Raw genomic sequence first — 114,063 nt, 5'->3', positions numbered from 1 at the left:
CCAACTTGCCAAAGATTTAGAGATTAGTGTCATTACAACGAAAAGGGCATATGAAGAGCTTGAAAAAAATGGATTTATTTATTCTATTGTTGGGAAAGGATCATTTATCTCTGAACAAAATTCAGAAATGATGAAGGAAAGAAAAATGAAGGCCATTGAGGAAAAATTGTTGGTGGCGATTCAAAATGCGAAGGAAATGGATATTAGTTTAGCAGAGTTAAAGGCTATGCTTACTTTATTGTATACGGAGGATGAATAAATGGAAAATGTTATTGAATTACAGCATATACAAAAGTCCTTTAATGGTTTTCAAATAAAGGATTTTTCAATCCATGTTAAAAAAGGGTTTGTCACAGGGTTTATTGGAGGGAATGGTGCAGGAAAATCAACGACCATTAAAATGATTATGAATTTATTGCAGCAGGATAGTGGGACTATTTCTATTTTCGGTAAAAGTTATAAGAAACATGAAAAAGAAATAAAAGAACGTATCGGTTTTGTTTATGATGAGAATATCTTTTATGAAAATATCACACTCAAGGATATGAAAAAGATTATTAAACCTGCCTATAGAAGATGGGATGACAAGGCATTTCAGCATTATGTGGAACAGTTTGAGCTACCCTTGAACAAAAATATGAAGACCTTTTCTAAAGGGATGAAGATGAAAGCATCCTTAGCCATCGCGTTAGCACATCATGCTGAATTAATCATCATGGATGAACCAACGTCGGGGCTCGACCCGATTTTTCGCAGAGAATTACTCAATATTTTACATGAGTTAATGCAAGATGGAGACAAAACTATATTTTTCTCCACACATATTACGACAGATTTAGATCGCATCGCAGATTATATAACGTTTATTCATAATGGCGAGCATATTTTCACAAAGGAGTTTTATAAAATTCAAGAGGAATACGCTATTGTTAAAGGAAGCTTGGATTTATTAGATCGTGAAACGGAGCAGGAATTCGTCGCCCTTCGTAAAACAAACAGAGGCTTTGAAGCATTAACGGCTAATAAACATCGAGCAGCTACTATATTTGGCGATACAGTGGTGGTTGAAAAGCCTACGCTTGAAGACATTATGTATTATACAAAGAAAGGGTGGTAAGGATATGTTGAACCTTATTTTAAAAGATATTTTAATTCAAAAAAACATCCTACTATTCTACATAGCAACTATTATCCTTTATTTAATAGTCAATGTTCCGTCTGTATATATAGTATTTATATATAGTATCGTATTTGTTTTAAGTGCTTTTTCGAATGATGAAAAAGATAATGCAAATATTTTACTTAACTCATTACCGTATACAAGAAAAGAAATTGTTAGTTCAAAATATATTGGAGCTTTAATTTTTACAGGGCTCTTTATGTTCCTTACGTATTTGTTCGACTTTCTTTTAAATGGGAATCAGGTTGCTGTATTATGGAAAGAAATAGTACTGATTATGGGCCTCGTTATGATTGTCATTTCGTTTATTTTACCGATGTCCTATAAATTCAAAACAAAGTATTTAACTATTGCTATCATGGGATTATTTGGAGTTTATATGGTAATCATTAATTATTTTGTCCCTAACTTAAATAAACAAATAAGAACCGTTGTACAAAATTTCATGACTGTACAGGAACTACAACTATACCTTATTATCTCATTACTAATCGTTGTACTCTATATAGGCTCATGGATGCTCTCGGTAAGGATTTATAAGCGCAAGGCGTTTTAAAAGAAAACGGCCGGTCCCATATAAGTTGGGACTCGAGCCGTTTTTGTCATTTGAAAGCCAATTTCCATACAAGCATGTTGATGAAAAAAAGCACTATGAAATAAATAGTAGGTCCGAATGCTATTTGACTGGCAATTAAATAGTGTAGACCTGCCAAAATAGCTATAGGGATAAACAATAAAAAAGTTTTCCAGCCTTGAACATCTCCAACCTCATCATATGGTTTGGTAAAAGGTATTTTATTGCTGATCGTTACGAAACAAAACAGTGTATATATCCAGCTTGTCACTAAAACTACTAGTAGGTCGGGGATAATTCGAATACCGTATATATAGCTAAAGACCAAACTTAGCACTAAAAACAATGGGACATATAATTTGATTAAAAATGCCTTTAAACTGCCTTTTTGTAAATTCGTATAATCTTTTAACGGAAGTATTTTGTAAATCCACGCCGCTTTAAATTTAGCCGAATGACCAAGTAAAAGTACAGCAGCTGGAATAATCATCATACTAAAATAAATATTTAAGTAGCTCGTACTAGTAGCGTAATCCATTTTTTCGGATCCGCTAAAGGTAAATATAAAAATAAATGGGATAATAAATGAAAAACCTAAAGAAGGGTAAACTTTGAGCTTAAACTCGCGCTCTTGCTTCATCATAAGAGAGGCGAAACGAAAAAATGCTCTTTCTTCATGTGTTCTACATAGCAGCGTTAATAAAAGGACCTTCAGTCGATTGTTCTTCTCTTTTTTTGATTTACTTGTACTTAATAGCTTTTGAAGGTTACGTTCAAAGGTTGGGATGAGTTTAATATATAACCCAATCGAAAGTAGCGGTATGATTACAGCAAAGATGCTGTATAGTACTGTTAATAACGAAGTATCCCCATTTAGTAATAAGTTAAAGGGTGCAGCGAACCACATCGGTATTAGGAAGAGACTCCACCAATGAAATGACACCGTCATATCCAAATTAACGAATTCAAAGGAGCGAATCAGAACCTGATAGCCGATCATGAGCATTAACGATAAGGCAATTTGTACATAGTTGATCATATCCTTCAGCTTTTCACCATCAAAGAAGCGTAAAATGGCAATATATAAAATGGCAGTGATCGCTACAATAAATAAATTAATGAATATAATCTCTAGAACGGTTAAAAGGAAAAATACAATTCCTTGCGTAAAAAGGCTGACGAGTAAAGGGATGCCTGTTAAGGCAATTGTTAAATAGAACAAGTAAATGAAAATATGCATAAATTTTGCTGCGTTAATAGTTCTAGCGGAAATCGGCTTAGTTGATAGTATGCTTTTGTCTCGTACATCTAAGAGTACTGAGGAAAAGTCAGAAATCAATGAAGTCATAATTAAAAAAATGATCATGGCAAACGCAATACTCATTTGAAATAAAAAGTTTTGACCAAATCCCATGAGTGGGATTAGTATAAGGCCGAATAAAACATAAATCCATAGCGATTTAATATAGCCATATTTTTGATTGTTCTTCTTTTTGTTCTGATTAAATAGTGTGGGTACTTTACGTTCATCCATTGTTAATTTGATATGAAGGATTTTTCTCATTAGGTCATAATCAATACCAATTCTTACAAAGAGCCAGCGGAATAAATCAAGCAATTGGAGTGTTTTAAAATCTGTCATGATTGTACTCCTCGAACGATGGCTACAAATTTCTCACCAATTTCCTGATGCTCATGAAATCCTGTTAACTGATTAAAGATCCTTTCTAGCGTTCCTTCCGTGTTACCAGCTTGTAATTGGGCAAAAGTTCCGTCCGCTGCTATGTTGCCGTCATATAGCAGGATGATGCGGCTACTGATTTTTTCGACGACATCCATAATATGAGATGAGTAAAATATTGTTTTTCCATTGGCTGCGAGCTGCGTTAAAATTTCTTTAAAAATCATTACACTGTTTGCATCTAAGCCATTGATCGGTTCATCTAAAAATAATAGGTCTGGATTATGTATAAGACTAGCAATGATTAATAGTTTTTGTCGCATGCCCTTTGAGTACGAGGAAATTCTAGAATGGTATGCCTCACCCACTCCAAACAACTCCATGAGCGATTTCGATTTGTCAGCTGCCTCCTCTAGCTCTAGCCCATATAACTGACCGATAAAGGTTAAATATTCATAACCTGTTAAGTTGTCATAAACATCAGCGATTTCTGGAACGTAACCAATTCTCCGCTTATAGTCTATTTGATCTTGCCCAATGCTTTCACCAAAGAGCTTAATCTCGCCACCATAATCACCTTCAAGCCCCAAAATTATTTTAACAGTCGTGCTTTTACCAGCACCATTTGGACCAATATATCCGATAATTTCTCCTCTAGTTGCATGGAGGTTTATTCCTTTTAATATTTCCTTGTTTCCATAACTTTTTGTTAAATTTGTAATCGTTAAAATGTCTTCCATTTCAGTGCACCTCCATAATTATAGAAAAAATATCCATTAATACACTATAACATTTAAAAAGAAAATATATTCCTTTTGGTAAAATGAAACCAGTTCAATGCCATGTGGTTGGGGAAGGGTTATTAAATTAAGAAATTATATATTATAACACCAATTTTTATTCTTTTGCTGTCACAAAACGGTAGTGAATTTAGTTATACAGATAGAGAGGAGGGAAGCTTGTGACTATATCAACTAAAACAGAGGAAACGTTACTAATAAAAGAGGTAGTTAAACAAGTTCAGGCAGGGGATACTCATGCCTACACGGAAATCATACGGTGCTTCCAAAAACAAATCTATCTTTACTGTTACTACCTATTAGGAAACAAAGAAGAAGCTGAAGATGCCTCACAGGATGTTTTTATAAAAGGTTTAGAGAATATTCGCCAATTCTCTTACTCAGTGTCATTTTCAGCGTGGCTCTATAAAATTGCTCATCATCATTGTATCGACCTACTGAAGAAGAAAAATAAGGGCTTTAGATTTTGGACAGGGTTTAAAAAGGAGCAAATGGTCGAGCAAGCATATGGATCCTATCATTACGAGGATTCGATTCATCAGTTATTAGAGAAATTAAATGTGGATGAAAAAAGAATTTTATTACTTCGATCTATTGAAGAGTATAGCTTTGATGAAATTGCCTCTATCATGGATTTGAAACCAGCTACTGTACGCAAAAAATATGAACGATTACGAAAAAAATTGTTGAAAGAAAAAAAGCAAGGGAGGGGATATTATGAGCGTTCGATCAAAACTGAAGGATGATGAATTGAACAAGCTAAAGAAGTACATCCGAGAAACGCCTGTAGAAATTGATTTAGTTGACCGTGTTATGTATAAATATGACCATGATTCTAAAAAATTGATTACCCATAAAAAGAAGCCTCATAATGTGTTGATAGTGAAGGCTATGGCTACCGTAATCGTATGCTTGCTACTAATCACGCCCTTCATTTCACCTACAATGGCAGCAACCATAAAACAAGTTCCTGTATTATCCTCTATTTTCAGTCTAGCTGGTGATCTTGGTCTGAAAACAGCTGATGAAAAGGGGCTTTCAACGAAACCTAATGCAAGTGTCAGTCACGATGGATTTACATTAAGTGTATCGGAGGTAGCGTATGATGGTACACGTGTCTCGATTGGGGTAGAGCGACCTCGAACAGCTAGTGAAACGGAGACATTAATGGAGCGCCTCGGCAATATTGAATTGTTTATTAATGGAACACCTATCGATGATTTTGCTCCTAGTGAGTCGAATCATATTGGGATCTTTCTACACCCAGGAAAAGATAAGGATTCTACAATAATTGAGTTTTCGGATAAGAGCAATCAGGGAGGACGACCTTTCCCGGAGCAATTCGATTTAACAGTATATGCAACTATTACAGGCATACAGGCTCCTTTAAAGATTGATATTCCTGTGAAAAATAAAATTGCAGACTATGTGACTTTACAGCCAAATGTAAATCGACATTATAATAATATTTATTTTACAGTTGAACAGGTCAAGATTACCCCTATTACAACCAATATAACGACGAGAACCATATTGACAGACAACTCCACTTTTATTGAGCCATGGTTAACAATGGGGATAGATATTTTTGATGAGCAAGGGCGTAAACTTGCACTAATTAGTGGGAATGGTTGGCATGAGACCAATGGAAGTGAAAAAATTATGGATCATCGCTTTACTCCTTTTGAATCTGTACCAGCATCCATAACGATCAAGCCTTATATCCATCTTTTTAAGGAGCATCCAAAAGGAAGCTTTCAAATGGATGAGAATAATGAACCGATCATCCAATATATTCCTGAACTAGAAGTGACACTATCAGTAAAGTAATAAAAACTTATAAGTGAGAAGCGCTTTTTTTGAATAAATGGAGTATATTGGTTATTTTGAAACTAGCTGGGTATGTATCCTCTCCTATATAATGAAGCTTTAATAAGAATAAATCGAGGAGGTGTGGAATGCTAATTAAATCCAATGAAGATTTGCTTATTTTACTAGATCATTTACTACGGGAGCCCCAACATTTTTGGAATAATTTTTATGATGATACATTTCGAAAGATTCCTTTCTTTGTTAATAAGCCTGATGAAAATCTAGTACACTATTGTGAAAAGGAAATGATTTTTCCGAGTAGAGTTTTGGAATTAGGTTGTGGTGCAGGGCGTAATGCTATCTATTTAGCTAAAAAGGGATGTTCAGTGGTTGGAGTGGATCTATCAGAAAATGCACTGGAATGGGCAAAAAAGAGAATATCTGAAGAAGATGTGCATGTAGAATTAGTATGTGCTAATATTTTTGATTTAGATTTTCAACAGGAAAGCTTTGATTTTATTTATGATTCGGGATGCTTTCATCATATAGCACCACATCGTCGTGTTAGTTATATAGAGATTATTAATAGGTTATTAAAGCAGGATGGATACTTTGCTCTATGTTCATTTGAGGAGAATGGTACATACGGTGGCTCAGCCCTGACAGATGAGGAAGTATATTTAACGTGCAGTTTAGAGGGCGGGCTTGGCTATACCAAAGGTCAACTACAGGAAATTTTTAATTTTTTGGATGAAATTGAAATACGTAAAATGGTACCGATGTCTACAGTAGATCCGCATTTTGGATTAGAAGGTTTTATAGTAGGGTTATTCCAAAAAAAATAATATTAGAAAGCCATTCTAAAAAAACTAGGGAATGGCTTCTTCTATTATCGTGAATTATTTAGTGAGCTCGACGACAGCATCATAAAAAATAGTTGTGGCAATAATGATGTCCTCATCGGAGCTATATTCTAAGGGATTGTGGCTAATGCCGTCTTTTGAGCGGACAAACAACATTCCGATTGGAGCGATTTCAGCCATATTCATGGCATCGTGTCCTGCACCACTTATAAGAGAATAGGGACGTATCCCTTGCTTTTCAATACTTATGGCAAGTTGTTGCTGTAGCTTCTCATCTGCTTTTGCAGGTTTAATGCGCTGTAATATTTTCGAAGCCAATGTAACATTTCTTCGGCCTGCAATTTGTTGTAGTTGCTGCAAAATCGTAGTCTCTAGTGATCTCACTTTTTGTTCGTCTATATCTCGTAGATCAATTGAGAAAGTAACTTTGCCTGGAATTACATTTGTTCCATTCGGGGACACAGTAAGCTTGCCGACCGTTGCAACGGCATCTGTAGTGTCATTTAATAGTCGTTCAATCGCTAAAATCATCTCGCTCGCCGCAGTTAGAGCATCCTGCCGAATGGGCATAGGTGTTGCACCAGCATGTTCACTGACGCCAGTGACAGTAATTTCTAACCATACAGGAGCTGCTATACCTGTTACAACACCGACAGGTAAACCTTCATTTTCTAGCACCTTGCCTTGCTCAATATGCATTTCTAAATAAGCTTTAATGTCATTTCGTTGAGCATTAACTAAAGGATATGGCGACAATTGGAATTCCTTCATAGCTTCTTCAATGGACATGCCAGCCTCATCTGTGTGCTGTAATTGTTCCTCCATTAAAAGCCCGGCCATCGCACTACTACCAAGTAGCCCAAAGCCAAATCTCGTTCCCTCTTCATCCTTAAAAGCGACAACTTGTATCTTTTTAGAGGGTAGTATTTGTTGCTCATACAACCTATTTACAACTTCAATAGCTGCCAATACCCCTAAGGCTCCATCGTATTTGCCGCCTTCTGGTACTGTATCAATGTGTGAGCCTAGCATAATGGTTTCATCGCCCTCACCATAAGTACCAATGAGATTTCCAACAGCGTCAACCGTTACTTTCATGCCAGCCTGTTCCATATAAATGGTCACTAGCTCAATAGCCTGTTTTTCTACTGGTGTAAAGGAGAAGCGATTAATCCCACCTGTCGCTTCATTGCAGCCGATTTGGCTTAAGTCTTGAAGATGTTGTAAGAGTCTACCTCCATTAATCATGACAATCACTCTTTCATCTGGAATTGGAAGTGGTACTGTCCTTCTCATAAAACAAATTGGTCATGAACCACCTCTAAATTATTATTGTACCCTTTGGCAATAGTGGGGTCGATTACTTTGCAACAAAAATGCCGTATGTACCCGTTGCCTCACCCGCTCATTGTTGACCTGATGGACAATCGATAATGTTGGTTGAACCTCGATTTCCTTATAAACAGTTGGAGCTTAAATAAATCATTACGATCCTTATCATAGTGTGCCACATTGTTAATATTGTGAACGATCCTCCTCACGTTTGATACGTATAATAATTTTGAAATAAGATAGAAAGAAGAACAACCACTACAATCGGAAATTACATAATGAGTGGACCTTTTGAGTTCACTCTCGTTATGCAAGAATGAAACAAGGGGGTCAGGGATTGTTTAATGATTTTAAGATGGTAGATGATCGACCTGTTTATGTGCAATTGAAGGATTATGTTCAAGACATGATTGTCAAAGGGCATCTGTTAGAACATCAAAAGCTTCCATCTACGCGTGAACTTAGTAAGCTATTAGCAGTCAGTAGAAATACAGTGCTGAATGCATATGCTGAGCTAGAGCAGGACGGCATCATTTATGCAGTGAAAGGAAAAGGGAACTTTGTAGGAAAGGTTACTACTTTGAAAACGTCCCCTACCAAACTTGACTGGAAAAATAGGCTGAATACAGCAACTTTATTAGCAGATGAAATCGATTTAGTACGACAAGATATTCAGTGGCAAAAAGGGATGATTTCCTTTACTAGTATTGCTCCGGAAGAAAAGCTTTTTGATGTTGAAAATTTCAAACGGGCTTTTCTTACACGTATGTCCCTTGAAGGCGATATTGTCTTGAATTATGGCTATGCAAAAGGGTACAAACCTTTAATTGATTACCTCCTTCGCTATATGGAAATGAAGGGTGTAGATATTTCTAATAAAGATATTTTAATTACTAACGGCTTTACGGAGGGACTCGATATTTTATTATCCTCAATAGCTAAAAAATCTGGGCGTGTTCTATGTGAAAATCCTACACATCACGCAGCATTGAAGCTTTTTCGTTTACATGGGCTAGAAATACATGGCGTTGATATGAGCGATGATGGCATTGACATGGGGCAGGTAGAACAAACATTAGCCAAAATGGATTTTGATTTTGCCTATCTCATCCCGTCCTATCATAATCCAACAGGAATTGTCACCTCCTCTGAGAAGAGGAATGCTATTTTTCAGCTTTTTTCCAACTATCAAATACCTATTGTAGAAGATGGCTTTAATGAGGAATTAAGGTATTCAAGCGCTCATTTGGCACCACTAATCGCATTTAGTGGTTCAGGTAATAATATTGTCTATATTGGTAGCTTTTCTAAAATCCTTTTCCCAGGCTTACGTGTTGGCTGGATTTTAGCAGATAAGGAGCTAATTGCTAGCCTAGAAAGCATGAAAAGAGCGCGGACAATTCATACATCGACACTGGATCAGGCAGTGTTATATCAATATTTACAGGATGGTTATTTTGAAAAATATTTAAAGAAAGCAAGATCTGTGTATAAGAAAAAGTATGAGCTTGCTCGTCAAGCCTGTATGCAGTATATTCCCTTTTGTAAAATCAGAGGGGATGGGGGACTGCATCTCTTTATTGAACTAGAAGAGGACATAGATGCTCGCAGTTTATTAGAAAAATGTTATGACGAAGGTGTGGTGTTCTATCCAGGAGATGTATTTTATACAAATGGTCTTGGTAAAAACACATTTCGCCTAGGGTTTTCCCGTTTATCAGAAGAAGATATTGTCCGAGGTATTCAAATTATTGGGGATACATTAAGAAATGATAGAAAGGGTTGAAAAGATGAAAGTTGGCGTAATTATGGGCGGTACCTCCTCTGAAAAGCAGGTTTCGATTATGACAGGGAAGGAAATGGTCGCTCATTTAAATAAACAAAAATACGATGTTGTTGAAATAGTATTGGAAGACCATCAAGAGGTAATAGAAAAAGTGCAAGGTATCGATGTAGCTTTATTAGCACTGCACGGTAAGTTTGGAGAGGATGGCACGATTCAGGGTGTATTAGAAACATTGGGTATTCCTTATACAGGAAGTGGTCTTCTAGCAAGTAGCTTATGCATGGATAAACATATGGCCAAGAAAATACTGCGCTATGAAGGAATCGCCACGCCAGATTGGATGCATCTCATAAAGGGGGAGGAACTGCCATTACAGGACATAGAGCTGATGGGTTATCCGCTGGTCGTTAAACCAAATGCTGGTGGCTCTAGTGTAGGTGTTCAAATTGTCCATGATCGAACGGCCTTATTGACGGCTGTTACAGAGGTATTGAAGTGGGATAAGGAAATCATTATTGAGCAGTACATGATTGGTGACGAAATTACATGCCCAATCCTCAATGATAAGCTATTGCCAGTCCTTTCAATCAAACATACGGCAGTATTTTTTGACTACCAGGCGAAATATGATGATGCTTCTACAATAGAGGAGCCTGTGGAACTCCCACTTGCGATTCATGACCGTGTGGCAAAGGCTGCGATGACCAGCTACAAGTCTTTAAAATGTAGTGTGTATGCTAGAGTAGATATGTTAATTAAGGAGGGTGTTCCTTATGTGTTGGAGGTTAATACACTACCTGGCATGACCCAAAATAGCCTGCTACCAAAAAGCGCCCTTGCTGCAGGAATTAGCTATTCTGCCCTATTGGATAGCATTATTGATAGCTCCTTACAGATTGATAATAGGTGAATAAAAAAACACCTTTTGTTTTCCTACAAAAGGTGTTTTACTATCTTAAGATTTGGCTAATTCAATAAAGCCCTCTCCAAAAACATCCCTTACATCATGAATGGCAATAAAGGCATCCTTGTCGACTTCTTTGACAATTTTTTTGAGCTTTACAACTTCTTGCTTACTAATGACGATATACAAAATTTCTTTTTGTTCCTTTGTATAATAGCCATGACCGGAAAGTACCGTAACCCCGCGGTTCATATAAGCAGTTACCTGTCCAGCAATGTCTTCTGGTTTTTTAGAGATGATTGTAACTGCTTTTTTAGGATTAACCCCTTCGATAACGAACTCCATCACCTTAGTACCAACATAAAGCATGATTATTGTTAACATTAATGCCTCGGCTCCGATGATAAAATAAGATGAAAAAGCAACGATTAAATCAAAGAATAAAAGTCCATAGCTAATACTCCAGCCAAGGTACTTGTTAGTGATTCTAGCTAAAATCGTAGAACCTGCAGTTGTACCACCGACTCTAATAATCAAACCAATACCGACCCCAGCAAATACTCCACCAAAAATCGTATTTACGATAATTTCATTTGAGGAAATCGACCAAGATTCTGTTAAATGTAAAAATAAAGAATGGAATGAGACCGCAATGATCGTATAAATAGTTGTTTGTCTATTTAGAAATTTATAGCCAACTAGTAGTAAAGCCGCATTCATAATAAAGCTGACAATACTCGGAGACCATCCGAAAAGATAATAAGCTATAATCGTTAAGCCCGTTACGCCACCTTCACCCAAATCATTTGGAATAACAAATAAGTTAACTGCTAGGGCAAAAAGCAGTGATCCAAGCATAATCATTAAAATATCTATTACGTATTTTTTCATTCACATAACACCACCATATCAAATTAGATTTTTTCTTAAATCCATACTATATCAGGTTTTCACCAAATGATATACTTTTTTTGTAATATTCATTTAGAATATATCGACCTTTTTTTGTATGTCTTTAGACTAGAAGACCTTGACTAATTAGAATAAATATTTATAATAGTCATAATACTTTTAAGGAGGATTATTAAAAAATGACATATTCAATGAGACTACGTCGCACCGTTTTGAGCCAATAACTGAATAGGGTCAAAAACTCTGTTTGTGAAGCCAGAGTATATGGGATAGTCTGTCCTTTTTTAATCATCTTCAATTGCATAAGAAAAAGAACAGCTCACGCCTTTATTTAAAGAGGCTTATTCTCTAATATATCCTAGTTACTTGGATCACAGGCAAATTGTCTGTGGTTTTTTGTTTTATCCAATAAGGAGGAAGAAATCATGCATATGCTATTATTCTTTTGATACGAGCTTTAACTAGAGGCTCGTATCGGTACCATAGCTATCGATACGAAATGAGTTAATTTCGGGAGGTAGTCATATGGAAAAAGTTTGCTTTGAATTAGACCACGTAATTGTCAATTATTTAGATAAAGAGATTTTAAACATTGAAAAATTAGCCATTCATCAATTCGATCGAATCGGTATCGTTGGGAAAAATGGCGCTGGAAAAAGTACATTAATGAAGTTACTTGCTAGTAAGATTCAGCCAACAAGTGGGATGGTAGATAGTCATGTACATTTTGGCTATTTTGAACAAATGGAAGCACCAACACTCGTAGAGGCAGAGGCACAGTTAGTAAGGAAACTAGCTATTCCAACAAATTTTGAAGGACTAAGTGGTGGGGAGCAGACGAGATTAAAGTTAGCTCAATTATTTTCTTTCTATGAGGAAGCACTGCTCATTGATGAGCCAACAACACATTTAGATCAAGAGGGTATTGCATTTCTAGTGGATGAATTGCGTTATTACTATGGTGCGCTCGTACTAATTAGCCATGACCGTGCGGTTCTGGATGAATTGGTCACAACAATTTGGGAGATTGATGGGGGCACAGTAAACATTTATTCCGGAAATTATAGTAATTATGCTTGGCAAAAACAGCTGGAGCAAGATCAACAACGTCAGGCGCATGACTTATACTTGAAAGAAAGAAGTCGTCTTGAAAAAGCTGCCTTAGATAAAATGAAAAAGGCTGAAAAAATTACCCAAGCAGGTAACATGTCAAAAAGAGAAGCTCATGCAAAGCCGAATCGCATGTTTATGACAAAGTCCAAAGGGACAAGTCAAAAAAACGTACAACGGGCAGCCAAGGCAATAGAGCAGCGAATAGAGAAGCTTCAGAAAGTGGATGCGGTGCAGATAGACAGAAATATAGTTTTCCGACAATCGAAGGCATTGGAACTACACAATAAATTTCCGATTATGGCAGATCAATTCACTTTACACGTTCCAGAAAAAACCCTATTGGATGTCGTAAGCTTTCAAATACCATTGGGTAAAAAAATTGCTCTGACAGGTAGTAATGGTTGTGGAAAAAGTACTTTACTACAACATATTGCAAACTATGGGGAGGGGTTAACCATTTCCCCTAAGGCCAAAATAGGGTATTTTCATCAAATGGACTACCAATTTAAAAGTGAGGAAACGGTCCTCCAATTTTTAAAAAATCGCTCTGATTACGATGAAGGCTTTTTACGAAGCGTTCTAGGTTCCATGCAGTTTGTAGGAACTGATATACAAAAAGGTGTGAACTCTTTAAGTGGTGGTGAAGCGGTACGCCTCCAGCTGTGTTATCTGTTTTTAGGAAGCTTTAATATACTGTTATTAGATGAGCCAACCAACTTCTTAGATATTCAAGCATTAGAGGCGCTAGAGCAATTTATAACGGCTTATGAGGGAACCATAATCTTCGTGACACATGATAAAAATTTTATTGAAAATGTAGCAAACATACAATTTACAATAAAAAATAATAAGATATTTTAACTGTAAAGATGCGATTCTACCATTAGGGGGAATCGCATTTTTTTATTAAAGTTTTAATAAAAGAGAGGGGAAAGGGAAAATTTGGCGAATGTGATAGATAGACACTATGAAAAGGAAGATGATCGATGTTGAATACAGATGTGACGACTAAATTAAAAATCAAGCAGCCAGCTCATAAAGTTTTTGAAGCTATTATTTCTCCTACTGAAATCGGACATTATTGGTTTTCTAGTAGCTCTGAAAGATGGGCAGAGGGAAAGAAGATTACATTGAGATACGAGGAGTATAGCGCAGAAGGAATTATCTCAGTACTTGAAATAGAGACTAACAAAAAAATTGTATTTTCTTGGGGAGAGGAGCATGGTGAAGTGACAATTGTTACTATGACTCTTGAGGAATATCAAGGTGAGACAATTATGGAGGTAGTGGAATCAGGACTGAACGCACATGATCCGGAAATTGTGACGAAAATGATGGGCCAAAAAGAAGGCTGGATTTATACATTAACCTGTCTCAAAGGATACTTAGAAAATGGCATAAATACTTTAAGAGCTTCATTAATTCATTAGAGTAGTATGATTAGATGACCTAATTTGAGGTGATTTTTTGGATAAACGAATTTTTTCAGTTAGTATCATTTTGATCGCTGTTATTTCGTTATTAAGTCCCGCAATTATTTCTAATTTAATGCTTCAACAAGGTACAATAATGGATATTCATTATTACATTCAATATATGGCTAATTTGTCGGGTGTTTATCTAAGTTTATTCTTTTTGGCTTCATTAGCATTTGTTTTATTTCTCAAGAAGAATCGATGACTAAATTCGTCAATGCTTGGATGAACACCCTTTTCTTACCTTCGGGGATGAAGAATGGGGGAGAAATGACATTACGGCTACAATTTGTTTTGAACCAATTTAGGAATTTTGTTTGCCTAATTATGGAAGTTGTGCCGACTGAAGCTATAAATAGAGCAATAGCGCTCCGATTAAATTCATTCATCTACAACATAAAGGGGGGATCGTTATGAAAAAGTGGGTTTGGCTAACTGGTGGCCTTTTAGTTTGTGCAGGGTTTGTCATAGGCATTGTATTTTGGAAGTTTCAAAAAGAGATTAAGAAGGATGACCCAGAATATATTGTTCAATTTATAAAGGAACATAGAGCTGATAAAAATGTTTCTGTAGCCATTCAACACAATCAGCAGTATTGGGTGGAACTAAACACCATGGAACAGCTACCATTAGCCAGTACGGTGAAAATCATCGTAGCGATCGCATATGCTCAACAAGCCGCAGATGGACATATCAATCCTCAGCAACAAATTCGCTTAAAGGAATTAGAGACATTTTATATCCCAAAAACAGATGGTGGCGCACATGAAGCGTGGCTAGCACAGTTAAACCTCCATGGCAAGGAAAGTGTGCCGCTAAGCGAGGTTGCAAAGGGAATGATTACTTATAGTTCTAATGCCAATACAGATTATTTAATGCATGTACTAGGGCTCCAAACTATTAATGAGGTTCTCACTCAACTGGATGTAAAGGGTCATGAACCCCTCTATCCAATCGCAAGTGCTCTCTACATCCCCATTCAATTGCGAGATGAAAAGAGTTTAACAAAAAAAGAAGCACTAGCGGCTTTAAACGATATGGGGATGGCTGAATATCGAGAGCGGGCATTGGCTATTCATGAGAATTGGCTAGAAAAACCTTTAACAAAAGAGGAGAAAGCTCAGGCCATAAAAATGCTCAATATGGATGTTCAGAGGGTATGGTCTGATCGTTTAATAAGGGCTTCTACTAGTGACTACATTTCTATTTTAGAAAAGTTGAATAGTAAAAATTACTTTACAGAAGATGTACATAAATACTTAGATCCTGTGATGGAACAATTGATGCAAAACCCTAGGAATCAAGAATGGCTTACACATGCAGGTCAAAAAGGAGGGTCAACAGCCTTCGTAATGACACTAGCCGCCTATGCGGAAGATAAGGAAGGGAATCAGACGGAGATAGCCTTTTTTGCTAACGACTTAAATACCATACAACAAATTAAATTATCTACTAGCATGAATAGTTTTCAATTGAAATTTCTTACAGACGAAAAATTTAGGACGCGTCTTCAAAGGGAATTATCTATGTAGTGAATGGCCTTTAAAAAGATCTATGTTCATCAAGTAATCTTTCAAGAAAAGCAGAGAATGTAGCTGCGTATTCATCAATCATGTCATTCATTAGGTCATAACACATGACGGGAAATTCCCCATCTTTATCTTTTGCGGATAAATCGAAGAAATAAAGCTCATCTGCGTCTGGGACAAATAAGTCCAATCTATTTGGATATTTTCTGTACCAATCTTCATCAGCCAAGTTCAGACGATGAATATAGAGAATGTCGTTATCGCTGATATCTCTGTATTCAGGTTGACTGACGGTCAGAATGTTTCCTCCATTTAGTCGAGCATTGCCATAATTCATTAACCACCAGCAATAAGAGGGCGGTAATTGAAATCCTAGCTCTGCTTCTGCTTCGGCTATCCAGCTATCCTTTACATTGCATCCTGGATGCCACTTAATCAATATGGTATGAGCTAGCTTTTTTATTAAATTTTCATACATCAAAAAACCTCACTTTTTTCATAATGATATTCAAAGAGCGCCCTTGTAGTTAAGGTAGCTAGAATTCGTACATTCCTTCGATTGTCTGCATACTATACGTTTATCATATGTGAGAGGATTGAGATCAATGCATTACCCTTATTATCATAATTACCCCGTGTATAATTATGGCTATCACCCTGTTTATTGGGCTTATCCAACACAGCTAGAGCAGGGGACCAGAAGTAATATGCGGAGAGATTATGGACCAGAGCCTTTCGTTGTGGACATAGAGGACGTTACAAAGCAAAACAGAAATTACCGTACAGCATTATGGACAGGGTCAAACTTACAAGTAACTGTGATGAGCATCGATGTAGGTGATGATATTGGCTTAGAAGTGCATCCGCATGTCGATCAATTCATTTGTATTGAAGAGGGTAAGGGAATTGCCCAAATGGGACCGACTAAGGATTATTTAAACTTTCAAAGGAATGTTTCTGAGGATACGGCCATCATGGTACCCGCAGGGACATGGCATAATATTACGAATATAGGAAATGAACCATTAAAGCTCTACACGATTTATGCGCCACCCAATCATCCATCGGGGACTATTCATGTGACGAAGGCAGATGCAGAGGCTGAGGAAGCGGGCTATGGTCAAGAAAATTAAAAAATAAAAAGCGTGTTTTATTAAACATGCTTTTTTCTCGATATATGGTAGAATGTTTTTTAATTGCAGATAATGAAAGTCCTTAATTAATGAAAGAAGGTAATGAATGATGAAATATTCAAAAGCAACAAACTATGCGTTACATACAATGGTGTTTTTGACGAATACACCTAAAGGAAAATCAATGAATGTTGAGACACTAGCAGACATGCAGAAACTATCTCCAACCTATCTTTCGAAAATTTTAACAAAGCTTGTAAAGGCGGGGTTAATCGAATCGAATCCAGGGGTCAATGGAGGTTATCGCATTTCGAAGCGTCCTCAAGAAGTTTCCTTTTTAGATGTGATTTACGCAATCGAGGGACAAACCTCATTATTCAGCTGCTCCTCTGACCACGAGGATTCCTTTCATAACGAAGGTTGTCTCATTGAGCAAGTAATGGTGGATGCTGAGAACAATATGAAGGAAGAGCTAAGTAAGAAATTGATTATGGATATTGCTCATGAAATCGATAAAAAAATGAAGTAGTCGGATAGAAGGAAGAAATAGACGGATAAGAACTAGGGGTCTCTAGTTCTATTGTTATTTCAATTGCATAAGAGCCCCAAAGTATTGCTGTGCGGTTGTGAAACAAATAAATGCCAGTAGTTCACTGATTTCAGCCTCTGTTAAATATTCTTTTAAGACAGCGGTGACATAGTGTGCGGTATGACCTTTAGTCACTAAAAATGCCTCAGCAAAACCTGTACAAACGGCTGTTTTCTCATCGTAATGTTGAGGGTTAGGTATACCTTTCGCCTGACAATATTGACAACCGTTTTTTTGTGCTAATGTTTTTCGGACCTCTTCTTTTAAATGTGCAGATAAATGACCGTCCTTTTCGACCGTTTCCCCTAATTGTAACCAATGCGACTGTATTTCCTCATTGTAGCCTAGAAGTTGTTGAAATGGCGTTAAGCCCTTGTCATATAAATGAATGAGTGTCATTAATTTTCCCTCCTATAATTAGTGTAAAATATGAATGGTGTTGTTAACATACCAATTCGAAGGGAAATAATTTCTTTCTCCTTTAAAATGAAGGGAATTTTCTACAATGGATTTCATTAATGAAACAATACTAAAAGAATTGAAAAAAGATAGCCGAATTTCTATGAGTGAGTTAGGTAGAAGAGTACATTTATCGGCCCCTGCAGTTCGTGAAAGGGTACGACATTTAGAGGAACAGCAAGTTATAAGGAAATATACATTAGACATAAATTCAAAGGCGCTAGGCTTTCCCATTGAAGCTATAATAGAGGCAACGATTAAAAATAATCGCTATGCAGATTTTAAAGAACATATCCTTACATTTACAAACGTAGATTTTTGTTATCGAATATCAGGAGAAACTTGTTTTTTATTAAAGGCTCATTTTCAATCTTTTTCTGATGTAGAGCAATTTATTGATGATTTACAGCTATATGCACATACAAAAACCAATTTTATCTTTTCTGATATATGTGAGGACTTATAAAAAAGGGGATCTTTATGGAAATCAAATTATTTACGGGTGAAATAGATGCCTTAGTCCATTTACTAACCCAAAATAAATGGATTTACCACACCAATCAGCATGTTAAAGAAGAGAGCGTTCGAGCAGCGTTCGCAGAGGGATATTATGAGAATGATCGTGAAACATATTGGATACTGGAAAATGGAGATAGAGTAGGAATTATCTTTATTCATGATATCAGTGACACCATCCCACTGTTTGATATCCGCTTACATGCAAATTGTAGGGGGAAAGGATATGGCGTAATGGCACTTCGGTGGTTACAAGAGTATCTATTTGAGGTAAAGGGTAAGATTCGTATTGAAGGCTATACAAGAGTTGATAATATAGGGATGCGGAAATGTTTTAGCAAAGCTGGTTTTGTGAAGGAAGGCTATTTACGAAATGCCTGGGAAAATGAAGACGGCACAGTGACCGATAGTATTGTCTATGGTGCTATTAAAGAAGATTGGGTTCTAGGAAATCCAACGCCTATTAACATAGATGACGTTCCATTTTAAGGAGACAAGCCTGAAGAAAAACGTATTAAATGCTTTAAGACAATCTTGGTCGGCTCAATCAAGCTCTAAATGGAGCGTTGAAAATCCTGCAAAAGGACAATGTGGTGTTACTTCTCTAGTGGTGCAAGAAATACTTGGCGGAGAAATTAGGAAAACATGTTTGGATGAAGGCTGGCACTTTTATAATGTAATAAATGGAGAGAGAATAGATTTTACGGAAGAGCAGTTTTCATCTGAAATTGATTATCAAGACATTGATTCGAATAGGGCAGAGGCTTATGAGGATACAAATAATGCTCAATATAGCTGTTTAAAAGCACAAGTTAATAGACATTTAGCAAGAGCAGGGGGATAGATTCCTCTGCTTTTTTTAATTAGTAAAACAAAGGTGTTGACGTTTAGGAAAGAGGCGTGTTATTATTATCTCGAATTCAAGATAATTAAATTCAAGATAAACGAATTCAAACCTTTAGCTTTCGTAAGGAGGTACAATAATGGGTTTTTGGAATAAATTATTTTCTTCAAAAAAAGAGGAGGAACAAGTAATGGCAGAATTAAATATCGGTATTATTATTGGATCAACACGTGAGGGACGTGTAGGTCCTCAGGTAGCACAATGGGTAAAGGAAATTGCAGATCAACGAGGAGATGCAAACTATACAGTGATTGATATCGCTGATTATAAATTGCCATTATTAGGAGAGCCTGGGCAAGATGCTTCAGGTGCACAGGCCTGGTCAGAAGTTATTGCTAAACAAGATGGATTTGTGTTCATCGTACAAGAATACAATCACTCTATTACAGGTGCTCTAAAAAATGCACTAGATTATTTACGTGTTGAGTGGAATAACAAAGCAGCAGGCATCGTTTCATATGGTTCTGTAGGTGGTGCTCGTGCAGCAGAACATTTACGTGGCATCATGGGTGAGCTTTTAATCGCAGATGTACGTGTTCACCCGGCATTATCATTATTCACAGATTTTGAAAATGGTTCAGACTTTAAACCACAGGCTGTACAAACTGATTCAGTCAATCAAATGTTAGATCAAGTAATCCCATGGTCAAAAGCTTTATACACTATTCGTTAAGCCTACGCGTTTGAGATAGGACGAAATTGGATAAAGTGTGGGAGAGAAAAATTAGTCAGGAAAGGGCATGTTACCATGAAAAAACATACAGCAGGTATTCACCATATCACAGCTATTGTAGGCCACCCACAAGAGAATATTGATTTTTATGCAGGTGTATTAGGCTTGCGTTTAGTGAAACAAACAGTAAACTTCGATGATCCCGGCACATATCATTTATATTTCGGTGATGCAGGTGGGAAACCTGGAACAATCATTACATTCTTCCCTTGGGCCCATGCATATCAAGGGCGTATTGGTGACGGTCAAGTTGGTGTCACAACGTATGTTGTACCTGAGGGGGCACTACCATTTTGGATTAATCGTTTAGCAAAATTTTCGATTCCTTTCCAAAAAGCTGAACGCTTTGGTGAGCAAGTCATTCAGTTCGATGACCCGCACGGTCTGCATATCGAACTCGTTGCCCGTGCTGCAGGCGAATTAAATAACTGGACATTTGGAGAAGTAACGTCAGAGGTTGCCATTAAAGGATTTGGTGGAGCTACTTTATATTCTAGCCACCCTGAAGAGACTGCAAAAGTTTTAACAGAGGTAATGGGTCTTGAAAGAGTAGCGACAGAGGGTGACTATACTCGTTTTAAAGCTAATGCGGAGATTGGCAACACAGTTGATTTAAAAGTGGTTGTAGGACAACGTGGACAAATGGGTGTAGGGACGGTTCACCATATTGCGTGGAGAGCTCAAGATAATACGGATCATTTAGAATGGCAAGAGTATGTTATGAATCATGGTCAACATGTAACGGAAGTCAAAGATCGTAATTACTTTAATGCGATTTATTTCCGTGAACCTGGTGAAATTTTATTTGAAATTGCTACGGATCCTCCGGGATTTGCTCATGACGAAACAATGGAGACGATGGGAAGCCAATTAATGTTACCATCTCAATATGAGCAACAACGAGAGCAATTAGAAAGCACACTAATTCCGATTAAAGTACGAGAGCTTGACTAAGAGGGGTGAGTCGCTTGATTCCGATTGATCCTACAAAAAATTCAGAACGTGAAAACTATAAATTATTGATTGGAAGTATTATTCCAAGACCAATTGCTTTTGTGACAACAAAATCAGAGCAAGGTGTCATCAATGGCGCACCATTTAGTTATTTTAATATCGTGTCATCAAATCCGCCAATGATTTCTTTAGCGATTCAAAGACCTAATGGACATTTAAAAGATACAGCTAGACATATCCATTATCAGGAGCAATTTGTTGTGCATATTGTCGATGAGGATAATGTTGAACCGGTGAATGAAACAGCGGCTTCTTTACCTGTTACAGAAAGCGAAATTGATAGAGCGCAATTTACACTAATAGAGAGTCAACAAATTGCAGTTCCGGGAGTTCAAGAGGCAAAGGTGCGTATGGAGTGTCGATTAGTGCAGACAATTCCATTGATGAATGGTGCGGAGCAGACAGGCGATTTATTCATTGGTGAAGTCGTACAATATCATATAGATGAAACCATTTATAATGAAGGGCGAATTGATCCAAGAAAACTAAAAGCAATTAGCAGACTAGCTGGCTCAAATTATGCAAAAATTGGTGATATATTTGCGTTAGAACGTCCTGTTTAAAAATAAAATGCGAAAATGTTGATTTAACAGCATTTTCGCATTTTTTTTGGTTTCAAACTTATATTAAAATTCTCTCTATATTCATTAAATCTTCGTTTGTTAATAGGATATCAGTTGCTTTCACATTGTTAGCCACTTGTTTTTTATGTTTCCCACCTGGGATAACGGCATCAACGCCATCTTGAGCTAATAACCAGGCAAGCGCTAGATTTGGTAATGTCGTTTGCTTTTCCTCTGCAAGTCCCTTTAATGCTTCTATTTTTACTAATGTATGTTCAAATAATTCGCCTTGGAATAAAGGGTTCGAAATTCGCCAGTCTCCAGTCCCCAACTTAAAGTCCTTTGTATACTTGCCACCAAGTAGACCATATGCAAGTGGACCGTATGGAATAAATGAAATTTCATTTTTTATACAGTATGGCAATAAATCCTGTTCTCCTGAACGATTTAACATATTGTAAGGAGATTGTAGGACAGAAATATCATTATGCACATTTGCCTCTATAAGCTGCTCTAATGTTACGTTTGAAATGCCTATTGCTCGGATCTTTCCTTCTTCCTTTAATCGTGACAATTCACCAATTGACTCCGCAAGAGGAGTTTCATTATCAGGGAAGTGTAGATAGTAAAGATCTACATAATCCATTTGTAGCCGTTTCAAGCTATTTTCGAATGCACCACGTAGATATTGCGGATGATTATCTGTTTTTACTGAACCGTCCTCAAGCCAATGTCTGCCGCCCTTTGTTGCTAAAGCGAAATCTTCCCTTGAGTATTTTTTTAATACTTCTCCAACAAGTTCTTCTGAACGGCCTTTTCCATAAATGTCTGCTGTATCAATAAAAGTTATCCCTAAATCAAGTGCAGCTGAGACTAGTTCCTTCCCATCTTGTTCATTTAAGTTTTCAAATAAATTATGTCCACCCACAGCATTCGTCCCAAGACCAATTTCGGAAATCTTGATAGTTGTTTTTTTAAAAGTATGAAATTTCATATTCCTACCTCCTCGTTATTCTGTAATCAGAATAGAGTAAAAAGGATGTTTTACCAACATCGTTCTAGTTTCATATATAGAAACAATTTCATTTTAATTGCCAATGACCTTAACATTATGCTAAATGATAATGAATTTCTTCCGTCAATTGCTGACTTGCCACTTCTAACTTTTTGACAAATGACCGAATGGCAGTTTTTTTTATTTGATTCGTCGAACCATACAAAGCAATGGAACCGATTACTTCCCCACTCACATAAATCGGAACGGCAATACAACATTTACCTTCATTCGTTTCTTCATTATCAACAGCATATCCTTGAGCTTTAATAACCTGTAAATGAGGAATCAATAGACCATAATCATAGAAGGTTTTTGCTGTAAAGGTATTGAGTTCAATACTATTTAATAGTTCACGTTGTTTTGTAGGGGACAGATGAGCTAACACTACTTTTCCTAGCGCGCTTGAATGCATAGGTGTCCGAGTATTGATGGCATGAAAAGCAGGCTGTTCAAAAGGCTCTCTAATTACATTTTTTATTACCATCTCATAATTTTCTAAAATACCAATATAAGTAGTTATTTCTTCTTGGCGGGCTAATTGGTAGGGCGCTACGAGAGACGCCCATTGAATATCTTTATGCCAATATAAGTGCTCATCCCTGAAAATATGCGGATTTAATTGATAGTACTTATTATATTTAAGAACATAATTCATTTTTTCTAGCGTATAAAGCATGCGAAAAACCGATGTCTTATTCATTGATAATTCTTCCATAATTTCAGTTAATGTAAGAGAATGCTTTTGACGTAATATATCTAAAATCAAAAGGCCTTTTTTTAATGTCGATACTTCATAGGAATCCATTTTGTCCTCTCCTAACTTCTAAAATAACTTAACCTGTACCTGTGAAATATTCATAGCTCTTTATTGATATTATAAAGACAATTTTTTATAACTTCTCAATTTTTATTTTAATAATAAACAGCCTCAAATTTGTAAAATGGTGGACAATTAAAAAAATGTCAGTGTTTTTTTGTCTTAAGTGCTTGATTCTCCTCTTACTGGAGGTAATACACTTTGATTTGAATCAGCAAGTTCAAAAAAACAAGGAGGTTTTTATTATGAGGTCTATTGAATTGTTTTATGTCATTTTTAATATTGTTTTACTAGGTTGGTTAGTTTGTGGTAGAAATAAGTCACGGCGAGGAATGCTGATAGCAGGTAGTATGTCTATTCTATTTCTACTTGTCCATGGGATCATCGAAGGAATGCGGTGGCAAATGATGCCGACTTATTTGATGACATTATTTTTCCTCGCTGTTGTTGTGATAAGGCACTTTTTTAACCCGAAAATTCAAAAAGAACAACGATCAAGTATGCGCCGATTACGCGTTGTTCTGAATTCAACATTAACTGTACTTTATTCTGCTATAGCAGTTAGTCTGCCTATTGCTCTTCCGGTATTTACCTTTGAAAAACCAGCGGGTCCGTACAAAATTGGAACGATCACCTACGATTGGAAGGATACTCAGAGAGAAGAGACTCTCACACCAGAGCCTGGCGACAAACGAGAATTAATGGTACAGATCTGGTATCCTGCTAATACAAATGCTAAAGGTAATACAGCTCCTTATATTTCCGATGGGGCTGTTTTTGCAGAGGGGTATAGTAAAATTCTAAATTTACCGAAGTTTTTATTCACAAATTTTGGTTATGTCAAGACACATGCTATTGAGAACGCTGAGATTTCTAATCAGGAAACAACCTATCCGGTACTCCTTTTCTCTCATGGCTTTAGTGGGCATAAAAATCAGAACACTTTTCAAATTGAGCAACTAGTCAGTCAAGGCTACATCGTGGTAGGTATAGATCATACTTATAGTAGCACTACTTCCGTTTTTTCTGATGGTCGTATAGCAAATTACGTCCCACAAAAAACGGAATCAATCGCATATTTAGATAAAGCAAATGAGGGTTGGGTTGAAGATGCTAAATTTGTGCTGGATCAAGTAGAGCAGTTGGCGCAAAACGATCCTGAAAACCGCTTTACAGGTCGAATGGATATGGAGAATATAGGTATGTTTGGCCATTCCTTTGGTGGGGCAACGAGCACCCAAATGCTAATGACAGATTCAAGAATAAAAGCAGCTCTTAATATGGACGGCGTTCTATATGGAAAACTCCGAGTTCCTGCAGATGGGCTGAAGAAGCCATTTATGATGATGAGTGCTGATGACTCAATCAGAGAAGCGAAGGAAACGGATGGTAAGGAGTTCATCGAGTTTGTAAACGAAACTCTACCACGGTATGAGTATGTAACTGTGGGTGGGAACTATTGGATGAAGATTAAAGATATGAAGCATATGGGTTTCTCTGATTTATATCTGTTTTCACCACTTTATGAACGGATGGAAGGGGTCGACATCCAAAAGGCTTACCGTTTGATTAACGACTATTCATTGGATTTCTTTAATCATTATTTAAAGCATCAGCCATTTAAACTATTAGAGCAAAATATTGGGGATTATCCAGAGTTTACGTTGCAGAAAGGTTGACTGCTAAAGAGAATAGTTGAGGGTGTTTAGCCCTCAACTATTCTCGTTCTGAGTTTTTCGTATGTTCAAGTCGCCATTCTAATCCTTGAAATAGTAATTGATTAGCTTTTGAGAGTTGGTAGTATTGTGGGCTTAGAATGGCACATAACGTTTCACATCGTTCGAGTCGTTTGGTTTTGGTTCTTTGAATATATTTTACAAAGTAATGGAAGTAATCTTCTTTATTGTCCAAATGCTCTGAGTTCGCATACAGCCTAGCAGTATCATCGACAATGGCCTGTACAATCGGACTGCTGGCATGCGATTTTTGTTTCAACGCCTTATTCAATCGATCATGGATGTTTTCGAGCTTTCTGACCAGTGTCGTAGCATTGTATTTTGGCTGATGAACAATATTCATGTACAGAAATTCAGTATTTTTCAGGTCTTTTATAAACTGCGGATCATTTATGAGCTCCTGCAACTCATGCCAAGCAGCGGTTTGTTTGGCGGAGCCTTTCACCTGATTAATAATGTATTTGTCAAAATAATAAAAAAACGAATCTTTCCACTCTTTTGGAATGCCATTTAAGAATTGTATTTCTTGCACTTTTTTATCGATAAATTGTTTTTTATTTTCAGCTTTAATTGTTCGTGCATTCACTAAATCATGAATACACTGCAATGAATCCCCATTATGTTCCTTTGCTTGACGCAAAATTGATATCATATCCATAAGCGTATTAACCTGTGTTTCCATCGACTCAATCTGCCAATCCAGTGTTCTAGTGACTGATATCTCCTCAGATATCATTTTGCTTATATCATCAATTCCAAAATCCAAATAACGCAGGTTTGTAATCATTTCAAGACGCCATATATCTTTCACCGTGTATAATCGATGTCCACCATCAGTATAACTTGTAGGTTTCAGCAACCCAATTTCATCATAGTAACGAACTGTTTTTATAGTAGAACCTATTATTTTAGCTGTTTCACCTATAGTATATTTTTCTTCCAAATGATTACACCTCCTGATTGGATCACTTTATAGTAATTTTAACATCATAGTTCATTTGATGATAAAAAAAGTCATTATTTAATTTTACGATAAACTTGCCATAAATGAATCCTTAAAACATTGAAAGCCATAAATTGAGGAATTGGACTTGCATAGCTGTGAAGTTTTTATCAACAAAGTCATCATAACTAAATTGTTATAATTATAAAACGCGAAAATACCGTCAAAGCATTTTCGCATTTTAAATTTTCATATTCAAACATTCCAAGAGCAGCAACCTTCATTTAGAAAATTATGCTCCTGCCAATTATGATTGCAACTGAACTCCTTATCATGATAAAGGCTAGTTCACATTCTCAGTAAGGTAGATTAAGGGTGAAGAGCGCGAGCCATTGCATCTAAATAGTTCTGACTTGCACGCTGACTTACCTCAGCTTCAGGTACAAAGACTTCAAAACAATGGAAGCAACCGGGATAGAGATGGAATTCAACGTCTACACCTGCTTGAGCAAGCTGTGTTACATAGTTAATGGTTTCATCCCGAAATAAATCAAGTTGTCCCACACACGTATACATTGGAGGAAGTCCCACTAAATTGTCTGCTCTCGAAGGTACAGCATAAGGAGAAAGCTCATTGTCATTCTTTTTCTCACCCAAGTACATATTCCAAGCTGTTATGTTATTTGTTCTATTCCATGTTGCAGGGTTTTCTGTAATCTCATAGCTTGAAGGTGTGGTATTGCGGTTATCAAGCATCGGATACAGTGGCATCTGGAATATAATCGCTGGCCCTCCTTTATCGCGAGCCATTAATGCTAGAGCTGCTGTTAGCCCTCCGCCTCCACTTGCACCGGCAATTGCCACTCTTTTACTATCAATGCCTAGCTTAGGAGCTTCAGTTGTCATCCATACTAACCCTGCATAACAATCATCAATCGCAGCTGGATAGGGATGCTCGGGGGCAAGTCGATAATCAACTGAGACGACAACGCAGTTAGCGGTCTGAACAAAGCGTTCACATAGAAGGTCATCCATAGCAGGGTGTCCCATCACAAAACCACCACCATGAATCCAAAGCATAGCAGGAAGTTTATCATGGTTCCGTTTAACGGGTTCATATATTTTAACTAGCATTTCACCGCCATCCCCTCTTAGAATCGTACGATTAGTTGTAACTACAAGCTCTGACTTCTCTAATGGTAATTGGTCTAAGAGACGACGACTCCACTCTAAATCTTCGTTTAGGCGAAAGCCTGGAAATTGCGAGTAAGCCTGCTTTAATTCGGGTAAGATTCGTTCATTGATTGTCATATAAATTCCCCCTTTAAAGTAACAAAATTTTAAATAAATGGATGTCCTGCTACAGCCATTTCTGCCTCCCATTTGGCAACTTCTTCACGCACACGAGGAGCCACTTCAGTTCCTAGAAGTTCTATAGCTTGCATGACTTGATCGTGTGGCATTGTACTTAAAGGTACGTATAACATAAATCGTGTGATCCCTACATGTTTACGAAGATGAATAATTTTCTGAGCAACTGTCTCTGAATCACCGACATATAATGCCCCTTCAAAACTACGTGCAGCATCATAGCTAGAACGATCATAATACGCCCAACCCCGTTCTTTGCCCAGTTTATTCATACCCGCCTGTGTAGATGGGAAAAATGTATCTGCTGCCCACTCGTTATTCGGACCAACGAACCCTATCGAATGGGAGCCTACCTGAAGCTTAGATAAATCATGACCTGCATGTGCAGCAGCTTTTTTATAAAGTTGTACGATTGGAGCAAACTGCATAGGACTGCCACCAATGATTGCTAGCATAAGTGGTAATCCTAAAAGACCTGCTCGAATGGCTGATTGTTGATTTCCTCCACTACCAACCCAAATAGGTAAGGACTTTTGAACAGGTCTTGGATACACACCTAAATTATTGATCGCCGGTCGATGCTTTCCTTCCCACACTACTTTTTCTTCCTCACGAATTTTAAGTAATAAATCTAAATGCTCTTCAAATAGTTCATCATAGTCATTTAAATCATAGCCAAATAACGGGAAAGATTCGATGAACGACCCACGACCTGCCATAATTTCCGCACGCCCATTGGAAAGTCCGTCTAAAGTAGAAAAATCTTGATAGACGCGAACCGGGTCAGCTGAAGATAGGACGGTCACAGCACTTGTAAGTCGTATTTTTTCCGTTTGTGAAGCAGCGGCGGACAATACCATTGCAGGGGAAGATGCAGCATAGTCTTCTCGATGATGCTCGCCAACGCCAAATACATCCAATCCTACTTGATCTGCAAGAATGATTTCTTCAACCACCTCACGCAAGCGTTGGGCATGACTCATCACTTCCCCACTATGAACATCTGGTTTTGTTTCTACAAAAGAGGTAATTCCTATTTCCATTTGTCATTCTCCTTGTCAAATTATTGTTTTGTATAGCGTAAAGTCGTTGCCCAAAAAAGAATTGCTATAGCACTAATTGAAGCTCCGAGGAAAGAGACCCCTTCCCAGCCAAAGTGTGCATATATTTGAGTAGAAGCAATGGAGCCACTTGCACTGCCGATGGAATAAAAAATCATATACCCGGCAGTAAGTCGACTTCGTGCCTCTGTACGTAATGGAAGAATTAGCGCCTGATTCGTAACATGTACGGCCTGTACAGCTAAATCTAGCAATACGATTCCTACAATTAACGCAAATAACGATTGCTCTAGATAGCTAATAAACAACCAGGAAATTAGTAATAGCGCTAATGCTATGCCTGTTGTTCTTTGTGCGAATCCTCGGTCAGCCAATTTCCCTGCTCGGGCCGCAGCCATTGCGCCGGCCACTCCAACAAGACCAAAAGCACCAATTACGCTATGTGAAAGGGCCAACGGTGGTGCACTAAGTGGAAGAACAAGTGATGTCCACAAAATACTGAAATCAGCAAAAATTAACATGGCTAGAACAGCACGGATACGTAAAGTTCGTTCTTGTTTTAATAGAGTGAACACAGATTTAATGAGCTGATGGTAGGGGAGTGATTTTACTTCGCGCTCCACTGTAGGTAACACCCTTACAAACAAACAGACCATGATGAGCATGAAGGCAGCAGAGACTAGATAGACAGTACGCCATCCTGCAAGGTCAGTTAATAGTCCTGCGAAGGTACGAGCAAGCAGTATGCCAATGACGATCCCACTTGTGACAATACCAACGACGCGTCCACGGTCAGCTGGGGAAGCGATGGTTGCTGCAAATGCTACAAGGGTTTGTGTCACAACTGCAAGTAAACCTACTAAAGCCATGCCTGTGAAAAGAACTATGCTATAAGAAGCAGTACCAACTATAACTAAAGCAATTGTGGATAATAGCATCTGTCCGATAATCAAACGTCGCTGATTAAGTAAGTCTCCAAGTGGCACTAGAAGTAATAGGCCTATCCCGTAAAAGATTTGCGTAATTGTGATGACAACACCAATAATCGACGGATCCATATTAAACGCAATAGACAGCTGATCAAGCAGCGGCTGTGCAAAATAAATATTGGCGACTGACATACCACAGGCTGCTGCGAATAAAAATGTGACAGGACGTGGCATGGACGACTGGAGATTCATCGCAGGTGCATCCCATGTCTGTCTAAGATCTTCGTCCATCTTATATCCTCCATTCGTTATGGGATTTTATTATAACATACCGTTCGGTACAATATAATTATTGGTAAATATATCTTAACGTTATGGAAAGTGTCAAGCGTTTATTTAGTGTTTATTTTTATGCTCCTACAATGAATAGTGTAAAATTGACAATGGACCCAGCTGATTATACAATTATTACATACTGTTTGGTATTTTAATTTTTATATAGTTTAAATGACGAATTCTACTACAGTGGAGGTGATTTTTATGGCAAGAACCCGTGAATTTGATGAAGGAAAAGTTTTAGAGGCTGCCATGCAGTTATTTTGGGAGAAGGGATATGAAGCTACTTCTCTAAGTGATCTTACTACAAGAATGGGCATTCAACGTCCAAGTATTTATTCAACCTTTGGGGATAAAAAAGAGCTATTCGAAGCAGCACTGCGTAGATATACGACATCTAGAGCAGCTGATATACGGGCTAGACTTCAAAGTCATGTTTCTGTAAAGCAGGCATTTGCTACCTTTTTTGAAGAAGTGATTCAAGCTGAGTATACGAAAGATCTTAGTAACGGTTGTTTTTGTATTAACACAATGGTTGAACTCGCTCCTCATGACGAAAGATTTGAGATTTTAACGAGGGAGCATCAACTTTATTTAGCAGTTATTTTTCAGGAGACCATTGAGCGAGGGATCCAAGCAGGTGAGCTTGAGGCTGACACAGATGCAAAATCACTTGCGCAGGCACTCATTGTATCGTTAATTGGATTAACCGTTATGATGAAATCACAGCCACAGCGTTCATTCGTTGATCATGCAATAGCCACGACTCTGACATTACTTAAATAAAATTTTAAACTAGTAAAGAATTAAATATGAATGTCCATAAAACCTATGTGGCAGCAATTTTGACAGAAATTGTACCATTCCCTGACTTAGATGTTCCAAACCCTACAGTAGCTGATTTTGCGAATATCGGAGGCTTAACGGCATTTGCCTTATATGAAGAACAATAATGGAAGATTTCATCCCCCTTTAGAGTCTCTAAAGGGGAAAAAATCACATTTCTATAAAGCCCTACATAAAATAAATTTATACTTCTTTACAAGCCCAAGCATCAATCTCGACCTTTATGGCAGGAGCAGCCAGTGCCACTACGTACAATAAGGTTGTACATGGAAGATGTTCTTGTAAAAAATCATTTATTATTTCTTTTCGCTGTTGAGCCTCCATATCGCCTACCAAGTAAAACACGAGCTTTGTAATATCTTAAATCTCCATATTGGCATGATCAAGATTTTTCCGAATATTATCTAGTGCTATCTTCAATTGGTCAACCGGATCCTCAGGGATTGAACCATCTATCTCCATGCCAATTTGCCCGGATAATGTTAACCATCTGTTTGGTCCTGTTACTTCGATCTGATGTACATAAGGGGCTACAGGTGAATGAATGTTTTCAGGATTTCTACTAATTTTCATTAAATCCATCTCCTTTTCTATTATTCATTTTCATCTCTCCATTAAAATAGCATAGAGTAATCATAGATAAAAGTAGTACAAATACCATTATAAATGAACTTACAAATTGGATATGTCGATTCAAAGGGTTATAATAGATTCATAAAATATAGGCTTATACGCTGATAAAGCATTCAAAATAGATAAAAGTATTAACTTTTTAATTTGACTAAACATACAATTCACTTCACGCCCTTAGGTTTTATACAGATACTTCTAAAGAAACATGAATTTCGTCTTAATTTGAAGGTGGATGGCTATACTCATTAAATAGAGGGAAATTTTTACATAAGAATGATGCGTATTGATGTAAATTAATGTTTACTACTGATGTTTAGTTATTAGTGCAACCTTAGGTGGCAAAGGCAGCGAGGCCGTTTTGTAGAAGGAGTGAATAAATGAATAATTTCTTTCGGAGTAATGGATTTAAACGTTTTATCATTCTAGTTGGAATTGCTGTTGCATTGTATTTAATGCGAAGTATGATCAACTTAATTTTGCTTACGTTTATTATTACCTATTTGATGAATCAGCTTACTACGAAGACAACAAAAAAAGTAAGAAAATACACACCGATGAATGAAAAGGCTGTTACTGTAACATTATATTTGTTACTGGTCGCTGGTATTGTTGCTGTCATTTACAAATACTTGCCCATTGTCACGCAGCAAGTCACACAGCTTTTTGATCTTATTGCTAGCTTTAACCTCGATCCAGATGACAATGAGATTGCGAGATATTTGGCTCCAACCTTTGAGAAGATTGAGCTTGGTAAGTATTTAGAACAGGGTGTGGATATAACTCTTAAAAATATTACGAATATTGGTAAAATCATTATGCAAATTTTGATTTCCCTTATATTGAGTTTGTTCATCTTGTTGGAAAAGAAACGCATCATTGAATTTACAGCAAAGTTTAAGGATAGTAAAATTGGACCTCTTTACGATGAACTGCATTATTTTTCAAGAATTTTCATCCGTTCATTCGGCAAAGTAATTGAAGCACAGTTCATTATTGCTGCTGTTAACTGTGTATTATCAGTAATTGCCCTTTCGATTATGGGCTTCCCACATCTAATAGCTCTTGGGATTATGCTGTTTATTCTTGGCTTAGTGCCAGTTGCAGGTGTTATTATTTCATTAATCCCACTCAGTATTATCGCCTATAGTATTGGTGGCTTAATGTACATTGTCTACATTTTAGTCATTGTTATGGTCTTACATGCGATTGAAGCGTATTTCTTAAATCCAAAGCTTATGTCAGCCAAGACAGATTTACCGATTTTCTACACATTTATGGTCATCCTGTTCTCAGAGCATTTCCTTGGTGTATGGGGATTAATCATTGGTATCCCATTGTTCATGTTCTTACTTGATATTCTAGGGGTTACTTCCTCAGAAGAAGCTAAACAGAAAATGGATGTCGTTGAGGAAAAAAATTAATGGAATAAAAATAGCTTTACAAAAGGGATCATCTTGTATGTAGAGATGATTCTTTTTTTATTTTCAGGCGTAGCTCATTTAAGATAAGTAGGGGGTGTTTTTAACAATGATGGTAAAGGGACAGAAGGTATATTTAAGAGAAATCTCTGTTAATGATAGCGAAAGTATTGAAAAATGCTTTCAAAATGAGGAAATCATGTATATGACAGGAACTCGTAACTTGCTAACAAAAGAACAAATTGAAGAGGCTATCTACCGCTTTAAAGAAGATTCTACTCGCTATGATTTTGCTATTTGTTTCGTAGATAATGATCAAGTAATTGGTGACTTAGCTATTATGGAAGTGGATTTAGATAATAAGAAGGCAATGTTTCGTATAGCCCTGCATGGATTAGAGGATTGTGGCAGAGGACTTGGATCAGAAGCAGTTCAACTTGCTCAAAAATTTACATTTGAGGAATTACATCTGAATCGTTTGGAATTACAAGTTTACTCTCATAATATGAGAGGGATTAAATCCTATGAAAAGGTTGGCTTCAAAAAAGAAGGTGTGTTGAGGCAGGCATTATTTATGAACAATATTTTCTCAGACGAAATCATTATGAGTATTCTTCTGGAAGAGTATATGAAAAAAATGCAATAGAAATTGAGCTAGCGCAGAGTGTATTTGTGCTGGCTTTAATTTTACTAAAAAGAAAAAAGTTATTCATGGGCGGTCATTATGACAGATACTGAATAAATAGTGAAAGGGACCTGCATAAGTACAAGGTCCCTTTCCATTTAAGCAGTGCCAGAAGAGGCAATTATTCGTGGGTTTTTTTTGATATATCCGTAAATAAGTAAGGCTGTAATACCCTCTGCCACTGGGAAGGTCCACCAAATTGCTTGAGAGCCAAACACTTTAGGCAGGAGAATAAGTGTTGGGATAAATAAAATAATACTCCGAAGTAACATAATAGTTGTGGCAAGACGAATTTTTTCGATAGATTGAAAGAATTCGGCGAGCACCATATTAATACCTAAAAATACATAGCCTATAGCAAAATGAACAAAGCCTTGAGTTGCCATATGACGAATTTCAAATGAGCTATCTCCGAATAAAGCCATAAGCTGTGAAGGGAAAAGCATAGCTATAAGGGCTGTTGTTAATCCTAAAATAAAAGCCGTAGCTAATCCGATTTTTAGTAATGCTGTTAACCGCTCAAGTAATCTTGCCCCATGATGATAGCTAACTAATGGCTGTAGAGCCATGCCAATACCTAAGAAAATCGTTAACAGGACTGTATGGATATAGTTGACCATTGCATAGGCGGTCACACCGTTTGCCCCTAAATAGTGTAAAAAGGTCACATTATATAAAATAATAATAACCGCTACAGAAGCCTCGACAATAAAACTAGGTAATCCGATAGCAAAAATTTTTCTTAAATCTGTCTTATTGAAGAATGAAGAGACAAACTTTAATTCAGACTGTGGGCGGAAAAAATGAAGACATAGTACAGCTGTACCTATAATAGTAGCTATTGCTGTTGCTAATGCACAGCCGGTTACACCATAATCTAGAACGAAGATAAAAATATAATTTAAGATAATATTCAATACAGATGTTGTAATTAAACCCAGCATAGCTAGCTTTGGATTACCATCATTGCGAATAAAAATACTTAAAAGATTTTCAATTGTATAAAACACTCCAAATAACAAAATAACGTGTAAATACTCTTGCACATATGGGTACGTATCATCACTTGCCCCGAATATATAAGAAATATCTTTTAAATTAAGCGCAAGGAACCCGATAATTGTTAACACGACCACAAGCATTGTAGTAAACGCCAACGTAAAGAGCTGATGGGCTCGTTGCTTATTGCCTTCCCCAAGAGAAATGGAATAGAGTGTAGCTCCACCCATCCCTATCCAAAGCGAAATAGACAGTAGAATAGAGAAAATTGGAACAGCAATATTAACGCCTGCTAACGCTGTAGGACCCACGCCGTGACTAACGAAAATGCCATCCACTAAAATATTAACGGACATGAGAAGCATGCCGATCATCGCAGGAAATAAATAGGATAAAAACAATGGTTTGAGCGGCCGTGTTTCAATTGGATTAATGGTTGTCATATCCATGCACCTCCAAGACCATTACTTTTTCTCCTTTATCATCTAGTTCACCATTAAACATAAAGCCAAACTGTTTATATAGCTGAATTGCTACGGCATTATTGTCATAAACACTTAAATATATTTTGTGACAGCTAAATTTTTCTGTTAAGTAATGTATAAGCTGCTGTAAAAAATGTTTACCTAAACCTTGTCCCTGAAAGCGTTCATCAATTAAATAACGATCAAGCCAAACTCGTTGACTATGATCCTCATGAGGAAATACGCCATACATAGCGAAGCCTATTACTGTGCTATCCTTATATAAGCCTAAAGGTGTAAAGCGCCGATCCATTTCCGCCTCTGCTAAGCATTGGTCTGTACTTTCAATAAAATTTTGCTGATTGTCAGCAATGCGTAATGCTAAAATTTCTTGTTTGTTAAAAGCTGTAATGTCACGAATCTCCGTGAACATAATGTCAAAACCTTTCTATTTTTATTGTGAATAGGTACAATCTAAAGTATATAGTTACTATATAGTCAAGAGAGGATACTCAAAAAATGCTTAATAAAAATGTAAAATATTTTACAACTGGGGAATTTGCTAAAATATGTAAGGTTAATAAACAAACTTTAATTTATTACGATCAAATTGGCTTGCTATCTCCTGTTATGAAGGATAGTAAAGAGTATCGATATTATTCACTCGCTCAATATGATTTTTTTAGCGTCATTGAGTTATTAAAGGCTGTTGGCATGTCTTTGAAGGATATACAGCAGTATATGGCGGAAAAATCTCCTGAAAATTTTTTAGAATTGATGCATTTACAAAAGGGAATTGTCGCAAAAAAGCGGCGAGAACTGGAGATGATTGAAAGCATTATTGATGTCAAAATTGATTTAACGAAGGAGTCACTACAACTTGATTTTGATAGCATTACAATTGAGCATTTCCCAGAGGCAACCTTGTATTTAAGTCGAAATATTGAGGACTCAACGGAAGAACAATTTGTTAAGGCTGTCTCTGATTTTATAGATGAATTGGATCGTTCTCGCTTAGACACAGGTTATCCCATTGGTGGAATTACCAAGAGGGAGCAGGTATTAGCCGGTAACTATGATAATTATAGGTACTTATATATTGAGCAGCCGCATCCGCAGGAAGGTCATCCTTATTTTAAAGCGATTGAAGGGAAGTTTATTGTTGGATACCATGTAGGAACATCGACGACTCTGGGAGAGACCTACAAGCGATTATTCCAGGTCATGAGAGAAAGAGGCTATGAACTGGGGCAATATGTTTATGAGGAATATATTTATGATGCGGTTATTAAAAATCGTGAAGAGGAATATGTAACAAAAATTATGGTGGAAATAAAAGAAGGTTGTTGATGCATCTCTGCCTATCAACAACCCCAAATATACTTAATGCAAAGTTAAGTTTATTCCCGGATGTGCCTTTTGTATTTTATTTAATTTATTGTCTTGGATTCCTTTTAAATTTTTATCGAAAAAGCCAAGTGATAATTCATTAATCAATTTATAAATTGCAATTACATCTGCCCCAGATTCATTAATAATCGGCGAAACGGCTGCTAAATCTGTAAAACTTCCGTGATTTGTTTTTGGAATAATAGCTGTGTAAACACCAGGCTTTTCAATTGTTTTATTTCGTAGATAAGCTTCTGCAAACAATTCATCACGATTACCAGGCTGCTGGTTATACGCTTCATTCATAAAGTTGATGGATGCCTCAGCATTCATCAGCATAAAAGGCTTTTCAGGACCATTTTTTGGCATTGAATCGCCATATAACCCACCATCCATATCAATGGCTGCTTTAATACGATTATCCTTTACTAGCATTTGAGCTGAAGTAGCACCGCCAAAAGAATGACCTAGCATACCAATGCTATCATAGTCAATTAGTGAGGCTATTGCACGAAAGTTCTTATCAAAATCGCCTTTAATGACTTCATCTAAAACAAATGATGCATCCTGCTCCCAAAGATGAATTCGATTATTCAAGAATGTAATGGTGTTTTCAATTGGTGTAAAATCAACCCGATCACCATCGGGGAATATTGTAGTTGCCGCATCACCTGTAAAGTTAAGAGCAACGACAATATAGCCATGACTCACTAATTCTTCTAGTTGGAAGGTATTTTGTCGACTATATAAACTCATACCATGTGCAAATAATAAAAGTGGAAATTTTTCTTTAGACTTTATAGCTGTCGCATCTTGATAAGAATGGGTTTTCGTCAGTCCTAAATGCGTTGTTGCGATATTGGGAAAACCCTGTGTCGTTGCTAACTGTTGTGTTAACGCATCTATATCTTTAAAGTAGGGTGAAGGTTGTCCTGTCTCTTTTTCAGCAGGATAATAAACTTGAATCATCAGTTCGCGATTCACCTGATGATTAGGTACAACAAATTCTTTGCGATTCTTATCGGTCAGGTGAAATGTCTGTGTTCCTACTGTGTATTTTCCTGTTGGTTCAGGAAAAGACATGATTGGAAATAACGTTGGTAATGTGAACATTGTAATAGTAGCCACAACAATACCTGAAGTTTTAATTATTTTCATCCTTAATTTTTTTGAAACAATTGTACTTTTTGGCTTCACAAAAACTTGTAATGTTAATAACATCAAAACAAAATAAGCAGGAATCATGCGCCAGTTAGCACCAATCGTCATAATTGTTCCTATTAACAAAACATAATTGGTAGCTATCATAATAAGATTTATTGTAGTTACCCCACGTTGTCTAAAAGTTAGTGAGATACTCGATAGTATTAAAATAAGTGTAAATAGTACTTCTAAGGTTTTCATCATTTATCTCCTTTTTCATACATACAAATGTATGTAATTAATTAAAAATATTTTTAAGTATATATACATACGAATGTATGTATAAGATTAAAATAATAAACTACATATAGTAGTTTATTATTCCTGCACTTTATCAAATAATGCTAAAAAAACATCTTTCAAGTCATCATTCATAAGTGGTATGCCAATTCCTTTGAACATCAAACTTATATGTTCAATTTTATGAATAAATTCGGCTCGGCTTACACGAAATATTTCAGGATTCATCCAAATGTCAAAAAGCATTGTAAAAGTTTCAGCTGCTTGCTTCGGGAAAGCAACTTGCAGTGAGCCGTCTTGATTGCCCTCATCAATAATTTTTTGAATTCCTGGTGCAACAACCTGAATTCCTTCTGTGATGCGGCTATAAACAAACTCGGCAGAATTCATTTTCAAATGAATCGAGGATAAGTTTTCTTCCTTTCCGCTTTGAGAAATTGAGAAAGAAATGCCTTGTCTTAAACGCTCTAAAGCATTTAAGTTTTCCAAATCTGAGATGTCATTAAAATAATTATTTGCTGTTAGCATTTCCTTTGTAATGGCATCAATAACATCAGCACGCGTTTTAAAATGATGATAAAATGCTCCTCTAGTAATATCCCCTACATCATCGACAATTTCTTGAATCGTTACATTATCCCAACCATTTAAAGTAAATAATTTAACAGCTGATTCAATGATTCTTTTTCTCGTAACTTCTGGATATTTATTTCTGGCCATAAAATATCTCCTTATAGATACATTCGAATGTATTTATAATAATAGGCGCACCCTTCCAAATTGTCAACATGATACGATTTATGAGAATTGCTGAAGAAAACTAGAAAAGAACTAGTAAAGTAAGTAATTTATCATATATTTTGAATTTAAATAGAAGTAAAATCCGAGTGTTTTTAGGCAAAGTAAAACCAAACTCTAATACATAAATGACTTCCTGACGATACATTAGTAGAGAAAAAGGTAGAGCATTATCCGATATATTTTTCTAAGAATGGAGGAATAGATATGCAAATATGGGTTGATCGATGGACGCAATTATTAAAACAGCTTGAACAGCAAGGTGCTTGGACTCATCCATTGGAGATAAAGCCTATGGCTACTGTGCATGAACTATCAATGGTAGAGATGCGACTCGGCGTTCCGATTCCTTCTGAGTTCCGTGATGTATTACTTCATTGTTCTCGACAAGTGGGGGTATATTGGTCTTTACCTGACGAGGCACTACTTCCTATTGAGCTGGAAGACACACCTTTAGGTGATTTTGGCTGGAGCTTGGAAGAACTCGAATTCCCTGATTTTGGCGGAGACAGTGATAATGCAAAAGAACAACTATACCTACAATTTCATACGGCTGGCAATGGTGATGCGCTTCTTATTAAGATTGAGAATGGTTCCGTTTGGTATTGGAGTCATGAGGAGGGTGAGTTTGACCTTCTTGCCTGGAGTTTTAATGATTATATAGAGAAAGTTACGACTTTAGGATGTATAGGGGCAGATTGTGGACAGCATCGACAGTTTTGTAGTGAGGATGGATTGGATATAAGTTTAGACAACTCTCAAATCTGGCTAAAGTGGTTTGAACAATATTTAACTTCAACGTGGGAGAACGTTATGTATCAACTGGATACTTTACTCCTATATGTGTCGATGCATGGTATGGGGGATACTAGGGTTCGAGAAGCATTTACACGTTTAAATACTGGGAAAGTGTTTGCCGCACTTCAAAATCAAATTGAACAATCACGGCGTTTAGCGGATAAAGAAGTATGGTGCAAAGTGCTAGTAGAGGTTTGTGCAACAGAGGCAAGTCATTGGGTGATGACACTTTGGGAAGACCAAAATGATTTGCCTAATAGTATTAGAGATTATTTAACCGCCTACTGTCTACCAGAAGAAGTGGGGTTATCACTTGTTCTTCAAGATATTGAAAAAAAGAGCATTGAATCTTATACAGCTTTACATCGACTACGTGATTTTCATAACCCAAGAACAATAGCATGGATGAAACGTTATGTTTCTTTTCCGATAGAGGGGTGGGATACGCTTTTAGTAGAATCACAGCCGAGTGCAGAAACTTTATTTGAGTGGTTGAATGGTAGGGAAGTAGAGCGTCAAATAGCAATACGAGCCGTATGCCAAATGTTGCAGCAAGGAATTAAACCGACAACTTCAGTAGATATGGCGAAATGGCTGTCATTGCTTACGTTTTGGAAGGAAAATGAAGTACTACGAAAACATAAACAATTTTTTAGCCAAGCTCTAGAGGGCATTGAACTTTGGTGAAATCTAATAATTGTAAGGAGGAGAAATAATTGAACAATTTCACTATATTCGCTTCTATGAATAATACAAAAGAAATCGAATGTAAGATTTTCGATGTTTTTAGTAAAGGTTTTGCTATTGAAAAAAATGAAGATAACTATCTTATAAAATCCAAAGCATTATTTAACAAATATAAATTGATGGTTAGGGTGATGTCTGAAGATACAGACTCAGAATACTTTGTGAATAATATCCCTGGAATGATGAGCTATTACAACAGTATTCCTTTTGAAGATAACCATTTAAAAGAATTAGTTTTAACGCAAATTTCTGTGTTAAATACAGTCATTGCGATCGAATGTGAAAAAGAAATAAAGGATGAACAAATGCAGTTATGTTTGAGCCTGCTATTAACCATTGGAGGAATTGGATTTTTACCAAATGGTACCTTGTTAGACAAAGAAGGTGCAGTCATTGTTTATCCTGATGGGCAATCAGGGCCATCTAACTTTAGGCCTTATGCTTGTACACAGAAAGTGAGGGGACAAGAGGCGACATCGGAAGAAGGTCATCAAAGAAAGAATAAAACGATAGCGTATTTAAAAGAAAACGGTATTCCATACACAGATTCACTCCCGCAACTTCCGCCAATTGGAGCTTGTCAGCTTAAAGCCAAAGAGGATATTGCTAGGAGAGCTGTAGCTTTACTAATTGTTATTCAATTTGCTTGTGATGTGGCACAAGGAGAAAATATTGAAGAATCAAGAGATTTTTTTATCAATATGTTGCATAAATATGAAGTGGAGGCAAATCTAACATACAATGAAAGGGCCTTTTTATATGATCAACAACCAAATGCACAAGAAGCCATTAATATTTCATGGCAATATGAAGCTTATTGGATACTGATTTGGGTACTGGGATTTGTTAAAGAGCTTGATTTCCCTGATGAAGTATGTGATTGTGAGTACGCTATTCAAGTTATTTCTAACTGCGAAACGTTTGAGCAATTTTATCTTCAAATTATGATGCGTAGTCAGAAAGAAATAATGGATGAAGCCGACAAGATATTCAGATTACACTGGGCGTGCGTAGATAGTCGTATACAAGAACGACCGGCTCCTGTTGGAATGAATGAAAGTATTGTTATGGAAAGACGTAGAGCCTTATTCTGGTTGATCGGTCATCAAAACGAAGAGTGGGAAACGATATCAATGGATACTTAGAAAGTAATAGCAAACTAGGATACTAGTTTGCTATATTATAAAGATTATTTTACATAGGTTGGTTTAGTCACCTTATCAATTAAAAGAATGCCATCATATTGATCGCGTGGAACAAGGCTTTCTTGTATTACTCCCCAGCTATAGGATAGGCGAGGTTCAAACATCCATGAGTTACCACGTTCATTTTGACGATTACGTAAATCAATGAATGTGTAAGGCTTGTTGGCTGAGGAAACAATATCTTCGATAGATCCTTTTATTGGTGGTAACACGGGCATCGTCTCGCCCATATTATTAGCAGTTTCTCCACTCGTCATATATAGACCTAATACATAGCTATATTTTTTGTAGATGTCTGGTAAACGTTCACCCATCAATTTAACTGGATATGGGGAGCCCATTACATCTGATTGAGCCTTACGAATATGGTCATTATGCGCCCAAACAATAAACTTTTCTGTTGGATAAACTTCTTCAGCTAGCCAAAGTAAGTTCTCCATCATCGCCTGATCACGCCATTCCATTGTTGTTAAAAACGATTCATATTTATTTTGCTCCATCTCGATATTGGATTGAATTGTTAGCTCTACATATTCGTCTGCCAAACGGATACGATCCGCTAAGGTGCGCTCCATCAGTTTTACTATTTGAAGTTCATTCGGATAAGCCTTTTGAAGCTCCTTTTCTTTCGTCTGAACTAGTGATTTTACTTGTTTATAAACGTTAATAATAGCTGTTTTCTCTTTCTGGTAGCCTTTTAAATCTTTGCTAGAGCTCCATTCTGCGAGTTGCTTTTCCGCGTCACTGAATTGCTGAGCTAATTGAGGATTTTGCAACCAATCCCCATTCGTAAATGCCCCTTGCTGTTGAATATCAAAGCCTGCTAGAACAAGAGGTTTCTCTGTAGCTTGAGTTGTTTTTGCGTATTCAAAAAGAGGCAATGTTTCTTTGGTCCACCATACTCCAAAAATAGCATCCTTCATCGTTTGTAATGCAGCTTGTTTATCAATTTTTCCTTGGGCATTCATGACATCGCCCAGACCACTTTCGAAGGCTAAAACATTGTAACCCATTTCTTGATGTAAAAATTGTATTAAACGAGTTTTAGCGAGATTAAACTGTGCGACCCCATGAGAGCTTTCACCTAAAAAGACAATACGTTTATCATGTAATAATGGCTTTAGCATTGCTAGGTCCTCAAATTTAGTAGAAGGGATTTTTTTCGAACTAGCTGGTTCTGGCTGAATGGAAGTCAAGCTGTAAGCATGATCATTCACCCATTTTTTCCAATCCTCTAATGTTTCAGTAGTAGTCCTAGCTTGTTGAACCACTCCGTATTTTTCCTGCTCTTTTATCGCAGGTGCAGCAGCTGAAGCACTAGTTATGCCACTGAATATGATTAAACTTGTCAGTGCTGTACTTAATAAAGCCTTCCGTTTTCTATACTGTTTCATTGAAAATCCGCCCTTTTCTTTATATTGATCCTAAGTATAGGGGGCAAAGTTTAAAGCATAGGAGGAGTTTGTTTAAATTTTGTTTAAATTTGAATGGATTGTTAAAAAAAGCATCCCCATTTAAATGGAGATGCCCAATAGCTATTTATAATGATACGTACTAGCTCTAACGTGGTTACGTTGAATTTGGTTAAACCATGCCCGATCCTTTTCCTCTTGATTTAAGGTACCAATAATAGAGGAGGAGCAGCTTACGCAAATTTTTGCTTGAGTAATTTGTCCACATCTTTCACAAGGTGCGCCTAAATTTGGGAAAATTGAATTTTTTAACTTTCCGGCTTTGACCCATTTATATAGCAGCTCAGACGAGACACCTGTCAACGTCACAACCTCTTCGTTTGTTAAATAACGATTATTTTTTCTTAATAAAAAATGATGTAGCTCTGAAAAAATATCCTCTTCTCTCACATCTATCTTTTTTTGAAATAGCAACATAACTAGTCCTCTCCTCGTCACATCAATTCATGCTTTCTTTAACGGTTATAGGTTGTTCATCATATTTATAATTTTCCCAACGATTACGTGCTAGCTTCCGATATTTTGGCGAGACATTCTTATCGGCAATTAATCTAGAAAATCCTTTTTTAGCTTCTGTCATATCACCAAGTCGGAGGCTTAGTTCGGCATGTAAAAATTGAATTCGCTCTCCACCTTCCTGGTTAGAGGCAAATGATTTACTGTAAAAATCTCTAGCGGCAAAAAGGTAGCGTTTTTCAGATTCTTCGTCGTTTTTTAAACGATATAACCAGGCAATTTTTAATGCGAAATTTGCCATCAAAAGCGATTCTTCCATTGATGCGCGAGATACTAGGTAGGCGAGCTTAAAGCTTATAATGGCATCATCGATTGTACGTTCCTGACAGATATTCATAGGTTTCTGCAGCTCTTTAATGTATAGTTCATCAATGAGCTGCATGAAAGGTCCGTATGTCCGCGTCATGGATTTATGGAAAGCAAAGCCACAATGTGGGCACACAGCAACTTCATACAGCAAAGGGTTTAGACCATTATAGACGGGCATGAAATCTGTTTGTTCCTCGACAATTTTATATCGATTTGGGCGCACTTTATACGTTGTAAAATGCTTTTTGCAAAATTTGCAATCTACGCTACTTTCATAGTAGTAGATGTTAAATGCCATAAGAATCAACTCCTTTGCATGCTCTAAAATTATTATTTCTTTTGTTCTATTTATACGCAATCAATAATCGTTCAATGTATTTAATTCATTATCTACCATTTTAACAATTCTGTGTTCTTTGGTATACTCCTTTAGAATTATTAAATTAAAAATAATCCTTACATTTTTAGTTAAATATCATTAGAAATAAGCTTGTAATAGTATTTATCGGTGTACTTAAAGTAAGTTATATAGTTCGAGCAACTTTTGTCGAATTATATACAATTTATTTTATAGATAATTCGAATCGTATAGTTCAAAAGTTTGGTGTGAAAGGATGGAGGATATGACATATAAAATAGTCTTTTTTGATGTGGACGGTACTCTGATCAATTATGAGAATGGCGCTGTGGAAGAAAGTACAAGGCAGGCCATTCACCTACTACAGGATAAGGGGATTCATCTAGTGGCAGCGACAGGAAGGCCATTGTCCATGTGTGAAGAGCTGAAAAGTTTGGGAATTGAAACCTTCATTACAGCAAATGGAGCATATGTGAAGCACAAGGATGTTGTCATACATAAAATTCCGATTGATAAGGGCATTGTTCAAGATGTTCAAGCATTTGCACAGCAACAACAGCATCCCTTAACATTTTTTACAGAACAACTTACGATGAATGCTATTCAAAATCCATTAGCCTTAAGCGCGATGCAAGAGACATTGTCTTTAGATGATTTTCCCGTTAGAAATGACAGTATTATAGAAGAAGAGGTTTTTCTTATGTGTCTTTATGCAGATAAACAGGCTGAAAAAAGATTAGCTTGTCAATTATCGAATATATTACGGCAACGATGGCATCCTTATATTGTGAATGTCTTACAGCAGGATGTGTCCAAGTCGATAGCTGTAAAGGCTGTGCTAGATTATTTTGAAATTAATTCTAAGGATGCAATAGCTTTTGGAGATGGAGAGAATGATATAGATATGCTAGAGCAGGTTGGCCTAGGGGTTGCCATGGGAAATGGGAGCCAAGCTCTAAAAAATGTTGCAGATTATGTTACAAAGAAATCCATTGAAGGTGGCATAGATTTTGCTTTACGTCAGCTTCACATTATTTAACGACATATTTGCTTGAGCAATTTTTTAGGGATACGGTTATGACTGTATAGAAAAGGTGTTAGGTGGTTGGAAAATGGCGCAACATGTGCAATCTCTAATTGAACATTACGGGTATTTTGGCATCATTGTGATCCTAATTGGAGGCATTGTTGGGTTGCCACTTCCTGATGAAGTATTTTTAACTTATGTAGGCTATAGCGTTTATCGAGATAGTCTTGAACATATCCCAGCGTTAGTAAGCGCCCTGATTGGCGCCATGGGAGGTATTACTTTAAGCTACTATATAGGCCACCGATTTGGCTTACCGCTCTTGCAGAGATATGGGCCAAGGTTTCATATAACTGAGCAAAAAATTGATTTTACTAAAAAAATGTTTACGAAAGTAGGTCCTTTTTTATTAATAGTTGGCTATTTTATTCCAGGTGTACGCCATCTGACAGCCTATATTGCGGCTATTAATAATTATCCCTATAAGAAATTCGCATTCTTTGCTTATACAGGAGCATTTATTTGGACGTTCACATTTATAACATTAGGAAAAGTATTAGGGGAGAAGTGGCGATTCGTTGGTTACTATTTATCTCATTACAGTATTTATGTCATCCTACTGTTTGTCCTTGTCATGTTAATCGTTTATTATTTATTGAAAAAAAGAAACGTACAAAAGTAAAAGTCGGTAGGATTCGTACCGACTTTTTGTTATGGCAAAATGGCAAATGATCGAACAGGGAATCCAGATGCTTTTTCAGGCTTAGGTACAATATTAAAAATAATAGCCCCTTTTGGAGGAAGCTTATCCAAATTAGTCATAAGCTCAATTTGATAGGTGTCTTGATCAAGGACAAAATATTCTCCATCCAATTTGCCGCTTTGACGAAAATCAGTAGCAGAATCGGTATCAAAAGTTTCATGACCGATTGCACTAACTTTACGTTCCTTGAATAAAAATTGTAATGCCTCCAAGCCCCAGCCTGGAAGATGATGATGGCCATCCACATCTTTATTATTGAATGCTTCTTTATCGGGCCAACGCTTACTCCAATCTGTTCGCAGTGCCACAAAAGTACCTTCTTCTATTTGTCCATGTTGTGCCTCGAATTCTAGAATATCTTGGACACTGAGCGTAAAGTCATGATTACTAGTAGCCTCTTGTGATTTATCAATAACGATAAGCGGGAGAACGAGCTCCTTTAGCTCTAGTTCTTCTAGAAAACGAGTATCTCTTACAAAGTGAATCGGTGGGTCAATATGTGTTCCATATTGTCCGGGGAAAGTAAATTGCTGTGCGAAAAAACCGTCATCATGCGAGAATAATGTTTCAAATTTAGCATCCTCAAACATGAAAAAATGAGGTGAATGTGGGCCGAAGGTATGTGTCAAATCGACCCATTGTTTTGATTTTAGTAAGTGCAATGCTTGTAAAAGTTCATTAGACATTTAATTTCCTGCTTTCTAAAAGTAATGGTAAATAAAAAAGAGTCCTCTATAGAAGAGGACTCCCTGAATCATACGTGGGTAGTTCGTCTTCTCATCTTTCAGGCTTAGATTTTGCCAAAAGGAATTAGCACCATACTGATAGAGCTGGTTGCTGAGACTTCATCGGGCCGATCCCTCCGTCTCTCTTGATAAGAAATAGAATATAAGAATTTTCAGAAATCATAGTACAAATACTTTAGCATATATTTTTATAGTTTACAACTTTGATAGGATTACAGGGTTAAGATTTTTATTTACCAATTCAAAATTAACGTTACTCTACAGCAGTCACTATCCATAAGCTGTATTCTAAAATTATCTGGTGTATAGTTGGTTTCGAATTTTGTAGTGATGCCTGTGGATGTAATCAATTTTTCGACCTCTGTTTTATTTGAAAGTTGTGCAGCATTTTTTAAATCATGGGCAAATTGCTGAGAACTATCAATTTTATCCGTAAGTAATTGTGCTTGTTGCATAATCGCCTTTATCCGCGTAGCTGAGGATATTAATTTTTGTGTATCAATAGAGGGAAAGGGACTATTACTGGTCGGCATTGCTAAATGTTGAGAAAAGGGTCTAGCTACAAGGTGATGGGCCGTTGACGGTATTGGGTAATGGTAGGGGTGAACAAAATACGGATAAGGATTATAATACAATTCAATTCCTCCTATCCAAAAGCTGATATCTTATCTTATGTATCATGATCTTTTTAGGTGTTTGGATAAAGATGTTCCTGTACAGGAGTGTACAACATAATATGCTACACAAACAAAAAAAGGAAGCTATAGCAAGCTTCCTTTATTCTTTAGCCAAGAACATTTAAAACATCATCTATTTTTTTGCTATGTGATAGGATTCCATAATTCATCCACGTTAAAAAATCGACCTCATAAACACAGCTGCTTTTAACTGCACTTAGGTTTTTCCACATGGAAGATTTTAAAATAGTACGCTCTTCATGCTCATAAATGGAGTGCTGCTTGTCGAAGGTGATGAATAAATGATCCGCGTCTAATTGTAGCAGCTGATCGGATGTCAGATGAGCTTTACGCTGATTAAGCGGTATTTTCCATACTAATGGATGAGGCGTTAAGCCTAAGTCGCGGTATAGGATTGGCCCTGTATAACCGCATTCAGGGCCGGCATACAGCGTAATGCCAATCGCTGAAATACGAAGAAATGCCACACTTTGCCCGTATACGGATTTACCGAGAATTTGTCGAGCCTTCTGTACCTTATCCTCATATTCCGTGATAATACCTTGCATCATAGCAGTTTTTCCTGTTAAGTCAGCAATTTTAAAGAGAGTCGATTGCCAGTCCTCCCCAGGGTGGTCTAGGTGACAGATTGGGGCTAGCTTATTTAAATGAAGACAAGCTTCCCAACGTTCTATACCAGCATCTAACATAATTAAAGTTGGTTTATAGTGAAAGAGACGATCCACTTCTCCGTACTGAACATCGATATCGGGCACATCCTGTAAACCTAAATAGTCTTGTTTGCCCCACTTGGAATGACTGAATTGGGCAATGGGTGTAATCCCTAAAGCTACAAAAAAGTCCTCTAAGAACGGTGCGAATACACGTACATTATTGCTTTGACTTCGTCGGTATTGTCCTGGGGAAATACCTACATGCTCTTTAAAACGACGGTTGAAATAATATTCGTTATTAAAGCCAATGGACTGACTAATTTCAAATACACGATCATTAGTTGTCATTAATAATTGTTTGGCTTTTTCAATACGTATACTATTTAAATAATGAAGAGGAATCTGCCCCGTAATATCTTTAAAAATACGAGAGTAACTCCATCTTGGAACATCTGCCAGTTCTGCTAACTGTTCAACAGTCCAATCCCTACCAAAGTGTTTGTGCAAATATTGGATGGATTGCTCTACAGATTGACGATCATTTTGTAGTATAGGTTTTGGTTGGTTTTGTTCAAAAATAAATAGCATCAATTCTTGGAAACGAACATGCTGCTCAAAAATAGTGTGTTCATCCTTTGCTTGGCGACACAGGTAAATAGCTTCTAATAGTCTATTGCATTGAGAAAAGGGCAGGAGACGTAGTTCTCTAACACTTGTAAAGAGACTAGTAGGGGCATGGGATTCACTAAGATAAATCGTGTTAAATGTCAATTGGTACAAGCAGAGAGGCTCATCGGCAGTGTGAATTTCGACATGGCTATTAGGTGGGATAATCACACATTTTTCTTTCATAAGGTGGATAGTTTCATGATTTGTCTTAAGTGTTCCGTTACCACTAATAAGGATGAAAAGCGAATAGTATGTATGGCTATATGGCTGCATATCCGATGGCAGAATTGTATATGAAATAGTTTGTAAATGATATATTTGTGTTAAATTGACCATTGTCCATACACTCCTAAGTAAAGTTTAAATTTGGAAAACAACAGAAAGAAAGCCCCCTAAAGAGCTTTCTTTTGTAAATTATTTCACGAACCATTTCTCAAGATCATCATATTTTCGTAGGTTTGCAGTAATGGCACCAGACTGCCAATAAGTTCGATCAGCGATATAAACTTGTCCATTTTTTACAGCAGGAACTGTTTTCCAAAGTGTACTATCTAACCATTTTATCGCCTCTTGATTTTCCTCAGTTTCCCAAGTGCCATTTGAAGGGAAGAGTATAATATGATCAGCATCCAATTCTGGAATAGCTTCTTCAGACAAGACCTCGTGGAACTCTGTCATATCACGAGCTAATGGATGTGGAGTTAAACCAGCTTCCGTATAAATGTAGCCTGTGTAACGATTCTTCATTCCGAATAATGCCAATGTTTTATCGGCAACATTTAGACGAACAACGGCAACGGTTTCGTCACCAACTGATTCATCTAACTTAGCTTTTAAACTAGTAACACGTTCCTCATATTTATCAACGATTTCATTTGCTTTCTCAGGGATATTTAAAACATCAGCTATCGTTTTTACTATCTCTCGTGGATCTTGTAGTATTTCTTCTTTTAAGCGATAAGTAGGCGCAATCTTAGAATATTCTTCATACTTTGCCTTATCTGCGGCACCATCTACAATGATTAAATCCGGCTTAGCTTGAAGTAATGTTTCCATACTACCTGTAACGTCAAACTCAGGTACGTCTAAGCCTAAATAATCTTGTTTCCCCCAGGATGGGTGATACCATTGCACAACGGGTTTGACATCTAAGGCAGTTAAATAATCTTCCATATAGATGGCTGCTACTCGCTGTGGGTTTGTTGGAATTGTTACTTCACCAAACTCATCTTCTACAACTCGTGTATCTTCTTTTGCTGGATTCTCACTCTCGGACTTTGTTTGTGCTTCATTTGAACCACAGGCACTTAAAACGAACATCAGTACAAGGAAAAGTACAAATGTAAAATATCGGCTGGTACGCATAGCAATTCACTCCTATTAATTTACTAAAACAGATTGAATGTTATCTTAATTTAGAATGATAATCATTCTCGTTTGATTCAAATAAATTATAGGATACAACATAAAAACAAACAATACATATTTTCTACATCTTTTTTATACAAAATGAAGTTTAAAGCACTATTGTTTCTTTTTATCAAAAAGTAGCCATAAGAGTGTAACAACCGCTGCAAGCATCACCATAAAGAATCCATAAACAGGTGTGTGTGCTAATGATTGATGACGAATAATAAAGCCTCCAATATAGGAGCCTAAAAAGATGCCTACGTTAAAAGCAGAAATATTTAATGCTGAAGCCATCGAAATGGCAGATGGCACATATTTTTCGGACAGGAGAACTGCATATAATTGCAAACCTGGGACATTCATGAACATAAATAACCCCATAGTCAGTACCATGATTAGCCCTATAATCGGTGATTCAAGAGTGAAACCAATACCAAGTAACGCCAAGGCAAGTCCCACAAAAATAATAAAGATAGAGCGTAATGGATTTTGGTTAGCAAAATGGCCGCCTAGTGTATTACCAATAGCAACGCAAATACCATAGACAACTAAAATAATGATTACGGCATGTGGCGAGTAACCCATATATTGTTCTAAAATGGGCGAAACATAGGTGTAGACAACAAAAGCCCCACCATAGCCGATTGCAGTAATGAAAAGTATTAATAACATGCGGATATTGCCTAATACTTTGCCAATATCGTGTAAAGAAATCGGATTACCTTTAGATAATTGATGAGGTACTAACAAAGCATTACTTATTAAACCGATAATTCCTATCATGACAATAAAAATGAACGACATACGCCAGTCTGTTATTTGTCCGATAAATGTACCAAGTGGGACACCTGTTACAGTAGCTAATGTTAATCCCGTAAACATAAAGGCAATGGCACTTGCTCGTTTATTTGGTTCAACTACATCAGCGGCTATAACAGAAGCGATCGACATAAACACACCGTGTGCTAAGGCAGAAATAATGCGACCTATAATCAGTATGGAGAAAGTAGGTGCGATAGCTACAGTTAAATTGCCAATTATAAAAATGGTCATAACAAGCAATAATACTGTTTTTCGGCTAAGGCGAGATGTGAAGGCTGTTAATAATGGAGCCCCAATAGTAACGCCCAGTGCGTATATAGAAACAGTTAATCCGGCAGTGCTTAAAGATATACCGAAGTCATCCGTAATTAATGGTAAAAGCCCAACACTGATAAATTCAGTGGACCCTATACCAAATGCACTGATTGCAAGTGCTAATAAAGTTAATGTGGCATTTGGCTTCTTTGATTGTGACATACTAAACAATCTCCTTTGATTTTTTTTATCGAGTGTAGTACTATTCATACATACCAAAAAGGTACGTAGAGTACTTTTAGTTACTTTTGAATATTACAGGGGGTTTACGATGCAAAAAGTTTATAATATTGGTGTTGAAGCTACGCTAGAAGTTATTGGTGGTAAATGGAAACCGATTATTCTTTGTCATTTAAACCACCATGGTAAAATTCGTACAAATGAATTTCGACGATTGATTCCGGGGATTTCACAAAAAATGCTCACAAATCAATTGAGAGAATTGGAGCAGGCTGGATTAATTCATCGAAAAGTCTTCAATCAAGTACCACCAAAAGTTGAATATTCCTTAACGTCTTATGGACACGGAATGGAACCTATTTTGAACATGCTTTGCACTTGGGGCGAAAAGCATGTTGAATTATTACAGGATAAAGGTGAAGATGTATTGTTAAAACAGCGTGATGAAGATATCGCCATGCAGCAAACATCGTAATGAGGGGAGAAAGAGACTGTCATATTGAAGACAGTCTCTTTTCCTTTTTGTACAGCTTATAGAGCAAAGTCGAATTCATCTGGGTTTGGTCCCACACGTTGTTCAAGGTTCATCGCATCGATCATAGCCATTTCCTCATCTGTTAGCTGAAAGTTGAAAATATCAGCATTTTGCATCATACGTTCTCGACGCACAGATTTAGGAATAGTGATAATGCCATTTTGTACATCCCAGCGTAAAATAACTTGGGTATTTGATTTTCTATATTTTTCTGCTATTTTTGAAATTGTTGCATCTTCAAGAAGTCCACCTTGCATTAATGGTGCCCAAGCCTCAAGTTGAATTTCGTGCTTGACGCAGAATGAACGTAGCTCAGCTTGCTGTAAGCGTGGATGGAATTCTACCTGATTCACAACCGGCTTCACACGTGCAAATGATAGTAATTTTTCTAAATGCGCAACAGTAAAGTTACAAACACCAATTGCTTTGATCTTACCTTGATCATATAGGTCCTCTAGCGCTTTCCAAGATTCAGCATACTTATCTTTCCCGGGCCAATGAATAAGGTAAAGATCTAAATAATCCAGACCTAGTTTTTCTAGGCTTTCCTCATAGGCAGTAACAGTTTCCTCATAGCTTAATCCATCATTCCAAACTTTTGATGTTATAAATAAATCTTCACGTTGCAGGTTAGTTGATGTTAGCGCCTGTTTAATACCTTTCCCGACACCAGCTTCATTGCCATAAATTGCGGCAGTATCAATGCTACGATAACCAACTTCAATAGCATTTTTAACCATATCGGCTGTAGCATCATTCGCGACTTGAAAAACACCTAACCCCATTCCAGGCATTTGTAGCCCATTGTTTAATGTGATTGTATCTTGTAAATGAGTAATCATTTTAAGTCCTCCATGTTTTGTGATTGCTTGATTGCTTTTTCATTATGCTGCTAACATGCCTTCAAAAAAAGTACGCACTTTTTTGTGTCATAGAAACGTAGAGGTAACTTTTGTGAGCTAACAATGGCTAGAGGGATAAAAATATTGTTCATTAAAATGACGAGCCTCTATATGGACCACATCTACTAGTCGTTGTGGCAAGATAATTGTTATGCATGCTTTATTTCAGTATTAAAGGAAATGTTTGTTCGATGGAGAATATATGTAGTAATACTATAAAAAGGGGTTTGGCAGATGAATCGTTTAAATTTGATTACATTAGGTGTGAAAGATATGGTGGAGTCTCTCGCCTTTTACCGAGAAGGGCTAGGTTTCGAGGTTGTAGTTTACGGAGAGGAAACAAATCCTGATGTTATGTTCTTTAATAATGGAGGGACGAAAATATCACTATTTCCAATTGAAAGGTTGGCTAAAGATATTAATGAAGGAAACCCACCTGAAATTGGCCATGGCTTCGGTGGAATCACACTTGCTTATAATGGAAAATCAAAAGAAGAGGTGGATAGTATTTTTGCAGTAGCCAAAAAGGCTGGCGCAAAAATAGTTAAAGAGCCCGAAACTGTATTCTGGGGTGGTTATAGTGGTTACTTCCAAGATCCGAATGGCTTCTATTGGGAAGTTGCTTACGGCGATATGTGGCAGTTCGATGAGAACGATATGTTAATTATTCAGTAGGTATCTCACATAATAAGAGCAGCTATTTTGGAATAGGTGGAATTCCTTTAGAGTAACATCCCCCGAAAAGCGACCATATTACAGAGAAGACTGTAGACAAGCTCAATATTTATATGAGTTTGTCTACAGTCTGAAAATAGCAAGTATATTCCTTTTTTGTGTTAGCGATCTAGTGATACATTAACAATAATTTCTTCTCATTAAATCCACAAAGTTTTGCGCGGCTTTTGATAAGTAATGATTTTTCAGCCATACGAGTCCTACAGAGGTAGATAATTCTTCTGACGGTATTTTGTATGCATGAAGGGGTAAATCACCATATTGCTTTAGAATAGTTTCAGGTACGATAGAGGAGCTAAATCCCGTAGCAATTAAATTCATTAAAAGTGCGGTATCTGAACATTCACCCACGATATGGGATTGTAATTGAAAGCGTGAAAAGGCTTCTAGTATTGAATAGTGAACGCCTAACCCTTCAGTACTTGGTAAAAGGAGTGGCCAATTTTGAATTTCTGCCAGTGTCACGTCATGTGCTAGTCGATCATTTTTGTCGGATTGAATAAAGTAAAATGGCTCTGTATACATATGAAGAACAGAGAAATCATCTAATTCTAAAGGTAATCGTATGATAGCCAATTCAACTATACGGTCTCTTACAAGCTTACATAGATAAGAGGATTCATTTTGCTGGATCTTATAAGTTACCTTAGGATAGTGCTGTTGAAATTGATGTATTAATGAAGGGAGCTCAACTACCGAAAACGTATTAATGCCTAATGTTAATCGTCCATGAATGCCTAATCCTACATCTTTAACTTCCGCATCAGCTTCCTTCATTAGTTGAGCAACCTGGAGTGCGTATTTATATAAGGTTTTTCCAGCCTCAGTGACTTCAAAATATTTTCCACTTCTCTCCACTAGCTTTGAGCCTAGTTCTTCCTCCATTGCTTTTAAATGCTGGCTTAATGGAGGCTGAGAAATATGTAGCCTCTCGGCCGCAGCAGAAATCTTTTTTTCCTCTACAATCGCAATGAAATATCGTAGTTGTCGAATATCCAATTAAAAGTACACCTCCTTATTATTCGAAAAACCTAAGTAAAACATATTTTTTTAATATTTTTCATATAGTTAGTGCCATGTTAGCATATTTGTATAAAAGAAAAAAGGAGATACGTCTCCATTTTCTCGCACCTATGTGTGAAAGGGACAACTACTATGCCAACTAAAACCGTATTTCCACTTCTATTAGTTTATATGTTTCTCGCTATGCTTGGTGCAGGTCTTGTCATACCGATTCTCCCACAGCTACTGATTGAGTTCGGTGCAAGTGGTAAAGCAGCAGGATATTTAGTATCTGCTTTCGGATTAACACAATTTTTATTTTCACCTATAGCTGGGAGGTTTTCTGATAAGTATGGCCGAAAGCCAATGATTATTAGTGGTCTAATTTTGTTTGCGTTATCCAATTTAGTTGGGGCTTTAGCAAGCAATTTCACCATTTTTCTTATTTCACGTTTTATTGGGGGGATGGGATCAGCAGCATTGGTTCCTTCTATAATGGCTTACATCGTAGATATTACCACCGAAGAAAAACGATCGAGGGCGATGTCGTTTTTAGGGGCGTCTATGTCTTCAGGATTTATTGTTGGACCAGGCTTAGGTGGGCTGTTAGCAGAATTAGGCACGAGAGCTCCGTTCTTTACGTCAGCTATTGTTGGTGTTTTAGCAGCCATTAGCTGTTTATTTTTATTACCTGAATCACAAAGGACTACACGATATGTTGAATCAAATTTAAAAAAGGAAAATATATTTCAACAGCTTGCACAATCTATTAAATCTCCTTATTTTATTTTGCTATTTATGGTATTTTCACTGACGTTTGGACTGGCTCACTTTGAAACAGCTTATCCGTTAGTAGTCACACAGAAGTATGGTTTTACAACAAGACAGATTTCTATTTTATTTATGGTTTGTTCCTTCGTTGGAACAGTGAATCAATTATTATTAACAAGCTGGCTTACTAAAAAGTTTGAAGAAAAGCATATTATTAGTAGTATGCTTCTATTTTCGGCTACGGCGCTCGTCCTTTTACTGCTGTCCGCTAATTTTTACTACATCATGGTAATAACGATGCTATACTTCTCATTTAATAATATTTTACGGCCAACCATTAATACTCTTTTATCGAAAGAGGCAGGGAATGAACAGGGCTTTGTGGCAGGCTTAAACAATGCTTATATGAGTCTCGGGCAAATTTTTGGACCCGTACTTGCTGGAATATTATTTGATCTTCATTTGAATCTCCCGTATTTATTTGGAGCATTGGTCCTCATCGTAAGTAGCGCTATCTCGATGAAACGAATAGGAAAGCTGCGGAGAGATCCATTACAACATAAAAGTACGATGCAATAGCCAAAAGGAGCTGAACACTGACATGATAAAAAAATGGTTCATAGTATGTTTAGGAATCGTGTTCCTCCTCCAAGCGTGTACACTAAACGACCATAAGGATACTCAAAAAGAAGTTGGACTAGTGGGAGATCAGCTACTACAAGCGGCCGAACAGGGAGATCGAGAGGCTGTCTACAAATTAATAGCTGATGAAAATATTGATTTAAATATTCAAGATGCTAAAGGGCGTACCCCAATGATGATTGCAACCTATAACAATGATGTGACCACTGTCAAGGCTCTTATTGACGCAGGGGCAGATGTAAATATTCAAGATGAACTGGATAACAATCCATTTTTATATGCGGGTGCAGAAGGCAATATCGATATTTTAAAACTCGCAAATCAGGCAGGGGCTGATCCGACGCTAACCAATCGCTATGGAGGAACAGCTTTAATTCCCGCATCGGAGCATGGTTATGTCGATATAGTCAAATATCTCCTCGGGCAAACGACTATGGATGTAAATCATGTGAACAACTTAGGCTGGACGGCGTTAATGGAGGCCATTATTTTAGGTGACGGAGGAGAAAAGCAACAAGAAACGGTGAAGGTTTTACTAGCTCATGGTGCGGATATGAATATGGCTGATTTAGATGGTGTGAAGCCATTGCAGCATGCTCAGGGAAAGGGATTGAAAGAAATCGCCAATATCCTTGCTCTTGAAAGCTTTAATCAATTAACTGAGGCGGATAAAATTCAATTAAAAATGGATTTCTTTCAAGCTGCGACTCAGGGGGAAGCTACACAAGTTACGGAAATTTTAAATAAAGGAATCGATATTAATGTTGCTGATGAGCAGGGAAGAACGGCTGCTATGATTGCAACCTATGGAAATTACCCTGATGTTGTATAGGTTTTGATTGAGCAGGGTGCAGACATTAATAAAAGAGATCATATGGAAAATAATCCTTTCCTTTATGCAGGCGCCGAAGGTTACTTAGAAATTTTGAGGCTAACGATTGAGGCAGGAGCAGACCCTACCATCTTCAATAGATTTGGGGGGACGGCATTAATTCCAGCAGCAGAGCATGGTTATGTAGAGAATGTTCAAGAAATTCTTGAGCATACAAATGTCGATGTAAACCATATGAATAAACCAGGCTGGACGGCATTGTTAGAAGCAATCGTCTATGGGGATGGTGGTCCAAAATATCAGGAAACTATTCATATATTGATTGAACATGGAGCGGATGTTCATTTGGCAGATGCAAGGGGAATCTCTCCCCTTCAGCATGCACAATCTCGAGGATTTCAGGAAATTAGCAACATTCTTATGCAAGCAGGGGCAAAACAATAGATAGGTTTACGGAGTGAAATGTTCGATTCAAGCCACAACATTCTGTAAACAGAAAACGCAACTTTTTCAAGTGATAAAAAAGTTGCGTTTTTTCATGCCCTCATAAAAAAATAGGAAGAAAATAAGTAGAAGATTACCATATAATAACCATGTATGGAATTTATCTTGTACTTCATTTTAAGATAAATGTATAATGCAAAATATGGTATTTTAGTATATCTTTCAATATAGGCATAAGGAGGGTGAAACATTGATTCGTATATTATACATAGAGGATGAAAAGGAAATAGGACATTGGGTTAGTAAAGATTTAACTGAAAGGGGCTATGAGGTAACATGGCTAGAGTCTGGGGATGGTATTGAGCAACATATTGCCTCAAAGGATATTGCCATACTGGATGTGATGTTACCTGGGTTAGACGGATTTTCCATCGGTAAAAGAATTAAAAGGGAAAATAAAGAACTGCCTATTCTAATGCTATCGGCGAGAACAGCAGTCGAAGATAAAATAGAAGGCTTGAATTTCGCAGATGATTATTTAACAAAGCCTTTCCATCCAGATGAACTAGTAGCAAGGCTTGAAGTATTACTGAGAAGATACCAAAAAAATGATGATGTGCTAGAACTACAGCATCTTAAAATGTATACAAAAGATATGAGAATTATTAATACATTGACTGAAGAAGAAATTCTCTTGACGGGTAAACAGTTTTATCTCTTACAGTATTTTATTCGCCACCTCAATCAAATTTTAACGAAAGAGCAACTTTATGAGGGCGTTTGGGGTGAAAGCTATATCGAAGGTGATAAAACATTGATGGTACATATTCGATATTTAAGAGAAAAGATAGAAATAAATCCCGCAAAGCCAATGATTATCGAAACGATTCGAGGGATTGGGTATAGGGTGAAACTATGAAATTCTTCCGTTCACTACTAGCTAAATATATGTTGATCATTATATTAGCCTTATCCATTGTTCAAATTTCTTATATGGGGACAGCTATGTTTGTATTAGGAATTACGAAGACAGGGGTAGGAGAGTTTTCTAGTGAGATCCTTTTGGAAAGTGAAATTGAGGAGCAATGGCATGCTCAGTCTAAAAATATAAACAATGTATCAAATGATGCCATTACCCAGCTTTTTCAAAAGTGGCAAGAGCAATTACCTACGGCTTCTATGTTCTGGGTAAGTGAAGACGGGACATTATTGACTACGGTAAATGTGCAGGAGGAGCTTCCAGCAAAGTGGACACCAGCATTTACTACTAAATTTATAAAGCAGCGGTATGGAGGAGACCCATTTACTGTTATTGCTTTCTTAGGTGATGATGTGTCCAATGGCTTTATTGTGTTAGAAGTTCCAAGAAACGTATTTAATCCACCACTTATCAATATTTATGAAAACTACGGTAATCTCTTATTTTTTGGTGTGATTGCGATTATTCTATTTTTCATTGTCGTATCATTGTTATTTTTCAAAGGAATCCGAAAGAGACTTTTACATCTTCAAGATGCCATGGAAATACGGGATGTAGATGGTTTACCTATTGAAATCCATGTGAAAAAAAAGGACGAAATTGGGCAACTGGAGCATAGTTTCAACAGAATGGTTTGTGAGCTGAGAGAAAGCAAACAGCGTCAGCAAAAAGAAGAGCAACTAAGACGAGAGCTAATTGCAAATCTTTCACATGATTTGCGGACACCTTTAACAAAGGTAAGAGCTCAATCTTACTCCATTAGCAAAGAAACATTGTCAGAGGAAGGTAAACAGGCGTTACGGGCGATGGAAACATCTATCGTGAATATTGATGCTTTAATTGAAAATTTAATGTCCTACACATTGCTCATGGCAAGTAAATATAAATTTGAACCGAAAAAAATCAATGCTATTCGTTTTGTTCGAGAGCACCTGACGACATGGTACCCAGTTTTTGAGCGTGAGGGATTTACCATTGATATTGAGCTACAAGCATTTGAACATCATGAATGGTGTGTAGACCCCATTTGGTTAGGGCGCATATTAGATAATCTCTTCCAAAATGTACTGCGTCACGCCAATAGCGGGAAATATATAGGTGTGAAAACAGAGTCAACAGCGAATTATACAGCATTTATTATTGAGGATCATGGGAATGGTATGAAAAATGAATCGAATGCAAAAGGTGCAGGGATTGGCCTATCCATTATAGATGTTATGGTAAAGGGCATGCATTTAGAGTGGGATATTTCTTCAGATCCATCGGGGACAAAAATAATAATAAAACATGCAAATCCATCTGCGAAGCTTGATCAGTAAAAAGCTCGCAGATTTTTTTATGGAAAAAATGCTTTTTTAAACAAAATTTAAACTTAGCCCTTACCTATTTTTAAACTTCCATTCTTATGATAGTTAATGAGGTGAGGATATTGGAATATATCGTACAAACACAAAATTTATCAAAATACTTTGGAAAAGAACAAGCTGTATCAAATATAAATTTACAAATACGCAAAGGTGAAATTTACGGATTTTTAGGACCTAATGGAGCGGGGAAAACAACAACGATTCGCATGCTTCTTGGTCTAATGAAACCATCCTCAGGGACCATAAAAATTTTTCAAAAGGACATTGCGAAGGACCGTATTCAAATTTTAACGAACGTAGGCTCATTAGTTGAAAATCCATCTTATTATGCACATTTGACAGCCTATGAGAACTTGGAGGCACTACGAAAAATACTAGGTGTGCCAAAAACTAGAATCGATGAAGTGCTGCAAATTGTCCGTTTGAAGGAAGTTGCCAATAAGAAAGTAAAGGGCTTTTCACTAGGAATGAAACAACGTCTTGGGATTGCGGCTGCTTTATTGCACAACCCAGAGTTACTCATTTTAGATGAGCCAACGAATGGCCTCGATCCTTCAGGTATTATTGAAATTCGCAATCTAATTAAAAGACTGCCGAAGGAATACGGCATGACCATTATTATTTCCAGCCATTTATTATCAGAAATCGATCAAATGGCTACACAGGTAGGCATTGTTTCTAGAGGAACATTGATTTTTCAAGATTCCATTGAGGAAATGCGTAAATTTGCACAACCAAAGGTGGTTTTTAAAGTTAGCAATAGCGAAAAAGGATGGCGTTCTCTTTTAGCAAATGGCATTAAGGCAGACTATCAGGATGGTGTCATTTTCTTAGAGGAATGCTCTGACGAAAAAGTAGCCCATATTGTTCAGGTACTTGTTCAGGAGGGAATTTCAGTATTTCGAGTAGAAGAAGAGAAACGCTCATTGGAGGATATTTTCCTGCAAATGACGGCGGGAGAGCTAGTGCTATGATGGGTAAATTATTAACTGCTGATTTTTTAAAAATGAAACGCAAAGGTTTATGGTTATTAACACTTTTAGGTCCCAGTGGTGTAGTTGCTCTGCAAATGGTCAATTACGGTGTGAGGAAAGACTATCTTTTACAGCAGAGCGAGGATGATTGGGGTTATTTTTTACAAAACATTCATTCCTTTACACCGCTAGCCATTGTACTAGGTATTGCTATCCTAACGTCATTCATGGCGAGTATTGAAAACGAGACAAATGCGTGGAAACAGCTCATCGCCTTACCTGTTTCTAAACTATCCGTGTATTTATCTAAATTTACAGTATTGGCGATTCTGTTATTTTTGTCTTCAACGCTATTGATGCTATTCACACTGAGTTATGGATTATTTTTAAGCTTAGGTGAACCGATACCCTACTTAGAGCTCGCCAAGTATAGTTACTTCCCAGCTTTAGCAGCATTGCCAATTCTAGCTCTCCAGCTATGGATTGCAAGTGTTTGCCATAATCAAGGGATTCCTATTACTGTAGGTATTTTCGGAGTGATTTTTGCCTATTCTTCCTATGTTTTACCCGATTGGATGATATGGAAATGGCCGTCGTTGATGAATCAATGGGATGAGCCGATCATCAATGTCATGCTAGGGGTAGGAATAGGTATCTTCCTCTATATGGTTGGCATGATTGATTTTGCAAGAAGGGACGTGAAGTAAATGACGGCTATACTGCGAGCTGAATGGTTTAAGTTACGTAAATCAAAGATGGTACCGATCATTTTCGCAGGACCCATTATTGGGCTATTTATCGGATTATCGGCCAATTTAGAAGATAATATGTCTGGAGTACCAATCAATGAATGGTATATTGCTTTGTTCTCCATGAATTTAACATATGCTTTATTATTTTTACCACTTATTACGGGGGTCTTTGCTAGTCTCATCTGTAGGTATGAACATCAATCTGGTGGCTGGAAGCAGCTATTAGCATTACCTGTAACGAGGGGGAAAGTATTTGTCACTAAATATGCGTTAATTGTACTGCTTGTTATGGCGATGCAGGTATTGTATTTATGTTCAGTTTTTACTGTTGGGATGATCAAGGGCTATACTGATCCTTTCCCAATCGAGATTGTGTGGAAAAGTATTGTGGGAGGATGGGTAGCGACATTGCCTTTAGTAGCCCTTCAATTATGGATGTCGATTATGTTTAAAAGTTTTGCCGCTCCTTTTGCAGTCAATGTGGTATTTACATTACCCTCTATTTTTGCTATAAATTCTGAACGTATTGGACCTTATTATCCTTGGGCACAGCCCTTTTCGATGATGTATATTGGTGGCAGCACAGACGATGTATTTTTTGTACCATGGGAGCAATTGTTAACAGTTGTCGGTGGTGGCTTCATCCTATTTTTCCTTGGTGGGTATTACTACTTCCAACGAAAAGCCATTTAACCTTAAGGGAGAATTGACATGAAAATGAAACGAAGTTTGAGATTATTAACTACATGTATACTACTAGCAGTTTTAGCTGGCTGTGGACAGGGGACGGCTGTCAAAGATGCCTCACAATATAGTAGTGAAATAAAAGATATTACTATTCCTGATGATGTAAAAATTATTGGCTTTGGAGAGGCAACACACGGAAATATTGAATTCCAAGCCTTAAAAAAGGATTTATTTGAAGCGGTGATGAAGAATGAAAATGTTCGAGTCTTTGTTTTAGAGGGGGATTTTGGGGGAGCCCAACAAATAAATCAATTTATAGTCAATAGTGTTGGCACGGCGCAAGATGCTATTAAAGCACTGGATTACGGCATTTATCAAACTGAACAAATGGTGGACTTTGTGCAATGGATGCATGACTATAACGTAACAGCCAAGGAAGAAGATAAAATTTATTTTTATGGTAATGATATGCAACGCTATGATGATAGCAAAAAGGGTTTACTTGATTATTATGCGGATGTCGATGCTGAAACGGCTAAGCAATATACAGCTCAGCTAGAACATGTGTCCAACAAAACAATGAGAGAATTATCGAATAGCCAGTTAGTAGAGCTTGATCAAACAATCGATGCCATCATCAAAGATTTACAATCAAACAAGGAAAGCTATGAGAAAGAGTCATCAAAGGATGCCTTCTCTTTTGCGGCGCAATATGCACAAATTTTAAAGCAACGTACGCAATTGTTTTTAAACGATGGCAATTATATGAATTTACGTGATGAATACTTAGCTCAAAATTTACAATGGATTGTTGATTTCGAAGCGACGAAGGGCCATGATAAAGTATTGATGTCTGGTCATAATGGCCATATAGATAAAACGTCTGCTACAATGGCAGGTTATAAGTCGATGGGACAATATTTAAATGAGCACTATAAAGATCAGTACTTTGCCATTGGTACGGACTTTGTGACAAATACATTCCAAGCACCAAATGGGTCTGGTGAGCGTAAGGAGTATACGATTGAACATCATAACGCTCTAGTGGATGCTTTTAGTGATATCCATGACAACATCTTGTATGTGGATTTTGAAAATGCTAGTCAATCAGACGAGCTATCTAATATCCTTACAAAGGAGCAAAGAATGGGCAATGTAGGCGATGATTTTCGTCCTTGGTATAAGCTTACAAAAATGCTTTATACCATTAAAATGACACCTGCAGATGCATATGACGGTCTAATAATTGTACAGGAAGCAACACCAACAAAAGTAACGGATTAGTTAAATATAGGGATTTAGTATGGAGTATGGTGGATACGCGGCACTCATGTGTGAACCGAGGGCTGACTTTACTTATTCACGTATTGTTTACCTCTAATTTGTTAAAGCTAACAAAGAGGAGGTGTGAAACGATGGCACAAGAAATTCTATGTGAAGTCAATAACTGCACATTTTGGGATTCTGGAAACAAATGCACAGCAGAAAAAATTTATGTTGTCAGCCAGAAGGGACAACATGCTTCCAACAGTGAGGAAACTGACTGTAAAACATTCGAACCTGAAACGCATTAATGAAAAAAAGGGGTAGCCACTTATAGGGTTACCCTTTTTCCCTGTCTTTATTAATAAGCATCGACCTTTTCTTTATTAAATAAAAGTTCATGTGCAGTTTTTACTTTTTCCTCTACATAATCCAATGAGTACTTACCCACCGAATCTGTTAAATCTCCAATTGCCCGCGACAAGTTATCAATGATCGGGATTAATTTATGCATTTCCGTGCGGTCTTTTTCTTTGTGCATCTCATCCATAATTTCATATGCGAGACGCTGGATTTTCCTTAGTCGCAATTTCTCAGAGTGCATTGAATCCTCCTTATTGAACCAATTTATGATGTCTAAATATATGAAGATCAAGAAGGTTTCATGAATGACTTTTAATAAAAGTAATTGTTAGGATCGTTAAGAGATAAGGAAATTTCCTTTATACCCATTTCAATTTTTGATTCTTCCACATTGGATACATTTAATTTCAATATTCGTTCATGATAAAATTCGTCTAAATAATTGCGGTTAATGGTATCTAAAAGTATATGGCTTTGTTTCATTTGCTGGATCAGTTTATCGGTATTAACCTGTCTTGGTAAAATAATGTGGCTATGCATACAAATGTCCTTAGAAGCCTTATACTTTGCCAAATGGGTTGTTATCGATTGTTGCAGTATGTTAGCTCGTATGGCATAAGACTCGCTGACCTTCTTTTGATATCGTTCAAACATGCCACTTTTTAGGTATAGCTCTAAAGCTGCCTGGGAAATCATCGAGCTATCAATATCAGTGGTATTTTTATATTGCTGAAATGTCCGGATGAAGATATCTGGTAAAACGGCTAGCCCAATACGTAAGCCAGGAAACATGATTTTAGAGAAACTTTTTAAATAGATGACATGTTGCTGTGTATCATCGGTAACAATGGGATCTATTTTCGAATTTTGCTCGAAATCCGCTAAATAATCATCTTCAACAATGTATACATGATATTGATAAGCAAGTTTACGGATTATATCTTTTTCCTGCTTGCTGTATGAAGTCCCTAGAGGATTGTGCAAGCGAGGCATCGTGTAAAAAAACTTAATGTCGTAATGACTAAAAATGCGCTCTAATTCATCTAGATCAATGCCATCTGTTGTTCTTTTAATGCCGATAGCGGGAATTCCATAGGTTTTCAAATAATCCATATACAAATGATAACTAGGCTGCTCCACTAAAATGGTTGAGCGACCATTTGGGAATGGCATAATACTTAGCAAAGATAGGGATTGTTGGACACCAGAAGTGATAAATATATTTTCCTCTTTTGTGAACACTTGATAATTTGTTAATAGTTTTTTGGCTTCTTTTATGAGAGATGGTAAGCCTTTCGGTGTCCCGTATCTAAATAGGTCTGCTTGGTATGTATCGATTGCCTTGTTGATGCAATGTTGAAAATCTTGGTACGGGAAAGCATGCCAGCTAGGTGAGGAGGTAGCAAAATCTATATGGTCTTGAACCTGTGGCTGAAAGGGCACTTGATGGTCAACAACATAGTAACCGCTTTTCGGTAATGCATAGATAAGATGCTGCTCCTCAAGTTTTTTTAAAGAAGTTAAAATAGTACTTTTACTGCAGGAGTATTGCTGTGATAACTGGCGGATTGAAGGTAGCTTTGCCCCTGATGGAAGAGTGCCTGCCTGTATTTGAGTCATAAGCTGTGAATAAATCCATTCATATTTAAACATATATAACCTCCAACGCATCTGTATCGGTACAGATGTGTTTTTTTTATATCGTCAAATGGTGCTCTTTTTTATACGATAACCATACCGGCCGGAATTGATGGAGAAGGAGCATTATCGTATGTCCCAAAAAAGAAATGCCTATATAGCAGCGATTTCGTATGCATTGATCATTGGGCTTTCATTCCTATTTGTGAAGGTTACATTAACAGTAGCGAGCCCTATGGATACATTAGCTCATCGTTTTTCAGTTGCTTTCATCGGCATTGTTATTGTACTAGTATTTACGAAAAATAAGCTAACAATAAAAAAACATGATTTATTAAAAATTCTACCTTTAGCCATATTGTATCCCATAGTTTTTTTCACGTTTCAAGTGCTTGGACTTGCTAGAATTTCCTCATCAGAAGCGGGAATTATTCAAGCAACGATTCCTATTTTTACATTAGCACTAGCAGGTTTATTGTTAAAGGAAAAAGCTACACGTGGACAGTTTGTAGCCATTGCGTTTTCTGTACTTGGTGTGATGTATATGCTAATGATGAACGGGGCAAATGCTACTACTGGAAATATTATTGGCAGTGGGTTTGTTTTATTTTCAGCAATTGCGGCATCGATTTATAACGTCTTTGCAAGAAGGCTTACCAAGCAATTTTCTTTACTGACATTAACATATGTCATGACATTATGTGGATTTGTCATTTTTAATGGGATAGCTATTGGAGATCATATGATGAAGGGTACTATCCATGAATTTTTTAAGCCACTTCTACATGTTGATTTTATTATCGCCATTTTATATTTAGGCCTATTATCCTCGCTCGGCACGTCTTATTTATCAAATTATGCTCTATCTATATTAGAGGCCTCTAAAATGAGTGTTTTTAGTAATTTGGCTACGCTTATTACTATATTTGCGGGTGTTTTATTTTTACACGAATCCTTCCAGACGTACCATTTAATTGGCGGAGTAATAATTGTTATAGGTGTTATAGGAACAAATTATTTTGGCATGAAGAGGGTAGAAAAAAATGAAGAAATATAGCCTTTTACTATTGATAAGTTGTATTAGAACGGGTATGGAATTCACAGTAGGAAAGCCTTCCGCTGTTGTTTCGCAGAAGGCTTAAGTCATCATTCAATATTGAAAGTTCACGCGGACAGAGGCATTTATGTCGATTTGACCTTGTTCTATAGGTGTTATATCGGAGGAAACGGCCATTGAGCGATAAAGAATAGGCGTATTAACTTGTTCTTCGACAATTTCAGTGGGGAGGAGCTGCAAAGGTAAATGCATAGTTTCTGCAATGGTTTTTGCCTTTGCTTGAGCATTATGCAGAGCTAAACTCAATGCTTGCTGATAGTAAGCATCTGCATGGTCAACTTTGAATTGAATGTTGCTGATACGATTTGCCCCGTTTTCTACAGCCGTATCAATGATGAAGCCAACACGTTCAGGATCTGATACATTGACGGTAATGGCATTCGTTACTTCATAACCAGTGAAAATTTGTTGACCGTCTTCAAAATGATAAAGTGGGGTAATTGTATAGGCAGCTGTTTGAATTTGTTCGCTTGGAATTCCAAGGGCTGTAATGGATTGAATGACTTGATTCATAGTAGCCGCATTCTTCTGCTGTGGCTCTTGTACATTTTGGCCTTGTGTTTGAACTTCTATTTGTAGTTGCATGGCGCTTGGCTTCGCCTTTACCTGCCCATTGCCCGTTACAGTTATAACACGTGGGGGAATGGATGCCTGATGATGGAGCTGTGCATAGTACATACAATACCACCTTTCATAAGATTTTTATTCATCATACTATGCAAAAAATGATTTTAATTGTTTAATTTTTTTAAATATTTATCATGGAGCTTTGTCAATAAAAGCAAGGTAATAATGGAACCTAGCAAGGCTAAAGACATGTCCCATTGAGCATCCCAACGATCTCCCTGCATCCCTAAAAAGTCTTTGGCCCCTTTACTGCCCTTCGAGATTCTTGTGCTTAACCATTCAATGATTTCATAAAATGCAGCAATCGCAAGCAAAATACTAATGGAGATACCTGTTAGCCAAGCCCCTTTTGTAAGAGGGGTTTTTCGAATTAAAATTTCTCTTATAACAATGGTCAGCAAGCCTTTTAAAAAATGACCGAAGCGATCGTAATTATTACGATGCAAATTAAATTCTTCTTTTATCCAATTAAATAGTGGCACCTCTGAATACGTATAATGCCCACCTATAAAAGTTAGAATTGATAATAGGGTAATGATCAAGTAAGAAATGGTTGTGAATCGGAATTTAGGATAAATACAAACTACAATAATTATCGCAACAATTCCTGGGCTAACTTCAGCGAGCCAATCTAAGTAGGAGGATGGTTTAATAACAGACCAGATAAAAACGATTAAAGCAATCGCAAGGAAAGTTACATGTATTTTAAAATGCTTATTATTATTCATGACAACACGCTCCCTTTGTCCCACAGTATGGGGAAGAGAGAGTTTGCTTATTCAACCAGTGTAGGGGTTCAAAAAAAGGAAAAGCGTCTAGTCATACGTTCTAAAAAAGACGCTTTTTTATATATTAAATCATTTTTAACAGTGCCTCGACGCCACTCATTCCTTCTGTAATGCCAAGTTGTTCGGCTTCATAAGTCACGGATTCTAACGGAGCCGTTAATAACTCATCAATCGTTTTCACACCAACTGCCCGACCAGCAATAATTTTTCGATCAACCAAGCGACTATTTAACAGACCTACATCTAATGCGCCGCACATAATGTAGCCAGTATTATTAGAAATAGTCAGTAGTGTTGTTTTAGGTAATTGAACAACTACTGCAGTGAAGAAATGTCCCTTAATCATGATAGGTTCAATTGTCACCATTGAAATCACTCCTTTTCTCTATATACATATGGCGATAACTATCAAGGTGTTCGACATTTCTAATAAAAAAACTCTTGGTAATAAAGAAAAAAGTCTAATATCAAAATAATAAAAAGGAATCTACTCTTGGCGAATAGATTCCTTTTAGCATTCACTTTGTATAAGACAATAAAGCGGTTTGTTTACATTTACTCAATGCAATGGTTGCTTCATTTTTAGAAGTATATTCAAACATCCGATACGTGTTTTCTTCAAATACGGTAATTATCCACATTTATAGTATCTCCTTTTTTCTGTTACATAACATTTATTAAATTTAATTAATTGTTATATATCAGTGATGATTTCATTTTACATGAATAAAGAAAAAAATAAAGGAATATGAATGATGTTTCACATTTCGTTCAATTTTATAAGTTTTTTTGAAATAATTAAAACGAGAAAACAGACGTCTCTCACAAGTATAATTAACGGTAATTCGCAAATAGTAAGTTGACGGAGTTCTGTGAATGTGGACTTGGGAGGTGATGCTATGACACGTAAATATGTATGGGTTTTAACGGTTTTTGTTTTAATCATCTCGGGATTTTTTGTAGGGTTCAAAGCTCATGCTAATAAAGGACGTCCGTATTATGAGGAGACTGGAAAAGTTGTGTGGGATATTAACACGGAGGATAAAATAGTGGCACTTACCTTTGATGATGGCCCACATCCCAAATACACAGCGGCGGTGCTTGATTTATTAGCCAAATATGATGCCAAAGCGACTTTTTTTATTATTGGAAAAAACGCTGAAAAATATCCAGAGCTTGTTTTACGTTCTTATACAGAAGGGCATGAATTAGCGAATCATACGTATACACATCCGTTTAAAGCTTCCATCAATAAATTGCAAGAAGAGCTTCGACAGACGAATGACACGATTTATGGTATTACTGGTTTTTCCCCTGTTTTATTCCGTCCTGTTGGTGGAAATTACACAGATGCTATGATAAATGCCGCTGTTAAGGATGGCTACAAGGTCGTGATGTGGTCTTGGCATCAGGATACTCAGGATTGGAAAGAGCCCGGTGTAAAGAAAATTGTACAAAAGGTTATGAAGGGCACAAAGCCTGGCGATGTCATATTATTTCATGATGGTGGTGGAAATCGTACACAAACCATTCAAGCATTAGAGGAGATAATACCAGCATTAAAAAAGCAGGGCTACACATTTGTTACAATATCCGAGTTGATTGAAAGTAAACAGCAGCAAGAGCAAGTTCAATAATGAAAAATGAGCCATCTCAACAATGTTTGAAATGGCTCGTTTTTCACATCAATATAACCTAGAAGAAAATAATTGGAGCTAGTGCAATACCTAGAACAGTTCCTAGTGCAATGCCAACGCCAAATCCTCCTCCACCATATCCCCAAAAGCCTAGACCATAACCACCATATCTTCTATCAGGTAGAATCCATACCTGTCTTCTGTCTACCCTCGTGATTTCCCCAACATGTACTCTACCAGATGTATCCGAAATTCGAACTCGTTTACCGTGATATTTACAACAAACATTGTAAGCATCAGTTGGATTCACAAATATCCCTCCTTTCTACTTCATTACAAGCTAATATATGCTAATTAATGCATTTATCTTTAGCCGATTGTCTATTCATCACATATACTATCAAGAGGTGATGACATGGCAGTTGAGTCTACACATAAGTGGCTTGAGGAGTATGAATTAGCCAGAAAATCTAAGAGCAGTGATGAGCTATATAGCTTACAGTGTTCGATTCTATGTGATCGTTTGGTCAAACTATTTCAAGAGGGATATCCAGAGGAAATACACTTCGAATTACAGCAGCAGGGTCTTTTTTTACCAGAGGAAGAGATTCATCTAGAGAGACTGAAACAGAAGAATGTGTGGGGCTGTGTGGAGCAGGAGTTTATGTACTTACAGCAGAAGTGGGATGGTCCAACTATACCTATATATATATTTCCAATTACCCGACAACAAACTATCACTAACAAAAATGGTGTGGCGTATCCTCATTCGCTTTTTTTATTTGTGGGAGAAGTAGAAAAACAGGAGCTTCAAGCATTACTCGCCCATGAATATAACCATGTTTGCCGTTTACACTATCTTAAAAAGTCTTTAGCCAAAATGACTTTATTGGATTCTCTTATATTAGAGGGGTTAGCAGAATGTGCAGTGAAAGAACTTTACGGAGATCAATGGCTAGCACCGTGGTTAACTGACTATACGTTCGAGAAGGTTTTAAAACTATGGAAATCTCAGTTTTTGCCAAACCTACAGCTTCTGGGATTGGAAAAGCATCGACCATTTTTATATGGTGGAGAGCTTCCACCGTGGATAGGCTATTGTATAGGCTATGAAATTGTTCGATCGTATGTGAGGAATCATTCATCCCAGCTTCCTTTATTAGTACCAAGCCAAGATATACTTGCCGGATCTGATTTTCCGCTACAATAGAGAAAAGGAGAGTGATTGTTGTGTCTAGTGAAGTAAAAAATGTATTATTACCCGTTGTAGATTCATCCACAAAGGTGCTAATTGTTGGCTCCATGCCGGGAAAACTGTCATTAGAAAAACAGCAGTACTACGGTAATCCACGCAATCACTTTTGGCCCATCATTGATGAGCTATTGCATATTGAAGTTCCTGACGATTATGGTGAGAGAATGGCTTTATTAAGAAAGCATGCAATCGGTCTTTGGGACACAATTGAAGCCTGTGAGAGAAAAGGGAGCCTAGATGCGGCGATTCGTAATGAAAAGCCAAATGATTTTCAAACTCTTTTTCAAAGCTACCCGAACATCGAGTTAGTACTCTTTAATGGGGCGAAGGCATTCGATGTTTTTAAAAAGCATATTGGATTAGAGCTTTTAGCTGGACGAGCTTATAAAAAAATGCCGTCAACGAGTCCGATACCAGGGAAAAATATTAAATCCTTTGACGAAAAAGTAGAGGATTGGGGAATTATGCAGTCATATTTATCTCAATAGTTTGCAGTCATTCCACCATTTTTTTGTACATAATCAGAGCCATACTCTTACGATGAGATGCATACCTATACCTTACTAAGATGTGCTGCCAGAGGTTATAGCATGAGGGAAAATACGCTGCTATTATCTTCACCTAGGTAGGCAATGGCTCAACGGTTAAATGCCCGATTACATATATTGAATTATGTAAAAGGAGGGCTTGTGTGTACAATAATCCATTTAGAGAAGATAATTTTAGAAGACCTGGCTGGGGTGGCGATGATAATTTTGAAACACCGCCATTTGGTCCACCTAATTTTGGTCCGCCTCCGGCAGGACAAATGCCAATGAGTGCACCACCAGGCTTTTCGCCACCAGTGCCTGCACGGCGAGAAGGATCAAGTGGTATTCGCTCCTGCCTATTTAGAAACACCTTTATTTGGTTGAATACAGGTAGGAGCTTTTGGTTTTTCCCAACTGTTATAGGAAGAGAATTCATTGCTGGCTTTCGTTGGAGTAGTCGGTATGGCTGGTATTTCCGTACGATAACGAGAAATCAAATTCGTTCATTTGAATGTTTCAGATAATGTCGCGCAAAGAAAGTTTCATTTTCAAAAAAATGGTGTTACAATGACGGTAATAAAAGATGAAGGGACGATGGGTGGCTAATGAATAACTAATCTTATTTTTTACAGATGAAATTTAAATTTCACCAACCATAAAAATAGGATTAGTCTGCCCATTTTCCATATTTAACGCTTGTATTGGTCTTAATAGGCCAATATTACGCTATTTCAGAAGCTTATTTTACTATGTTTAAAATAAGTAATGGAGTAACAAATATAGCTGTTTCAACAGTTAATTTGTGTATATGTAGCAATGACTAATCCTTCCAAAATACTTGGAGGGATTTTTTTGATCCTCCAACTGGAGAGGATGGATAGTATGAAGGAGCTTTTAAAATTACAGGATATTAGTTATGAAATAAAGGATACATTCTTATTTGAGCATGTGACTGCTACCGTAAAGCAAGGTGAGGTAATCGGTATTATTGGTAGAAATGGTGCTGGAAAATCCACATTGCTTCAATTCATACGAGGTATGCTGGTGCCTACTACAGGAGAAATAAAAGGGCTACTATCTGTAAAAACGGCCATTGTAGAGCAGGAACTAGCTCATTTTACTAGGATGGAAATAACGGCTAGAGAGGCAGATTTGCTATCTAAATGGAAGGTACCCAATGTGCCATTTGAAGCATTAAGTGGTGGGGAAAAACTGAAAATGCGCCTGGCAGAAGGTTTTTCGCAGGGTGCTCAAATTCTAATGCTGGATGAACCAACCAATCATTTGGACGAACAGAGTACCACATTTTTGATTAAACAAGTACAAAACTATAAGGGAACGATTATTGTTGTCTCACATGATCGTTACTTTTTAGATAACGTAGCGACAAAAATCTGGTCGATTGAGGACAAGAGACTTATTGAACATAACGGCAATTATTCAAACTATATGGCTGAAAGAGAGCATCGAAGATTAACGCAACAACGTGCATACGACAAGCAGCAAAGAAATATTGAGCGTATTGAGGCACAGATGCAGGAACTAACAGCATGGTCTCAAAAGGGTCATGCTCAGTCTACCAAGCTAGAGGGTTTTAAGGAATATCACCGTGTGAAAGCAAAGCGTCTTGATTCCCAGGTGAAATCTAAGAAAAAGCGATTAGAAGCAGAGCTTGAGAAGGCAAAGGTTGAAGCTGTGAAGCCTGAATCAGAAATACGCTTTTCTTTAGGAACCAACCAACGTGTCGGTAAACGTTTTTTAGAGACCAAAAATGTTTCCTTACACTTCGACGACAGATTGTTGTTTAAGGATGTGAACATCACTGCGCAATTTGGAGATAAAATTGCTGTCACGGGAACAAATGGTAGTGGAAAAACAAGTTTTCTAAAAGTCATCTTAGGTCAATTAAAGGCTGAGGGCGAAGTATGGGTATCTCCGGCTGCTAACATTGGTTATTTAACACAGGAAGTCTTTGACCTACCGCTTGATCAGACACCAGAGCAGTATTTTTATCAAGAATCGTTTGAAGAGCGAGGGAAAGTCCGCAATCTCATGAAAAATCTAGGCTTTACATCTACACATTGGACATCTTCGATTGGGGAGATGAGCATGGGTGAGCGGGTAAAATGTAAACTGATGGCATATATAGTAGCAGACAAAAACGTTCTTATTTTAGATGAGCCAACGAATCATCTTGACCTGCCTTCTCGTGAGCAGTTAGAACAAACGCTTGCCCAATACAATGGAACATTACTTGTCGTCTCACACGATCGCTACTTTCTGGATAAGGTAACGAATAGTGTATGGGAGGTTCATGGTCAACAGATAGAGAAAAAATGGAGAAAAGAGGTTAAGCAGGACGAGGATGTAATGACACTTCGTTTAAAACTAGAAACGGAGCGGCAAGAAATATTAGGTAAACTAAGCTTTCTCACAGCTAAGGATAAGGATTACGCCAAGCTTGATGAAAAATTTAATGAGCTGACGAAACGAATTAACGAGCTAAAATAGCAAACGTTTAAGTTGGTTTTTACTAGGGAAAAATACCGAGAGAAGGAAATTAATAGATGGAGGTTCACACGAATGAAAAGAATGCTATTTCTCCTTTTTTTGAGTATTTGCTTTATAGGTGCCTGTGCAAATCGTGAGGAAAATCAACAAGCACATGAAAGTGAGACCCAAATATCTGTAGAACAAGCTAATCATCATAATAATGGAACAGCAAAGGAACAAACAGAGGTCCTGCAACAAATCAAGGATCAAATACATGCTGATTTCACCGTAAAAATGCCAACAACTTTACCTATTCCAGAGGGTGCTTTTTTATCAGCTACTACAAGGACTGAAGGGAATCAGGCGGAAATTGTCTTTTATGAAAGTAAAGAGAATATACCTATTAATGATATTCGATTAAAGAAATCAGCAACCGTCATAGGGCGATTGCTCGTTAAGCAATACAATAATGCAGAAGGTGCCAGCACTCAAATAGCGTTTGATAATTTTAATCAAAATGGTGGGCGAAAGGTGGATCTTGGTTACAATATCAAAGGTTACCAAGATGCGGGAGCCGGCTCCTTATGGACTGGATGGAATGAAGGACGTTGGGCAATTGCTACACATACCCGAACAGAAAATCCAGAGGCTGGTGTCAAGCTTGCAAAGCAGGTAGTAGAATATTTAGAAAGTCATATGCTCCCTATTCCAAAGCAATATGGCATGGCTCAATTGGACGTTTATCAGACAGGCAATTTAATCGTTTGGCAGGATGAAAAGCTTGTGTATACACTCGATTCCATAAAGGACCCTCTAAAGGCCATAGAAATAGCTACAGCGTTTTACCAATAATAAAAACCCTAGAGTCATTGTGACGTGACCCCAATGATTAGACGCATCTAACAATGGGAGGTGCACGTCAATTGTACTCTAGGATTTTTTTAATCGTTTACTTTACGGAATCTACAAGGTCCTTGTAGTCGTGGAATCGCTGTTGCCAACTCTCCATTGGGAAGGTTAGCCGTTCCTGACCCTCTAGAAGATCAGCTAACAAGTCCAGACATATATGCCACCCTGCTAAATCCTTTGGCGTATGCTCCGTTAAAGCTTGAAGTGTCTCCACTAATAGTAGTAATGTGCCCTCGTCAGTAGAAGAAAGTTCGAATCGTACAGTATCCGTACCCCAATCAAATTCGAGAGTTTCATTCTCTGCATAATCAGTAATGCCTATTGTTTCATAGGCATCTGTTCCATCGTTCATATTAAAATGCATCTTACCATTGTTACGAAGATCAATGATTTCTAAATTACTCATCCACTTTTGCAGCTTGTCATTATTAGTAATTGCTGCCCAAACAACCTCTATCGCATGAGGGAGCGGGCGTTTAAATATAGCAACATGGTGATTGGATTGTTCTTCAATAGAAGCTAGCATAGTATCCTCCGTTTTTTTATGTGATTTTGTCCTTATTATAGGCGTTCTTTATGAACTGTTCAAAGGAGAACATCACATAAATACATTATTTATAAGGAGATAGATATGGGATAATATTGTTAAAAAGGAGGCGAGAATATGACATATAAACAAGCATTAGAACGTTATATCCAAGCAACAAATACGCATGATTTTAATGAAGTAAAGGTTATTTTGCATCCACAGGCTGTATATTGGTTTTCGGATAAAACATGTACGACTACAGAGGAAATTGGTGCTTACTTCAATCACGCATGGAATGTAATTCAAGAAGAGGTCTATTCAGCGACTGATATAGCATGGCTAACCGTTGATGAAAAGACAGCTACCTGTCTTTATACATATCACTATGAAGGCTATCATAATGGGAAATTTATATCAGGTAGCGGTAGAGCGACAAATATTTTTACGTTGATGAATGGTGAATGGAAGTTAATTCATGAACATTTGAGTGGCAATATTAAATGATTTTCCATAGCATCTTAATAATCAACAATGAAATAATGACAGGTAGGAGTAGTTTGGCTATTTTTATTGGCATATGTGGCAGCACTAGGAGGCCGCCAATTGAGACCCTAGGATAGAGCCTAATGCCATGGCAATGGCATAGTGCCATTGAATAAAACCAGTTTGATAAAAAACGATAAAAGCTCCTGTACAACTCCCAAAAAGCAGTGCACGAGTGAGCTGTACGGCTTTTAAGTAAGTGTGCTGGCAACGCAAATAATATAAAATACTACCAACTGCTATCGGTATTAAATTAACAAATGGTCGGCTACAAGTAGCTGCACCATATGGTATTCACCATTTAGGTGCTGGCATAATAGAACCAACACCGTTTTTCCTTGAAAATAAAGAAAGATATGCGATATATCGCCAAAGAATTACTTCTAAACAGTGGCATTTAAGATGGCCGAAATTAGAAATCAATCTACAGTAATCGGAGGGCAAATCCAATGCTGCGAGACAAAAAGTGGATTATTAAACACTATGAACAATCTCTTATTTGGGTAAAGAATCTGAGGAATTTATCTGAGGAGCAATGGCGTATGCCAATTGAATCTGGAAAATGGTCGATTGCAGAGGTGATAGGACATCTTACCCCATGGGATACATTTGTGTTAGAACATCGAATACCTTTTTTATTTAGAAATACATCTTTACCAAAAGGGCCAGATATCGAGCATATGAACACGAAGGCAGCTGAAAAAAGTCGTGAACAGCGTTTAGAAAAAACGATTACTGAATTTGTTTTGACAAGGCGTCAATTGCTACAGACTATTCAGCAATTGACAGACGAGCAATGGCACCAGTCGTTCAGTATTGGGCAGTCTAACCTAACGGTTGCGGATTATTTTGGCGGATTAATTGACCATGATTTACATCATTTTTCACAAATTCAGAGCGTTTTACATGTATAGGAGCTAGCACATGGATATCAAATATTTAATAGATTATTTTGCACAAGCATCTGTAAAATTTACCGATGTCTTTACGAAAAGAATGGAGCCGGGAGAAGTTGATTTAGGGAGAACTACTGCACCAGGAAAGTGTGGAATTATTGTGCCGCTTGCAGGAAGTGCTATTTTTAGCCTGAATGGAACGCCTTATGTGATCGAACCAGGAGTAATAGTGCATGCCGGTTCTCAAATGCCCATTGAAGTGAACGTAACGAGCCAGAAGGTTTGGGAATATGCTGTAGTTCATTATAATTTACCTATGGATGAGGCGGAACTCTATCCACTAGCTCAGCAACACTTTCTTATTAAAACAGGCCATAATACGCAAATTATTACCCAAGTTCAGCAATTGGTAGAAAGCTATTCCTTTCCAGGGAGCATGGCGGTATTTAAGTCTAAGACATTATTCATGAATTTGCTGGAACATATTCTTATAGCGGCAAAAGTGAAGGTTCTGGATAATGCCAATGAATTGATGGAGCAGGCTTTACAGTATATACATGAGCACTACGCGGAGCAGCTTTCGGTATCAAATATTTCTAGTGAATTTGAAATTGAACGACGTCGATTTGCCTATTTATTTGAGCAGCATACAGGCATGAATCCAAGCACATATATAACGGAATACCGTATAAGACGAGCAAAGGACTTACTAGAATATGGTGGAATCCCTGTAGCTGAGATTGCAGAATGTGTTGGCTATATAGACTGTTTTTATTTTAGTAGGGTATTCAAAAAGTGTACAGGTTTATCGCCTTCAGCCTATCGAAAATTAAAAATAGAGGAAGCCAAATACGTATAAATGACTGTTTCTTAAAAAAAAGAAACAGTTTTTTTATTGATTAAATCGGCAAAAGTCCATGTCATTTTCGAAATCGTCCATTCACAATCTATTTTCACTTTGTTAGGATAGTATCCGTAAATGATAATGAGTATCAATTATATATTGACATACATATGAAAACGATTATCATTATCAATATGAGCTCGTTAGGAGAGAATATCTATGAATAAATATTTTAAAATGTGTGCGCCAGCACTTTTAGCACTATCATTAGCTGCATGTGGAACAGATAAGGCGGAGGAGTCTACATCAACAAATAATACGGCTGAAACAAGTGCAACAGAATCACAGACAGAGCAAGCTAAGACACAGACAATTACTTACTTAGGTGAGAAATATGAGCTTCCAGCAGAAGTGAAAAATATTGTCGCTGCAAGTCTTGAATCTATGGAAGACGCTGCCATGCTAGGAATTAAGCCAGTAGGTGTACTTGAAGTGGGTGGCAAAGTGCCAGCATACCTAGCATCTGATTTTGAAGGTGCTACACTTGTAGGAAATAAAATGGAGCCGAATGCAGAAGCCATTCTTAATTTGGATCCAGATGTCATTGTGGGTACTTCAAAATTCCCTGAAGAAACGGCTGAAAAGTTGAAAAAAATTCAAACAATGATTCCATACTCACATATTTCAACAAACTGGAAGGAAAATTTGACAGTGCTTGCACAGCTAGCTGGTAAAGAAGATGATGCTAAAAAAATCATCTCTGACTATGAAGCAAAAGTTGCTGATGCACAGGTGAAATCGAAAGAGCAATTAGCTGATAAACAAGTGTTAATCATCCGTGTTCGCGGTGGCGTTATGTACATTTATCCGGCGGGTGTTTATTTAAATCCTGTTTTATATGAGGATTTAGGTGCGCCAGTTCCAGAGGTAGTTACAACAGCTAAAGCGCAAGCAGAATTATCGCTGGAAACACTAGCTCAAGTAAATCCAGATGCTATTTTCCTTCAATTTGAGGAATCAGAAAATAAGGATACTCCAAAGGCATTAGAGGAGCTACAAAAAAATCCAATTTTCACTAGCTTAAAGGCATCACAAAATAATGAAATTTATGTCAATGCAATTGACCCATTAGCACAAGGTGGTACGGCTTGGTCTAAGGTTAAATTCTTAGATGCAGCAGCTGAAAAATTACTTAAATAGTATACACAGGCTGGTAGTAGATTTGGTGATATCACCGGGCTATTACCGGCCTTTTGTTCAGTAGAAGTTTGAATAAGAAAATGGTATAGAAAAAGGTGTGAAAGTTGAAAAAAACAAACATAGTGTCATTTTCAATATTAGCAGTATCTCCTTTCCTTATTGCCCTTGTGGCACTTGTTTCTGTTATGTATGGAACAAAGGATATTAGTGTAATCATTGTGTGGCAGGCAATATCAGCATTTGATCCTTCCAATGTTGATCACCAAATTATACGAACAGGACGTATTCCTAGAATAGCCGCAGTATTGTTAGTTGGGGCATTTTTGGCAGTTGCGGGTGCAGTTATGCAAGGAATTACACGAAACTATTTAGCATCTCCGTCATTGATGGGTGTCAACGATGGCTCTGCATTTGTTATAACATTAGCTATTGTCTTTTTCCCAGGATTGCCTAATTATCAGATGATATTATTGTCAATGCTAGGCTCTGCACTGGGTGCGGGCATTGTTTTTGGCTTTGGCTCATTAATTCGAAATGGCTTATCACCAGTAAGGCTGGCTATTATTGGAACGGTTATTGGGACATTTTTAAGCAGTATAGCTACAGCGATCGCGATGTATTTCCAAGTATCACAAACAGTCAGTGCTTGGTATAACACTAAGGTACATATGGTAGATATGGATATGCTGATGCTTTCAATTCCATTTGGATTAACTGGTTTATTTTTGGCCTTATTATGTGCGAGGGCCATTACGATTACCTCGCTAGGTGAGGATATTGCAATGGGACTAGGTCAAAAAACGAAAGCAGTACGGATTATTAGTATGTTAGCTGTCGTATGCTTGACAGGGACAGCAGTTGCTCTCGTTGGAAAAATAGCCTTTGTAGGGTTAGTTATTCCGCATATTACTCGTTTCCTTGTTGGGGTGGATTATCGCTATATCATCCCTTGTGCAGCGGTTATTGGTGCCTTTTTCTTGGCGCTTTGTGATGTTCTTAGCCGTTTTGTCAATTATCCGTTTGAAACGCCAATTGGAGTATTAACAGCATTAGTTGGCGTACCATTCTTCTTATATTTAGTTCGTAAGCACGGAGGTGAAAAACGTGCGTAAAAATACCTCAAGTGTATTCTTTTTGACTATGTCGATGCTTTTACTTTTAATTTTAGTAGCAAGTTATCTACATATTACAAATGGCGTTTTTGATATGTCTGTGATGGATGTCATAAAAACATTATTGCGTATTGACTCTAATCCAAAATTTGATCTTGTTATTTTTGAATTCCGCTTACCACGGATTGTCATAGCCGGACTCGTTGGTATTGGTTTAGGAATGGCTGGTGTTGTTTTACAAGGTATTACGCGCAATGGGCTTGCAGATCCAGGGATATTAGGGATTAATGCAGGAGCTGGTGCCGCGGTCGTAATTTTTATGTTTTTCTTTCAATTAAAATTAGTGAGCGCAGATATGAATAGCTGGCTATCGATTTTAATGATGCCATTGTTCGGTTTTATCGGTGGAACAATTGCGGCTATATTGATTTTTACATTTGCTTTGAAAAATGGTCATCTCGATATGCAGCGATTAATATTAACTGGGATTGCCATTAACAGTGGATTTGGCGCTTTATCATTGTTTTTATCCTTAAAAATGAGTGCGCAGGATTTTGAATCCGCAGCCATTTGGATGGCAGGCTCCATTTACAATGCGAATTGGATTTTTGCTCTTACTATGTTACCTTGGCTTTTAATATTAGGAATTTATGTGCATAGAAAATCGTATTTACTTGATTATTTTCAGCTGGAAGAGGATAGCATCACAAGTTTAGGGATTGCTGTTGAAAAAGAGAAAATGAAGCTGTTATTAGCCAGTGTGGGACTAGTTAGTGCCTGCGTATCTGTATCAGGAAGTATTGGTTTTATTGGCTTAATGGCGCCACATATCGCTAAGCAGCTTGTTGGTATTCAGCACCGTTATGTCATGCCAGTAAGTGCATTGATAGGTGCAGGCTTGTTAATCCTAGCTGATTTTATCGGCAAAACGGTATTCGCACCATCAGAGCTGGCTGTTGGAATAGTAGTGTCGATTATAGGAATTCCATATTTCTTGTATTTACTTGTAAAATCTAAGGCATAGGAGGAAACGGTGTGCAAACTGCATTTAGAATGGAAAATTTGGCTTCAGGTTATGAGCAGGTTCGAGTATTTGAAGGTTTAAATTTAACGATTGAAGAGGGCAAGGTCACAACAATTATCGGACCGAACGGCTGTGGTAAATCAACGCTTCTCAAAACGATAGGACGAATTTTAAAAAAGCAACAGGGCACGGTATACTTGCAGGAGCAAAATATGCAAAATTTATCGACAAAGGATATTGCTCAGAAGCTAGCAATATTATCACAGACACCCATCGCACCAGGGCAATTAAAAGTCGAGGAGCTAATTGCTTATGGCCGATATCCACATCGCAACAATGTCAATCGTTTAACAAATAAGGATGAAGAAATGATTGAGTGGGCGTTAACGGTTACCAATACAATGGAATATCGAAATCGAGAGCTAGCACAGCTTTCTGGGGGACAGCGTCAGCGTGTATGGCTTGCTATGGCATTGGCACAGGAGACAAATATATTGTTACTAGATGAGCCCACTACTTATTTAGATATGGCTCATCAGTTAGAAGTACTTGATATCGTGAAAAATTTAAATGAACAGCATCAATGTACAATCGTCATGGTTCTTCATGATATTAATCATGCTGCTAGGTATTCAGATCATCTTATCGCCATGCGAAAGGGTGTTATCATGCAAACTGGATCACCACAGGAAATTTTGAGCGCAGAAGTGATGCGTCAAGTCTTTAACATTGATGCACGTATTATGGAAGATCCGGCAACGAATACACCTGTATGCTATGGCTATGACATTTTGAAGGAGGAAAACAAATGAATCGAACAGAAATAGATTACTCAACACAGCAAATGACTTCAAAATGGGCAGACTATACGTATGGGATTAACGTTTATGTACCTAATGAGGAAGCCCCAACAGAAGGCTTTCCTGTCATCTATGTATTGGATGGTTCTTCTTATTTTCCTCTTGTTAAGGAAGCTGTCCGATTGCAAAGTCGTAATGCGCCAAAAACAGGTATTTTACCATCCATTGTTGTTGGGGTTGGGCATGGTGAAGATATGCGTGAACGACGATTTTATGATTTTACGGCACCAGCAGAGACGTATATTTACCCCGCAAGATTTAAAGGTAAAGGGCATGAAAAGCTTGGTGGGGCAGTAAACTTTAGTCGATTCCTCGAAGAAGAACTAAAGCCTATGATTGAAGCCAGCTATCCAGTAAATAAAGCACAGCAATCGATATTTGGTCACTCATTAGCAGGTTATTTTACACTTTGGCAGTTATTTCACCATCAAACAAGCTTTCAGCATTACCTGGCTATCAGTCCCTCCATCTGGTGGAATGAGCATGAATTAGTCCCATGTGCCTCAGTATTTTTAAATGAGCATCAGGCTATGAAGGAAACATTGTTTATTAGTGCTGGTGAACTGGAAACCTTTATGGTGGATGATGCACGACAAATGGCAACAATGCTTGAAAAAATAATGAAGGTTGATTTTTATGAGGCATTAGATGAAAATCATGCTTCAATCGTACCAACTGTTATGAGCAGAGCAATACGTTTTATGCATAAAACGAAATAATTGGTAGACCGCATTGTCTTTTGATAATGCGGTTTCTTTTTTACTTTAATAAAATATTCGATTTATACGCATAATAAAGGAAATTTAGTCATCTGTCTGGGATAAATGGAGGCACTGTATGCAAAATAAAAATTTAAAAAACCCAGTATTTATTATTTCTAGTGGGGCAATTTTACTCTTGGTTATTATTGGAGCTACGATACCGGAACAATTTAAGAAAGTAGCAAACAGCGTCTTTCATATGACAACCGATTATTTTGGCTGGTTTTATTTAATGGCAGTATTCATTATCGTTATTTTTCTATTTGGCTTGGCAATTAGTAAATATGGCACCATTCGCTTAGGAGCAGAAGATAGTCGTCCCGAATTTAGTTTTTTAACGTGGATTTCTATGCTCTTTTCTGCTGGACTTGGTGTCGGCTTGGTCTTTTGGGGAGTAGCAGAGCCAATGAGTCATTATTTTTCACCTCCCTTCAGTGACACAGATCCTCTATCAACGGATGCAGCGAGACTGGCAATGGGGTATTCTTTCTTTCATTGGGGATTAAGCCAATGGTCGGTTTATGCTATTTTGGGGCTTGTTATGGCCTATGTACAATTCAATAAAAAAAGAAATATGCTCATCTCTACTGCTTTAGAGCCAGTCACGGGTACAAATCGTGTCGTTAAAGGAACAATTGATATTCTCGCTGTCATTGCGACCATTATGGGCGTAGCAACATCCATTGGGCTTGGTGTGCTGCAGACTAATGGAGGCTTGACTTTCGTCTTTGGTTTGCCAGATACATTTATTTTGCAAGTAGCCATTATTCTTATCATGTTTATTGGCTATATGTTGTCTGCAACGACAGGTCTTCAAAAGGGAATGAAAATTTTAAGTAATGTCAATATGACCTTAGCAATTGTCTTACTGTTATTTGTTTTTATTACAGGCCCAACCATTTTCATACTCGAAACCTTTACATTAGCAATAGGTGATTATATTTCCAACTTTATTCAATACAGTTTAAGAATGCAGCCATATGTTGGTGGAACTTGGGTGAAGGATTGGACAATCTTTTACTGGGCTTGGGCGATAGCTTGGTCGCCATTTGTCGGCTCCTTTATTGCTCGTGTATCCAAAGGGAGGACGATTCGAGAATTTATTATAGGGGTATTAATTATCCCACCCCTTATTGCTTGCTTTTGGATTGCCACTTTTGGTGGAACTGCGATGTGGTTTGATTTACATCAAGATGCACAAATTGCGCAAACAGTTCATAGCGATGTCACAGTGGCTTTATTTCAGATGTTAGAGCATTTGCCCCTTTCAACAATTGCTTCCGTTATTGGCTTACTGCTAATCATTATATTTTTAATTACCTCTGCTGATTCCGCCACTTTTATTATGGCGAGTATGACAACAAAAGGATCTTTAAATCCGTCCGTATTTTCGAAGCTAGTATGGGGTGTTTTAATGGCTGCAATTTCAGGTGTTTTATTGTACACAGGAGGGCTGGAAGCATTGCAAACCGCCTCGTTAATTGCCGCTTTACCTTTTACTGTTGTGTTGCTGCTATTAATGATTTCTTACATTAAAATGATGAAGGACGAGATTATTCCTCTAAAGAAAAAAGACATACAACGTTTGAAAATAGCGAGAAAGCATATTGAGAAGGAAGCAAAAGAAAAAAAGTAAAGCAGAAGACCGTATTCGTAGGTAATACGGTTTCTTTTTATACCATTGAACGAAAAGGTGTACGTCACGAAATATTGAGTTAAATCGTTCGTTGGGTTATGTTGTAACGAAGGAAGAAACGGGAGAAAATCTGGATATTTCCGCAATGGAAAAGATTCCAATTAGGGGGGAGTTTTATTGAAGAAAAAACTTGGCTGCTTGCATGCTCATCATTCCAATATCGAGTATATTGAACAAGCTTTTCAAAGTGACGAAGATATTGAGCTGGTTCATTTTGTAGATCCTGGCGTATTAAAGCATGTGTCCAAAGGTAGTGATGATGTAGCATGTAAAGTTAAGGAGCAAATGGAATGGATAGTTAGCTGTGATGTGGACGCCATTTTAATAACGTGTACCAATTATATTGCTTTATTAGAGAATGAAGTTGTGTTCAATCCTCCGATACCCATTATAAAGATTGACGATCCGATTTTTGAAAGCATATGTAGTGCGCAACAACCTCAAACTATTCTTTTTACAAATCCTGCGACCGTAAAAGGAACGATGGCAAGACTTCACCAATATGCTAAGCAGCATGGCAAATCAGTAAATCTCGTGGCAGAAGTTATCGAGGATACATTTGATCTAATTATGCAGGGGAAAAAGGAAGCGTATAATGATGCTGTTTTACGAACTCTACATACTTTATCAGCCGAGCAAAATCTGATCTCGGTAGCTCAGCTCTCGATGGTGCATGCAGCACGACGATTTGAAGAGCAAACAGCACGAACAATTATTCACCCACTTAGGTCATTAGTTGAATGTGTAAAGAAGAACATGTCAGGAACGTTATAAAACAATTTCTATTTTTGTATGCAATGCTGTTAATGGTACTATGAAAAAGTAGTTAATAAAAACGGAGGAGATCGCAATATGACTGATTTACGATACCCTATTGGACAATTCCAATTCCCAAAAGAGATGACATCACAGCAAGTAAAAGAATGGTTGGAAGATATTCGTTTATTACCACAGCAGCTTGAAGAAGCATTAAGTGGAGCCAGTGAGCAAGAATTGGCAAAATCCTATCGTGAAAATGGCTGGACTGTAACACAGCTAGTCCATCATATTGCTGACAGTCATATGAACAGCTATATCCGCTTTAAGCTTGCTTTAACAGAGGACGAGCCAACTATTAAGCCATACAATGAGGCTGAATGGGCACTGCTGCCAGATTCAGAAATGCCAATAGCGACCTCTCTGCAATTAATCGAAAGTTTACATGGACGTTGGGTCTACTTAGTAACAAGCTTAACAGATGAACAATTACAAAGAGCGTTTAATCATCCTGATTCAGGGCTGACAACATTGGAACAGGCAATTGGTATATATGCTTGGCATGGCAAACATCATTTGACGCATATTCAGAATGCTTTGGCATTAAATTTTATAATTAAAAAGTAGGCGATTTAGTTAAAATCGCCTACTATAAATTAATTTTAAGTTTTTTGATTTTTGAAAAAATAATAGTAATTGTTAGCATAATTCACTTATACAATAGTAATTCCTGCACTTGCGTTACCAGCAAGAGTAACCAAAACAGTAGCTCCTGAAGTAGTAATGGAGAACACCATTAATAAACGATCACCAGTGCTTACTGGCACAGAAACGTTTGCATTACCGCTAGCAATCGCACCAGCTAATAATGTTGCTAATGGTAAGGCTGGCGTTAAATCAACAAATGCTGCAGTAGGACTGAAAACATTGCTTCCTTGAACTGCACGGTAAATTTGTGCTCTAACAGTAGCTGTTCCTGTTAGTGTTAAAGCGACTGTTGCTGAAATTGTTGCAGCAATAGATGTAATTGTTCCTGGACGTGGAACAGTAAAAGCTTCTGTGGCAAGAGAACTTGTTAAATCAATATTAACGCCAGCAAGAGCTACACCTGGAACAGATGTACCAAATCCTACAAGACTTACAGTACCAACTAATCCAGAAATAAGAGATGTTAGTACGACAGGAATTGTTCCAGAAGAAAATGGGATAATGGAACCTGTAGCAGCTGGTGGAGTAATACATGCCGCATCAATACCGATAAATGGCCCAAGTGCTGTACACTGCCCATTACCATGACCATTACCAGAGCAACCACACATTGAATTATTCAAACACATTTTTACACCCCCTTTCTTCATTATTCTATTCATTTCAGATTAGGGGTTAAGGGCAAATATCTATTTCACTTATAAATTCAATGACTTCTTAAAGCCAGCTTTATTTGAAATATAAAGACATCCACTATGTATGGAAATACATAGTGGATGTCTTATTATAGAGTGATAAATGTTAACTCCATCTTTTAAAGAAATCGAAAAATGAGTTTTTTCCCTTCTTATTTTCTTCCTCCATCGGTGTGTTGACAGGAACAGGTTGGCTATTCTCCTCTTCAAGGGGCGAATGAACCTCATAGACGGCTTCAGAATTATACACTTCAACATACTCTTCGGTTTCCAATGAAGGAGAGTGATGTGTGTCAGTAGGTTCTGCTACTGCTTCTGAAATGACTTGGTTAGGAGGCTCGTTAGCTATTGCTGTATGGTCTTGACTAACTGGCTCGCTCAATATCTCTGAATGAACCTGTTCCAACGATTCTTTAGTTACTTCAGAAATCTCATGATTGTTACGTTCATTTTCCGTTTGCACAACCTCTATAGGATCATCTGATTTTTCTGTTCCAGCACTCGATACATTATCAATAGTTGTTGATGAATGATCTTTCTCAATGTCTTCTTCACTTAAAGTGGGCTGTACAGCAGACGGATCATAAACACTTACGGGAACTTCCTTTGCATCCGTGGCATTTTTAAAATGGAAGGTGGATTCAACTGTCGTGTTTCTGAATAAACCATTGTATATATGGCTTGGATGCGTATTAATGGATTGAAAATACTGCTGATTAAAATGCCGCTCTTCATGTTTAGTTGTCTGTCGATCATTATGAGGAGAGGGAGCGCCATTATTATTGACATTTTGCTGGTGGTTTGTGGCTTTACCTGCTAAATTTTGTAGCAGTCTATAGGATGGTTGTGCTGATGTTATCGTAGTTTTATCTGCTGTCTGTGTCATTCTAGGTTGTCTAGGTAAATGAGTAGCCGAAGTTTGAGAAGGTACTTTAATGGAGGGAGAAATGGTTGTAGTATCATTTCCTTCAACCGTTACTAATTTATTTAAAACTGCTAAAATTTCTTGATTCATTTCTTCCATGGTTTGATTCAGAGACTCAATTTGTATGGATAGAAGCCTGATTTGATCATCATACCCTTTTATATATGAATTTTGTTTAGTGTCCAATGTCTCTGTAATCCCTTCTAAATGAGCCATCTGTGTTTTCAGTCCATCAAACTCCTGCTTCATATAAAGGAAATCTTCAATTGACGATCCCATTTTAAGTGAAGATAACGATTCTCTATAGGTTTCAATTTTTTGCCTTAAATTTTCAATTTCTTGAGTGGTATACAATTTTGACTCTTCCATTGTAGTTCACCCCTTTCAGTCCATTATTAGTTTATTAAAAATATTGACTTTCTGTTACAAATATACCGGTTCATTCAACATTTTAGTTCTTATTATAAAGAAAGAACTGTCTGTAAAAATGATTGCCGCTGATTTTTATAAATATCCAATGTAACTATTTATTAGCCCATGCACTTATAGCTGAAAAACATATGCTACAAACGAAAGATAAAAAACTTATGGAGGTGTCAAAAGGATGCAAGAACATATGCCATCCCAGGCGCAGGAACTGATTTGTATAAATGTTGATAAGGTATATGACTGGATTGTAAAGGAAATGTCATTTGATATTTCACCAACTGGAGCAATTACATTCCCAGGCGTAACAGCAGCTACTGACTTAACTGGTGCTATCGTTACATGTCGAGTAATTCCAGCAGCTACAAATCCAATTGTGATCCTAAACCGTGAGAATCGCCAATTCTCTATCGATGGATCAACTGTTTGTTTACAACATTTAAATATTCAAAAGAATTTCATTCTTACGATCATAGTTACATTACCAAATGGAACAATGTTCACAAGCACTGAAATTCCAGTTTCACGCTGTGAGCAAGTGACATTATGTGCACCTAAGGGTACAGATGTAGAAATTCTATATACAGATTTAGATTGCTTTGTTTGTACAACGGGTACACTTACAGCTGCAGCAGGTGCAATTACGTTTTCTGCGTTAACGATTACTGTTGCTGTTTGCCAAAGCATTCAATCTACATTCCCAGTTACTGTGGAATTCTTAGCAACTTTCTGCGAACCAAGAGCAGATCTGCCATTCACATGTCCAACTGCGGTTCGTCCACAACAATGCCCAGTTATTTTCCCAACTGTTGGTTAGTAGTGCTAACAAATAGAGGAAAGTCATATCATGAAGAGAGGGTTATCCTCTCTTTTTTTTATGAACAAGAGTAAGGGGGCATTTAGTGATAACACGGATAGAAGACAAGATACAAGCGGTGAAGGAGCAGACAAACACGTATGTTCAGGAAATTAAAAAACTGGTAGAAGAGCTAGCGGTTCAAAATAAAATTAGTCTTATCAGTTATTTTACATCATCGTTCAATATATCCTATGATTCTGAGCAAGAAAGTCTATGTTTAGGATCCTACCATATTCGCAATATTGGGCATACACCCGTGACCAATCCATATTTATGCATTAAATTACCGAAGGATTCTCCGTTTTATTTCTCAGGAAGGTATGTCCACGAAAATTTCACACCGACTTTAAAGACGCAGGGGCAGAGTAATTGGGAGCGTTTTAACGACAAATCGAGCAAAGAGGAATATTGGCTGAGACCAGTAGGGAAGTCCACCATCGAACCAAATGAAACGATTTCATTTACCAATTTCCAAATTAAATGGTCCCATAATTTATCGTATTCTGGCACTATTATGGGTTTTACATATTGTGATCAGCTAACGGATGGTGTGGTTGTGTTAAACCCAATTAATCTCAATGGCATTAGTCCAACCCAGGAGGGAAATAATGGTGGATCATGAAAAACAAGAGCTTAGTAGCGTAATCCAACAATTGCTGAAGGACCAACTTAACCGCCGTAATGTACAAGATAATAGTTTTGCCTTTCTTGAAAAAAATACATTACAACAAGTAATTGCTTATCTTGTCTCCGGGGAAAAAAGTAAAAATTTTGAACAACATGATCATCCAGAACTACAAACAAAGTGGTTAAAACAACTAGATGAGGTGTTAGAAGACAGTAAAGCGCAGTTTGAAGAAGTCATTGAGATTCTAAAAAGTTTTTCAGGCTAGGAGGTGCAAGGATGGACAACGATATTGTCAAAAACAATGATCCTCTACAGCTCCAACAAATGATTATTTTTTTAAGGGCCGAATTAGCCAAATATAAAAATGAAGTGAAAAGGCTTAGGGATAGTGATTATTATGCATTAGTGCTACGTCTTGAACGGGAGAATATACAATTAACAAGGCTCAGAAAAGATCTTTCGATGGAACTATTAAAGTTGAAGAGAGATTTTGATAAGGAATTGGAAGCATATGATGAAGAGATACAAAAGCGAGAGCTCCAAAGAAAAAAACAAATTGCTTCAATAGAGTCTTTATTAAAGGAACTAGGCGAGTTGCGAGCAGAAAATAAGTTATTAAAGGACAGCATTAATGTATCTATCGAAGAAACAAACTATAAGTCAATGATGGAGGAGTTAGATACAAGATTAAATGACTTTACCATTGTTACAGGTGGAAAAATGGAACATATCGTAGAGACGATAGAACAATTATATAGAAACAAAGTAGAGGCGGACAGTCTTTATGAACAATTAGTAAAAGAATTGGAAACGAAAAATCTAGAAATTGAAAAACTCACTAATGAGATAAAAGGCTATAAAAATCAATCGGATGCTAGTAGAGTAAAAATGAATGAGTCTATAAATATAGACGAGCAGATTGATTTTCGATTACGAATGCTTGATGAACTCGATCAAAAATTGAACGAGCTCGCATTCGAAATAAATAGAGAATAGATGGTATACAAACACTGTTTCAAAAGAGGGTAAGCCTTCCTCTTTTGAAACAGTTATTTTTTAGGGCAATGTTGCTTGGTCCAAGAAACATTCAAATTAATTAACTACTGCCTAAGTTACTTTGTTTCACGATGTAAAGTAACTCGTTTTAAGCGAGGGGAATACTTTTTAAGCTCCAATCTCTCTGGATTAGTACGTTTGTTTTTCGTCGTGATATAGTTTTTATCACCAGTTTCCGTGCAGGCTAGTGTTATTTGTACGCGCATAAATATGCCTCCTTTTAAATAGTAATCATTACGTTTTAAACAATATATTTTAGGGTGTAAATTGTCAAGTTTATTTTTTTATGTGATAAAAAGCTTTGCATTTTCAAAATATATATGTTTTAATTACAAATTGTAAATAGTAATCATTACGATTTAAGGAGTTGGAGAGAGAATAATGAAAATACCTGTAACTGTATTAAGTGGATATTTAGGTTCTGGTAAGACCACGATGATGAATCATGTATTGCAAAACGAAAAGGATTTACGTGTTGCTGTTATTGTGAATGATATGAGTGAAATTAATATTGATGCTGAGCTTATTGCAAATGGCAGCGGAATCTCACGAACAGAAGAGAAATTTGTGGAATTATCCAACGGCTGTATTTGTTGTACATTGCGAGAAGATTTATTACAGGAGGTGGAACGTCTTGCGAAGCTTGGCAATATTGATTATATATTGATTGAATCGACAGGTATTAGTGAGCCAATTCCAGTTGCACAAACATTTAGCTATTTAGATGAAGAGTTGGGCATAGATTTAACGAGATTTTGTCAATTGGATACGATGGTAACAGTCGTAGATGCGCATCGCTTTTGGCATGATTTTCAATCAGGAGAGAGTTTATTAGAGCGTAAGGAAGCAATTGGTGAGTTAGATGGGCGGGATGTTGCAGACCTTCTTATCGATCAAATAGAATTTTGTGATGTCCTTGTATTAAATAAGTGTGACTTAGTTTCAATAGAAGAAGTAGAACGGTTAGAGCGTATACTACGCGCACTACAGCCCGAGGCAAAAATAATCCGAACGATTAATGGTGAAATGGACCCTGCTGAAATTTTAAATACAGGTCGTTTTGACTTCGAACGTGTCTCAGAATCAGCTGGCTGGTTAAAAGAATTAGAGCTTGGTCATGAAAACCATATGCCGGAGACGGAGGAATACGGCATATCTTCATTTACCTATACAAGTAGAAAACCATTCCATCCAATGCGTTTTGTCGAGTGGTGTGACCAAATGCCAACATCAATTGTGCGAGCAAAGGGGATTGTTTGGAGTGCAAAGCATCAAGACGTCGCATTATTGCTATCACAGGCTGGTTCATCTGCAAAAATTGAACCTGTTTCTTATTGGGTAGCAGCACTACCAAAAGCTCAGCAGGAAGATGTCTTCCTACAAAGTCCGGAGGTGTTGGAAGATTGGGATAGCGAGTTTGGAGATCGCATGACCCAGCTTGTTCTTATTGGTATAGACTTAGATAGAGAGCGTATTATCAAACAGTTGGACAGCTGTTTATTAACAGATGAGGAGTTTCATAACCCTTGGGAACGACTACAAGATCCGTTTAACTGGGAATGGCATTCATAAAAAGAAAGAAGATTTCGGCTACGATTCCGAAATCTTCTTTTCAAACACACGATTATAATTAGTAGCATCTCGTAATGCCTTTTCTTCTATCGGAATTCGTACAGAAAGCATTGTAATATTTAATAGTGTAAAACAAAACGCGGTGAAATATGCCTGAAACATAAGAGGTAGAAGGAGAATTTCTAAACACACGACAGCATAATTAGGATGGCGCATAATTTCATAGGGACCTTTACGCACGACTTGTGCATGAGGTAGAATGAGAATTTTTGTATTCCAAAACGTTCCTAAAGAACGGATACACCATATACGCAATGCCTGAACGGCTACAAATAAAATAAAAAATAATGGGAATAAGGGCGATGTACCATTGTGATTGGTTACTACTTCAACAATTAGAAACAAGAAGAAACTAATATGCATAGTGACCATATAAGGGTAGTGGGAGTTACCAACCTCATAGGCTCCCTGAGCAATCATCCATTTCTCATTTCGTTTAGCAATGACAACCTCTGTCAATCTTTGTAGAATGACAAGCGTTACAATTAGATAGAAGATCATGCTACTCCCTCCAGTTTAGTAATACTGCTTCTGCACAAAAACCAGGGCCAAGAGCGACGAGTAAACCTGTATCCTCCACTTGTCCTTCATGTAACATAAATTGTTCTAACACATATAACACGGTTGGCGACGACATATTACCATGCTGACGTAATATTTCCCGAGAAATGTCGGTTTTTTGAGAAGAAAGATAAAGCGTGTCCTCATAGGCTTTTAATACTTTTTTTCCTCCAGGATGTGCAATGAAATGAGTAAGCTGTTCACTGTAAATTCCTTGTTCCAGTAAAAATTGTTCAATATATGGTCCAAGCCAACTAGTAATAATAGTCGGAATGCTTTTTTGGAAAATGACATGAAGACCATTATTTTTAACGTCCCATCCCATTACATTTTCTGAATCTGGCATCCATTTAGAGCCTGTTGCCAGAATAGCAGGTGATGGTCTTTTTGTATCAATCATGATTTCATCACCACATACGAGAATACAGGCGGCACCGTCAGCAAAAAGTGAAGCACCGATTAAATTACTTTTAGAAAAATCATTTGGCTGAAAAGTGAGGCTACATAGTTCTACACAAACAACAAGCACCTTTGCATGAGGATGTGCTTTACAAAAATCATAGGCTCTGCTAACACCTGCTGCTCCTCCTGCACAGCCTAATCCCCATAGCGGAATACGTTTTAAATGATCGGAAAAAGAAAGCTTGTTCATCACACGCGCATCAATGCTAGGCGTTGAGATCCCCGTACTGCTTACAAATATGATGGCGTCGATTTCATCAGGAGAAATGGGTGAATGTAAAAAGGCTTCATTTTGTAAACATGCCTGAATGACGCTCACGCTGTATTGTGTGGCTAGTTCAATATATAAATCATTACGCTCCTCAAAAGAGTGATTTGTACGATGCCACTCAGGTGGAACACAAAAATGTCGCGTGTCAATTCCACCATTATCGAAAACCTTTAAATAGCGCTCTAGTTTTGGGATTTTTTCATAGAAAAGCTCCTTTGTTAGCTCCTCCGCATTTGTTTGCTGTAATGTGTAAGGTGGTTGATGTGTGCTAATAGAAATGATTTTAGGCAATTCAACATCTCCTCGCATTTATTGGTCTTGTACATTCTATGCGTTGAGGAAGGAGATACATGCTAATAATATTTTATTTGACAATTCCCTAAATTTTATATATATTGGTAACAACTAAATGGGAAGTAGGTGATGTGACATGATGAATAAATCTATTTTTAGCGAACTGCAATTCGGTTTGTTTCATTTCACACGCCTAAAATATACAAAGCGACGTCGTGCATAGCTCGAGGTATTTGTATATCCTTTAAACGTGCGTGTGAAACCTTGTAACTGCCGAATTGCGCAGATACAAGGTTTTTTTATCGTGGTTCAAATTTGCTGAATCAAGATAATTGCTTCTGGCGAAAGTCTGCACAGAAGCGTCATGGGAACGCACCTTTAGGAGGAAATTAATTTGAATTTAACAGCATTAGGTTTTACAAAATATTTTGAAGAGCAAATGTTAGAAATGAAGAAACAGTCTAAGTTTAAAAATTGTGTGCCTGCGAGGGTTACTTTAGAGCATAAGCATTCCTATCGAGTGTTAGCTCAGGAAGGGGAATGGCTTGCAACAATCGCTGGTCATTATGCCTATACATCTTTAGCTCGAGAAGACTATCCGGCAGTTGGCGATTGGGTGCTGGTAGAGAAAATGCCTGGTGAAGAACGAGCCATTATTCATCAATTATTCCAACGAAAATCTGTCTTTTCGAGAAAAGTTGCTGGTTTGGAAATCCAGGAACAGATTGTCGCATCGAATGTGGATATTGTGTTACTTGTCATGAGCCTGAATGCTGACTTTAATATTCGCCGTTTGGAACGATATTTAGTAGCTGCCTGGGATTCAGGTGCAAAGCCTATTATTGTTCTAACAAAGGCAGATTTATGTGATGATGCACCTAGCTTAGTGAAAGAAGCTGAGTCAGTAGCTTTTGGAGTAGATATTTTCGTAACGAGTGCCATTTCCGGAGAAGGTTTAACGGAAATTCAGCACCTATTTACAGAAGGGGTCACTGGAGCGTTATTGGGCTCCTCCGGTGCAGGAAAATCTACATTAACGAATGCTTTATGTGGGGAGATGTTGATGAAGGTATCAGACATTCGTGAAGACGATGCTAAAGGACGTCATACAACGACTCACAGAGAGTTAGTGATGTTACCCTCTGGTGGCTGTTTAATTGATACGCCGGGAATGCGTGAGCTACAATTATGGAATCAAGGTGATAGTTTATCATCTAGCTTTCAAGATGTTGAGGAATTAGCAAAAGCTTGCCGTTATCGTGATTGTACCCATCAAAAAGAGCCGTATTGTGCAGTACAGCAAGCTATTGCTGATGGTGAACTTGATCAAAATCGTTTACACAGCTATTTTAAGCTACAAAGGGAATTGGCTTATATGGAACGTAAAACAAATGTGCAAGCAAAGCTCGAGGAGCAACGTAAGTGGAAGCAAATTTCTAAAGGCGTTAAAAAGGGGAAAAAATAAGAGGAGCGCACATACACATATGACCATACAAAGCATAAATCATCTACTATTTTCAGTGTCTGATCTAGAGCAATCCATTGCATTTTATGAAAATGTTTTCGATGCTAAGTTACTTGTAAAGGGAAACAGCACAGCCTATTTTGATATAAATGGGCTGTGGCTTGCCCTCAATGTTGAAAAAGATATACCGCGTAATGACATTCAATATTCCTATACACATATCGCTTTCACGATCCCTGAGGAAGAGTTCGATAAAATGTATGATAAATTAGTACAATTGAAGGTTCATATTTTAGATGGCCGACAAAGAGATGAAAGAGATAAAAAATCAATTTATTTTACTGATCCTGATGGACATAAGTTTGAATTTCATACGGGGACTTTACAAGATCGTTTAGATTATTATATGAAGGAAAAGTTACATATGGAGTTTTTTAATCATTAATCAAGGAGTGATTTTATGACGAAAGCTTTTATTTTTGATATGGATGGCACATTATTTCAAACAAATCTTATTTTAGAACCTGCGCTGGATGCCACATTTGATGTGTTGCGTACAAAGGGCTTATGGCAGGGAGAAACACCCATTGAAAAATACCGTGAAATTATGGGCGTTCCTCTACCGGTTGTATGGGAGACCTTATGTCCAATGCATTCCGTAGACATACGTGAGGAGAGCAATATGCTCTTTCATGTAAAGCTGATGGAGCAAATCCGTAGTCGTAAAGGTGCGCTTTATCCACATGCTGAGCAAACTCTCGCCACATTGTCTAAGAGCTATCCGTTATACATAGCGAGTAATGGTCAGGCTGACTATTTACAGGCAATTGTTGAAACCTATCAATTAGAGCAATTTATAAAGGGGACCTACAGCATACAATCCATTGCCAGCGGGCATAAATCAGACTTAGTTAAAAAAGTAATGCAAGACAATGGAATTCAGGACGGGGCGGTAGTTGGAGATCGTTCATCCGATATTCAAGCTGCCCGCGATAATGAGCTACTTTCAATAGGTGTACGATTTGACTTTGCTCAGGACCATGAATTACAACAGGCACATATTGTGATAGATGATTTAACGGAGTTATTGAACATAGAAATAGGCTCATTATGATAAACCCTAACAGGGGCGTTTTTGAAAAAATGGGAGCAATTTAACGACAATTATTGCATTTCACCGCAATAAAGCGTAGAATAGTGCCAATCCTATAGATAAAGCATTGAAAAGGAAAAGTAAATAGGAATAGCATTTTGTAGAGAGCCTCTGTTGGTGAAAATGGGGTAAATGAATCCTTTTGAAAATGACCTTTGAGCTTCGTACCGAAAGCTTATAGCAAGTAGATTACGACGAGATGGGCACTCGTTACAACAGCGGCAGTATCTCTTATTTAAAAAAGACGTACTGAATAAGGCAAATAGTGTGAGCTATTTGTAAATATAGGTGGTAACACGGGTAGACTCGTCCTAATCAGATTTGATTAGGGCGATTTTTTTTTACCATTTTTTATGTGAGGGGAGCAATTTAGGATGACTATTGTTATTGGAGGCGCTTGGCCGTATGCAAATGGCTCTTTGCATTTAGGACATGTAGCCGCATTATTACCAGGTGATATTTTGGCTAGATATTACCGTCAAAAAGGTGAGCAAGTATTATACGTATCGGGTAGTGACTGTAATGGTACACCCATTTCTATTCGTGCAGCTCAGGAAAACACAACAACTGAGGCGATTGCTAATCATTATCATGAAGAATTTACAACATGTTTTAATGAGCTAGGATTTACTTATGATTTATACACAAGAACAGACGCAGAGCACCATCATGAATCCGTTAAGGGCTTATTTTTACAGCTGCTTGCCAACAATTTTTTATATAAAAAGAAAATTGAACAGGCTTACTGTGAGACAGATCAGCAATTTTTGCCGGATCGATTTGTAGAGGGCATATGCCCAAATTGTGGTGCAAAGGCGAGAGGAGACCAATGTGATAACTGCTCAGAAATTTTAGACCCACTAGATTTAATCGATAAGAGCTGTAAAATATGTGGAAATGAGCCAGTCATTCGAGAGACAGAACATTTTTATTTTACCTTTAGTCAATTTCAAGGGAAATTAGAGACCTTTTTATCCGAGGCAAAGAAAGAAAAACGTTGGCGGGACAATGCATTAGGATTGACAGAGCGCTACTTAGCAGAGGGCGTTCCTGACCGAGCAGTAACGAGAGATTTGCCAAATGGCATAGATGTTCCGGTGCCTGGCTTTGAGGGTAAAAAAATATATGTGTGGATTGAAGCAGTTGCAGGTTATTTAACGGCTAGCCTAGAATGGGCGAAACAACATCATATTGCAATTGAAGATTTATGGAATGAAGAAACCATTTCGTACTATGTCCATGGAAAGGATAATATCCCATTCCACACAGTTATTTGGCCAGCTATTTTGATGGGACTAGGTGCGAAAGCCTTGCCGACACATATCGTTTCTAATGAATATTTAACACTCGAAAAACGTAAATTATCGACGAGTCAAAACTGGGCCGTATGGGTTCCATATATTTTAAGTCGTTATGACGCGGATTCGATTCGCTATTTCTTAACGACTAATGCACCAGAAAATCGCGATACTGATTTTTCATGGCGAGAATTTATTTACAGCCATAATGGTGAATTACTTGGTGCCTATGGTAATTTTGTGAATCGAACATTGAAATTTATAGAGAAATCCTTTGCTAATCAAGTACCTCAGGCGGAAGTGGATAGTACTATTCGCAAACAAACTATTCAGCTATTTAACGAAGTGGGCATTCTTATTGAAGGTGGTCATTTCAAGCAAGCATTAGAATCCATCTTTGAGTATATTCGTGGCGCTAATCGTTACTTTGATGAACAACAGCCATGGGTACAAGTAAAAGAAAATGTGGAGGCGGGCAATCGCACACTCGCAACCTGCGTCTATATCATTGCCAATCTCGGACAATTACTACATCCATTCCTGCCGTTTTCAGCAGAGAAAGTAAGAAATATGCTAGGTATAGATGAAATGATGTGGCATGAGCAAGTGGAATTACCTAAAACCCTACAAGACATAACACCATTGTTTGAACGACTGGATATCGAACTAATCGAAGAAGAATATGAAAAGTTAGTAAGAGATAGTCGCTAGCATTGAAAAAGCAGTATGGCTAATAGGCCATACTGCTTCTCTTGTTTTAATTCATGACAGGTGTTAATTTGGCCACTACAATGCTATTGATGGCATTAATATAGGCTAGGGCACTGGCTTTTAGAATGTCAGTATCTGCAGCTTTTGCCATATACTTTTCACCTTCATGCTCAATCGTGATTTTTACTTTTCCTAGTGCCTCTTTGCCGCGCGAAACACTATTGATATTATATTCCACTAGTTTTACATCCATGCTTGTAATGTCTGCAATGGCTGAATAAAGAGCATCAATTGGACCTGAGCCAACTGCGCTAGCCCTCAATACTTCATTACCTTTGCGTGCTTTAACGCTCGCAGAAGGGAAGCTTGTATTGCTGACGACTTGTAGATCTTCGATATCAAAGAATTGGTCGCTGTAATGAGTTGCATTTTTGTGAGAAGCATCATGCTTTTCATAATAGCTTTCAACGATTACGTATAAATCATGATCATATACTTCCTTTTTGGCATCCGCTAGCTTTAAGAAGCCTTCAAAGATTCCCTCGAATTCATCTGTAGAAAGATTCGAAAACCCTAATTTTTCAAGAGCATTTTTCACGGCATGTCGACCAGAACGCGCTGTTAGTACTAGCTCCATATCATCAAGACCAACGTCTTCAGGATGCACAATTTCATAGGCATCACGAGATTTTAGTAATCCGTCCTGATGGATACCTGATGAATGGGCGAATGCATTATCTCCCGTAATCGCTTTATTCACTTGAACATCTAAGCCCATAAAACTAGAAACAAGTCGTGATGTATTGATAATTTCTTTTGTGTTAATACGTGTATCAGCATTGTAGACAGAGCTACGCGTTTTTAGTGCCATAACGACTTCTTCTAATGCCGCATTACCAGCACGTTCACCGATACCATTAATTGTACATTCTACTTTATCGGCACCATTTTTTATCGCAGCAAGCGTATTAGCTGTTGCCATTCCAAGGTCATTGTGGCAATGAACGCTAAGAAGAACGCTATCGTCTAAGTTTTTCATACGGTTGTTTAATTTAAAGATCATTTCACCGAACTCTTCTGGCTCTGCAAAGCCGACTGTATCAGGAACGTTAATCATAGTAGCACCAGCTCGCATAACAGCTTCAATTGTTTTCCAAAGATACTCAAAGTCTGAACGAGACGCATCTTCAGTAGAATATTGAACTTGTGGCAATAGAGTTTTCGCATACTTTACAGCATCTACACCAATTTGCAGAATTTGATCTTTGGATTTACTGAATTTTTTCTCCACATGTATATCGGATGTCCCAAGAACCATGTGAATCATTGGATTTTCAGCGTATTTCACAGCATTATAGACGGCATCAATATCTGCCTTTACTGCACGTGCTAATGCTGTAATCATAATATCATTAGTAGTACCGACCTTCTCAGCTACAGCTTTGACAGCATCAAAATCCCCCTGTGATGAAGCGGGGAATCCAGCTTCGATAATATCGACACCTAATTTTTTCAGTTGCTGTGCTATCTCTACTTTTTCATATAAATTTAGCTTGGCACCTGGCACCTGTTCACCATCACGTAATGTTGTATCAAATACCCAAATTTTTCTTCCCATTTTTAACACTCCTCTTGTAGTTATCAGTATTTAAAATCTACACGTAGGCCAATGATTCATTAAAAAATAAAAAAACCCATCTCTATTTAAAAATAGAGACGAGTTTATGCTCGCGGTACCACTCTAATTGACCTTCTCTATACAGAAAAAGTCCCCTTATCGACAGCTATCACTGTCTATCCTGTTAACGGGGGAAACCGACATCCCTTACTAGACTTTTCAGGGAGTAGCTCATGGACGAGTTCAAAATGTGTGTCTACCGATTTTCACCAACCACCGGCTCTCTACAAGTACATCACCATTTTTACTATTTCCAATCTTGGCCTGCAATGTGTTGTTGAAAGCAATATTACTTGGATATTAATAGCCTGTCAATAATTTTCTAAAAATTTTTTTAATTCTGTCTAAAGTAATGTTCATTATATTAAGTATTTGATAGTTGTGAAATAAATAAATGCCCACTAAAAATAGTCATTTCTGTGAGATAATAAAAGATATGAATGAACGTAGGAGAGGTAGGAAGAACTATGAAATTTGTCTTTGATTTAGACGGTACAATTTGCTTTAAAGGGAAGCCTTTAAGTGTGGGTATTATCAATGCGTTAGAGGCATGTAGACAAAGTGGGCATGAAGTTATTTTTGCCTCCGCTAGACCAATACGTGATCTATTACCTATATTGCCTGAGACAATGCGAGAATATCCAATGGTAGGCGGAAACGGAGCATTCGTCGCTTGTAATGGAGTAACGGAGGAGGTTACAGCATTTGAGACGGAGGTAGTAGCGGAGCTTCGGCAGATTATTACAGCATTTCAATTACCGTATCTAGTAGATAGCCAATGGGACTATGCGTATACAGGCAGTGAAGCTCATCCCATTTATCAAAATCTAGATCCTCTAAAAATAGCTAAAAAAGTAGCGTTGCAAGATCTTCATGATATTGTAAAAGTTGTTTTATTTCCGGGGGAGAATCGAGACGCATTGTTATTTGAGCTACAACAGCTTGCTGTTACTCTCTATGAACATGCATCAGAAAATATTATAGATATAAGCCCTAATGGTATTGATAAGTGGAATGGCTTAACTAAATTAGGTGTCATCGAGGGGGAGTATATTGCATTTGGAAATGATGCGAACGATGCCTCGATGTTTTTGAAGGCAAAGGAAAGTGTTTGTGTAGGGAATCATCAGGTTGGTGAAATGGCAAATTTGCAAGTTCCTAGTGAGGAAGCGGCCATTATAGAAATGCTCAGTCATTTAAGCGATAAATATAAGTGAGTAAAGGCCTATACATATATAGAAAAAAACTGCTCGTTTCCTAGAGGGAATCCGAGCAGTTTTCATTTATTCTAATTTAAAGCGAGAGACTTCTGTTTGAAGCTCCTCAGCCATATTTGAAAGTGTTGCCGCGGAAGCAGCGACTTCCTCGATCGTTGCTAACTGCTCCTCAGAGGCAGAAGCGACATTTTGCAAATTACTAGAAGACATTTGAGCGATTGTTGCTATTTCATCGAAGGAAGCATAAATTTGTTCTGCACTGGATGACATTTCTTCTGAAACTGTTGTAGCTTCTTGAATTTGCATGGACACATGTTCAATAAGCTCCATAATTTTAGAGAAGCCCTCTTCAGCTACCTGTACAACTTGCATACCAATTTGTACTTCTTGTGTGCCGGTATCCATTACCGTCACAGCACGGTTTGTATCCTGTTGAATTTCTGCAATCAACGTAGCAATTTGCTCTGCAGATTTTTTGGATTGCTCTGCTAATTTCTTCACCTCGTCTGCCACGACAGCAAAGCCCCGCCCATGATCACCTGCACGAGCAGCCTCGATAGCGGCATTGAGCGCTAGTAAATTTGTTTGCTCTGCAATATCTGTAATAAGGCCAATAATGTTACCAATTTCTATAGAATGCCCGTCTAAATTTTTCACAACGCTTGCGGATTCTAATACAGCAGTATTAATGGTAGTCATTTGCGAGATCACTCGATGTAATGATTCATTGCCCTTTTGAGCCTCTGCATTCGTTTCCATTGCTAGCTCAGAAACTGCCGCCGTAGTAGATGCTAATTGCTGTATGCCCTTTGTCATATTCTTCATCGCTTCGGAGCTTTCAGTAGCATTTTTACCTTGAGCCTCAGAGCCACTAGCCACTTCTTGAATGGAAGAAGTAATCTGCTCTGTTGCTTGGATGGTTTGCTCAGCACTTGCTGTTAATTCAGCAGCAGAGCCACTAACTTGTACAGTGTTGTGACGTACATTTGTAATTAAATCTTTCAAATTAACGGCCATTTGATTAAATGCTTGGGCTAAATCACCCACTTCATCACGATTCTTGATACGAATCTGTTCAGCCGTTAAGTCACCTTCTGCTATTTTTTTAGCTGCCTTAGCCATGCCGTTAATTGGACGAGACATTAGACTACCAACAACCATTGCAATTATCAGACTTATGACAACCGCAAACACCCCAAGAAGTATCATTTGGAACTTAATATCTTGAATTTGTTTAGATGTAGCAGCAATTTTCCCTTCAATATATTCATTTTGATAGTCGGAAAGGTTTTCAACACGTTCGTCAAATTGTTTAATAATTAGACGCCCTTGTGTACTATCAAGCTTTTCGTACTTTTCCGTTTCACCTGAAGCCTTTAACTCAAACATACGGTCCGCAAACTGTTGAACATTTTGCTCACTTTTATTAATAGCCTCTAGAAATTGGATGGATTTTTCCGTTGTCAAAGATGACATTAGCTCTTCAGATTTTTGTTTAAATTCTGTTCGAGAGTCTTGATTGCTTTGAAGATTTTGTTTATCTCCAAGTAGTAAATAGCCACGTAAACTAACTATCTCTTGTTTGGCAATAACGCGTAATTCTTGAATAGCGATAGATTTAGTTGTTTGCTCCTCCAATAATGTACGATAAGTTTTGTTCACAGAATCAAGCTGCTTTATATTTAGGCCGATAGTAGCAACTAGAACTAAAATAACTATAAAAAAACCGAGTAATAATTTCTTGTAGATAGTAAATCGCATAGATGAAATTTCCTTTCTCAGTATTTAGTAGAAATGTTACAAATTAATGAAATATGTATATATATCATTTATATCAGAAAATATGAATTTTACAAAGTATTATGAGTATTTTTACTGTACTAAATAGTTTAAAGGTGGCAGAAACTCGTGATTGAAGTGATAAAAAAAGGATATTTACTGCTAGAATCTGCTAGGAATAAAGCGATAGTTAATGGTAGAGGCTGAATATTAAGCCAATATTCATAAATTTTGAAACTTATAGAGTAGTCAAAACGTAAATTACATATAAAGATGAACTGAGGTGGTACGAAGTGTATAGACCCATTTTAAAAATCCCTAAAACAAGGTCTGAAAAGGTTTGGAATTATATTGGCGTTATCATATTCCTATTATCTATCTTTTATATTGCAGTGATGTGGGGGAAATTGCCTGAAGAAATTCCTGTTCATTTTAATGGTATGGGTGAGGTTGATCGATGGGGTTCAAAAATAGAGCTCATTATTCTTCCATTTATAGGTGTGTTTCTATGGATAATAATGAGTCTTTTAGAGATAGCTCCACATATGCATAACTTTCCAGCTCGTTTGAATGAACAGAATGTAGAAGCATTTTATTTAAACAGCAGAAAAATGTTAAACGCAGTAAAAAATCTTTGTCTTATTTTATTCGCATGTATATCATTCCAGATGGTCCGTATTGCGCTAGGAGAGACCGCCTCCATAGGATGGTGGTTCTTACCAATTGTCACAATTGGAATCTTTATACCGATAATTAAAGGCATAATAGTTACTCGCAAAATAAAATAAAGCTGAACCGTAAACGCTTGAGATATGTTCAAGCGTTTATTTTTGTTCCCAAGCTCTCATTTATTCAGTATACTATCAAAACTAAGATAGTGGCTAAAAATGAGTGGGAGAAGAGGTGTTTAAATGATGCAAAAGAAATTTAAACTAAAGGATGATGTATCCATTGCCATCCATAACCAGCCACTTGATTTGAGATTAGATGGAGTGTTTCATTCTGGAGAGGCACCGTATGACCGCATTATTTCTTTTGCGTTTTCCATAGAGGCCATGGTAACGTATTTACAAAAAGTGTTAAAAGGTAATAGTCTAGTGGAGCAGGGCTATTTATTTTTTGTTTATCCTAAAAAGGGTAATAATAAATATGAACAGTTTATTCATCGAGATGAGATTTTTCCAGCGATCCATGTGGACGAGGAAAAGTATATTGAAGGTAGTGATTTAAAGTTTTCTAGTCTGATGTCATTAGATGAAACATTTTCGATCTTAAGTATTAAGAGAGATGGTAAAGGAAGAGGTAAGAAAAAAACAGCCAATAGTCAATGTGTGAGCGACTATGAGAGTTTGATTCCTCCATTACGGGACTTACTTTCTGAAAATCAGGATGACTTAGCCTTTTATGATGGACTCACCCCGGGATATCAAAGGGATTGGGCACGCTATATCTATCGTGCAAAAAAGTTAGAAACACAAGAAGCTCGTTTACAGGAGATGCGTCAAATTATTCGATTAGGCTATAAAACAAAGGAATTGTATCGCAAGGCACAAATAAATGAGTGAAGTAGGGAAAAAAACGACGAAGTGAGGCTAGCTATGAAGAGCATATATATGGAGCAAGTAGAGGAAAAATGGCGTGATGGATTTAGTAAGCTTGTAGATGTTGTGGAAGCCAATTTGCCAGTGGGTTTTGAACAAACTATGCAATATGACATGGTCAGCTATGTTGTGCCATTAGAAACGTATCCAACTGGCTATCATGTAACGCCAAATACGCCATTACCTTTTATTAGTCTTGCAGCTCAAAAACGTCATATTGCGCTCTACCATATGGGTATATATGCGGACCAAGCATTACTTTCTTGGTTTCAGGAGGAATATGCGAGGCGAGTACCAACAAAATTAAATATGGGGAAAAGTTGTATTCGTTTTACAAGTACGAAGCATATTCCCTTTGATTTAATTAGTGAGCTTGCTGCAAAAATGACACCAGCAGAGTGGATTTCACATTATGAGGGAGCAAAAAATAGATGAAAAGCGCGACAACTTTCTTAATGTTTCAAGGACAAGCACATGAAGCAATTGAACAATATCAGCAATGGTTTACAGATTTAGAAGTTATACAGATAGAATATATGGAAAATTCTACGCAGGTAGCGATGGCCACCCTACAATTAAAGGGGTTAAAACTAATAGTGAATGATAGTGTTATTCAACATAACTTTTCGTTTACGCCATCAACGTCTATCTTTCTAGAGTGTGAAACTGAGGAAGAAATAAAGAATTTAGTAAATCAAATAGTGGAAAGTGGGCAGGCGTTAATGCCACTTGATCATTATGGGTTTTCAAAGCAATTTGCGTGGATTCAGGATCGCTTTGGTGTCTCCTGGCAATTATCCTATAGTTGAGAATAGAATACGACAGTAGAATGTCAATAAAAGGGGAATAGAAGATGACGGTAACTTTAGTGAGACATGATATCAAATATGCTGAGGCCATGCATGAGTTGTCTTCTATGCCACAGGTTCGAGATGCACTAGGGCTACCTGTTGGTAAAGTAGAAGATACTATTCATTTTATCAAACGTGAATGCATCGATGAAGAAGAAGGGAAGACCGTTCCTCGGGTTGTTTTAAATGAGGAGGGACAGTTTATCGGTGTGACCGCATTGATGTTTATAGACCAACTTAAAAACAGCTGTCATATCGGTTCTTGGCTCGGCCATCCATTTTGGGGGAAAGGTTATAATCTTGAGGCTAAAACAGCTATTTTAGATATTGCCTTTTTTGAGCTCGGATTAAAGCGAGTTTTTGCAGGAGCTAGGAAGGTGAATATCCGTTCACAAAAGGCACAGGAAAAGCTGGGCTTTATTCGATTAGGGGTGGAAGAAGATTATCCAGAAGAGCATTCATGGTTAGAAGCGAAGGAGAAACAACCATGTGTATTAAATGTTTTTGAACGTGAGGATTTTGTACAATATCGAACAGCTCTAAAAAAAGTAAATGGGAGTCGAGAGGTCTTTTTACCACAACTTTTACTCGCAGATGAAAGTGAAGAGGCTATCCGAAAATACCTAGATGAGGGTACCTTATTTGAAGTGAAGTGTGGAGAACAGCTTGCGGGAGTGGCATTATTAATCCCTCAATCTCAAACAACCATTGAGCTGAAGAATATTGCGATTGTGCCAAAGTTCCAGGGGAAAGGGCTCGGCAAAGAGGTATTACGACAACTCACGGCTTTTTGTGAAAAGGAAGGCTATCAAACGCTTTTAGTTGGAACAGCAAATTCAAGTATTGATAATATAGCATTTTATCAAAAGGCAGGTTTTCGCATGGAGTCTATTGAAAAGGATTTCTTTCGCGACTATCCAGAGCCAATATATGAAAACGGCATTCGTGCACTAGATATGATTTTCTTTACTAAGCAATTGTAGATGTTTTTTCATAAAGAAATACCCGTCCAACAAACGTTGAGCGGGTATTTTTATTTACCAAGCAAGAGGGCCATTAACTTCTCCTTTGAATGTAAGAAGTCATCTAATGTGTAGCGATCTAGTACAGTTAGGTAGGCCTGTAAAGCCTCATATAGGACACCTTTTAGCTGACATTCCGGAGCTATTTTACATAAATTATTTTCTTTATCGAAACATTCTACTAAATGAAAATCCTCTTCTGTATGACGAACAATTTCACCAATGGTGATAGTTTTTGGATCGATGGCTAAACGAATACCTCCACCTCTTCCGCGAATTGTCTCTATATAGCCTAACAATCCAAGTTGGTGCGTCACTTTCATTAAATGGTTTTTCGATATATTATAAGCCTCTGAAATCTCTTGAATAGTTGATAATTGGCCATCTTCTTTTGCACCTAAGTAAATAAGTGTACGAAGAGAATAGTCTGTGTATAAAGTTAAGCGCATAAGAACACCCTACTTTCTATAATTCAAAGTAATTATAGCATTTTTACAATGAAGTATAATATTTTGAAACCACTTTTAAAGATGTATTTAAAATACATTAATTATGTCCATTTTGTTAAAGATGTATTTTACATATTGCTTTAAGAAAATGAAAGCGTTATATTGTAATCACGAAAGGATGGTAAGCGATATGTTAAAACAAGAAACTATTCAAATTATTAAGGCAACAGTCCCTGTATTAGAGGTTCATGGTGTAGAGATTACAAAGACGTTTTACAAAAATATGTTTCAAGCTCATCCAGAATTATTGAATATTTTTAACCATACTAACCAAGAAAAAGGTCGTCAGCAAACAGCATTAGCAAACACAGTTTATGCTGCGGCAGTTCATATTGAAAATTTAGAAGCTATTTTACCAGCAGTCATGCTTATTGCGCATAAACACCGTAGTTTAGGTATTTTACCTGAGCATTATCCAATTGTTGGTGAAAACTTATTAAAAGCGATTAAGGAAGTACTTGGCGACGCGGCGACAGACGATATTATTAATGCATGGGCTGAGGCATATGGCGTAATTGCAGATATTTTCATTCAAGTAGAAGAAGAGTTATACCAAAAAGCTGAAAATAATGGTGGATGGCGTCTATTTAGACCATTAAAAGTGGCGAAAAAAGTGGTAGAAAGCGACTTAGTTACATCTGTTTATTTTGTTAATGAAGATGGCTCATCATTACCAGCTTACGAGCCAGGACAATACATTAGTATTCGCGTGAAAGTTCCTGGAGAAGAATATTTAATGAATCGTCAATACACACTTTCACAAGCAAGCGCAGAAGATGGTTACCGCATTTCAGTGAAACGTGAAAGTGATCATACGCCAAACGGTAAAGTGTCAAACTTTATTCATGATGACTTACAAGTTGGAGATTTAGTAGACGTAAGTGTGCCAGCAGGATTATTCGTTTTAGAGGAAACGACTGCTCCTATTACATTTGTTAGTGGTGGTATAGGTGTAACACCATTAAACAGTATGCTACAATCTCTAAAAGAAGATGCAACGAATAAAGTTAACTTTATTCAGTGCGCACGCAATGAAAAAGTTGTAGCGTTTAGCGATGATATTCAAGGAAAAGTAAATGCGTTACCTAATGCATCGTATACGGCTCTATATTCTGATGAAGACAAGCAAATTTCGAAAGAATTATTAGCAGAAAGAGTAGCTGATAACGCTGATGTTTATGTATGTGGACCTGTAGGCTTTATGGAAGCCGTTATTAAAAATTTACAAGAAATTGGCGTGAAAGACGAGAAAATTCATTATGAATTCTTCGGACCAGCCATGCAATTAGCTAAATAAAATCGTAGAAATCCCTGTTATGAGTTACAGCTCATAGCAGGGTTTTTTTGTATAAGACAATACAGCTAAAGATTTTCAAGAAGAAGAGTTGAAGCTTTCATGTTGACAATATACCTATTGGGGTATAATATGAATCACGTAAGCAAGTTGAATCTATCGTTTTGAAAGGGGGCTGGAACAGAATGGCCTATGACTCTAAAACAGGTAATCGAGTGAAGCGGATGGAAGGTCAATTGCGCGGGATTTTACGCATGATGGAGGAGGGTCAAAACTGTAAGGATGTGATTACACAGCTATCTGCCGTGCGTTCAGCAGTTGATCGGACGATAGGGGTTATTGTTAGTGAAAATTTATTAGATTGTGTCACTACTGCTGAGGGCAATGCGGAAAAAATGAATTCAGCCATCCGAGAAGCAATGGATTTAGTGGTGAAAAGCAGATAGTTTTTATATACCCTTTATCGTATAAAAAGGAGCGGTGATAACTTGGAAACGTGGATTATTATTGCGATTATCGCAGCATTTTTTATTTGGCGAATGAAACCGACGAAGGGCATTCAATCGATTTCTACAGCCCAATTAAAAAATATGCTGAATGATAAGGATAAGATATTTATCGATGTACGCACGCCTGCCGAATTTAAAGGGCGTCATATTTCGCAGTTTAAAAATATGCCTCTCGAGTCAAGCTTTGACAAACTACCGAAGGATAAAGAGGTGGTAGTGATTTGCCAAAGTGGTATGCGTAGTAGTCAGGCATGTAAGCAATTGAAAAAGCAAGGCTTTGAGCATATTACGAATGTTCGTGGTGGAATGAGTGCCTATTAGGAGGTAAGAAAATGAAGGAAATTACAGCAAAAGAAGTAGAACAAGCGATCATACAGGGCAAAAAGCTGAGTCTGATTGATGTACGAGAGGTAGATGAAGTAGCGTCTGGTCATATTCCAGGTATTATCCATATTCCACTTGGTTTATTAGAGTTCCGCGTACAGGATCTGAATAAGAATGAACCATATATTATGGTTTGTCGATCAGGTGCTCGTAGCGGTCGTGCTACAGAAATATTAGAAGGTAAAGGCTTTAATGTGTCGAATATGATTGGTGGAATGTTGTCCTGGGAGGGCGAAGTACAATAGTAGCTGATAGCTATATTTTTTTGTTAAATATAATACCCTGATAGGTATATGGAGGTTGTAATAAAGATGAAGGCAGATTTTCAGCTAGATGCCAAGGGCCTTTCTTGTCCGTTGCCCATTGTGAAAACAAAAAAAGTAATGGCAGATCTGGAGGATGGCCAAATTTTAGAAGTGTCTGCGACAGATAAGGGGTCAAAAGCTGATATTGCAGCATGGGCGGACACAGTAGGACACCAATATATTGGCACTTTAGAAAATGAAGGCGTGCTCAAACATTATATTCGCAAATGTACAAACGACCAAATAGAAGAAATTTCGTTTGATCAAACGATTGATCTAGAGCAAATTAACAATCGTGGTGGAATAATTCTTGATGTACGTGAGGAAGCGGAGTTTGCCTTTGGGCATATTGAGGGCGCTAAATCTATCCCGATGGGTGAATTGGGAGCACGACTCTCAGAGCTCGACAAAGAGCAAGAGATTTATGTTATTTGTCGTACTGGAAAGCGGAGTGATATGGCTGCGCAGAAGCTAGCTTCACATGGTTTTATAAAGGTTTTTAATGTTTTACCAGGAATGACATCTTGGAAAGGTACATTAATAAAAAACATGTAATAGGAGGAATTTTTTATGTCAAACAAGGTAGCGATTATTGCAAGTAACGGTGGTTTATTTGATGCATATAAGGTGTTTAATATCGCAACAGCAGCAGCAGCTTCTGAGAAGGAGGTAACAATCTTCTTCACATTTGAAGGGTTGAATCTCATTCATAAGCAAGGAATGCATGCATTACCAATGCCTGCTGGTGCAGAGCATTATGCGGAAGGCTTTGCGAAAGCGAATGTTCCTGCCATTCCTCAACTAGTGGACATAGCTCAAGAATTAGGTGTTAAATTTATCGCTTGTCAAATGACGATGGATGTAATGGGTTTATCGACAGATGATTTTATTGATGGTATTGAAGTGGGCGGAGCTGTTACTTTCCTTGAATTTGCAAAAGATGCAGCACCATCACTAACTTTCTAAAGATTTTTTGTGCAAGGAAGGCGGAGGGGCTAAAGGCTCTCCGCTTTAAAAAACTTCGAAATGATACCTATGGGGGTTATATATATGCCGATGCAGAAATGGAACGCTTCACAAATTGCTAAAAAGGTCATTAACAATGAAGAGTTGTTTATTTTAGATGTTCGTCATGCAGATGCGTTTGAGGACTGGAAAATTGACGGTCACCGATTTGAGTATTTAAATGTACCATATTTTGAACTGTTAGATGGTGTTGAGGAAATCCTGCCGAAAATCCCCTCCAATAAAGAAATTCTAGTCGTTTGTGCTAAAGAAGGATCCTCATTGATGGTTGCTGAAATGTTGTCAGATGCTGGTCGAGATGTTGCCTATTTAGCGGGCGGTATGAAATCTTGGAGCGAATATTTAGAGCCTATTAAAATTGGTGATTTAACGGGTGGAGGAGAGCTTTATCAATTTGTTCGTTTAGGGAAGGGCTGTCTTTCTTATATGGTGATATCTGAAGGAGAGGCAGCTATCATTGATGCTGTTCGCTTTACAGATGTATTTATCAATTTCGCCGAACAGAAAAATGTGAAAATCACACATGTTTTTGATACACATTTACATGCCGATCATATTTCTGGTGGACGTCATATAGCTGAGGCAACAGGTGCAGTCTATTACTTGCCACCGAAAGATGCAGAAGAGGTTGTCTTTTCATATAGACCGTTAGTGGATGGAGTGACTGTTCAAATTGGAACATCAAAAATAGAGGTAGGAGCTATCTACTCACCAGGACATACAATCGGCTCTACATCATTTGTTATCGATAGCCGATATTTGTTAACGGGGGATATTTTATTTGTCGATTCTATTGGACGTCCTGATTTAGCAGGCCTTGCTGAGGACTGGGTTGGAGATTTACGAGATACACTTTACAAGCGTTATCGAGATTTGTCAGGTGAGCTTATTGTGTTACCAGCTCACTTTATGATCATTGATGAACTTAATGAGGATGGGACAGTAGCGAAACGACTAGGGGATTTACTTTTACAAAATCATGGTTTGAATATTCATGATGAAGTAGAATTTAAGCGCGTCGTGACAGATCAATTGCCACCACAACCTAATGCCTATCAAGAAATTCGTCAGGTAAATATGGGGAAAATAACCCCTTCGCCAGATGAACAAACGGAAATGGAAATCGGCCCAAATCGCTGTGCTGTTCGATGAAATTTATTAACGTACAATAGATACGACTGTGTACTATAAATGTGGATCATCCAGAACTTGAAGGCGCTCATCCTTCCTGAATCTAAAATAATAAGAAGAACAGGCAAATCGCTTACAATCTTTGCCGTGTTGAAGGGGATCAATATGAAATCAAATTTACAATTAGATGCAACAGGTCTTTCGTGTCCAATGCCTATTGTGAAAACAAAAAAGGCGATAGACACTTTAAATATAGGAGAAATTTTAGAAGTTCAGGTGACAGATAAAGGGGCTTTAGCGGATATTCCTGCTTGGGCAAAAGCTGGAGGTCATCATATCGTAGATCAATCCGAAGAAGCTGGTGTCATCACGTTTTTAATTCAGAAAGCTTAAGGCTAATGGAGGGTTGTCTATTAAATAGAACAACCCTTCTTTCACTTTTCGGAAAGAAGGAAGATGCATGGATATTACATGGATATTAACGATCTTTTTAATTGGTTTTCTCGGTTCGTTTGTATCAGGGATGTTAGGTATCGGTGGTGCCATTATTAATTACCCGATGCTACTGTATATTCCACCATTATTAGGATTTATGGCCTTTTCGGCTCATGAGGTATCCGGAATTATTGCCATACAAGTATTTTTTGCATCCATTGCGGGTGTATGGGTATATCGCAAGGGTGGTTTTTTAAATAAATCACTTATTATCTATATGGGTGGTGCTATATTAACGGGAAGTTTTGTTGGTAGTTTTGGTTCCAAATTTTTATCCGAGTCAGGCATCAATATCGTTTATGGTGTGCTAGCCCTAATAGCGGCAGTCATGATGTTTATTCCAAAAAAACAAATGGATGATCAACCGTTGCAGGATGTCACCTTTAATAAAACAGTGGCAATTTTATTGGCCTTAGTTGTTGGTGTTGGATCAGGTATTGTGGGAGCGGGTGGTGGGTTCTTATTAGTCCCTATTATGTTAGTGGTTTTAGGAATCCCTACGCGTATGACCATTGCTACTAGCTTAGCAATTACATTTATCTCCTCCATAGGGGGAATGGTTGGGAAATTAATGACCGGACAAGTTGAATATTTCCCCGCGCTCATTATGATTATTACTAGTCTTATAGCGGCCCCACTTGGTGCGAGAGCTGGAAAAAAATTAAATACCAAAAGCTTACAGGGTATTTTGGCAATGCTTATATTGGCGACTGCCATTAAAATTTGGGTAGATATTATTGGAGGGGTCTAACCATGAAAATTGAAGTTTTCACGGATTTTACTTGTCCGTTTTGTTATATTGCCAAGCGAGAATTGGAACGTGCGATTGAGACAAGTGGTTATACGGGACAAGTAGAAATTGAATACAAGGCTTATCAAATAGGTCCGGAAACGCCTAAAGTAAATGCACCGGCTTTTTTAGACAGTTTGGCTATGAAGTATAACGCAACATGTGAAGAAGTACGTGGCATGACAGAGGATATGGCATCAAGAGCTGCAGAAGTTGGGTTCAATTATAATTTTGAAATGATGACAACAGCTCACACAGAAAAAGCTCATCGATTAGCAAAATGGACGCAGCAATTTGGACAAGCATCGGCATATACGGAAGCACTCATGGCGGGTTATTTTATGGCAGGTGAAGATGTGAATGATGATTCCTTTTTATTAAGGGTAATTGCACAATTAGGTTTAGATATAGAGGAGGCGCAGGGCATTCTAGCTACTAATGTCTTTCTTGAGGCTTTAGATCAGGATCGATATGATGCGCAGCAACTTGGTATACAAAGTGTGCCATTCTTTGTATTTGAAAATCGTTATGGCATTAAAGGGGCAGAGCCAAATGAAGTCTTTGTGCGAACATTACATCAAACAGCAAAAATAGTGGGGATACAGCCAACGATTCAATTAATGGGGAATGGTGAGGATACGTGTACGGATGGTGCATGTAACCTGTAAACCGTTGGATAAGTGTCGAGTACTTAAAGTACTCGGCACTTTTTTGATTTATCCACATACTGCAAGAGGTATTAAGTCGTGATTTCAGTGTTGTAGTACAATAATTAGTGGATATTTTATCCATTTTTATCATCTGAATGGTTCTATTTTACAGTAGTGTGAGAAAAATCACATCCAATAAAATGTTATGTTGCTAAAATATAAGTGAGTATACAAAGGGGGGTATTATAGATGAAACCTATAGTAGCAGGAGTAGCAGGGACAGTACTGTTAGTAGGCACAATTTTTGTAGCAACCATTATTAGTGACAAAATTACAGTTGATTCGGTTGTGGAGGAGAACGAAACGACAGTGCAGACGCAATTACCAACGACAGCAGCTGCTCAGTCAGTTGTCTATGCTCCGCCAAGTATTGATGAAGTGCCAGATGGACCAATGAAAGAAGCAATTTTAAATGGCTATGAGCTTGTTAATAACACACATGTTGCGGCGGACGAATATGTAGGGAATCAATTATCATGCACAAGCTGCCATGCTGGTGCTGGCTATGACGAGCAAGCATCATCATTAGTAGGAGTAATGGCTAATTATCCGCAATATATTGGACGCTCGGGTGGTGTAGTTACTATAGAAGAGCGTATTAACGGCTGTATGGTTCGTAGTATGAATGGTAAAAAATTCGAAATGAATAGTGATGAGCTAGAGGCTATGG

General features: G+C 37.5%; 127 protein-coding genes, 3 pseudogenes, 1 riboswitch and 2 other annotated features (2 of these 133 only partly in view). Of the genes and pseudogenes, 85 read left to right on the top strand and 45 right to left on the bottom strand.

Going from position 1 to position 114,063, the window contains the following annotated elements:
* The 3 genes in view from AC07YC_RS14205 to AC07YC_RS14195 are tightly spaced (at most 4 nt apart) and all read left to right on the top strand, a layout consistent with a single transcriptional unit that may run on beyond the window.
* Positions 1-259, top strand: partial view of a GntR family transcriptional regulator gene (locus AC07YC_RS14205; RefSeq protein WP_336635691.1) — the 3' portion only. Its footprint begins 119 nt before the window's first position; 259 of the gene's 378 nt are visible here — the last part of the coding sequence; its start codon lies off the left edge, out of view; its stop codon occupies positions 257-259.
* Complete coding sequence (locus AC07YC_RS14200) at positions 260-1,117, top strand: ABC transporter ATP-binding protein (protein WP_336635690.1); 858 nt, start codon at positions 260-262, stop codon at positions 1,115-1,117. It begins immediately after the preceding gene.
* 4 nt (positions 1,118-1,121) lie between these two features.
* The gene (locus AC07YC_RS14195; protein WP_494919704.1) at positions 1,122-1,736 is read left to right on the top strand and encodes an ABC-2 transporter permease; all 615 of its coding nucleotides are present in this window, start codon (positions 1,122-1,124) and stop codon (positions 1,734-1,736) included.
* 46 nt (positions 1,737-1,782) lie between these two features.
* Here AC07YC_RS14195 and AC07YC_RS14190 read toward each other — a convergent pair whose 3' ends face one another.
* Complete coding sequence (locus tag AC07YC_RS14190; protein ID WP_494919703.1) at positions 1,783-3,396, bottom strand: hypothetical protein; 1,614 nt, start codon at positions 3,394-3,396, stop codon at positions 1,783-1,785.
* Positions 3,393-4,175: an ABC transporter ATP-binding protein gene (locus AC07YC_RS14185; protein WP_336635687.1), complete on the bottom strand. Its 783-nt coding sequence runs from the start codon at positions 4,173-4,175 to the stop codon at positions 3,393-3,395. Before AC07YC_RS14185 ends, AC07YC_RS14190 begins: the two co-directional genes overlap by 4 nt.
* A gap of 221 nt (positions 4,176-4,396) precedes the next feature.
* Between AC07YC_RS14185 and AC07YC_RS14180 the strand changes: the two genes are divergently transcribed.
* The 3 genes from AC07YC_RS14180 (at position 4,397) to AC07YC_RS14170 (ending at position 6,892) form a co-directional block, all read left to right on the top strand.
* Positions 4,397-4,981 (top strand): RNA polymerase sigma factor, encoded by a 585-nt coding sequence (locus tag AC07YC_RS14180; protein ID WP_494919702.1) that lies wholly within the window; start codon positions 4,397-4,399, stop codon positions 4,979-4,981.
* Complete coding sequence (locus tag AC07YC_RS14175) at positions 4,953-6,065, top strand: DUF4179 domain-containing protein (protein ID WP_336635685.1); 1,113 nt, start codon at positions 4,953-4,955, stop codon at positions 6,063-6,065. The genes AC07YC_RS14180 and AC07YC_RS14175 overlap by 29 nt, the downstream gene beginning before the upstream one ends.
* A 128-nt stretch (positions 6,066-6,193) precedes the next feature.
* On the top strand, positions 6,194-6,892 hold the full coding sequence (locus AC07YC_RS14170) for a class I SAM-dependent methyltransferase (protein WP_494919701.1): 699 nt from the start codon (positions 6,194-6,196) through the stop codon (positions 6,890-6,892).
* Between the two features lie 54 nt (positions 6,893-6,946).
* Here the strand turns inward: AC07YC_RS14170 and AC07YC_RS14165 are convergent, their stop codons facing one another.
* Positions 6,947-8,206 (bottom strand): Zn-dependent hydrolase, encoded by a 1,260-nt coding sequence (locus AC07YC_RS14165; RefSeq protein WP_494919700.1) that lies wholly within the window; start codon positions 8,204-8,206, stop codon positions 6,947-6,949.
* A gap of 352 nt (positions 8,207-8,558) precedes the next feature.
* On the opposite strand from AC07YC_RS14165, the gene pdxR reads away from it, so the two are divergent.
* A complete protein-coding gene (gene pdxR / locus AC07YC_RS14160; RefSeq protein ID WP_494919699.1) occupies positions 8,559-10,028 on the top strand; it encodes a MocR-like pyridoxine biosynthesis transcription factor PdxR in 1,470 nt (489 codons plus the stop codon).
* A 4-nt stretch (positions 10,029-10,032) separates the two neighbouring features.
* Positions 10,033-10,938, top strand: coding sequence for a D-alanine--D-alanine ligase (locus AC07YC_RS14155; protein WP_336635681.1), 906 nt, complete (start codon positions 10,033-10,035; stop codon positions 10,936-10,938).
* A gap of 45 nt (positions 10,939-10,983) precedes the next feature.
* Here AC07YC_RS14155 and AC07YC_RS14150 read toward each other — a convergent pair whose 3' ends face one another.
* Positions 10,984-11,823, bottom strand: a complete 840-nt coding sequence (locus tag AC07YC_RS14150) for a YitT family protein (RefSeq protein WP_025113579.1) — start codon at positions 11,821-11,823, stop codon at positions 10,984-10,986.
* Between the two features lie 546 nt (positions 11,824-12,369).
* Here AC07YC_RS14150 and AC07YC_RS14145 point away from each other — a divergent pair.
* The 4 genes from AC07YC_RS14145 (at position 12,370) to AC07YC_RS14130 (ending at position 15,964) form a co-directional block, all read left to right on the top strand.
* Positions 12,370-13,818: an Msr family ABC-F type ribosomal protection protein gene (locus tag AC07YC_RS14145; protein ID WP_336635680.1), complete on the top strand. Its 1,449-nt coding sequence runs from the start codon at positions 12,370-12,372 to the stop codon at positions 13,816-13,818.
* 125 nt (positions 13,819-13,943) lie between these two features.
* Positions 13,944-14,387: an SRPBCC family protein gene (locus AC07YC_RS14140; protein WP_336635679.1), complete on the top strand. Its 444-nt coding sequence runs from the start codon at positions 13,944-13,946 to the stop codon at positions 14,385-14,387.
* Between the two features lie 37 nt (positions 14,388-14,424).
* Positions 14,425-14,637: a hypothetical protein gene (locus tag AC07YC_RS14135; protein ID WP_336635678.1), complete on the top strand. Its 213-nt coding sequence runs from the start codon at positions 14,425-14,427 to the stop codon at positions 14,635-14,637.
* Between the two features lie 208 nt (positions 14,638-14,845).
* A complete protein-coding gene (locus tag AC07YC_RS14130) occupies positions 14,846-15,964 on the top strand; it encodes a serine hydrolase (RefSeq protein ID WP_336635677.1) in 1,119 nt (372 codons plus the stop codon).
* Between the two features lie 10 nt (positions 15,965-15,974).
* On the opposite strand, the gene AC07YC_RS14125 is transcribed toward AC07YC_RS14130, so the two are convergent.
* Positions 15,975-16,439, bottom strand: coding sequence for an SMI1/KNR4 family protein (locus AC07YC_RS14125; RefSeq protein WP_336635676.1), 465 nt, complete (start codon positions 16,437-16,439; stop codon positions 15,975-15,977).
* Between the two features lie 127 nt (positions 16,440-16,566).
* On the opposite strand from AC07YC_RS14125, the gene AC07YC_RS14120 reads away from it, so the two are divergent.
* Both AC07YC_RS14120 and AC07YC_RS14115 read left to right on the top strand, forming a co-directional pair.
* Positions 16,567-17,094, top strand: a complete 528-nt coding sequence (locus AC07YC_RS14120) for a cupin domain-containing protein (RefSeq protein WP_336635675.1) — start codon at positions 16,567-16,569, stop codon at positions 17,092-17,094.
* Between the two features lie 106 nt (positions 17,095-17,200).
* Positions 17,201-17,623: an Rrf2 family transcriptional regulator gene (locus tag AC07YC_RS14115; RefSeq protein WP_336635674.1), complete on the top strand. Its 423-nt coding sequence runs from the start codon at positions 17,201-17,203 to the stop codon at positions 17,621-17,623.
* Positions 17,624-17,677: 54 nt separating this feature from the next.
* Here the strand turns inward: AC07YC_RS14115 and AC07YC_RS14110 are convergent, their stop codons facing one another.
* Entirely contained in the window at positions 17,678-18,082 is a 405-nt protein-coding gene (locus AC07YC_RS14110) for a carboxymuconolactone decarboxylase family protein (RefSeq protein ID WP_494919698.1), read from the bottom strand.
* 106 nt (positions 18,083-18,188) lie between these two features.
* Between AC07YC_RS14110 and AC07YC_RS14105 the strand changes: the two genes are divergently transcribed.
* From AC07YC_RS14105 to AC07YC_RS14080, 6 genes are all read left to right on the top strand, one after another.
* The gene (locus AC07YC_RS14105) at positions 18,189-18,608 is read left to right on the top strand and encodes an Lrp/AsnC family transcriptional regulator (RefSeq protein WP_336635672.1); all 420 of its coding nucleotides are present in this window, start codon (positions 18,189-18,191) and stop codon (positions 18,606-18,608) included.
* Between the two features lie 14 nt (positions 18,609-18,622).
* Entirely contained in the window at positions 18,623-19,147 is a 525-nt protein-coding gene (locus tag AC07YC_RS14100; RefSeq protein WP_336635671.1) for a GNAT family N-acetyltransferase, read from the top strand.
* Positions 19,131-19,502 (top strand): YunG family protein, encoded by a 372-nt coding sequence (locus tag AC07YC_RS14095; RefSeq protein WP_336635670.1) that lies wholly within the window; start codon positions 19,131-19,133, stop codon positions 19,500-19,502. The genes AC07YC_RS14100 and AC07YC_RS14095 overlap by 17 nt, the downstream gene beginning before the upstream one ends.
* Before the next feature lie 139 nt (positions 19,503-19,641).
* Positions 19,642-20,235, top strand: coding sequence for an NADPH-dependent FMN reductase (locus tag AC07YC_RS14090; RefSeq protein ID WP_336635669.1), 594 nt, complete (start codon positions 19,642-19,644; stop codon positions 20,233-20,235).
* Between the two features lie 75 nt (positions 20,236-20,310).
* Positions 20,311-21,249 (top strand): ring-cleaving dioxygenase, encoded by a 939-nt coding sequence (locus AC07YC_RS14085; RefSeq protein WP_494919697.1) that lies wholly within the window; start codon positions 20,311-20,313, stop codon positions 21,247-21,249.
* A 14-nt stretch (positions 21,250-21,263) separates the two neighbouring features.
* Complete coding sequence (locus AC07YC_RS14080) at positions 21,264-21,872, top strand: flavin reductase family protein (protein WP_336635667.1); 609 nt, start codon at positions 21,264-21,266, stop codon at positions 21,870-21,872.
* A 58-nt stretch (positions 21,873-21,930) separates the two neighbouring features.
* Here the strand turns inward: AC07YC_RS14080 and AC07YC_RS14075 are convergent, their stop codons facing one another.
* Both AC07YC_RS14075 and AC07YC_RS14070 read right to left on the bottom strand, forming a co-directional pair.
* Complete coding sequence (locus AC07YC_RS14075; protein ID WP_336635666.1) at positions 21,931-22,866, bottom strand: aldo/keto reductase; 936 nt, start codon at positions 22,864-22,866, stop codon at positions 21,931-21,933.
* A 115-nt stretch (positions 22,867-22,981) separates the two neighbouring features.
* On the bottom strand, positions 22,982-23,734 hold the full coding sequence (locus tag AC07YC_RS14070; RefSeq protein WP_494919696.1) for an IclR family transcriptional regulator: 753 nt from the start codon (positions 23,732-23,734) through the stop codon (positions 22,982-22,984).
* 257 nt (positions 23,735-23,991) lie between these two features.
* Here AC07YC_RS14070 and AC07YC_RS14065 point away from each other — a divergent pair, with 257 nt between their 5' ends.
* Positions 23,992-25,425: an alpha/beta hydrolase family protein gene (locus tag AC07YC_RS14065; RefSeq protein ID WP_336635664.1), complete on the top strand. Its 1,434-nt coding sequence runs from the start codon at positions 23,992-23,994 to the stop codon at positions 25,423-25,425.
* Between the two features lie 37 nt (positions 25,426-25,462).
* On the opposite strand, the gene AC07YC_RS14060 is transcribed toward AC07YC_RS14065, so the two are convergent.
* The 4 genes from AC07YC_RS14060 to AC07YC_RS14045 all read right to left on the bottom strand — a co-directional run bounded on the left by AC07YC_RS14060 (position 25,463) and on the right by AC07YC_RS14045 (position 30,077).
* Complete coding sequence (locus tag AC07YC_RS14060) at positions 25,463-26,425, bottom strand: MerR family transcriptional regulator (protein WP_494919695.1); 963 nt, start codon at positions 26,423-26,425, stop codon at positions 25,463-25,465.
* Between the two features lie 369 nt (positions 26,426-26,794).
* The gene (locus AC07YC_RS14055; RefSeq protein WP_494919694.1) at positions 26,795-27,736 is read right to left on the bottom strand and encodes an alpha/beta hydrolase; all 942 of its coding nucleotides are present in this window, start codon (positions 27,734-27,736) and stop codon (positions 26,795-26,797) included.
* Positions 27,737-27,765: 29 nt separating this feature from the next.
* Positions 27,766-28,839: an LLM class flavin-dependent oxidoreductase gene (locus AC07YC_RS14050; RefSeq protein ID WP_494919693.1), complete on the bottom strand. Its 1,074-nt coding sequence runs from the start codon at positions 28,837-28,839 to the stop codon at positions 27,766-27,768.
* Positions 28,840-28,859: 20 nt separating this feature from the next.
* Positions 28,860-30,077, bottom strand: coding sequence for an MFS transporter (locus AC07YC_RS14045; protein ID WP_494919692.1), 1,218 nt, complete (start codon positions 30,075-30,077; stop codon positions 28,860-28,862).
* A 249-nt stretch (positions 30,078-30,326) separates the two neighbouring features.
* Between AC07YC_RS14045 and AC07YC_RS14040 the strand changes: the two genes are divergently transcribed.
* Positions 30,327-30,908, top strand: a complete 582-nt coding sequence (locus tag AC07YC_RS14040) for a TetR/AcrR family transcriptional regulator (protein WP_494919691.1) — start codon at positions 30,327-30,329, stop codon at positions 30,906-30,908.
* Positions 30,909-31,151: 243 nt separating this feature from the next.
* Here the strand turns inward: AC07YC_RS14040 and AC07YC_RS14035 are convergent.
* Positions 31,152-31,541, bottom strand: a pseudogene (locus tag AC07YC_RS14035) (RidA family protein).
* Between the two features lie 437 nt (positions 31,542-31,978).
* On the opposite strand from AC07YC_RS14035, the gene AC07YC_RS14030 reads away from it, so the two are divergent.
* Together AC07YC_RS14030 and AC07YC_RS14025 are read left to right on the top strand one after the other, a co-directional pair.
* Entirely contained in the window at positions 31,979-33,022 is a 1,044-nt protein-coding gene (locus AC07YC_RS14030) for an AI-2E family transporter (protein ID WP_494919690.1), read from the top strand.
* A 109-nt stretch (positions 33,023-33,131) separates the two neighbouring features.
* Positions 33,132-33,665 (top strand): GNAT family N-acetyltransferase, encoded by a 534-nt coding sequence (locus tag AC07YC_RS14025; protein WP_419719854.1) that lies wholly within the window; start codon positions 33,132-33,134, stop codon positions 33,663-33,665.
* A 137-nt stretch (positions 33,666-33,802) separates the two neighbouring features.
* On the opposite strand, the gene AC07YC_RS14020 is transcribed toward AC07YC_RS14025, so the two are convergent.
* On the bottom strand, positions 33,803-35,146 hold the full coding sequence (locus AC07YC_RS14020; protein ID WP_494919689.1) for an MATE family efflux transporter: 1,344 nt from the start codon (positions 35,144-35,146) through the stop codon (positions 33,803-33,805).
* Positions 35,133-35,600, bottom strand: coding sequence for a GNAT family N-acetyltransferase (locus AC07YC_RS14015; protein ID WP_089985861.1), 468 nt, complete (start codon positions 35,598-35,600; stop codon positions 35,133-35,135). Before AC07YC_RS14015 ends, AC07YC_RS14020 begins: the two co-directional genes overlap by 14 nt.
* An 86-nt stretch (positions 35,601-35,686) precedes the next feature.
* Here AC07YC_RS14015 and AC07YC_RS14010 point away from each other — a divergent pair, with 86 nt between their 5' ends.
* Positions 35,687-36,517, top strand: a complete 831-nt coding sequence (locus tag AC07YC_RS14010) for a MerR family transcriptional regulator (RefSeq protein ID WP_494919688.1) — start codon at positions 35,687-35,689, stop codon at positions 36,515-36,517.
* A 33-nt stretch (positions 36,518-36,550) separates the two neighbouring features.
* Here AC07YC_RS14010 and AC07YC_RS14005 read toward each other — a convergent pair whose 3' ends face one another.
* Both AC07YC_RS14005 and AC07YC_RS14000 read right to left on the bottom strand, forming a co-directional pair.
* Entirely contained in the window at positions 36,551-37,960 is a 1,410-nt protein-coding gene (locus tag AC07YC_RS14005; protein ID WP_494919687.1) for an alpha/beta hydrolase family protein, read from the bottom strand.
* A 117-nt stretch (positions 37,961-38,077) separates the two neighbouring features.
* Positions 38,078-38,719, bottom strand: a complete 642-nt coding sequence (locus AC07YC_RS14000; protein WP_036223673.1) for a TetR/AcrR family transcriptional regulator — start codon at positions 38,717-38,719, stop codon at positions 38,078-38,080.
* A gap of 285 nt (positions 38,720-39,004) precedes the next feature.
* Between AC07YC_RS14000 and AC07YC_RS13995 the strand changes: the two genes are divergently transcribed.
* Both AC07YC_RS13995 and AC07YC_RS13990 read left to right on the top strand, forming a co-directional pair.
* Complete coding sequence (locus AC07YC_RS13995; RefSeq protein WP_494919686.1) at positions 39,005-40,282, top strand: SMI1/KNR4 family protein; 1,278 nt, start codon at positions 39,005-39,007, stop codon at positions 40,280-40,282.
* Between the two features lie 29 nt (positions 40,283-40,311).
* The gene (locus AC07YC_RS13990) at positions 40,312-41,487 is read left to right on the top strand and encodes a DUF4272 domain-containing protein (protein WP_494919685.1); all 1,176 of its coding nucleotides are present in this window, start codon (positions 40,312-40,314) and stop codon (positions 41,485-41,487) included.
* Between the two features lie 44 nt (positions 41,488-41,531).
* On the opposite strand, the gene AC07YC_RS13985 is transcribed toward AC07YC_RS13990, so the two are convergent.
* The 3 genes from AC07YC_RS13985 to AC07YC_RS13975 form a co-directional block, all read right to left on the bottom strand.
* On the bottom strand, positions 41,532-42,941 hold the full coding sequence (locus AC07YC_RS13985; protein ID WP_494919684.1) for an erythromycin esterase family protein: 1,410 nt from the start codon (positions 42,939-42,941) through the stop codon (positions 41,532-41,534).
* A gap of 141 nt (positions 42,942-43,082) precedes the next feature.
* A complete protein-coding gene (locus tag AC07YC_RS13980; RefSeq protein ID WP_012295965.1) occupies positions 43,083-43,436 on the bottom strand; it encodes a hypothetical protein in 354 nt (117 codons plus the stop codon).
* Positions 43,437-43,458: 22 nt separating this feature from the next.
* Positions 43,459-44,142 (bottom strand): DUF2225 domain-containing protein, encoded by a 684-nt coding sequence (locus AC07YC_RS13975; protein ID WP_494919683.1) that lies wholly within the window; start codon positions 44,140-44,142, stop codon positions 43,459-43,461.
* A gap of 325 nt (positions 44,143-44,467) precedes the next feature.
* Here AC07YC_RS13975 and AC07YC_RS13970 point away from each other — a divergent pair, with 325 nt between their 5' ends.
* Both AC07YC_RS13970 and AC07YC_RS13965 read left to right on the top strand, forming a co-directional pair.
* The gene (locus AC07YC_RS13970; protein ID WP_494919682.1) at positions 44,468-45,241 is read left to right on the top strand and encodes a Cof-type HAD-IIB family hydrolase; all 774 of its coding nucleotides are present in this window, start codon (positions 44,468-44,470) and stop codon (positions 45,239-45,241) included.
* Between the two features lie 73 nt (positions 45,242-45,314).
* Complete coding sequence (locus AC07YC_RS13965; protein ID WP_494919681.1) at positions 45,315-45,911, top strand: DedA family protein; 597 nt, start codon at positions 45,315-45,317, stop codon at positions 45,909-45,911.
* A gap of 29 nt (positions 45,912-45,940) precedes the next feature.
* Here AC07YC_RS13965 and AC07YC_RS13960 read toward each other — a convergent pair whose 3' ends face one another.
* The 5 genes from AC07YC_RS13960 to AC07YC_RS13940 all read right to left on the bottom strand — a co-directional run bounded on the left by AC07YC_RS13960 (position 45,941) and on the right by AC07YC_RS13940 (position 51,467).
* Positions 45,941-46,678, bottom strand: a complete 738-nt coding sequence (locus AC07YC_RS13960) for a cyclase family protein (protein WP_494919680.1) — start codon at positions 46,676-46,678, stop codon at positions 45,941-45,943.
* Between the two features lie 88 nt (positions 46,679-46,766).
* A riboswitch (SAM riboswitch) is annotated at positions 46,767-46,873 on the bottom strand.
* A 98-nt stretch (positions 46,874-46,971) separates the two neighbouring features.
* Complete coding sequence (locus tag AC07YC_RS13955; RefSeq protein WP_036121424.1) at positions 46,972-47,373, bottom strand: YuzC family spore coat inner layer protein; 402 nt, start codon at positions 47,371-47,373, stop codon at positions 46,972-46,974.
* A 149-nt stretch (positions 47,374-47,522) separates the two neighbouring features.
* Positions 47,523-49,094, bottom strand: a complete 1,572-nt coding sequence (locus tag AC07YC_RS13950) for a helix-turn-helix domain-containing protein (protein ID WP_336635647.1) — start codon at positions 49,092-49,094, stop codon at positions 47,523-47,525.
* Positions 49,095-49,172: 78 nt separating this feature from the next.
* Entirely contained in the window at positions 49,173-50,123 is a 951-nt protein-coding gene (locus AC07YC_RS13945) for an ABC transporter substrate-binding protein (RefSeq protein ID WP_336635646.1), read from the bottom strand.
* A 159-nt stretch (positions 50,124-50,282) separates the two neighbouring features.
* Positions 50,283-51,467, bottom strand: coding sequence for an MFS transporter (locus AC07YC_RS13940; protein WP_494919679.1), 1,185 nt, complete (start codon positions 51,465-51,467; stop codon positions 50,283-50,285).
* 109 nt (positions 51,468-51,576) lie between these two features.
* On the opposite strand from AC07YC_RS13940, the gene AC07YC_RS13935 reads away from it, so the two are divergent.
* A complete protein-coding gene (locus AC07YC_RS13935) occupies positions 51,577-51,960 on the top strand; it encodes a winged helix-turn-helix transcriptional regulator (protein WP_008175386.1) in 384 nt (127 codons plus the stop codon).
* Positions 51,961-52,016: 56 nt separating this feature from the next.
* On the opposite strand, the gene AC07YC_RS13930 is transcribed toward AC07YC_RS13935, so the two are convergent.
* Entirely contained in the window at positions 52,017-52,862 is an 846-nt protein-coding gene (locus AC07YC_RS13930; RefSeq protein WP_494919678.1) for an aldo/keto reductase, read from the bottom strand.
* Positions 52,863-53,156: 294 nt separating this feature from the next.
* Here AC07YC_RS13930 and AC07YC_RS13925 point away from each other — a divergent pair, with 294 nt between their 5' ends.
* Positions 53,157-53,597 carry a VOC family protein gene (locus AC07YC_RS13925; RefSeq protein ID WP_336635643.1) on the top strand — a complete coding sequence of 147 codons (441 nt, stop codon included), beginning with the start codon at positions 53,157-53,159 and terminating at the stop codon, positions 53,595-53,597.
* 180 nt (positions 53,598-53,777) lie between these two features.
* On the opposite strand, the gene AC07YC_RS13920 is transcribed toward AC07YC_RS13925, so the two are convergent.
* On the bottom strand, positions 53,778-54,656 hold the full coding sequence (locus AC07YC_RS13920; RefSeq protein ID WP_336635642.1) for a LysR family transcriptional regulator: 879 nt from the start codon (positions 54,654-54,656) through the stop codon (positions 53,778-53,780).
* Positions 54,657-54,812: 156 nt separating this feature from the next.
* Between AC07YC_RS13920 and AC07YC_RS13915 the strand changes: the two genes are divergently transcribed.
* From AC07YC_RS13915 to AC07YC_RS13870, 10 genes and pseudogenes are all read left to right on the top strand, one after another.
* Positions 54,813-56,009 (top strand): MFS transporter, encoded by a 1,197-nt coding sequence (locus tag AC07YC_RS13915; RefSeq protein WP_336635641.1) that lies wholly within the window; start codon positions 54,813-54,815, stop codon positions 56,007-56,009.
* A 22-nt stretch (positions 56,010-56,031) separates the two neighbouring features.
* Positions 56,032-56,706, top strand: a pseudogene (locus tag AC07YC_RS13910) (ankyrin repeat domain-containing protein); the annotation flags it as partial.
* A 240-nt stretch (positions 56,707-56,946) separates the two neighbouring features.
* A complete protein-coding gene (locus AC07YC_RS13905) occupies positions 56,947-57,348 on the top strand; it encodes an ankyrin repeat domain-containing protein (protein WP_494919677.1) in 402 nt (133 codons plus the stop codon).
* Positions 57,349-57,598: 250 nt separating this feature from the next.
* On the top strand, positions 57,599-58,267 hold the full coding sequence (locus tag AC07YC_RS13900) for a response regulator transcription factor (RefSeq protein WP_036121404.1): 669 nt from the start codon (positions 57,599-57,601) through the stop codon (positions 58,265-58,267).
* Positions 58,264-59,646: a sensor histidine kinase gene (locus tag AC07YC_RS13895; RefSeq protein WP_494919676.1), complete on the top strand. Its 1,383-nt coding sequence runs from the start codon at positions 58,264-58,266 to the stop codon at positions 59,644-59,646. The genes AC07YC_RS13900 and AC07YC_RS13895 overlap by 4 nt, the downstream gene beginning before the upstream one ends.
* 110 nt (positions 59,647-59,756) lie before the next feature.
* Positions 59,757-60,668 carry an ABC transporter ATP-binding protein gene (locus AC07YC_RS13890; RefSeq protein ID WP_494919675.1) on the top strand — a complete coding sequence of 304 codons (912 nt, stop codon included), beginning with the start codon at positions 59,757-59,759 and terminating at the stop codon, positions 60,666-60,668.
* Complete coding sequence (locus tag AC07YC_RS13885) at positions 60,665-61,375, top strand: ABC transporter permease (protein ID WP_494919674.1); 711 nt, start codon at positions 60,665-60,667, stop codon at positions 61,373-61,375. The genes AC07YC_RS13890 and AC07YC_RS13885 overlap by 4 nt, the downstream gene beginning before the upstream one ends.
* Positions 61,376-62,113: an ABC transporter permease gene (locus AC07YC_RS13880; RefSeq protein ID WP_494919673.1), complete on the top strand. Its 738-nt coding sequence runs from the start codon at positions 61,376-61,378 to the stop codon at positions 62,111-62,113.
* 18 nt (positions 62,114-62,131) lie between these two features.
* The gene (locus tag AC07YC_RS13875) at positions 62,132-63,391 is read left to right on the top strand and encodes an erythromycin esterase family protein (protein ID WP_494919672.1); all 1,260 of its coding nucleotides are present in this window, start codon (positions 62,132-62,134) and stop codon (positions 63,389-63,391) included.
* A 131-nt stretch (positions 63,392-63,522) separates the two neighbouring features.
* Positions 63,523-63,681, top strand: coding sequence for a DUF1540 domain-containing protein (locus AC07YC_RS13870; protein WP_004231699.1), 159 nt, complete (start codon positions 63,523-63,525; stop codon positions 63,679-63,681).
* 50 nt (positions 63,682-63,731) lie between these two features.
* Here AC07YC_RS13870 and AC07YC_RS13865 read toward each other — a convergent pair whose 3' ends face one another.
* Together AC07YC_RS13865 and AC07YC_RS13860 are read right to left on the bottom strand one after the other, a co-directional pair.
* Complete coding sequence (locus AC07YC_RS13865) at positions 63,732-63,974, bottom strand: hypothetical protein (RefSeq protein WP_008175353.1); 243 nt, start codon at positions 63,972-63,974, stop codon at positions 63,732-63,734.
* 71 nt (positions 63,975-64,045) lie between these two features.
* Positions 64,046-65,386: an aminotransferase-like domain-containing protein gene (locus tag AC07YC_RS13860; RefSeq protein ID WP_494919671.1), complete on the bottom strand. Its 1,341-nt coding sequence runs from the start codon at positions 65,384-65,386 to the stop codon at positions 64,046-64,048.
* Between the two features lie 118 nt (positions 65,387-65,504).
* Here AC07YC_RS13860 and AC07YC_RS13855 point away from each other — a divergent pair, with 118 nt between their 5' ends.
* Positions 65,505-66,428, top strand: coding sequence for a DMT family transporter (locus tag AC07YC_RS13855; protein ID WP_494919670.1), 924 nt, complete (start codon positions 65,505-65,507; stop codon positions 66,426-66,428).
* 93 nt (positions 66,429-66,521) lie between these two features.
* On the opposite strand, the gene AC07YC_RS13850 is transcribed toward AC07YC_RS13855, so the two are convergent.
* From AC07YC_RS13850 to AC07YC_RS13835, 4 genes are all read right to left on the bottom strand, one after another.
* Entirely contained in the window at positions 66,522-67,166 is a 645-nt protein-coding gene (locus AC07YC_RS13850; RefSeq protein ID WP_336635633.1) for an SIMPL domain-containing protein, read from the bottom strand.
* A gap of 53 nt (positions 67,167-67,219) precedes the next feature.
* On the bottom strand, positions 67,220-67,843 hold the full coding sequence (locus tag AC07YC_RS13845) for a DUF2238 domain-containing protein (RefSeq protein WP_494919669.1): 624 nt from the start codon (positions 67,841-67,843) through the stop codon (positions 67,220-67,222).
* Positions 67,844-67,967: 124 nt separating this feature from the next.
* Entirely contained in the window at positions 67,968-68,270 is a 303-nt protein-coding gene (locus AC07YC_RS13840) for a YunC family protein (protein ID WP_008175342.1), read from the bottom strand.
* Between the two features lie 151 nt (positions 68,271-68,421).
* A complete protein-coding gene (locus tag AC07YC_RS13835) occupies positions 68,422-68,544 on the bottom strand; it encodes a hypothetical protein (protein WP_336635631.1) in 123 nt (40 codons plus the stop codon).
* Between the two features lie 258 nt (positions 68,545-68,802).
* Between AC07YC_RS13835 and AC07YC_RS13830 the strand changes: the two genes are divergently transcribed.
* On the top strand, positions 68,803-69,540 hold the full coding sequence (locus AC07YC_RS13830; RefSeq protein WP_336635630.1) for a polysaccharide deacetylase family protein: 738 nt from the start codon (positions 68,803-68,805) through the stop codon (positions 69,538-69,540).
* A gap of 58 nt (positions 69,541-69,598) precedes the next feature.
* Here AC07YC_RS13830 and AC07YC_RS13825 read toward each other — a convergent pair whose 3' ends face one another.
* Entirely contained in the window at positions 69,599-69,850 is a 252-nt protein-coding gene (locus AC07YC_RS13825) for a hypothetical protein (RefSeq protein WP_336635629.1), read from the bottom strand.
* A 105-nt stretch (positions 69,851-69,955) separates the two neighbouring features.
* On the opposite strand from AC07YC_RS13825, the gene AC07YC_RS13820 reads away from it, so the two are divergent.
* Together AC07YC_RS13820 and AC07YC_RS13815 are read left to right on the top strand one after the other, a co-directional pair.
* A complete protein-coding gene (locus tag AC07YC_RS13820; protein ID WP_494919668.1) occupies positions 69,956-70,750 on the top strand; it encodes a DUF2268 domain-containing putative Zn-dependent protease in 795 nt (264 codons plus the stop codon).
* Positions 70,751-70,770: 20 nt separating this feature from the next.
* Entirely contained in the window at positions 70,771-71,283 is a 513-nt protein-coding gene (locus AC07YC_RS13815) for a DNA-deoxyinosine glycosylase (protein ID WP_494919667.1), read from the top strand.
* Between the two features lie 133 nt (positions 71,284-71,416).
* Here AC07YC_RS13815 and AC07YC_RS13810 read toward each other — a convergent pair whose 3' ends face one another.
* Positions 71,417-71,761 carry a hypothetical protein gene (locus AC07YC_RS13810; RefSeq protein ID WP_494919666.1) on the bottom strand — a complete coding sequence of 115 codons (345 nt, stop codon included), beginning with the start codon at positions 71,759-71,761 and terminating at the stop codon, positions 71,417-71,419.
* A gap of 446 nt (positions 71,762-72,207) precedes the next feature.
* On the opposite strand from AC07YC_RS13810, the gene abc-f reads away from it, so the two are divergent.
* Both abc-f and AC07YC_RS13800 read left to right on the top strand, forming a co-directional pair.
* Positions 72,208-73,836 (top strand): ribosomal protection-like ABC-F family protein, encoded by a 1,629-nt coding sequence (gene abc-f, locus AC07YC_RS13805; protein ID WP_494919665.1) that lies wholly within the window; start codon positions 72,208-72,210, stop codon positions 73,834-73,836.
* 72 nt (positions 73,837-73,908) lie between these two features.
* Positions 73,909-74,670 (top strand): hypothetical protein, encoded by a 762-nt coding sequence (locus tag AC07YC_RS13800; RefSeq protein ID WP_494919664.1) that lies wholly within the window; start codon positions 73,909-73,911, stop codon positions 74,668-74,670.
* 97 nt (positions 74,671-74,767) lie between these two features.
* Here the strand turns inward: AC07YC_RS13800 and AC07YC_RS13795 are convergent, their stop codons facing one another.
* Entirely contained in the window at positions 74,768-75,253 is a 486-nt protein-coding gene (locus tag AC07YC_RS13795) for an SRPBCC family protein (protein ID WP_494919663.1), read from the bottom strand.
* A 138-nt stretch (positions 75,254-75,391) separates the two neighbouring features.
* On the opposite strand from AC07YC_RS13795, the gene AC07YC_RS13790 reads away from it, so the two are divergent.
* Positions 75,392-75,760, top strand: a complete 369-nt coding sequence (locus AC07YC_RS13790; protein ID WP_336635623.1) for a YybH family protein — start codon at positions 75,392-75,394, stop codon at positions 75,758-75,760.
* Here AC07YC_RS13790 and AC07YC_RS13785 read toward each other — a convergent pair.
* A pseudogene (locus AC07YC_RS13785) lies at positions 75,753-76,030 on the bottom strand (TSUP family transporter); the annotation flags it as partial. The gene AC07YC_RS13790 and the pseudogene AC07YC_RS13785 overlap by 8 nt on opposite strands.
* Here AC07YC_RS13785 and AC07YC_RS13780 point away from each other — a divergent pair.
* The 11 genes from AC07YC_RS13780 (at position 76,026) to AC07YC_RS13730 (ending at position 85,575) form a co-directional block, all read left to right on the top strand.
* The gene (locus AC07YC_RS13780) at positions 76,026-76,232 is read left to right on the top strand and encodes a nucleotidyltransferase family protein (RefSeq protein ID WP_336635716.1); all 207 of its coding nucleotides are present in this window, start codon (positions 76,026-76,028) and stop codon (positions 76,230-76,232) included. The pseudogene AC07YC_RS13785 and the gene AC07YC_RS13780 overlap by 5 nt on opposite strands.
* Before the next feature lie 16 nt (positions 76,233-76,248).
* On the top strand, positions 76,249-76,713 hold the full coding sequence (locus AC07YC_RS13775) for a DinB family protein (protein WP_336635622.1): 465 nt from the start codon (positions 76,249-76,251) through the stop codon (positions 76,711-76,713).
* A 10-nt stretch (positions 76,714-76,723) separates the two neighbouring features.
* Entirely contained in the window at positions 76,724-77,554 is an 831-nt protein-coding gene (locus tag AC07YC_RS13770) for a helix-turn-helix domain-containing protein (protein ID WP_336635621.1), read from the top strand.
* A gap of 204 nt (positions 77,555-77,758) precedes the next feature.
* Positions 77,759-78,739: an ABC transporter substrate-binding protein gene (locus tag AC07YC_RS13765; RefSeq protein WP_336635620.1), complete on the top strand. Its 981-nt coding sequence runs from the start codon at positions 77,759-77,761 to the stop codon at positions 78,737-78,739.
* A gap of 104 nt (positions 78,740-78,843) precedes the next feature.
* Positions 78,844-79,851: a FecCD family ABC transporter permease gene (locus tag AC07YC_RS13760; protein WP_494919662.1), complete on the top strand. Its 1,008-nt coding sequence runs from the start codon at positions 78,844-78,846 to the stop codon at positions 79,849-79,851.
* Between the two features lie 28 nt (positions 79,852-79,879).
* Entirely contained in the window at positions 79,880-80,875 is a 996-nt protein-coding gene (locus AC07YC_RS13755; protein ID WP_008175314.1) for a FecCD family ABC transporter permease, read from the top strand.
* A gap of 29 nt (positions 80,876-80,904) precedes the next feature.
* The gene (locus AC07YC_RS13750; RefSeq protein ID WP_336635715.1) at positions 80,905-81,687 is read left to right on the top strand and encodes an ABC transporter ATP-binding protein; all 783 of its coding nucleotides are present in this window, start codon (positions 80,905-80,907) and stop codon (positions 81,685-81,687) included.
* Positions 81,684-82,454 (top strand): alpha/beta hydrolase, encoded by a 771-nt coding sequence (locus tag AC07YC_RS13745; protein ID WP_336635618.1) that lies wholly within the window; start codon positions 81,684-81,686, stop codon positions 82,452-82,454. The genes AC07YC_RS13750 and AC07YC_RS13745 overlap by 4 nt, the downstream gene beginning before the upstream one ends.
* 118 nt (positions 82,455-82,572) lie before the next feature.
* Positions 82,573-84,132 carry a BCCT family transporter gene (locus tag AC07YC_RS13740; protein WP_494919661.1) on the top strand — a complete coding sequence of 520 codons (1,560 nt, stop codon included), beginning with the start codon at positions 82,573-82,575 and terminating at the stop codon, positions 84,130-84,132.
* Between the two features lie 177 nt (positions 84,133-84,309).
* Positions 84,310-84,966 carry a hypothetical protein gene (locus AC07YC_RS13735; RefSeq protein ID WP_494919660.1) on the top strand — a complete coding sequence of 219 codons (657 nt, stop codon included), beginning with the start codon at positions 84,310-84,312 and terminating at the stop codon, positions 84,964-84,966.
* 78 nt (positions 84,967-85,044) lie between these two features.
* Positions 85,045-85,575 (top strand): YfiT family bacillithiol transferase, encoded by a 531-nt coding sequence (locus tag AC07YC_RS13730; RefSeq protein ID WP_494919659.1) that lies wholly within the window; start codon positions 85,045-85,047, stop codon positions 85,573-85,575.
* A gap of 86 nt (positions 85,576-85,661) precedes the next feature.
* Here the strand turns inward: AC07YC_RS13730 and AC07YC_RS13725 are convergent, their stop codons facing one another.
* Positions 85,662-86,285, bottom strand: a complete 624-nt coding sequence (locus tag AC07YC_RS13725; protein WP_336635614.1) for an exosporium glycoprotein BclB-related protein — start codon at positions 86,283-86,285, stop codon at positions 85,662-85,664.
* A 172-nt stretch (positions 86,286-86,457) separates the two neighbouring features.
* Positions 86,458-87,645, bottom strand: a complete 1,188-nt coding sequence (locus AC07YC_RS13720; protein WP_494919658.1) for a hypothetical protein — start codon at positions 87,643-87,645, stop codon at positions 86,458-86,460.
* 235 nt (positions 87,646-87,880) lie between these two features.
* On the opposite strand from AC07YC_RS13720, the gene AC07YC_RS13715 reads away from it, so the two are divergent.
* The 4 genes from AC07YC_RS13715 to AC07YC_RS13700 all read left to right on the top strand — a co-directional run bounded on the left by AC07YC_RS13715 (position 87,881) and on the right by AC07YC_RS13700 (position 90,185).
* The gene (locus AC07YC_RS13715) at positions 87,881-88,519 is read left to right on the top strand and encodes a BMQ_0737 family morphogenetic spore coat protein (RefSeq protein WP_336635612.1); all 639 of its coding nucleotides are present in this window, start codon (positions 87,881-87,883) and stop codon (positions 88,517-88,519) included.
* 85 nt (positions 88,520-88,604) lie between these two features.
* Positions 88,605-89,183 (top strand): hypothetical protein, encoded by a 579-nt coding sequence (locus AC07YC_RS13710; RefSeq protein WP_346037546.1) that lies wholly within the window; start codon positions 88,605-88,607, stop codon positions 89,181-89,183.
* Positions 89,170-89,454 carry a hypothetical protein gene (locus AC07YC_RS13705; protein WP_336635610.1) on the top strand — a complete coding sequence of 95 codons (285 nt, stop codon included), beginning with the start codon at positions 89,170-89,172 and terminating at the stop codon, positions 89,452-89,454. The genes AC07YC_RS13710 and AC07YC_RS13705 overlap by 14 nt, the downstream gene beginning before the upstream one ends.
* A gap of 11 nt (positions 89,455-89,465) precedes the next feature.
* On the top strand, positions 89,466-90,185 hold the full coding sequence (locus AC07YC_RS13700) for a hypothetical protein (protein ID WP_494919657.1): 720 nt from the start codon (positions 89,466-89,468) through the stop codon (positions 90,183-90,185).
* 116 nt (positions 90,186-90,301) lie between these two features.
* Here the strand turns inward: AC07YC_RS13700 and rpmG are convergent, their stop codons facing one another.
* Positions 90,302-90,451 carry a 50S ribosomal protein L33 gene (gene rpmG, locus AC07YC_RS13695; protein WP_008175287.1) on the bottom strand — a complete coding sequence of 50 codons (150 nt, stop codon included), beginning with the start codon at positions 90,449-90,451 and terminating at the stop codon, positions 90,302-90,304.
* Positions 90,452-90,623: 172 nt separating this feature from the next.
* Between rpmG and AC07YC_RS13690 the strand changes: the two genes are divergently transcribed.
* Positions 90,624-91,817: a GTP-binding protein gene (locus AC07YC_RS13690; RefSeq protein ID WP_494919715.1), complete on the top strand. Its 1,194-nt coding sequence runs from the start codon at positions 90,624-90,626 to the stop codon at positions 91,815-91,817.
* Positions 91,818-91,835: 18 nt separating this feature from the next.
* Here the strand turns inward: AC07YC_RS13690 and AC07YC_RS13685 are convergent, their stop codons facing one another.
* Positions 91,836-92,378, bottom strand: a complete 543-nt coding sequence (locus tag AC07YC_RS13685) for an isoprenylcysteine carboxyl methyltransferase family protein (RefSeq protein WP_336635607.1) — start codon at positions 92,376-92,378, stop codon at positions 91,836-91,838.
* 1 nt (position 92,379) lies between these two features.
* Positions 92,380-93,462, bottom strand: coding sequence for a type III polyketide synthase (locus AC07YC_RS13680; RefSeq protein WP_494919656.1), 1,083 nt, complete (start codon positions 93,460-93,462; stop codon positions 92,380-92,382).
* Positions 93,463-93,859: 397 nt separating this feature from the next.
* Here AC07YC_RS13680 and rsgA point away from each other — a divergent pair, with 397 nt between their 5' ends.
* From rsgA to metG, 4 genes are all read left to right on the top strand, one after another.
* Positions 93,860-94,930 (top strand): ribosome small subunit-dependent GTPase A, encoded by a 1,071-nt coding sequence (gene rsgA / locus AC07YC_RS13675; RefSeq protein WP_494919655.1) that lies wholly within the window; start codon positions 93,860-93,862, stop codon positions 94,928-94,930.
* Positions 94,931-94,949: 19 nt separating this feature from the next.
* Complete coding sequence (gene fosM / locus AC07YC_RS13670; RefSeq protein WP_494919654.1) at positions 94,950-95,375, top strand: FosM family fosfomycin resistance protein; 426 nt, start codon at positions 94,950-94,952, stop codon at positions 95,373-95,375.
* Positions 95,376-95,390: 15 nt separating this feature from the next.
* Positions 95,391-96,044, top strand: coding sequence for an HAD-IA family hydrolase (locus AC07YC_RS13665; RefSeq protein WP_336635603.1), 654 nt, complete (start codon positions 95,391-95,393; stop codon positions 96,042-96,044).
* 97 nt (positions 96,045-96,141) lie between these two features.
* Positions 96,142-96,400 (top strand) — a binding site (T-box leader).
* A 57-nt stretch (positions 96,401-96,457) separates the two neighbouring features.
* Positions 96,458-98,092 (top strand): methionine--tRNA ligase, encoded by a 1,635-nt coding sequence (metG, locus tag AC07YC_RS13660; protein WP_494919653.1) that lies wholly within the window; start codon positions 96,458-96,460, stop codon positions 98,090-98,092.
* A 46-nt stretch (positions 98,093-98,138) separates the two neighbouring features.
* Here metG and AC07YC_RS13655 read toward each other — a convergent pair whose 3' ends face one another.
* A complete protein-coding gene (locus AC07YC_RS13655) occupies positions 98,139-99,710 on the bottom strand; it encodes a 2-isopropylmalate synthase (protein ID WP_494919652.1) in 1,572 nt (523 codons plus the stop codon).
* 91 nt (positions 99,711-99,801) lie between these two features.
* Positions 99,802-100,040 (bottom strand) — a binding site (T-box leader).
* Positions 100,041-100,237: 197 nt separating this feature from the next.
* On the opposite strand from AC07YC_RS13655, the gene AC07YC_RS13650 reads away from it, so the two are divergent.
* The gene (locus AC07YC_RS13650) at positions 100,238-100,987 is read left to right on the top strand and encodes an HAD-IIB family hydrolase (RefSeq protein WP_494919651.1); all 750 of its coding nucleotides are present in this window, start codon (positions 100,238-100,240) and stop codon (positions 100,985-100,987) included.
* Positions 100,988-101,053: 66 nt separating this feature from the next.
* Here AC07YC_RS13650 and AC07YC_RS13645 read toward each other — a convergent pair whose 3' ends face one another.
* Entirely contained in the window at positions 101,054-102,748 is a 1,695-nt protein-coding gene (locus tag AC07YC_RS13645; protein WP_494919650.1) for a methyl-accepting chemotaxis protein, read from the bottom strand.
* Positions 102,749-103,059: 311 nt separating this feature from the next.
* Between AC07YC_RS13645 and AC07YC_RS13640 the strand changes: the two genes are divergently transcribed.
* From AC07YC_RS13640 to AC07YC_RS13620, 5 genes are all read left to right on the top strand, one after another.
* On the top strand, positions 103,060-103,554 hold the full coding sequence (locus AC07YC_RS13640) for a DUF1648 domain-containing protein (RefSeq protein WP_494919649.1): 495 nt from the start codon (positions 103,060-103,062) through the stop codon (positions 103,552-103,554).
* Between the two features lie 123 nt (positions 103,555-103,677).
* Positions 103,678-104,331 (top strand): YdeI/OmpD-associated family protein, encoded by a 654-nt coding sequence (locus AC07YC_RS13635; protein ID WP_494919648.1) that lies wholly within the window; start codon positions 103,678-103,680, stop codon positions 104,329-104,331.
* Positions 104,332-104,364: 33 nt separating this feature from the next.
* Entirely contained in the window at positions 104,365-104,802 is a 438-nt protein-coding gene (locus tag AC07YC_RS13630) for a DUF1801 domain-containing protein (protein ID WP_494919647.1), read from the top strand.
* Positions 104,799-105,176: a VOC family protein gene (locus AC07YC_RS13625; protein WP_336635595.1), complete on the top strand. Its 378-nt coding sequence runs from the start codon at positions 104,799-104,801 to the stop codon at positions 105,174-105,176. The genes AC07YC_RS13630 and AC07YC_RS13625 overlap by 4 nt, the downstream gene beginning before the upstream one ends.
* A gap of 44 nt (positions 105,177-105,220) precedes the next feature.
* On the top strand, positions 105,221-106,201 hold the full coding sequence (locus tag AC07YC_RS13620) for a GNAT family N-acetyltransferase (RefSeq protein WP_494919646.1): 981 nt from the start codon (positions 105,221-105,223) through the stop codon (positions 106,199-106,201).
* Positions 106,202-106,251: 50 nt separating this feature from the next.
* Here the strand turns inward: AC07YC_RS13620 and AC07YC_RS13615 are convergent, their stop codons facing one another.
* Positions 106,252-106,689 (bottom strand): Rrf2 family transcriptional regulator, encoded by a 438-nt coding sequence (locus AC07YC_RS13615; protein WP_025113674.1) that lies wholly within the window; start codon positions 106,687-106,689, stop codon positions 106,252-106,254.
* 190 nt (positions 106,690-106,879) lie between these two features.
* On the opposite strand from AC07YC_RS13615, the gene hmpA reads away from it, so the two are divergent.
* The 11 genes from hmpA to AC07YC_RS13560 all read left to right on the top strand — a co-directional run.
* A complete protein-coding gene (gene hmpA / locus AC07YC_RS13610) occupies positions 106,880-108,046 on the top strand; it encodes an NO-inducible flavohemoprotein (protein WP_494919645.1) in 1,167 nt (388 codons plus the stop codon).
* A 182-nt stretch (positions 108,047-108,228) separates the two neighbouring features.
* Positions 108,229-108,489: a metal-sensitive transcriptional regulator gene (locus AC07YC_RS13605; protein WP_494919644.1), complete on the top strand. Its 261-nt coding sequence runs from the start codon at positions 108,229-108,231 to the stop codon at positions 108,487-108,489.
* 42 nt (positions 108,490-108,531) lie between these two features.
* On the top strand, positions 108,532-108,873 hold the full coding sequence (locus AC07YC_RS13600) for a rhodanese-like domain-containing protein (protein ID WP_494919643.1): 342 nt from the start codon (positions 108,532-108,534) through the stop codon (positions 108,871-108,873).
* A gap of 11 nt (positions 108,874-108,884) precedes the next feature.
* On the top strand, positions 108,885-109,181 hold the full coding sequence (locus tag AC07YC_RS13595) for a rhodanese-like domain-containing protein (protein WP_336635590.1): 297 nt from the start codon (positions 108,885-108,887) through the stop codon (positions 109,179-109,181).
* A gap of 66 nt (positions 109,182-109,247) precedes the next feature.
* Positions 109,248-109,796, top strand: a complete 549-nt coding sequence (locus AC07YC_RS13590) for a sulfurtransferase TusA family protein (protein WP_494919642.1) — start codon at positions 109,248-109,250, stop codon at positions 109,794-109,796.
* A 15-nt stretch (positions 109,797-109,811) separates the two neighbouring features.
* Positions 109,812-110,207 carry a DsrE/DsrF/DrsH-like family protein gene (locus AC07YC_RS13585; protein WP_336635588.1) on the top strand — a complete coding sequence of 132 codons (396 nt, stop codon included), beginning with the start codon at positions 109,812-109,814 and terminating at the stop codon, positions 110,205-110,207.
* Between the two features lie 84 nt (positions 110,208-110,291).
* Positions 110,292-111,419: an MBL fold metallo-hydrolase gene (locus tag AC07YC_RS13580; protein ID WP_494919641.1), complete on the top strand. Its 1,128-nt coding sequence runs from the start codon at positions 110,292-110,294 to the stop codon at positions 111,417-111,419.
* Positions 111,420-111,563: 144 nt separating this feature from the next.
* Positions 111,564-111,791, top strand: coding sequence for a sulfurtransferase TusA family protein (locus AC07YC_RS13575; RefSeq protein ID WP_336635586.1), 228 nt, complete (start codon positions 111,564-111,566; stop codon positions 111,789-111,791).
* Between the two features lie 67 nt (positions 111,792-111,858).
* Positions 111,859-112,644, top strand: coding sequence for a sulfite exporter TauE/SafE family protein (locus tag AC07YC_RS13570; protein ID WP_402795763.1), 786 nt, complete (start codon positions 111,859-111,861; stop codon positions 112,642-112,644).
* A gap of 2 nt (positions 112,645-112,646) precedes the next feature.
* Positions 112,647-113,351, top strand: coding sequence for a DsbA family oxidoreductase (locus AC07YC_RS13565; RefSeq protein WP_494919640.1), 705 nt, complete (start codon positions 112,647-112,649; stop codon positions 113,349-113,351).
* Positions 113,352-113,582: 231 nt separating this feature from the next.
* Positions 113,583-114,063, top strand: the 5' portion of a protein-coding gene (locus AC07YC_RS13560; protein ID WP_336635583.1) for a c-type cytochrome. It continues 470 nt past the right edge of the window; the window shows 481 of its 951 coding nt (coding positions 1-481); the start codon lies at positions 113,583-113,585; the stop codon falls past the right edge of the window.

Source organism: Lysinibacillus sp. GW247-5R2A, assembly GCF_059424475.1.
This window is presented reverse-complemented; position numbering and strand designations above follow the sequence as displayed.

What these genes read in the sequence shown, in the direction of transcription:
- AC07YC_RS14200 (WP_336635690.1), top strand. Translation starts at nt 260, where the DNA reads ATGGAAAATGTTATTGAATTACAGCATATACAAAAGTCCTTTAATGGT.
- AC07YC_RS14195 (WP_494919704.1), top strand. Translation starts at nt 1,122, where the DNA reads ATGTTGAACCTTATTTTAAAAGATATTTTAATTCAAAAAAACATCCTA.
- AC07YC_RS14190 (WP_494919703.1), bottom strand. Translation starts at nt 3,396, where the DNA reads ATGACAGATTTTAAAACACTCCAATTGCTTGATTTATTCCGCTGGCTC.
- AC07YC_RS14185 (WP_336635687.1), bottom strand. Translation starts at nt 4,175, where the DNA reads ATGGAAGACATTTTAACGATTACAAATTTAACAAAAAGTTATGGAAAC.
- AC07YC_RS14175 (WP_336635685.1), top strand. Translation starts at nt 4,953, where the DNA reads ATGAGCGTTCGATCAAAACTGAAGGATGATGAATTGAACAAGCTAAAG.
- AC07YC_RS14170 (WP_494919701.1), top strand. Translation starts at nt 6,194, where the DNA reads ATGCTAATTAAATCCAATGAAGATTTGCTTATTTTACTAGATCATTTA.
- AC07YC_RS14165 (WP_494919700.1), bottom strand. Translation starts at nt 8,206, where the DNA reads ATGAGAAGGACAGTACCACTTCCAATTCCAGATGAAAGAGTGATTGTC.
- pdxR (WP_494919699.1), top strand. Translation starts at nt 8,559, where the DNA reads ATGAAACAAGGGGGTCAGGGATTGTTTAATGATTTTAAGATGGTAGAT.
- AC07YC_RS14155 (WP_336635681.1), top strand. Translation starts at nt 10,033, where the DNA reads ATGAAAGTTGGCGTAATTATGGGCGGTACCTCCTCTGAAAAGCAGGTT.
- AC07YC_RS14150 (WP_025113579.1), bottom strand. Translation starts at nt 11,823, where the DNA reads ATGAAAAAATACGTAATAGATATTTTAATGATTATGCTTGGATCACTG.
- AC07YC_RS14145 (WP_336635680.1), top strand. Translation starts at nt 12,370, where the DNA reads ATGGAAAAAGTTTGCTTTGAATTAGACCACGTAATTGTCAATTATTTA.
- AC07YC_RS14140 (WP_336635679.1), top strand. Translation starts at nt 13,944, where the DNA reads ATGTTGAATACAGATGTGACGACTAAATTAAAAATCAAGCAGCCAGCT.
- AC07YC_RS14130 (WP_336635677.1), top strand. Translation starts at nt 14,846, where the DNA reads ATGAAAAAGTGGGTTTGGCTAACTGGTGGCCTTTTAGTTTGTGCAGGG.
- AC07YC_RS14125 (WP_336635676.1), bottom strand. Translation starts at nt 16,439, where the DNA reads ATGTATGAAAATTTAATAAAAAAGCTAGCTCATACCATATTGATTAAG.
- AC07YC_RS14120 (WP_336635675.1), top strand. Translation starts at nt 16,567, where the DNA reads ATGCATTACCCTTATTATCATAATTACCCCGTGTATAATTATGGCTAT.
- AC07YC_RS14115 (WP_336635674.1), top strand. Translation starts at nt 17,201, where the DNA reads ATGATGAAATATTCAAAAGCAACAAACTATGCGTTACATACAATGGTG.
- AC07YC_RS14110 (WP_494919698.1), bottom strand. Translation starts at nt 18,082, where the DNA reads ATGACACTCATTCATTTATATGACAAGGGCTTAACGCCATTTCAACAA.
- AC07YC_RS14105 (WP_336635672.1), top strand. Translation starts at nt 18,189, where the DNA reads ATGGATTTCATTAATGAAACAATACTAAAAGAATTGAAAAAAGATAGC.
- AC07YC_RS14100 (WP_336635671.1), top strand. Translation starts at nt 18,623, where the DNA reads ATGGAAATCAAATTATTTACGGGTGAAATAGATGCCTTAGTCCATTTA.
- AC07YC_RS14095 (WP_336635670.1), top strand. Translation starts at nt 19,131, where the DNA reads ATGACGTTCCATTTTAAGGAGACAAGCCTGAAGAAAAACGTATTAAAT.
- AC07YC_RS14090 (WP_336635669.1), top strand. Translation starts at nt 19,642, where the DNA reads ATGGGTTTTTGGAATAAATTATTTTCTTCAAAAAAAGAGGAGGAACAA.
- AC07YC_RS14085 (WP_494919697.1), top strand. Translation starts at nt 20,311, where the DNA reads ATGAAAAAACATACAGCAGGTATTCACCATATCACAGCTATTGTAGGC.
- AC07YC_RS14075 (WP_336635666.1), bottom strand. Translation starts at nt 22,866, where the DNA reads ATGAAATTTCATACTTTTAAAAAAACAACTATCAAGATTTCCGAAATT.
- AC07YC_RS14070 (WP_494919696.1), bottom strand. Translation starts at nt 23,734, where the DNA reads ATGGATTCCTATGAAGTATCGACATTAAAAAAAGGCCTTTTGATTTTA.
- AC07YC_RS14065 (WP_336635664.1), top strand. Translation starts at nt 23,992, where the DNA reads ATGAGGTCTATTGAATTGTTTTATGTCATTTTTAATATTGTTTTACTA.
- AC07YC_RS14055 (WP_494919694.1), bottom strand. Translation starts at nt 27,736, where the DNA reads ATGACAATCAATGAACGAATCTTACCCGAATTAAAGCAGGCTTACTCG.
- AC07YC_RS14050 (WP_494919693.1), bottom strand. Translation starts at nt 28,839, where the DNA reads ATGGAAATAGGAATTACCTCTTTTGTAGAAACAAAACCAGATGTTCAT.
- AC07YC_RS14045 (WP_494919692.1), bottom strand. Translation starts at nt 30,077, where the DNA reads ATGGACGAAGATCTTAGACAGACATGGGATGCACCTGCGATGAATCTC.
- AC07YC_RS14040 (WP_494919691.1), top strand. Translation starts at nt 30,327, where the DNA reads ATGGCAAGAACCCGTGAATTTGATGAAGGAAAAGTTTTAGAGGCTGCC.
- AC07YC_RS14030 (WP_494919690.1), top strand. Translation starts at nt 31,979, where the DNA reads ATGAATAATTTCTTTCGGAGTAATGGATTTAAACGTTTTATCATTCTA.
- AC07YC_RS14025 (WP_419719854.1), top strand. Translation starts at nt 33,132, where the DNA reads ATGGTAAAGGGACAGAAGGTATATTTAAGAGAAATCTCTGTTAATGAT.
- AC07YC_RS14020 (WP_494919689.1), bottom strand. Translation starts at nt 35,146, where the DNA reads ATGACAACCATTAATCCAATTGAAACACGGCCGCTCAAACCATTGTTT.
- AC07YC_RS14015 (WP_089985861.1), bottom strand. Translation starts at nt 35,600, where the DNA reads ATGTTCACGGAGATTCGTGACATTACAGCTTTTAACAAACAAGAAATT.
- AC07YC_RS14010 (WP_494919688.1), top strand. Translation starts at nt 35,687, where the DNA reads ATGCTTAATAAAAATGTAAAATATTTTACAACTGGGGAATTTGCTAAA.
- AC07YC_RS14005 (WP_494919687.1), bottom strand. Translation starts at nt 37,960, where the DNA reads ATGAAAACCTTAGAAGTACTATTTACACTTATTTTAATACTATCGAGT.
- AC07YC_RS14000 (WP_036223673.1), bottom strand. Translation starts at nt 38,719, where the DNA reads ATGGCCAGAAATAAATATCCAGAAGTTACGAGAAAAAGAATCATTGAA.
- AC07YC_RS13995 (WP_494919686.1), top strand. Translation starts at nt 39,005, where the DNA reads ATGCAAATATGGGTTGATCGATGGACGCAATTATTAAAACAGCTTGAA.
- AC07YC_RS13985 (WP_494919684.1), bottom strand. Translation starts at nt 42,941, where the DNA reads ATGAAACAGTATAGAAAACGGAAGGCTTTATTAAGTACAGCACTGACA.
- AC07YC_RS13980 (WP_012295965.1), bottom strand. Translation starts at nt 43,436, where the DNA reads ATGTTGCTATTTCAAAAAAAGATAGATGTGAGAGAAGAGGATATTTTT.
- AC07YC_RS13975 (WP_494919683.1), bottom strand. Translation starts at nt 44,142, where the DNA reads ATGGCATTTAACATCTACTACTATGAAAGTAGCGTAGATTGCAAATTT.
- AC07YC_RS13970 (WP_494919682.1), top strand. Translation starts at nt 44,468, where the DNA reads ATGACATATAAAATAGTCTTTTTTGATGTGGACGGTACTCTGATCAAT.
- AC07YC_RS13965 (WP_494919681.1), top strand. Translation starts at nt 45,315, where the DNA reads ATGGCGCAACATGTGCAATCTCTAATTGAACATTACGGGTATTTTGGC.
- AC07YC_RS13960 (WP_494919680.1), bottom strand. Translation starts at nt 46,678, where the DNA reads ATGTCTAATGAACTTTTACAAGCATTGCACTTACTAAAATCAAAACAA.
- AC07YC_RS13950 (WP_336635647.1), bottom strand. Translation starts at nt 49,094, where the DNA reads ATGGTCAATTTAACACAAATATATCATTTACAAACTATTTCATATACA.
- AC07YC_RS13945 (WP_336635646.1), bottom strand. Translation starts at nt 50,123, where the DNA reads ATGCGTACCAGCCGATATTTTACATTTGTACTTTTCCTTGTACTGATG.
- AC07YC_RS13940 (WP_494919679.1), bottom strand. Translation starts at nt 51,467, where the DNA reads ATGTCACAATCAAAGAAGCCAAATGCCACATTAACTTTATTAGCACTT.
- AC07YC_RS13935 (WP_008175386.1), top strand. Translation starts at nt 51,577, where the DNA reads ATGCAAAAAGTTTATAATATTGGTGTTGAAGCTACGCTAGAAGTTATT.
- AC07YC_RS13930 (WP_494919678.1), bottom strand. Translation starts at nt 52,862, where the DNA reads ATGATTACTCATTTACAAGATACAATCACATTAAACAATGGGCTACAA.
- AC07YC_RS13925 (WP_336635643.1), top strand. Translation starts at nt 53,157, where the DNA reads ATGAATCGTTTAAATTTGATTACATTAGGTGTGAAAGATATGGTGGAG.
- AC07YC_RS13915 (WP_336635641.1), top strand. Translation starts at nt 54,813, where the DNA reads ATGCCAACTAAAACCGTATTTCCACTTCTATTAGTTTATATGTTTCTC.
- AC07YC_RS13905 (WP_494919677.1), top strand. Translation starts at nt 56,947, where the DNA reads ATGGAAAATAATCCTTTCCTTTATGCAGGCGCCGAAGGTTACTTAGAA.
- AC07YC_RS13895 (WP_494919676.1), top strand. Translation starts at nt 58,264, where the DNA reads ATGAAATTCTTCCGTTCACTACTAGCTAAATATATGTTGATCATTATA.
- AC07YC_RS13885 (WP_494919674.1), top strand. Translation starts at nt 60,665, where the DNA reads ATGATGGGTAAATTATTAACTGCTGATTTTTTAAAAATGAAACGCAAA.
- AC07YC_RS13880 (WP_494919673.1), top strand. Translation starts at nt 61,376, where the DNA reads ATGACGGCTATACTGCGAGCTGAATGGTTTAAGTTACGTAAATCAAAG.
- AC07YC_RS13875 (WP_494919672.1), top strand. Translation starts at nt 62,132, where the DNA reads ATGAAAATGAAACGAAGTTTGAGATTATTAACTACATGTATACTACTA.
- AC07YC_RS13870 (WP_004231699.1), top strand. Translation starts at nt 63,523, where the DNA reads ATGGCACAAGAAATTCTATGTGAAGTCAATAACTGCACATTTTGGGAT.
- AC07YC_RS13865 (WP_008175353.1), bottom strand. Translation starts at nt 63,974, where the DNA reads ATGCACTCTGAGAAATTGCGACTAAGGAAAATCCAGCGTCTCGCATAT.
- AC07YC_RS13860 (WP_494919671.1), bottom strand. Translation starts at nt 65,386, where the DNA reads ATGTTTAAATATGAATGGATTTATTCACAGCTTATGACTCAAATACAG.
- AC07YC_RS13855 (WP_494919670.1), top strand. Translation starts at nt 65,505, where the DNA reads ATGTCCCAAAAAAGAAATGCCTATATAGCAGCGATTTCGTATGCATTG.
- AC07YC_RS13850 (WP_336635633.1), bottom strand. Translation starts at nt 67,166, where the DNA reads ATGTACTATGCACAGCTCCATCATCAGGCATCCATTCCCCCACGTGTT.
- AC07YC_RS13845 (WP_494919669.1), bottom strand. Translation starts at nt 67,843, where the DNA reads ATGAATAATAATAAGCATTTTAAAATACATGTAACTTTCCTTGCGATT.
- AC07YC_RS13840 (WP_008175342.1), bottom strand. Translation starts at nt 68,270, where the DNA reads ATGGTGACAATTGAACCTATCATGATTAAGGGACATTTCTTCACTGCA.
- AC07YC_RS13835 (WP_336635631.1), bottom strand. Translation starts at nt 68,544, where the DNA reads ATGTGGATAATTACCGTATTTGAAGAAAACACGTATCGGATGTTTGAA.
- AC07YC_RS13830 (WP_336635630.1), top strand. Translation starts at nt 68,803, where the DNA reads ATGACACGTAAATATGTATGGGTTTTAACGGTTTTTGTTTTAATCATC.
- AC07YC_RS13820 (WP_494919668.1), top strand. Translation starts at nt 69,956, where the DNA reads ATGGCAGTTGAGTCTACACATAAGTGGCTTGAGGAGTATGAATTAGCC.
- AC07YC_RS13810 (WP_494919666.1), bottom strand. Translation starts at nt 71,761, where the DNA reads ATGAATTCTCTTCCTATAACAGTTGGGAAAAACCAAAAGCTCCTACCT.
- abc-f (WP_494919665.1), top strand. Translation starts at nt 72,208, where the DNA reads ATGAAGGAGCTTTTAAAATTACAGGATATTAGTTATGAAATAAAGGAT.
- AC07YC_RS13800 (WP_494919664.1), top strand. Translation starts at nt 73,909, where the DNA reads ATGAAAAGAATGCTATTTCTCCTTTTTTTGAGTATTTGCTTTATAGGT.
- AC07YC_RS13795 (WP_494919663.1), bottom strand. Translation starts at nt 75,253, where the DNA reads ATGCTAGCTTCTATTGAAGAACAATCCAATCACCATGTTGCTATATTT.
- AC07YC_RS13790 (WP_336635623.1), top strand. Translation starts at nt 75,392, where the DNA reads ATGACATATAAACAAGCATTAGAACGTTATATCCAAGCAACAAATACG.
- AC07YC_RS13775 (WP_336635622.1), top strand. Translation starts at nt 76,249, where the DNA reads ATGCTGCGAGACAAAAAGTGGATTATTAAACACTATGAACAATCTCTT.
- AC07YC_RS13770 (WP_336635621.1), top strand. Translation starts at nt 76,724, where the DNA reads ATGGATATCAAATATTTAATAGATTATTTTGCACAAGCATCTGTAAAA.
- AC07YC_RS13765 (WP_336635620.1), top strand. Translation starts at nt 77,759, where the DNA reads ATGAATAAATATTTTAAAATGTGTGCGCCAGCACTTTTAGCACTATCA.
- AC07YC_RS13755 (WP_008175314.1), top strand. Translation starts at nt 79,880, where the DNA reads ATGTCGATGCTTTTACTTTTAATTTTAGTAGCAAGTTATCTACATATT.
- AC07YC_RS13750 (WP_336635715.1), top strand. Translation starts at nt 80,905, where the DNA reads ATGGAAAATTTGGCTTCAGGTTATGAGCAGGTTCGAGTATTTGAAGGT.
- AC07YC_RS13745 (WP_336635618.1), top strand. Translation starts at nt 81,684, where the DNA reads ATGAATCGAACAGAAATAGATTACTCAACACAGCAAATGACTTCAAAA.
- AC07YC_RS13740 (WP_494919661.1), top strand. Translation starts at nt 82,573, where the DNA reads ATGCAAAATAAAAATTTAAAAAACCCAGTATTTATTATTTCTAGTGGG.
- AC07YC_RS13730 (WP_494919659.1), top strand. Translation starts at nt 85,045, where the DNA reads ATGACTGATTTACGATACCCTATTGGACAATTCCAATTCCCAAAAGAG.
- AC07YC_RS13725 (WP_336635614.1), bottom strand. Translation starts at nt 86,285, where the DNA reads ATGTGTTTGAATAATTCAATGTGTGGTTGCTCTGGTAATGGTCATGGT.
- AC07YC_RS13720 (WP_494919658.1), bottom strand. Translation starts at nt 87,645, where the DNA reads ATGGAAGAGTCAAAATTGTATACCACTCAAGAAATTGAAAATTTAAGG.
- AC07YC_RS13715 (WP_336635612.1), top strand. Translation starts at nt 87,881, where the DNA reads ATGCAAGAACATATGCCATCCCAGGCGCAGGAACTGATTTGTATAAAT.
- AC07YC_RS13705 (WP_336635610.1), top strand. Translation starts at nt 89,170, where the DNA reads ATGGTGGATCATGAAAAACAAGAGCTTAGTAGCGTAATCCAACAATTG.
- AC07YC_RS13700 (WP_494919657.1), top strand. Translation starts at nt 89,466, where the DNA reads ATGGACAACGATATTGTCAAAAACAATGATCCTCTACAGCTCCAACAA.
- rpmG (WP_008175287.1), bottom strand. Translation starts at nt 90,451, where the DNA reads ATGCGCGTACAAATAACACTAGCCTGCACGGAAACTGGTGATAAAAAC.
- AC07YC_RS13685 (WP_336635607.1), bottom strand. Translation starts at nt 92,378, where the DNA reads ATGATCTTCTATCTAATTGTAACGCTTGTCATTCTACAAAGATTGACA.
- fosM (WP_494919654.1), top strand. Translation starts at nt 94,950, where the DNA reads ATGACCATACAAAGCATAAATCATCTACTATTTTCAGTGTCTGATCTA.
- AC07YC_RS13665 (WP_336635603.1), top strand. Translation starts at nt 95,391, where the DNA reads ATGACGAAAGCTTTTATTTTTGATATGGATGGCACATTATTTCAAACA.
- metG (WP_494919653.1), top strand. Translation starts at nt 96,458, where the DNA reads ATGACTATTGTTATTGGAGGCGCTTGGCCGTATGCAAATGGCTCTTTG.
- AC07YC_RS13655 (WP_494919652.1), bottom strand. Translation starts at nt 99,710, where the DNA reads ATGGGAAGAAAAATTTGGGTATTTGATACAACATTACGTGATGGTGAA.
- AC07YC_RS13650 (WP_494919651.1), top strand. Translation starts at nt 100,238, where the DNA reads ATGAAATTTGTCTTTGATTTAGACGGTACAATTTGCTTTAAAGGGAAG.
- AC07YC_RS13645 (WP_494919650.1), bottom strand. Translation starts at nt 102,748, where the DNA reads ATGCGATTTACTATCTACAAGAAATTATTACTCGGTTTTTTTATAGTT.
- AC07YC_RS13635 (WP_494919648.1), top strand. Translation starts at nt 103,678, where the DNA reads ATGATGCAAAAGAAATTTAAACTAAAGGATGATGTATCCATTGCCATC.
- AC07YC_RS13630 (WP_494919647.1), top strand. Translation starts at nt 104,365, where the DNA reads ATGAAGAGCATATATATGGAGCAAGTAGAGGAAAAATGGCGTGATGGA.
- AC07YC_RS13625 (WP_336635595.1), top strand. Translation starts at nt 104,799, where the DNA reads ATGAAAAGCGCGACAACTTTCTTAATGTTTCAAGGACAAGCACATGAA.
- AC07YC_RS13620 (WP_494919646.1), top strand. Translation starts at nt 105,221, where the DNA reads ATGACGGTAACTTTAGTGAGACATGATATCAAATATGCTGAGGCCATG.
- AC07YC_RS13615 (WP_025113674.1), bottom strand. Translation starts at nt 106,689, where the DNA reads ATGCGCTTAACTTTATACACAGACTATTCTCTTCGTACACTTATTTAC.
- hmpA (WP_494919645.1), top strand. Translation starts at nt 106,880, where the DNA reads ATGTTAAAACAAGAAACTATTCAAATTATTAAGGCAACAGTCCCTGTA.
- AC07YC_RS13605 (WP_494919644.1), top strand. Translation starts at nt 108,229, where the DNA reads ATGGCCTATGACTCTAAAACAGGTAATCGAGTGAAGCGGATGGAAGGT.
- AC07YC_RS13595 (WP_336635590.1), top strand. Translation starts at nt 108,885, where the DNA reads ATGAAGGAAATTACAGCAAAAGAAGTAGAACAAGCGATCATACAGGGC.
- AC07YC_RS13590 (WP_494919642.1), top strand. Translation starts at nt 109,248, where the DNA reads ATGAAGGCAGATTTTCAGCTAGATGCCAAGGGCCTTTCTTGTCCGTTG.
- AC07YC_RS13585 (WP_336635588.1), top strand. Translation starts at nt 109,812, where the DNA reads ATGTCAAACAAGGTAGCGATTATTGCAAGTAACGGTGGTTTATTTGAT.
- AC07YC_RS13580 (WP_494919641.1), top strand. Translation starts at nt 110,292, where the DNA reads ATGCCGATGCAGAAATGGAACGCTTCACAAATTGCTAAAAAGGTCATT.
- AC07YC_RS13575 (WP_336635586.1), top strand. Translation starts at nt 111,564, where the DNA reads ATGAAATCAAATTTACAATTAGATGCAACAGGTCTTTCGTGTCCAATG.
- AC07YC_RS13570 (WP_402795763.1), top strand. Translation starts at nt 111,859, where the DNA reads ATGGATATTACATGGATATTAACGATCTTTTTAATTGGTTTTCTCGGT.
- AC07YC_RS13565 (WP_494919640.1), top strand. Translation starts at nt 112,647, where the DNA reads ATGAAAATTGAAGTTTTCACGGATTTTACTTGTCCGTTTTGTTATATT.